Origin of the sequence: Candidatus Tisiphia endosymbiont of Stenodema calcarata (genome assembly GCF_964030695.1) — a bacterium.
Taxonomy (GTDB): Bacteria; Pseudomonadota; Alphaproteobacteria; order Rickettsiales; family Rickettsiaceae; genus Tisiphia.
This window is the reverse complement of the sequence record NZ_OZ034911.1, coordinates 288,357-403,699: the sequence shown is the minus strand read 5'-3', so window position 1 is coordinate 403,699 and position 115,343 is coordinate 288,357. Positions and strand designations below refer to the sequence as shown.

At 32.4% G+C, this 115,343-nt stretch carries 84 protein-coding genes, 1 tRNA gene and 6 pseudogenes (1 of these 91 only partly in view); 32 read left to right on the top strand and 59 right to left on the bottom strand.

The window, feature by feature from the left end:
- Window positions 1-210: 210 nt before the first annotated feature.
- Window positions 211-1,707: an IS21 family transposase gene (istA, locus tag ACQH1W_RS01825; RefSeq protein ID WP_425360945.1), complete on the top strand. Its 1,497-nt coding sequence runs from the start codon at window positions 211-213 to the stop codon at window positions 1,705-1,707.
- A complete protein-coding gene (locus ACQH1W_RS01820; RefSeq protein WP_375332557.1) occupies window positions 1,708-2,418 on the top strand; it encodes an ATP-binding protein in 711 nt (236 codons plus the stop codon). It abuts the gene before it with no gap.
- A gap of 297 nt (window positions 2,419-2,715) precedes the next feature.
- Here ACQH1W_RS01820 and ACQH1W_RS01815 read toward each other — a convergent pair whose 3' ends face one another.
- The 9 genes from ACQH1W_RS01815 to ACQH1W_RS01775 form a co-directional block, all read right to left on the bottom strand.
- Window positions 2,716-4,524: an ABC transporter ATP-binding protein gene (locus ACQH1W_RS01815; RefSeq protein WP_375333151.1), complete on the bottom strand. Its 1,809-nt coding sequence runs from the start codon at window positions 4,522-4,524 to the stop codon at window positions 2,716-2,718.
- Window positions 4,525-4,717: 193 nt separating this feature from the next.
- Entirely contained in the window at window positions 4,718-5,680 is a 963-nt protein-coding gene (locus ACQH1W_RS01810) for a TauD/TfdA family dioxygenase (protein ID WP_375333152.1), read from the bottom strand.
- Between the two features lie 62 nt (window positions 5,681-5,742).
- Window positions 5,743-14,523 carry an amino acid adenylation domain-containing protein gene (locus tag ACQH1W_RS01805; protein ID WP_425361109.1) on the bottom strand — a complete coding sequence of 2,927 codons (8,781 nt, stop codon included), beginning with the start codon at window positions 14,521-14,523 and terminating at the stop codon, window positions 5,743-5,745.
- Window positions 14,490-16,751 (bottom strand): AMP-binding protein, encoded by a 2,262-nt coding sequence (locus ACQH1W_RS01800; RefSeq protein ID WP_425361108.1) that lies wholly within the window; start codon window positions 16,749-16,751, stop codon window positions 14,490-14,492. The genes ACQH1W_RS01805 and ACQH1W_RS01800 overlap by 34 nt, the downstream gene beginning before the upstream one ends.
- Window positions 16,748-18,340 (bottom strand): MBL fold metallo-hydrolase, encoded by a 1,593-nt coding sequence (locus ACQH1W_RS01795; protein ID WP_375333154.1) that lies wholly within the window; start codon window positions 18,338-18,340, stop codon window positions 16,748-16,750. Before ACQH1W_RS01795 ends, ACQH1W_RS01800 begins: the two co-directional genes overlap by 4 nt.
- Window positions 18,341-18,434: 94 nt before the next feature.
- Window positions 18,435-19,277, bottom strand: coding sequence for an aspartate/glutamate racemase family protein (locus ACQH1W_RS01790; RefSeq protein WP_375333155.1), 843 nt, complete (start codon window positions 19,275-19,277; stop codon window positions 18,435-18,437).
- Between the two features lie 8 nt (window positions 19,278-19,285).
- Complete coding sequence (locus ACQH1W_RS01785; RefSeq protein WP_425361107.1) at window positions 19,286-19,540, bottom strand: MbtH family protein; 255 nt, start codon at window positions 19,538-19,540, stop codon at window positions 19,286-19,288.
- A 23-nt stretch (window positions 19,541-19,563) separates the two neighbouring features.
- Complete coding sequence (locus tag ACQH1W_RS01780; RefSeq protein ID WP_375333156.1) at window positions 19,564-19,917, bottom strand: hypothetical protein; 354 nt, start codon at window positions 19,915-19,917, stop codon at window positions 19,564-19,566.
- 67 nt (window positions 19,918-19,984) lie between these two features.
- Window positions 19,985-20,707 (bottom strand): 4'-phosphopantetheinyl transferase family protein, encoded by a 723-nt coding sequence (locus ACQH1W_RS01775; RefSeq protein WP_375333157.1) that lies wholly within the window; start codon window positions 20,705-20,707, stop codon window positions 19,985-19,987.
- Between the two features lie 581 nt (window positions 20,708-21,288).
- Here ACQH1W_RS01775 and ACQH1W_RS01770 point away from each other — a divergent pair.
- The 3 genes from ACQH1W_RS01770 (at window position 21,289) to ACQH1W_RS01760 (ending at window position 26,915) form a co-directional block, all read left to right on the top strand.
- Window positions 21,289-23,808 (top strand): LuxR C-terminal-related transcriptional regulator, encoded by a 2,520-nt coding sequence (locus tag ACQH1W_RS01770; protein WP_425361106.1) that lies wholly within the window; start codon window positions 21,289-21,291, stop codon window positions 23,806-23,808.
- 252 nt (window positions 23,809-24,060) lie between these two features.
- Complete coding sequence (locus tag ACQH1W_RS01765; RefSeq protein WP_375333159.1) at window positions 24,061-24,876, top strand: hypothetical protein; 816 nt, start codon at window positions 24,061-24,063, stop codon at window positions 24,874-24,876.
- Between the two features lie 461 nt (window positions 24,877-25,337).
- Complete coding sequence (locus ACQH1W_RS01760) at window positions 25,338-26,915, top strand: recombinase family protein (RefSeq protein ID WP_425361105.1); 1,578 nt, start codon at window positions 25,338-25,340, stop codon at window positions 26,913-26,915.
- Here the strand turns inward: ACQH1W_RS01760 and ACQH1W_RS01755 are convergent.
- The 13 genes and pseudogenes from ACQH1W_RS01755 to ACQH1W_RS01695 all read right to left on the bottom strand — a co-directional run bounded on the left by ACQH1W_RS01755 (window position 26,912) and on the right by ACQH1W_RS01695 (window position 40,099).
- A complete protein-coding gene (locus ACQH1W_RS01755) occupies window positions 26,912-28,762 on the bottom strand; it encodes an AAA family ATPase (protein WP_375333161.1) in 1,851 nt (616 codons plus the stop codon). The genes ACQH1W_RS01760 and ACQH1W_RS01755 overlap by 4 nt on opposite strands.
- A 316-nt stretch (window positions 28,763-29,078) precedes the next feature.
- Window positions 29,079-29,768 carry a tetratricopeptide repeat protein gene (locus ACQH1W_RS01750; RefSeq protein WP_375332143.1) on the bottom strand — a complete coding sequence of 230 codons (690 nt, stop codon included), beginning with the start codon at window positions 29,766-29,768 and terminating at the stop codon, window positions 29,079-29,081.
- A 4-nt stretch (window positions 29,769-29,772) separates the two neighbouring features.
- Entirely contained in the window at window positions 29,773-30,291 is a 519-nt protein-coding gene (locus ACQH1W_RS01745; RefSeq protein WP_375333162.1) for an IS630 family transposase, read from the bottom strand.
- Window positions 30,255-30,560, bottom strand: a complete 306-nt coding sequence (locus ACQH1W_RS01740; protein WP_341762929.1) for an IS630 transposase-related protein — start codon at window positions 30,558-30,560, stop codon at window positions 30,255-30,257. Before ACQH1W_RS01740 ends, ACQH1W_RS01745 begins: the two co-directional genes overlap by 37 nt.
- Window positions 30,561-30,935: 375 nt before the next feature.
- Window positions 30,936-31,496, bottom strand: coding sequence for a hypothetical protein (locus ACQH1W_RS01735; RefSeq protein WP_375332140.1), 561 nt, complete (start codon window positions 31,494-31,496; stop codon window positions 30,936-30,938).
- A 389-nt stretch (window positions 31,497-31,885) separates the two neighbouring features.
- A complete protein-coding gene (locus ACQH1W_RS01730) occupies window positions 31,886-32,596 on the bottom strand; it encodes an IS6 family transposase (RefSeq protein WP_375332139.1) in 711 nt (236 codons plus the stop codon).
- 210 nt (window positions 32,597-32,806) lie between these two features.
- Window positions 32,807-33,751, bottom strand: coding sequence for an IS256 family transposase (locus ACQH1W_RS01725; RefSeq protein WP_425361104.1), 945 nt, complete (start codon window positions 33,749-33,751; stop codon window positions 32,807-32,809).
- Between the two features lie 302 nt (window positions 33,752-34,053).
- Window positions 34,054-35,006: pseudogene (locus ACQH1W_RS01720) on the bottom strand (integrase core domain-containing protein).
- A gap of 187 nt (window positions 35,007-35,193) precedes the next feature.
- Window positions 35,194-36,981: a hypothetical protein gene (locus ACQH1W_RS01715; RefSeq protein WP_425361103.1), complete on the bottom strand. Its 1,788-nt coding sequence runs from the start codon at window positions 36,979-36,981 to the stop codon at window positions 35,194-35,196.
- A gap of 48 nt (window positions 36,982-37,029) precedes the next feature.
- Window positions 37,030-37,494: a hypothetical protein gene (locus ACQH1W_RS01710; RefSeq protein WP_425361102.1), complete on the bottom strand. Its 465-nt coding sequence runs from the start codon at window positions 37,492-37,494 to the stop codon at window positions 37,030-37,032.
- Between the two features lie 190 nt (window positions 37,495-37,684).
- A pseudogene (locus ACQH1W_RS01705) lies at window positions 37,685-38,746 on the bottom strand (toprim domain-containing protein); the annotation flags it as partial.
- Window positions 38,747-38,777: 31 nt separating this feature from the next.
- Window positions 38,778-39,080: pseudogene (locus ACQH1W_RS01700) on the bottom strand (MobA/MobL family protein); the annotation flags it as partial.
- Between the two features lie 257 nt (window positions 39,081-39,337).
- Window positions 39,338-40,099: pseudogene (locus tag ACQH1W_RS01695) on the bottom strand (IS5 family transposase).
- Between the two features lie 974 nt (window positions 40,100-41,073).
- Between ACQH1W_RS01695 and ACQH1W_RS01690 the strand changes: the two are divergent.
- Window positions 41,074-41,916, top strand: a complete 843-nt coding sequence (locus tag ACQH1W_RS01690; RefSeq protein WP_425361101.1) for a MobA/MobL family protein — start codon at window positions 41,074-41,076, stop codon at window positions 41,914-41,916.
- 353 nt (window positions 41,917-42,269) lie between these two features.
- Window positions 42,270-42,530 carry a hypothetical protein gene (locus tag ACQH1W_RS01685; RefSeq protein WP_375333167.1) on the top strand — a complete coding sequence of 87 codons (261 nt, stop codon included), beginning with the start codon at window positions 42,270-42,272 and terminating at the stop codon, window positions 42,528-42,530.
- A 244-nt stretch (window positions 42,531-42,774) separates the two neighbouring features.
- Here ACQH1W_RS01685 and ACQH1W_RS01680 read toward each other — a convergent pair whose 3' ends face one another.
- On the bottom strand, window positions 42,775-43,767 hold the full coding sequence (locus ACQH1W_RS01680) for a hypothetical protein (RefSeq protein ID WP_375333168.1): 993 nt from the start codon (window positions 43,765-43,767) through the stop codon (window positions 42,775-42,777).
- A gap of 461 nt (window positions 43,768-44,228) precedes the next feature.
- On the opposite strand from ACQH1W_RS01680, the gene ACQH1W_RS01675 reads away from it, so the two are divergent.
- Both ACQH1W_RS01675 and ACQH1W_RS01670 read left to right on the top strand, forming a co-directional pair.
- Window positions 44,229-45,044: a hypothetical protein gene (locus tag ACQH1W_RS01675; RefSeq protein WP_375333159.1), complete on the top strand. Its 816-nt coding sequence runs from the start codon at window positions 44,229-44,231 to the stop codon at window positions 45,042-45,044.
- Window positions 45,045-45,505: 461 nt separating this feature from the next.
- Window positions 45,506-47,041, top strand: coding sequence for a recombinase family protein (locus tag ACQH1W_RS01670; RefSeq protein ID WP_425361100.1), 1,536 nt, complete (start codon window positions 45,506-45,508; stop codon window positions 47,039-47,041).
- Here the strand turns inward: ACQH1W_RS01670 and ACQH1W_RS01665 are convergent.
- From ACQH1W_RS01665 to ACQH1W_RS01655, 3 genes are all read right to left on the bottom strand, one after another.
- Window positions 47,003-47,093: transfer RNA gene (locus ACQH1W_RS01665), tRNA-Ser, on the bottom strand. The two genes, ACQH1W_RS01670 and ACQH1W_RS01665, sit on opposite strands and share 39 nt — an antisense overlap.
- Before the next feature lie 146 nt (window positions 47,094-47,239).
- A complete protein-coding gene (locus ACQH1W_RS01660) occupies window positions 47,240-47,455 on the bottom strand; it encodes a hypothetical protein (RefSeq protein WP_410521363.1) in 216 nt (71 codons plus the stop codon).
- Window positions 47,410-47,562, bottom strand: coding sequence for a hypothetical protein (locus tag ACQH1W_RS01655; RefSeq protein ID WP_375333170.1), 153 nt, complete (start codon window positions 47,560-47,562; stop codon window positions 47,410-47,412). The genes ACQH1W_RS01660 and ACQH1W_RS01655 overlap by 46 nt, the downstream gene beginning before the upstream one ends.
- 416 nt (window positions 47,563-47,978) lie before the next feature.
- Between ACQH1W_RS01655 and ACQH1W_RS01650 the strand changes: the two genes are divergently transcribed.
- Window positions 47,979-49,145: an IS1380 family transposase gene (locus ACQH1W_RS01650; protein ID WP_425361099.1), complete on the top strand. Its 1,167-nt coding sequence runs from the start codon at window positions 47,979-47,981 to the stop codon at window positions 49,143-49,145.
- 140 nt (window positions 49,146-49,285) lie between these two features.
- Here ACQH1W_RS01650 and ACQH1W_RS01645 read toward each other — a convergent pair whose 3' ends face one another.
- Window positions 49,286-49,549, bottom strand: coding sequence for a hypothetical protein (locus ACQH1W_RS01645; RefSeq protein WP_341762383.1), 264 nt, complete (start codon window positions 49,547-49,549; stop codon window positions 49,286-49,288).
- A 133-nt stretch (window positions 49,550-49,682) separates the two neighbouring features.
- Here ACQH1W_RS01645 and ACQH1W_RS01640 point away from each other — a divergent pair.
- The 3 genes and pseudogenes from ACQH1W_RS01640 to ACQH1W_RS01630 all read left to right on the top strand — a co-directional run.
- Window positions 49,683-50,524, top strand: a protein-coding gene (locus ACQH1W_RS01640; protein WP_375332641.1) for an IS5 family transposase whose coding sequence is annotated in 2 segments (ribosomal slippage) — window positions 49,683-50,055 and window positions 50,055-50,524 — 843 coding nt in all. Because the reading frame shifts where the segments join, the coding sequence is not laid out codon by codon here.
- Between the two features lie 657 nt (window positions 50,525-51,181).
- A complete protein-coding gene (locus tag ACQH1W_RS01635) occupies window positions 51,182-52,444 on the top strand; it encodes an ankyrin repeat domain-containing protein (RefSeq protein ID WP_425361098.1) in 1,263 nt (420 codons plus the stop codon).
- Between the two features lie 91 nt (window positions 52,445-52,535).
- Window positions 52,536-53,130 (top strand): annotated as a pseudogene (locus ACQH1W_RS01630) (DDE-type integrase/transposase/recombinase); the annotation flags it as partial.
- 373 nt (window positions 53,131-53,503) lie between these two features.
- On the opposite strand, the gene ACQH1W_RS01625 reads toward ACQH1W_RS01630, so the two are convergent.
- Both ACQH1W_RS01625 and ACQH1W_RS01620 read right to left on the bottom strand, forming a co-directional pair.
- Window positions 53,504-55,231: a M24 family metallopeptidase gene (locus ACQH1W_RS01625; protein ID WP_375333173.1), complete on the bottom strand. Its 1,728-nt coding sequence runs from the start codon at window positions 55,229-55,231 to the stop codon at window positions 53,504-53,506.
- A gap of 24 nt (window positions 55,232-55,255) precedes the next feature.
- Window positions 55,256-55,927, bottom strand: coding sequence for a helix-turn-helix domain-containing protein (locus ACQH1W_RS01620; RefSeq protein WP_341762387.1), 672 nt, complete (start codon window positions 55,925-55,927; stop codon window positions 55,256-55,258).
- Window positions 55,928-56,312: 385 nt separating this feature from the next.
- On the opposite strand from ACQH1W_RS01620, the gene ACQH1W_RS01615 reads away from it, so the two are divergent.
- Window positions 56,313-56,540 carry a hypothetical protein gene (locus tag ACQH1W_RS01615; RefSeq protein ID WP_341761095.1) on the top strand — a complete coding sequence of 76 codons (228 nt, stop codon included), beginning with the start codon at window positions 56,313-56,315 and terminating at the stop codon, window positions 56,538-56,540.
- 181 nt (window positions 56,541-56,721) lie between these two features.
- On the opposite strand, the gene ACQH1W_RS01610 is transcribed toward ACQH1W_RS01615, so the two are convergent.
- From ACQH1W_RS01610 to ACQH1W_RS01580, 7 genes are all read right to left on the bottom strand, one after another.
- Window positions 56,722-57,666 (bottom strand): lipid A biosynthesis lauroyl acyltransferase, encoded by a 945-nt coding sequence (locus ACQH1W_RS01610; protein WP_375333176.1) that lies wholly within the window; start codon window positions 57,664-57,666, stop codon window positions 56,722-56,724.
- The gene (lpxK, locus tag ACQH1W_RS01605; RefSeq protein WP_375333177.1) at window positions 57,650-58,612 is read right to left on the bottom strand and encodes a tetraacyldisaccharide 4'-kinase; all 963 of its coding nucleotides are present in this window, start codon (window positions 58,610-58,612) and stop codon (window positions 57,650-57,652) included. Before lpxK ends, ACQH1W_RS01610 begins: the two co-directional genes overlap by 17 nt.
- Window positions 58,613-58,616: 4 nt before the next feature.
- Window positions 58,617-58,934 carry a DMT family transporter gene (locus ACQH1W_RS01600; RefSeq protein WP_341747281.1) on the bottom strand — a complete coding sequence of 106 codons (318 nt, stop codon included), beginning with the start codon at window positions 58,932-58,934 and terminating at the stop codon, window positions 58,617-58,619.
- A 4-nt stretch (window positions 58,935-58,938) separates the two neighbouring features.
- Complete coding sequence (locus tag ACQH1W_RS01595; protein WP_375331307.1) at window positions 58,939-59,964, bottom strand: RP853 family protein; 1,026 nt, start codon at window positions 59,962-59,964, stop codon at window positions 58,939-58,941.
- Window positions 59,965-59,978: 14 nt separating this feature from the next.
- Window positions 59,979-61,433: a hypothetical protein gene (locus ACQH1W_RS01590; protein WP_425361097.1), complete on the bottom strand. Its 1,455-nt coding sequence runs from the start codon at window positions 61,431-61,433 to the stop codon at window positions 59,979-59,981.
- A gap of 63 nt (window positions 61,434-61,496) precedes the next feature.
- Window positions 61,497-62,138, bottom strand: coding sequence for a hypothetical protein (locus ACQH1W_RS01585; protein WP_341762392.1), 642 nt, complete (start codon window positions 62,136-62,138; stop codon window positions 61,497-61,499).
- Window positions 62,139-62,141: 3 nt separating this feature from the next.
- Window positions 62,142-63,713, bottom strand: a complete 1,572-nt coding sequence (locus ACQH1W_RS01580) for a hypothetical protein (RefSeq protein WP_341762393.1) — start codon at window positions 63,711-63,713, stop codon at window positions 62,142-62,144.
- A gap of 415 nt (window positions 63,714-64,128) precedes the next feature.
- On the opposite strand from ACQH1W_RS01580, the gene ACQH1W_RS01575 reads away from it, so the two are divergent.
- From ACQH1W_RS01575 to pal, 3 genes are all read left to right on the top strand, one after another.
- Entirely contained in the window at window positions 64,129-64,887 is a 759-nt protein-coding gene (locus ACQH1W_RS01575; RefSeq protein ID WP_375333180.1) for a hypothetical protein, read from the top strand.
- 316 nt (window positions 64,888-65,203) lie between these two features.
- Window positions 65,204-67,846 carry an alanine--tRNA ligase gene (gene alaS / locus ACQH1W_RS01570; RefSeq protein ID WP_375333181.1) on the top strand — a complete coding sequence of 881 codons (2,643 nt, stop codon included), beginning with the start codon at window positions 65,204-65,206 and terminating at the stop codon, window positions 67,844-67,846.
- Between the two features lie 434 nt (window positions 67,847-68,280).
- Window positions 68,281-68,745 (top strand): peptidoglycan-associated lipoprotein Pal, encoded by a 465-nt coding sequence (gene pal, locus ACQH1W_RS01565; protein WP_425361096.1) that lies wholly within the window; start codon window positions 68,281-68,283, stop codon window positions 68,743-68,745.
- 401 nt (window positions 68,746-69,146) lie between these two features.
- Here pal and ACQH1W_RS01560 read toward each other — a convergent pair whose 3' ends face one another.
- The 9 genes from ACQH1W_RS01560 to ACQH1W_RS01520 all read right to left on the bottom strand — a co-directional run bounded on the left by ACQH1W_RS01560 (window position 69,147) and on the right by ACQH1W_RS01520 (window position 81,218).
- Window positions 69,147-70,244 carry a glycoside hydrolase family 3 N-terminal domain-containing protein gene (locus ACQH1W_RS01560; RefSeq protein WP_375333182.1) on the bottom strand — a complete coding sequence of 366 codons (1,098 nt, stop codon included), beginning with the start codon at window positions 70,242-70,244 and terminating at the stop codon, window positions 69,147-69,149.
- 9 nt (window positions 70,245-70,253) lie between these two features.
- Window positions 70,254-71,744, bottom strand: a complete 1,491-nt coding sequence (locus ACQH1W_RS01555; protein WP_375333183.1) for a replicative DNA helicase — start codon at window positions 71,742-71,744, stop codon at window positions 70,254-70,256.
- A 10-nt stretch (window positions 71,745-71,754) separates the two neighbouring features.
- Complete coding sequence (gene trxB, locus ACQH1W_RS01550; protein WP_375333184.1) at window positions 71,755-72,684, bottom strand: thioredoxin-disulfide reductase; 930 nt, start codon at window positions 72,682-72,684, stop codon at window positions 71,755-71,757.
- 14 nt (window positions 72,685-72,698) lie between these two features.
- The gene (locus ACQH1W_RS01545; RefSeq protein WP_425361095.1) at window positions 72,699-73,577 is read right to left on the bottom strand and encodes an alpha/beta fold hydrolase; all 879 of its coding nucleotides are present in this window, start codon (window positions 73,575-73,577) and stop codon (window positions 72,699-72,701) included.
- Between the two features lie 131 nt (window positions 73,578-73,708).
- Window positions 73,709-74,638 (bottom strand): AEC family transporter, encoded by a 930-nt coding sequence (locus tag ACQH1W_RS01540; RefSeq protein ID WP_341747269.1) that lies wholly within the window; start codon window positions 74,636-74,638, stop codon window positions 73,709-73,711.
- 91 nt (window positions 74,639-74,729) lie between these two features.
- Window positions 74,730-75,590: a ribonuclease D gene (locus tag ACQH1W_RS01535; RefSeq protein WP_375331518.1), complete on the bottom strand. Its 861-nt coding sequence runs from the start codon at window positions 75,588-75,590 to the stop codon at window positions 74,730-74,732.
- A 318-nt stretch (window positions 75,591-75,908) separates the two neighbouring features.
- Window positions 75,909-77,246, bottom strand: coding sequence for a DNA repair protein RadA (radA, locus tag ACQH1W_RS01530; RefSeq protein ID WP_425361094.1), 1,338 nt, complete (start codon window positions 77,244-77,246; stop codon window positions 75,909-75,911).
- A 309-nt stretch (window positions 77,247-77,555) separates the two neighbouring features.
- Window positions 77,556-80,936 (bottom strand): transcription-repair coupling factor, encoded by a 3,381-nt coding sequence (gene mfd, locus ACQH1W_RS01525; RefSeq protein WP_425361093.1) that lies wholly within the window; start codon window positions 80,934-80,936, stop codon window positions 77,556-77,558.
- A 12-nt stretch (window positions 80,937-80,948) separates the two neighbouring features.
- Window positions 80,949-81,218 (bottom strand): succinate dehydrogenase assembly factor 2, encoded by a 270-nt coding sequence (locus ACQH1W_RS01520; protein ID WP_375333188.1) that lies wholly within the window; start codon window positions 81,216-81,218, stop codon window positions 80,949-80,951.
- A gap of 162 nt (window positions 81,219-81,380) precedes the next feature.
- Here ACQH1W_RS01520 and ACQH1W_RS01515 point away from each other — a divergent pair, with 162 nt between their 5' ends.
- The 4 genes from ACQH1W_RS01515 (at window position 81,381) to ACQH1W_RS01500 (ending at window position 84,954) form a co-directional block, all read left to right on the top strand.
- The gene (locus ACQH1W_RS01515) at window positions 81,381-81,764 is read left to right on the top strand and encodes a rhodanese-like domain-containing protein (RefSeq protein ID WP_375331519.1); all 384 of its coding nucleotides are present in this window, start codon (window positions 81,381-81,383) and stop codon (window positions 81,762-81,764) included.
- On the top strand, window positions 81,749-83,158 hold the full coding sequence (gene dnaA / locus ACQH1W_RS01510; RefSeq protein ID WP_375333189.1) for a chromosomal replication initiator protein DnaA: 1,410 nt from the start codon (window positions 81,749-81,751) through the stop codon (window positions 83,156-83,158). Before ACQH1W_RS01515 ends, dnaA begins: the two co-directional genes overlap by 16 nt.
- A 158-nt stretch (window positions 83,159-83,316) precedes the next feature.
- On the top strand, window positions 83,317-84,579 hold the full coding sequence (clpX, locus tag ACQH1W_RS01505) for an ATP-dependent Clp protease ATP-binding subunit ClpX (protein WP_375333190.1): 1,263 nt from the start codon (window positions 83,317-83,319) through the stop codon (window positions 84,577-84,579).
- Window positions 84,580-84,678: 99 nt separating this feature from the next.
- Complete coding sequence (locus tag ACQH1W_RS01500; protein ID WP_341760836.1) at window positions 84,679-84,954, top strand: hypothetical protein; 276 nt, start codon at window positions 84,679-84,681, stop codon at window positions 84,952-84,954.
- 82 nt (window positions 84,955-85,036) lie between these two features.
- On the opposite strand, the gene ACQH1W_RS01495 is transcribed toward ACQH1W_RS01500, so the two are convergent.
- Window positions 85,037-85,183: a hypothetical protein gene (locus ACQH1W_RS01495; protein ID WP_375333191.1), complete on the bottom strand. Its 147-nt coding sequence runs from the start codon at window positions 85,181-85,183 to the stop codon at window positions 85,037-85,039.
- 603 nt (window positions 85,184-85,786) lie between these two features.
- Between ACQH1W_RS01495 and ACQH1W_RS01490 the strand changes: the two genes are divergently transcribed.
- Both ACQH1W_RS01490 and ACQH1W_RS01485 read left to right on the top strand, forming a co-directional pair.
- Window positions 85,787-86,434, top strand: a complete 648-nt coding sequence (locus ACQH1W_RS01490) for a heme exporter protein CcmB (protein WP_375333192.1) — start codon at window positions 85,787-85,789, stop codon at window positions 86,432-86,434.
- 108 nt (window positions 86,435-86,542) lie between these two features.
- A complete protein-coding gene (locus ACQH1W_RS01485) occupies window positions 86,543-86,974 on the top strand; it encodes a DUF2670 domain-containing protein (RefSeq protein WP_341762407.1) in 432 nt (143 codons plus the stop codon).
- 632 nt (window positions 86,975-87,606) lie between these two features.
- Here the strand turns inward: ACQH1W_RS01485 and ACQH1W_RS01480 are convergent.
- The 5 genes and pseudogenes from ACQH1W_RS01480 to ACQH1W_RS01460 form a co-directional block, all read right to left on the bottom strand.
- Window positions 87,607-87,801, bottom strand: a complete 195-nt coding sequence (locus ACQH1W_RS01480) for a hypothetical protein (RefSeq protein WP_341762408.1) — start codon at window positions 87,799-87,801, stop codon at window positions 87,607-87,609.
- A gap of 75 nt (window positions 87,802-87,876) precedes the next feature.
- Window positions 87,877-89,265, bottom strand: coding sequence for a dihydrolipoyl dehydrogenase (gene lpdA / locus ACQH1W_RS01475; protein WP_375332418.1), 1,389 nt, complete (start codon window positions 89,263-89,265; stop codon window positions 87,877-87,879).
- Window positions 89,266-89,494: 229 nt separating this feature from the next.
- Window positions 89,495-89,638 (bottom strand): annotated as a pseudogene (locus ACQH1W_RS01470) (Fic family protein); the annotation flags it as partial.
- A 198-nt stretch (window positions 89,639-89,836) separates the two neighbouring features.
- The gene (locus ACQH1W_RS01465; RefSeq protein ID WP_341762410.1) at window positions 89,837-90,097 is read right to left on the bottom strand and encodes a type II toxin-antitoxin system RelE family toxin; all 261 of its coding nucleotides are present in this window, start codon (window positions 90,095-90,097) and stop codon (window positions 89,837-89,839) included.
- Window positions 90,087-90,311 (bottom strand): DUF6290 family protein, encoded by a 225-nt coding sequence (locus tag ACQH1W_RS01460; RefSeq protein ID WP_375332419.1) that lies wholly within the window; start codon window positions 90,309-90,311, stop codon window positions 90,087-90,089. Before ACQH1W_RS01460 ends, ACQH1W_RS01465 begins: the two co-directional genes overlap by 11 nt.
- A gap of 83 nt (window positions 90,312-90,394) precedes the next feature.
- On the opposite strand from ACQH1W_RS01460, the gene ACQH1W_RS01455 reads away from it, so the two are divergent.
- Window positions 90,395-91,084 (top strand): M48 family metallopeptidase, encoded by a 690-nt coding sequence (locus tag ACQH1W_RS01455; protein WP_375332420.1) that lies wholly within the window; start codon window positions 90,395-90,397, stop codon window positions 91,082-91,084.
- A gap of 34 nt (window positions 91,085-91,118) precedes the next feature.
- On the opposite strand, the gene ACQH1W_RS01450 is transcribed toward ACQH1W_RS01455, so the two are convergent.
- The 3 genes from ACQH1W_RS01450 to ACQH1W_RS01440 all read right to left on the bottom strand — a co-directional run bounded on the left by ACQH1W_RS01450 (window position 91,119) and on the right by ACQH1W_RS01440 (window position 93,329).
- Window positions 91,119-92,435 carry a palindromic element RPE1 domain-containing protein gene (locus tag ACQH1W_RS01450; RefSeq protein ID WP_375332421.1) on the bottom strand — a complete coding sequence of 439 codons (1,317 nt, stop codon included), beginning with the start codon at window positions 92,433-92,435 and terminating at the stop codon, window positions 91,119-91,121.
- Window positions 92,436-92,557: 122 nt separating this feature from the next.
- The gene (gene rpe, locus ACQH1W_RS01445) at window positions 92,558-93,208 is read right to left on the bottom strand and encodes a ribulose-phosphate 3-epimerase (protein ID WP_375332422.1); all 651 of its coding nucleotides are present in this window, start codon (window positions 93,206-93,208) and stop codon (window positions 92,558-92,560) included.
- Window positions 93,195-93,329 carry a hypothetical protein gene (locus ACQH1W_RS01440; RefSeq protein WP_375332423.1) on the bottom strand — a complete coding sequence of 45 codons (135 nt, stop codon included), beginning with the start codon at window positions 93,327-93,329 and terminating at the stop codon, window positions 93,195-93,197. Before ACQH1W_RS01440 ends, rpe begins: the two co-directional genes overlap by 14 nt.
- 158 nt (window positions 93,330-93,487) lie before the next feature.
- Here ACQH1W_RS01440 and ACQH1W_RS01435 point away from each other — a divergent pair, with 158 nt between their 5' ends.
- From ACQH1W_RS01435 to ACQH1W_RS01420, 4 genes are all read left to right on the top strand, one after another.
- Window positions 93,488-95,032 (top strand): acyl-CoA carboxylase subunit beta, encoded by a 1,545-nt coding sequence (locus tag ACQH1W_RS01435; RefSeq protein ID WP_425361092.1) that lies wholly within the window; start codon window positions 93,488-93,490, stop codon window positions 95,030-95,032.
- A 21-nt stretch (window positions 95,033-95,053) separates the two neighbouring features.
- On the top strand, window positions 95,054-97,051 hold the full coding sequence (locus ACQH1W_RS01430; RefSeq protein ID WP_425361091.1) for an acetyl-CoA carboxylase biotin carboxylase subunit: 1,998 nt from the start codon (window positions 95,054-95,056) through the stop codon (window positions 97,049-97,051).
- 58 nt (window positions 97,052-97,109) lie between these two features.
- Entirely contained in the window at window positions 97,110-98,957 is a 1,848-nt protein-coding gene (locus ACQH1W_RS01425) for a sensor histidine kinase NtrY-like (protein WP_375332426.1), read from the top strand.
- A gap of 218 nt (window positions 98,958-99,175) precedes the next feature.
- Complete coding sequence (locus ACQH1W_RS01420) at window positions 99,176-102,577, top strand: autotransporter domain-containing protein (protein ID WP_425361090.1); 3,402 nt, start codon at window positions 99,176-99,178, stop codon at window positions 102,575-102,577.
- A 37-nt stretch (window positions 102,578-102,614) separates the two neighbouring features.
- Here ACQH1W_RS01420 and ACQH1W_RS01415 read toward each other — a convergent pair whose 3' ends face one another.
- From ACQH1W_RS01415 to rpsU, 4 genes are all read right to left on the bottom strand, one after another.
- Window positions 102,615-106,196, bottom strand: coding sequence for a hypothetical protein (locus ACQH1W_RS01415; RefSeq protein ID WP_425361089.1), 3,582 nt, complete (start codon window positions 106,194-106,196; stop codon window positions 102,615-102,617).
- Between the two features lie 164 nt (window positions 106,197-106,360).
- Window positions 106,361-106,702: a hypothetical protein gene (locus ACQH1W_RS01410; RefSeq protein WP_425361088.1), complete on the bottom strand. Its 342-nt coding sequence runs from the start codon at window positions 106,700-106,702 to the stop codon at window positions 106,361-106,363.
- A gap of 352 nt (window positions 106,703-107,054) precedes the next feature.
- Window positions 107,055-108,272 carry a hypothetical protein gene (locus tag ACQH1W_RS01405; RefSeq protein WP_375332429.1) on the bottom strand — a complete coding sequence of 406 codons (1,218 nt, stop codon included), beginning with the start codon at window positions 108,270-108,272 and terminating at the stop codon, window positions 107,055-107,057.
- Between the two features lie 302 nt (window positions 108,273-108,574).
- The gene (gene rpsU, locus ACQH1W_RS01400) at window positions 108,575-108,775 is read right to left on the bottom strand and encodes a 30S ribosomal protein S21 (protein ID WP_341748434.1); all 201 of its coding nucleotides are present in this window, start codon (window positions 108,773-108,775) and stop codon (window positions 108,575-108,577) included.
- 110 nt (window positions 108,776-108,885) lie between these two features.
- On the opposite strand from rpsU, the gene ACQH1W_RS01395 reads away from it, so the two are divergent.
- The 4 genes from ACQH1W_RS01395 to ACQH1W_RS01380 are packed head-to-tail and all read left to right on the top strand — an operon-like array spanning window position 108,886 to window position 113,890.
- Window positions 108,886-109,644, top strand: a complete 759-nt coding sequence (locus ACQH1W_RS01395; RefSeq protein ID WP_341762423.1) for a COQ9 family protein — start codon at window positions 108,886-108,888, stop codon at window positions 109,642-109,644.
- A 16-nt stretch (window positions 109,645-109,660) separates the two neighbouring features.
- A complete protein-coding gene (gene ileS / locus ACQH1W_RS01390) occupies window positions 109,661-112,831 on the top strand; it encodes an isoleucine--tRNA ligase (protein ID WP_425361087.1) in 3,171 nt (1,056 codons plus the stop codon).
- Window positions 112,832-112,857: 26 nt separating this feature from the next.
- The gene (locus ACQH1W_RS01385; RefSeq protein ID WP_341762425.1) at window positions 112,858-112,989 is read left to right on the top strand and encodes a hypothetical protein; all 132 of its coding nucleotides are present in this window, start codon (window positions 112,858-112,860) and stop codon (window positions 112,987-112,989) included.
- Window positions 112,982-113,890, top strand: a complete 909-nt coding sequence (locus ACQH1W_RS01380; protein WP_375332431.1) for an Rpn family recombination-promoting nuclease/putative transposase — start codon at window positions 112,982-112,984, stop codon at window positions 113,888-113,890. Before ACQH1W_RS01385 ends, ACQH1W_RS01380 begins: the two co-directional genes overlap by 8 nt.
- A gap of 214 nt (window positions 113,891-114,104) precedes the next feature.
- Here ACQH1W_RS01380 and ACQH1W_RS01375 read toward each other — a convergent pair whose 3' ends face one another.
- A protein-coding gene (locus tag ACQH1W_RS01375; protein ID WP_425361086.1) for a PHA/PHB synthase family protein crosses the window boundary here: on the bottom strand, window positions 114,105-115,343 show its 3' portion. It continues 525 nt past the right edge of the window; only the last 1,239 of its 1,764 coding nucleotides appear in the window; its start codon lies off the right edge, out of view; it ends in the stop codon at window positions 114,105-114,107.

The following is a 115,343-nucleotide window of genomic DNA, read 5'->3' as shown; positions in this document are numbered from 1 at the left end:
CCCAAATCTTTTGCAGAGTATGAGCTTTTTGTTTAGCATTTAACGCCTTAACAGTATCACCAATTTGGAAGCTTGTAAATTGTAATGAACTATTGACCCATTTAGAGCAAGAATTGTAAAGAGAATTGACCCACCTAAAAAGAAATAGTAGCTCCTACATAAATTAATAATTTGTTAATAATATGTAGGAGTGTTTAGGGAGTGTTTATCGTGGAAACAATAGCAAAGATACGAAAAATGTATCATGTTGATGGCAAGGCAATTAGAGCAATTGCCAAAGAGCTTAATATATCAAAAAATACTGTTAAAAAAGTTATACGCAGTGATGCGACTAAGTTTGAATTAGCAAAATATACTAAAGTTAAGCCAGTTTTGGGTGAATATCTTGCGATATTGCATCAGCTATTAGCAGAGAATATAAAAGAACCAGCTAGGCGTAGAATGACTGCTAAGAAACTATATAAGCAGCTGAAAATATCAGGTTATCATGGTAGTTATGAATCTGTGAATTTAGTAGTAAGGAAATTTCGTAGAGAGAATGAAGCAAAATGGAAGCAAGTATTTATTCCACTAAATTTTGAAGCTGGAGAAGCGTTTCAATTTGATTGGGGAGAGGAAGAAATATGTTTAAATGGGGAAGTTACTAAAGTTAAAGCAGCAAGAATAAAGCTATGCTATAGTCGTTATTCTTTGGTAGTGGTTTATCCTAATGAGCAGCTGGAAATGGTTATGGATGGCCATGATCAAGCCTTCAAGTTTTTTGCTGGTTGTTGTAAGAATGGTATTTATGACAATATGAAGACGGCTGTTAAGAAAATACTTATCGGAAAAGATCGCATTTTTAACGAGAAGTTTGCCCAAATGGTCTCTCACCATTTATTTGAACCACTTGCCTGTACTCCAGCATCGGGATGGAAGAAAGGGCAAGTTGAGAAAGAAGTGGGAGACACTAGACGTAACTTTTTTACTCCAATATTGAAAGGAGATAGTTATGAAGCTATTAACATTCAGCTAAGAGAGATGTCTATAGAGTGGGCTAAAACTAAAAGACATCCTGAGTTTACAGAAAGAACAATTTTAGAAATATATGAGGAAGAGAAGGGATATTTAATAGGATATAGAGGGCAGTTTAGGGGTTATAGATTACATCCAACGACCGTATCACCTTTGAGTTTAATACAATACGACAGCAATATGTATAGTGTTCCGTGTGAATATGTGGGACTTAGTGTACAGATTAAATCCTATGCTTGGCAGATAGTAATTTTACATGAAAGCAAGATTATTGCAGAGCATGTTCGTAGTTTTAAACGCTATCAGAAGAATTATAATCCATGGCACTATATAGCAGCTCTAGAACGTAAACCCGGTGCTTTACGTAATGGTAAACCGTTCAAAGAGTTAATGAGTTTGTTACCTGAGATATTTGGCAAACTACGAAATAAGTTAGAGAGTTACAAAGATGGTGATAAACAATTTATAGATATCCTGCTACTTGTTAATAAGTATGGATTAGAAAAGGTAACAAATGCTTGTAACCTAACAATTGCTGCTGGTGGCTGTAGCTCTAAATTAGTTGAGCAATATTTGTTGCAACCAGCAATGAAACTAGATATCCAAGAGAGTGAGTTTATTCAGCTAAAAAATCCTCCTGATGCTGATTGTAGTATCTATAGCAAGTTGCATTTAACAACGGAGGTAAATTAAATGAAAGACTTAATATTGTTATTAGATAAATTAGGTTTAGTTGGTATGAAGATGCAGTTAGCTGAGTCAAGTAATTTAACAAATGATGTCCCTACTACTAGTGTGTATGATGTGTTAAAGAAACTTCTTGAAGCAGAGTGTGAATATAAAAAGTCACGTTCTCTGCATTATAGGTTGCAGTTAGCTAAGTTTCCAACCATAAAGTTACTATCAGATACATGCCAAGCTAAATTGGTTGAGAATATTGATATACAAAAAGTGATTGATAATCATCAAAATATCATGCTCATAGGTGGTTCTGGTTCTGCAAAAACTCATCTAGCAATTGGCTTGGCATTCACTGCCATTGAAAAAAGTTACAGGGTAATATTTTACACTTTAAATGAATTAGCTAGCCAATTGCTTAATGCTAGAACGCATAATTATGAAAGCAAATTCATCGATTCAATTAAGAGATTCCATTTGATTGTAGTAGATGAATTAGGCTATGTACCAATAAAAGCTGAGGCTAGATTCCTGTTATTTGAGCTATTTGCTAAATTATATGAGCAGACTTCAGTGATCATTACTACCCATTTGAGATTTGAAGAATGGGGTGATATGTTTGGTAATGCTAAGGCAACAAAAGTAATTATCGATAGATTAACACATCATTGTCAAATCATAGAAACTGGTAATAAAAGTTTTAGAGGAGGAAAAGATGTAAATTAGTAAAGAGCAATATTGTAATAAAAAAATTATCAACTGAGTATAGTTAAATATTATCTGAATCTGAATTTTAATAATGGTTAAAATCTGATCAAAAAACTATATTTCATTTTATTTTTTAGTATGGTTTGGTGGGTCAATAGTTCGTTACAATAGTGGGTCAATAGTTCATTACAATTTACACTGTTATGCGTAAATTACTAGCTTTTATGCACTCTATTGTAAAAAATAATTCTTCTTGCAATGAAAATTTATGTTAAGTTATTATTTTTTTATTGACTTCCATTACGGATGCTGAGGTTAATCTATACCAATTTTTCGGTAATTATAGTTGTTGCCACACATCTTTGGCAAAAAGCCACTTATTTGTGCATCCCATAATGTTTTGTATAAACCTTCTACAAGCATTAAATCCGCATGTTTTCCATCTTGTACGATTTTTCCTTTATCGAAAACAAGAATACGATCCATATGCAAGAGGGTGGACAGACGATGGGCGATTACAATAGTGGTCTTTTCTTGCATGAGACCTAGTAAACTTTCTTGAATTTTGCACTCTGTCATAGAATCAAGTTGGCTTGTTGCTTCATCCAAAATCAAAATCGGGGCGTTTTTTAAAATAGCTCTAGCAATAGCAATACGCTGGTGCTCTCCCCCGGAGAGTTTAATACCTCTTTCTCCTACTAAAGCTTGATAACCTTCTGGAAGATCACAAATAAATTCATGGGCATGAGCACGTTTTGCAGCTTCAATGACCTCACTATCAGAAGCATTCATCCTACCATAGCGAATATTTTCTATTAATGTGCGATTAAACAGTGATAGATCTTGAGGAATTATACCGATAGCTTGACGTAGTGATTCTTGAGAGATATCTCGAATATCTTGATTGTCAATTAGGATTTGACCTTGGGTGACATCGAATAATCTCAAGATCAGATTCACAAAAGTTGACTTACCACTCCCTGAATACCCAACTAATCCTAGTTTTTGTCTAGAGTGAATCTTGACAGATTTGTTCTCAAATATCGGTTTGGATACATTGTAGTAAAACTGAACCTTTTCAAAAAGGATATCTCCCTTTGTAATAACAATATCTTTAGCATCTTCTTTATCTTGAATCTCCAAGATTGAGTTGATAATATGGAGACCCTGTGTTACTTTTCCAAAAGATTTAGCGAACTCTCTTATATTGCGCGATAGGTTATTTAAACAATTAACAATAGAAATATTCAAGATCAGTATAAGTGCAAAATCACCAGAAGTAATAGTTTGGTTTTGAATACCGGTAATCAACCACCAAAAGCAGATAGATTGGAAAACAATGAAGGAACTTTTTTGAAATGTGTGCATTTTCATAAAGAACCAATCACGCACTTGTTCTGCTCTAACTGAATGTTGATAGGCTTCATTCAAATAGTTTGTCTCAAGTCTTTTGCCTCCAAAAATACGAACACTTCCTATGTTGCCAAGAATATCTACAATATTACCAATAACAGTTGAATGAACTTCTGCAGCTACGTGTGCTAATGCTTTGGCTTTTCCAGATAGTTTTATTGAGACAGTTAAAAATATCATAATCCAGAGAGTGAGACTAATAGCAAACTTTAAATCAACCAACCAAACTGTGTAGATAGCAATTGAGAGTGCCAAAACATGACTGAAAAATTGGTCAATAAGTGTATCTAAGATATTTGGAATGCCATTTGTTACATCATTAATTTTATTAGCAATGCTTCCGGAGAAATGATTTTGATAAAAGTTCTGTGAATGATTCATTATACGACCCATGAGTATAACCCCAATATGTTTTTTCAAATTGGGCTGAAAACACAAAAGAAGCCACTCGTAAAAACGAAATGTGGCAACAATAATAACTGACATTACAATATAAAAAATTGCCTGTGGTAGAAGAAAGTCAAATGCTTGTGATGGTAAAACTGTAGGAATTTTGTTGAGCATAACTTTAATTAAAGAGGGGCGTAATGACATATCAATTGCCCAAATGATAGCTACTAGAAACTGACCAGCTATAAAGCACCTGAAGGGCTTGATAGCATCTATAATAAAAAGCAAAATGAAGGCTTTGGTATTTTTTTGTGTAAACATTAATTTATTCTAAATTATCCTTTTCTATACTGCCAAATTGCATTGTTACTTGCTTTCAAGTCGGATTTCTACGACCAAATCTACAACATATCTCTACGAAATGCATATTTTCTATTGCACGATAGCATAAACTTACATGGCATATTTCAAATTGCTAACTCTGAATACCATTGATCCCCTGAACACATTGTCCTTATTTTAAACACGAGACTAAAATTTTTCTCTCACCAGTATAAGGCATTCTACCATGGCTCAAAAGAGTATTATCAATTAACAAAACGTCTCCCTCTACCCAGGAGAAAGATTCCGTATTATCGGCAACAACTGATATAATTGTATCTAAGTAATCTATCGGAATATCAGTATCATCCCCAAACAGCACATGTTGTGGGTAATCCAAGGGATTATCCCCATAAAGCATTTTCATATAACTAGCAAGATCCCTTGGTAGGTAGTGAGGATGAAATTGTGTTGCTTGATTGAACCAAACCTCTTCTTTTGTTATAGGATGCTTCAGCGTAACAGGTCCAATCTGAACAAGGCGTAATACATCGTTTTTGAACCATGTATAATTTATATCATTTTTTTTACAAAACTCATTTATTTTATCTTTATCGGATGTTTCAAATGTATCCTGCCATGATTTGCCAATTTTATTACCATTTTGAAGATTGCGGATATACTTTAGTCCTTTTTTTGAAAATTCATCTTTTATTTTTTCTGGTATTTGTGTCAGTATTTTTCTACAGTCAGCCAAAGGAGTTTCTCCACCGGTGAGTGATGGTTTTATACAACAAAATATAAGATACCTAGGTCGATGATTTGAATATGATAATTCATTATGTTGAGATATGAATACTTCACTCGGATATTCAGTTGACGTATATACAGAACTACTAATTTTTGTACGAGGTGAGTTACCATCTTTATAATCAACAATATTATTCTCAAAGTTTACACAAAGATTCTCAAATTTTTTTATTGAGTTAATATTTAGACCTCTGAACAATGAGCCTCCTTTGCAATAAAAATCATCAACAAGAGAGTCACTATTGTTTGTAAGAATATTATTAACGAAATCTATAAACTTTTCTGTTTGATTTGTTTGAATAAAATTAACGATTTTTATTTCTTTATCAGTTAAAGGATTATTCATTTTACCTCCTTAATATTAATATATGACTGTTTGTTTTTATTGGTTCGAAACCTTGTTATGTATTATGCCTCCGACATTTTGATGGAGAGGTTGTTTAATATTTTACCAATACTAATAATGTTATCTTCATGAAATAAAGTATAGTGGTTACCTTCAGCTTCATACACAACAACTTCTTTGGCAAATTTTCCCCATCCATAGTAATGATCAATTAAATCATTATCACTTTGTATATCCATATGGGAATTTATTTTAGCTTTTACTAAAGTTAGTTTGGAATTGTAGTTTTGTGTTATTTTATAATCAATCAGCAATTTAGAATTGCGATTTATATTAGGTTTATTACCTTGTTTTTTATTTAAAATTAAATTTTTTGTTCTATCTTTTTTAACTTGTGCGTGTCTATCTATTATAATTAAATTATCTACTTGGAGTAATTCATTAAGTAATATCGCTATTTCATAAGCAACAATACCACCAAATGACCACCCCCCAATGCTTATTGGTTTATACGAGTGGTATTTTTGATGATGTCTTTTTATAGATTCTGCATAGTAATTTATCATTTCATTTATGTTTGCAAACCCTGAGTGTTCTTCCCCTATGTAGGGGTCTTCAATCGCATATAGAGGATTCGCGAGTATATTTTTTAAATTAATGTATGGGTGTATTATGCCTATTCCTTCGTGTATGAGGTATAAAGGAGAATTATAAGCTTCATCTATCTCATCTGTAATTTTAAATATAATTCCTTCACTTTTGCTATTTATTAATAATTTTGAATATTTAGAAAGTTTTTCTAAGTTTTTAGAGAATGATTTTAATGTTGAATGTTCAAATATATCTTCCAATGGAACTTCTATTTTTTCATCTCTTCTTATTTTTGAAATAAGCAAGATGGCTACTAATGAATGTCCACCAAGATTAAAGAAGTTATCATTTCTGCCAACCTTCTCAATCTTTAGTAGCTCTTGCCAGATTACAGCAAGTTTTTGCTCTAATAAACCCTCTGGTGCTTGATATAAACCAACACCCTCTCTTCTTGGAACTGGAAGTGCTTTTCTATCTAACTTCCCATTCTGTGTTAAAGGAAACTCATCTAATATCACTATTTGAGATAATTGCATGTAATCTGGGAGAGACTTAGCTGTTAGCTCTCGTAAGCTCTCGATTAATTCTTGTTCTGCTTCATCTTTAGTTGAAACTTCTTTGAGTACCACATAACCAACTAATCTCTTTTGACCTACAATATCTTCCCTAGCCAAAACTACTGCTTGCTTGATTCGGTTACTTTGAGAAAGTATGCTCTCTATCTCCCCTAGCTCTATCCTAAAGCCCCTTATTTTAACCTGATGGTCTATTCTTCCTATAAACTCTATGTTGCCATCTGCTAAGTATCTCCCTAAGTCTCCTGTTCTATATAGCCGACTACCCATCTCTTCTTTGTTTCCATAAGGATTTGCTATGAACTTTTCTGATGTTAAGCCGGGCTTACCTACATAGCCCCTAGCAAGACCTACTCCTCCTATACATATCTCTCCTGTTGTTCCTATTGGTACTTGGTTTAGATTGCTGTCTAATATGTGGATTTGGGTGTTGTGGATTGGTCGACCTATAGTATTTGGAGAGTATGCTTGAGTAGTATAGAGGAATGAGGAGGCATATACTGTAGATTCTGTAGGACCATAAGCATTAATTAAAAACTTATATTGATGCCATTTATCTACCAAATCTTTAGATAATGCTTCTCCTGCTACCACAATTGTTTCAATGTTTATCATATCTTGAGGACTGAGATTATTTAAAAAGCTTGGAGGAAAAGTAGTCAGGTTAATCTTTTGACTATTCACAAAATTGATAAAAAGATTTCTATCGATCAAAGTTTCTTTTGATACTAAATGTAAAGAAGCTCCTTTGATAATAGTTGTAAAAATTTCTGATACATGTACATCAAAACTTGGAGATGCAAATTGGAGTACTCGAGTTTTTTCTTTAATGGTAAATATGTTAATTTGAGTCCTTACTAAATTAGATAGTCCATCATGCCTAACTCCAACCCCCTTAGGCTTACCTGTACTTCCTGAGGTATAGATGATATAACACAAACTATCAGCTGGTATTTGGATGTTTGGATTTGTATCAATCTCTGATTGAAGACTTTTGTTGAGTGATTCTCCATCAAGACAGATAATCTTGATATTCTTGAGATACGGATTGCTGGATATTGAAGCTACAGATTTACCCTCATTGTTTAAGTGGATTTTACTTAAATCAAGACTATCTCTTATCTCTTTTGTTGTTAACAATATAGAGGTCTTACCGTCCTCAAGCATATAATGAATTCGCTCAGTTGGATATTCAGGGTCAATAGGTACATAGATTCCGCCTGATTTAAGTATTGCTAGTAAACCAATTATCATCTTTGGGCTTCTTGGAGTAGATATCGCTATCGCTGTCTCTAAGCCGACTCCTTGCTTGACTAAATAATGAGCTAATTGATTAACCCTTTGATTTAGCACTCTATAACTGATTTGTTGATCTTTGTAAGTGATTGCTATCCTATCTGGACTTCTCCTCACTGATTCTTCAAACAATTGATGAATCGTCTTGTCTTTTGGATATTCATACTTTGTTTCGTTCCAGGTCTGAAGCTTTGTTAGTTCTATCTCATCTAAAATCAATATATCAGATAATCTCTTATCTTGGTTCTGGATAATTTCATCAATGAAGCTTGTATAGTAATTGCATAACCTCTCGATAGTCTCTTGTTTAAATAGATCACTAGCATATTCAAATCTTAAGTTTAATCCTTCCTGTGTTTCTGTTATGTTTAAAGTTAAATCAAACTTAGCTTGTCTATTATTTGTTCCTATCCCCTTTGCTTTGATATCACCGAATCTTAATTCTCCCTGCTTATTGTTCTGCAGAATAAACATTACCTGGAAGATCGGATGTCTACTTAGGTCTCTTGGTGCGTTTAGGTACTCAACTAATTGCTCAAATGGAATATCTTGATTTGAATAAGCTCCTAAAGTTGTTTGTTTTACTTGCGATAATAACTCTTTGAAAGTTGGGTTATGCTCTGTACTAGCCCTGAGAACTAATGTATTTACAAAGAATCCTATTAAACCTTCCGTATCCTGCATTCTCCTACCAGCTATTGGTGTGCCTATCACTATATCTGTTTGATTACTATACTTGCTCAATGTTCCTTGAAAGGCTGACAATATAGTCATGAACAAGGTTGTACCATTATCCTTGGATATTGCATTAAGAGAATCAACGACTTCTTTGTTTAACTGGAAACTATAACTACTTCCTTTGTAACTTTGTTGTTTTGGTCTTTGATAGTCTGTGGGTAATTCTAGCATTGATATATCAGCTAGTTGTTCTTGCCAATACCCAAGCTGCTTCTTTAAAACATCACCGGTTAACCAACTTCTTTGCCAGATGCTAAAATCAGCATATTGAATAGGTAGGGGCAGTAAATTTGCCTCAATACCTTGTTTGTAAGCAAGATATAACTCACTGAGCTCTCTATTCCAAATACTTGCTGACCAACCGTCACTTATTATGTGATGGAAGATTATTAAGAGAATATATTCTCCATTGAACTTGATTAAACTTCCCTTGCATAATGGTGTCTTCTCAAAATCAAAGGGACTTGTTGATTCTTGAGTTAAATAATCATCCAATTCTTCCTTTGTGTCTAGACTTAGCTCTATTAGATTAAATGGTGTATCTTCATTTAAGATAAGTTGAGTCCCAAGACCCTCTTTGCTGATTATCAATGTCCTTAATATCTCATGGCGTCTGACCATATGATTTAAAGCTTTTCTTAAGGCTGAGACATCTAATTCTCCAGCTAGTCTTACTGCTCTTGGAATATGATAGAGTCCATTGCCTGTTACCAATTGATCAATAAACCACAGTCTTTGCTGAGCAAAGGATAATGGTATAAGCTGATCTCTACTTACTCTCTCGATTGGTGGTAATGAATCTTGAGATAGATATTTATCTGTTAGGCTTCTTGCAAACTCTTGTAATGTTGGATGCTGGAATATTGCCTGTAATGGAATTTCTATCTTTTGTTCATTTCTTATCTTGGCAATTAATTGCGTAGCTACTAATGAATGTCCACCAAGATTAAAGAAATTATCATTTCTGCCAACCTTCTCAATCTTTAGTAGTTCTTGCCAAATTACAGCAAGTCTTTGCTCTAATAAGCCCTCTGGTGCTTGATATAAACCAACACCCTCTCTTCCCTCTAGAGCTGGAAGTGCTTTTCTATCTAACTTCCCATTCTGTGTTAAAGGAAACTCATCTAATATCACTATTTGAGATAATTGCATGTAATCTGGGAGAGACTTAGCTGTTAGCTCTCGTAAACTCTCGATTAATTCTTGTTCTGATTCTTCTGCTTTATCTTTAGTTGAAACTTCTTTGAGTACCACATAACCAACTAATCTCTTTTGACATGCAATATCTTCCCTAGCTAAAACTACTGCTTGCTTGATTCGGTTACTTTGAGACAGTATGCTCTCTATCTCCCCTAGCTCTATCCTAAAGCCTCTTATTTTAACCTGATGGTCTATTCTTCCTATAAACTCTATGTTGCCATCTGCTAAGTATCTCCCTAAGTCTCCTGTTCTATATAGCCGACTACCCGTCTCTTCTTTGTTTCCATAAGGATTTGCTATGAACTTTTCTGATGTTAAGCCGGGCTTACCTACATAGCCCCTAGCAAGACCTACTCCTCCTATACATATCTCTCCTGTTGTTCCTATTGGTACTTGATTTAGATTGCTGTCTAATATGTGGATTTGGGTGTTGTGGATTGGTCGGCCTATAGTATTTGGAGAGTATGCTTGAGTAGTATAGAGGAATGAGGAGGCACATACTGTAGATTCTGTAGGACCATAAGCATTAATTAAAAACTTATATTGATGCCATTTATCTACCAAATCTTTAGATAATGCTTCTCCTGCTGCCACAATTGTTTCAATGCTTATCACATCTTGAGGACTGAGACTATTTAAAAAGTTTGGAGGAAAAGTAGTTAGGTTAATCTTTTGACTATTCACAAAATTAATAAAAAGATTTCTATCGATCAAAGTTTCTTTTGATACTAAATGTAAAGAAGCTCCTTTGATAATAGTTGTAAAAATTTCTGATACATGTGCATCAAAACTTGTAGATGCAAATTGGACTACTCGAGTTTTTTCTTTAATGGTGAATATATCAATTTGAGCCATTACTAAATTAGATAGTCCCTCATGCCTAACTCTAACCCCCTTAGGTCTACCTGTACTTCCTGAGGTATAGATGATATAACACAGACTATCAGCTGGTATTTGGATGTTTGGATTTGTATCTTTCTCCAATTGAAGACTCTTGTTGAATGATTCTCCATCAAGACAGATAATCTTGATATTCTTGAGATACGGATTGCTGGATATTGAAGCTACATTAGATTTACCCTCATTGTTTAAGTGGATTTTACTTAAATCAAGACTATCTCTTATCTCTTTTGTTGTTAACAATATAGAGGTCTTACTGTCCTCAAGCATATAATGAATTCGCTCAGTTGGATATTCAGGGTCAATAGGTACATAGCTCCCGCCTGATTTAAGTATTGCTAGTAAACCAATTATCATCTCTGGGCTTCTTGGAATAGATATCGCTATCGGTGTCTCTAAGCCGACTCCTTGCTTGACTAAATAATGAGCTAATTGATTAACCCTTTGATTTAGCACTCTATAACTGATTTGTTGGTCTTCGTAAGTGATTGCTATCCTATCTGGACTTCTCCTCACTGATTCTTCAAACAATTGATGGATTGTCTTGTCTTTTGTATATTCATACTTTGTTTCGTTCCAGGTCTGAAGCTTTGTTAGTTCTATCTCATCTAAAATCAATATGTCAGATAATCTCTTATCTTGGTTTTGGATAATTTCATCAATGAAGCTTGTATAGTAATTGCATAACCTCTCGATAGTCTCTTGTTTAAATAGATCACTAGCATATTCAAATCTTAAGTTTAATCCTTCCTGTGTTTCTGTTATGTTTAAAGTTAAATCAAACTTAGCTTGTCTATTATTTGTTCCTATCCCCTTTGCTTTGATATCACCGAATCTTAATTCTTCCTGCTTATTGTTCTGCAGAATAAACATTACCTGGAAGATCGGATGTCTACTTAGGTCTCTTGGTGCGTTTAGGTACTCAACTAATTGCTCAAATGGAATATCTTGATTTGAATAAGCTCCTAAAGTTGTTTGTTTTACTTGCGATAATAATTCTTTGAAAGTTGGGTTATGTTCTGTACTAGCCCTAAGAACTAATGTATTTACAAAGAATCCTATTAAACCTTCCGTATCCTGCATTCTCCTACCAGCTATTGGTGTGCCTATCACTATATCTGTTTGATTACTATACTTGCTCAATGTTCCTTGAAAGGCTGACAATATAGTCATGAACAAGGTCGCACCATTATCCTTGGATATTGCATTAAGAGAATCAACGACTTCTTTGTTTAACTGGAAACTATAACTACTTCCTTTGTAACTTTGTTGTTTTGGTCTTTGGTAGTCTGTGGGTAATTCTAGCATTGATATATCAGCTAGTTGTTCTTGCCAATACCCAAGCTGTTTCTTTAAAACATCACCGGTTAACCAACTTCTTTGCCAGATGCTAAAATCAGCATATTGAATAGGTAGGGGCAGTAAATTTGCCTCAATACCTTGTTTGTAAGCAAGATATAACTCACTGAGTTCTCTATTCCAAATACCTGCTGACCAACCGTCACTTATTATGTGATGGAAGATTATTAAGAGAATATATTCTCCATTGAACTTGATTAAACTTCCCTTGCATAATGGTGTCTTCTCAAAATCAAAGGGACTTGTTGATTCTTGAGTTAAATAATCATCCAATTCTTCCTTTGTGTCTAGACTTAGCTCTATTAGATTAAATGGTGTATCTTCATTTAAGATAAGTTGAGTCCCAAGACCCTCTTTGCTGATTATCAATGTCCTTAATATCTCATGGCGTCTGACCATATGATTTAAAGCTTTTCTTAAGGCTGAGACATCTAATTCTCCAGCTAGTCTTACTGCTCTTGGAATATGATAGAGTCCATTGCCTGTTACCAATTGATCAATAAACCACAGTCTTTGCTGAGCAAAGGATAATGGTATAAGCTGATCTCTACTTACTCTCTCGATTGGTGGTAATGAATCTTGAGATAGATATTTATCTGTTAGGCTTCTTGCAAACTCTTGTAATGTTGGATGCTGGAATATATTATCAATAGGTACTTCTATATCTTCTTCACTTCTAAGCCTTGCTATCATTAGTAGAACATTTAATGAATGTCCACCAAGATTAAAGAAGTTATCATTTCTGCCAACCTTCTCAATCTTTAGTAGTTCTTGCCAAATTACAGCAAGTCTTTGCTCTAATAAACCCTCTGGCACTTGATATAGACCAACACCCTCTCTTCCCTCTGGAGCTGGAAGTACTTTTCTATCTAACTTCCCATTCTGTGTTAAAGGAAACTCATCTAATATCACTATTTGAGATAATTGCATGTAATCTGGGAGAGACTTAGCTGTTAGCTCTCGTAAGCTCTCGATTAATTCTTGTTCTGCTTCATCTTTAGTTGAAACTTCTTTGAGTACCACATAACCAGCTAATCTCTTTTGACCTACAATATCTTCCCTAGCTAAAACTACTGCTTGCTTAACTCGGTTACTTTGAGACAGTATGCTCTCTATCTCCCCTAGCTCTATCCTAAAGCCCCTTATTTTAGCCTGATGGTCTATTCTTCCTATAAACTCTATGTTGCCATCTGCTAAGTATCTTCCTAAGTCTCCTGTTCTATATAGCCGACTACCCGTCTCTTCTTTGTTTCCATAAGGATTTGCTATGAACTTTTCTGATGTTAAGCCGGGCTTACCTACATAGCCCCTAGCAAGACCTGCTCCTCCTATACATATCTCTCCTGTTGTTCCTATTGGTACTTGGTTTAGATTGCTGTCTAATATGTGGATTTGGGTGTTAGATAATATATGGGTGCTATATTCTTCTGTATTGTTCTTATCAAAGTCTCTATATATAACAGACGTTGCTTCCGTAGCTCCATAACAGTCTAACAGATTGATAATTGATGTGTTTGTCTCAAACAGCTCTTTACTTAAACTAACATTAAAGTATTCTCCTGTTACCTTAAGGCTTTTAATCTTTAGAGTTTTTGTTTTTATACCTTGTGCGTATTGAATATCTTCTTTTGTTATATCTATTAGATTGCTAAGTATTGATGGAGTTATGGTTGCCCTCTCTACTCCATGTAAACTCCATATATTTGTTGCTTCCTCAATATTTTTACTTACTACTTCTTTGTAAAGAACTAATTTAGAATTGCTTGTTAAAATACTAAAGATATCCCATGTTGCATCTACAAAGACCGAGTTAGATTGTACACATCCTATAGTATTATCCCATGCGACAACTAAAGAGTTTGGATAAAATAATCTATTTACCATTCCTCTATGAATGCAAGTAATACCCTTAGGTCTACCTGTACTTCCTGAGGTATAGATGATATAACACAGACTATCAGCTGGTATTTGGATGTTTGGATTTGTATCTTTCTCCAATTGAAGACTCTTGTTGAGTGATTCTCCATCAAGACAGATAATCTTGATATTCTTGAGATACGGATTGCTGGATATTGAAGCTACATTAGATTTACCCTCATTGTTTAAGTGGATTTTACTTAAATCAAGACTATCTCTTATCTCTTTTGTTGTTAACAATATAGAGGTCTTACTGTCCTCAAGCATATAATGAATTCGCTCAGTTTAATACCCTTAGGTCTACCTGTACTTCCTGAGGTATAGATGATATAACACAGACTATCAGCTGGTATTTGGATGTTTGGATTTGTATCTTTCTCCAATTGAAGACTCTTGTTGAGTGATTCTCCATCAAGACAGATAATCTTGATATTCTTGAGATACGGATTGCTGGATATTGAAGCTACATTAGATTTACCCTCATTGTTTAAGTAGATTTTACTTAAATCAAGACTATCTCTTATCTCTTTTGTTGTTAACAATATAGAGGTCTTACTGTCCTCAAGCATATAATGAATTCGCTCAGTTGGATATTCAGGGTCAATAGGTACATAGCTCCCGCCTGATTTAAGTATTGCTAGTAAACCAATTATCATCTCTGGGCTTCTTGGAATAGATATCGCTATCGGTGTCTCTAAGCCGACTCCTTGCTTGACTAAATAATGAGCTAATTGATTAACCCTTTGATTTAGCACTCTATAACTGATTTGTTGGTCTTCGTAAGTGATTGCTATCCTATCTAGACTTCTCCTCACTGATTCTTCAAACAATTGATGAATCGTCTTGTCTTTTGGATATTCATACTTTGTTTCGTTCCAAGTCTGAAGCTTTGTTAGTTCTTGCTTTGTATTTAATGTAATATTGCCTATTAAATTATTTTCTGTGTATGCATTTGCTAATTTTACTATATAATTAGTTATGTTATTTAGAATTTTGTTGTCTTGCTTCGTCGTTGCTATAACATCTATATATTTACGCTTCTTATCTAATACAAAACGAATCTCTTTAGGGTTTAATTTTTTATATTTGCTTTTATTATAAGCATTATCGATATCCGAAATTATTTCTATATTGCCACTGTAGGATAACTCATATCCTACATCAACACTAAGTTGCCTACTGTCATTTTTTGCGATAACTAGCTGCTTTGCCACACTAGCTATTATATCTTTGATTGTATTTTGTGGATTTATGGGGGTATTTATTATTTTTCCAACACACAAACCTTTGCTTTTAATTATTTGTTGTGTTGTATCTGAGTCTATGTACTTGAAGATTATCTCATTCGCTTGTGCTAACTTACATAAATAAATTAATATATATCCTATCAATTCCTCTTCTTTTCTTTCTTGTATAAATTCAATTCTTTTTACGACACTTTTACTACCCCCGCTCCATGGAAGCTCTAATGCTCCAACCCCTTGCAGTCTATCTTGCCAATACTTTCTATCTCTATCACTTAATGCAAGATAATCAGTAAAATACTGTAGACTTTCTTTATCAAATACTGGCAAACAATCTCCTTGTTTAATACCATATAAAATGTTTAAATCTTCTAATAAAATTTTTCTGCCATCTCTTGAATATAAATCTTTAATTCTTATCAGACCATTCGCACAAGATATTACTAGGCCATTAGAGTTTAGATTGATTATTTCTCCTATTTGATTTTCATGTTTCTCATCATTCTGCATTAAACAATTCAGAGATACTGGATATAAAACCTCGTTATCGGGCAGCAATATCTTCAGCTTACTTAAAAGATTAGGATGACCTCCAAAATCTAATGCTCTTGATAATCTTTCTAAATAAGATATATCTTGCTTCCAGTCTATAACCCCTCCTCCAAAAGGCTTCTTGTTAGATGCAAAAAAACTTCTTTTGGATAAATCTTGTTGAATTTTATCTATTTTATTATGCTTTATATCATATAAAAGACTTTTAAATTCCCTAGTAGCATACTCATAGCATCGTAAGGTTAGGGTTAAAGCTGTGTCATCTTCATTAATATAAAATATGCCTTGCCTGATAATATCTCCAGCATCAACTTGGTGCGTCATTTCATGCCAAGTTACTCCATGAGTTTTTTCTTGATTTAAAATAGCCCAGGATATTGCATTCACTCCCGCATATCTTGGTAAGGGTGCACTATGGTAATTAATTGCAGAGAACCTAGGAAACTGTAGGATAGAATTTGGAAGAATTTGACTATTTACAATGCTAAATAGATAATCAAATTCCTTATATGGATCCAGTTCTCGAAATTCTAAAAGAGAGCCAAGAATAGGAATATTATTCTGCTTTGCCCATCGACATGTCTCGTGGTGAGTAGAAATAATCCCTAAAAGTTGATAAACATCCTTGATGAGCTCTATAGCACATTGAAGACCAAGACTTGTTTCGCTAATAATATAGCAGCTAAACGATTTTTTCATTTAATAACCCACTCCTTTCTACCAAACAACCTTTCTGACTCAATGCCATTCTCTTTACATACTTGAATGAATTTGTCTGATTCTACAATCTGAGGAGAGTCCGGCGAGAACTTTAAGGCCATCATATAACTGAGCCACGCTTCTTGTCCCATTGCATAAACATAGGCTGCTTTGCAGTTTGATTTTTCTGCAATTTTCCATGCTTTCTCGAAGTTCGACCCAGATAATGTTCTATTTCTGTTGTAGGTTCTTTTTAGAGGAGTGTTAAGGAGTGGGTCATATAGCCAAGTTAAAGGAGCCCCGTCACATTCCATACCTAAAAATAACATGTCAATTGGTTCTATATAATTAAATATATGATCATAAAGTGATGCATCTAAGTTGTTGGAATCTGCGGCAAATAGAAATTGTTTGTCTTTAAGTTTTACACAATATGATAATTTTGATTGGATATTAAGGTCGGAGTGTTCTCCTAAGAACGGAAGAGCCATTATTTCTGCGTCTTCGAGAGTAATTATCTCTATTTCTTTTAATTCAAGAAGAGATGCAAAACCAGTATGTTTTAAGATTAATTTTATGGAAGTATCTTCTAAAACACCTGCATGATTTGCTGGAAAGACGATGTTTCCTATTTTATGTCTTAATTGCAAGAGTGTCTCAAACATTATGTGGTCTTGACGATTATGGATAATCACTACGTAATCAATATGATTTGGAAGATCAGAGAGAGTATATCTTGGTACTTCATTTGTTTGGATAGGATAGGTTATAACTGGATCAAAAAGGACAGATATAGATTTTGTTTGTACTAAAACACAAGCATGACCAAAATATCTAAGGCGTATTCCTTCACCTTGGTAATTACGGTCATCAGCTATTAAGGGCGGAGTCGTGGTAAAAAAGGATTGAAACAACTGTTGTTTTGACTCTGAAATCTCAAACAAAGGCTGAATTTTATCCAAGTTCTGTGGCTCTTCTTTCATTTTAAAAAGTCTATCAAATTTAGTATCAGAGAAAGGTATATTCAAATATACTTCATCTTTTTGATCGAGGCGAGGCGTGCTTAAAACAAATTTTCTAAAATCACTATTTGTCTCTGAAATAGCTATTCGTTGGCTTTGAGTGGAATAATAGTTTTTATAGATAAAAGGCTCAATTAAGCGAATGGAAGGGTGGTTATTCAAATCATATACAAATTCAATCAATCCTTTTAAAGGAGTAGGTATGCGGTCATAATAAGGATATAGAGAGTCCCTTTGAGCTTCTGATTGCAGAACTCTATCCAATTCTTTAAAAGTATCATTTAGAAGTATGAGTTGCTCACAATCTTTTTTAGTTTGATTGATTAGCTCTTTTATTTCGTCTACTTTTTGACCATCTAAATCAATAAATAGTCCACCTAATAACTTAGGATATTTAACAGCCTTGGAATGAATTTGAGGGTTTTGAACATAAGATTGCATTATTCTCAAATGACGCTCAACAATATTGCATCCAGCATTAATAGGGGGAATTAGATGAGACCTGGCATACCATCGCCAAATTAGAGGTTCAGCTTTGATGGTAGATTTTAGGTAGTGTAGGGTCATAACTTAACTCCTTTTGTGTCATTATTACTTAAAGAAGCTCATTAATCATTTTTATCAGTGGCTTCTTTTAAACTACGTGGCGTCTCTTAACTGATCAAACCATTTTCTTATCAAAGCTAATAGCATAATCAACTGTGGAATTTGCCAAAATTTCCGTTGGGTCAACCAAAATACAATTGCCAGTATATTTCTTCCTATTTAAAGCTAAAGGTATTTCAGTACAACCCAAAATCACTGCTTCAATACCTTGTTGCTCGAAATATTTAATAGCACTTAACAGTAAGTCCTTTGGCAACTGCACAGCTACTGTTGATTTTATTTTTGATACACGCTGATAAATATCATGCAATTTGGCTTTACTAAAATCATTCAAAAGTTCTTTGTTATCAATAAATCCGGCCTTAATACCATAAATAGCTTGCACTATATTATTTTGATGAATTAAATCTAGAGTAACAACTTCAATTTTATATCTATCAAAGGCATTGTAATAAAGATTTGCTTGGATGGTGGCAGAGGTAGACAAAAGACCAATTTTTTTGATCTTAGTATAATGATTGTAGAAAAAACTTGCAGTTTCCTCAATCATATTAATAACTTTCATACTAGTAATTTTCTGTATATCATTAAAGTAAGCATGAGCTGTATTACAGGAAATAATTAATATATCTCCACCCATTTCTTCTAGTTTTTTAGCACTATTAATATAAGTTAAAAGCGGACTAGAGCCATTTGACAACAACGCCTCATCCCGATTAGGTATATCAGTATTATTATCAACAATTACTCGATAATGATCTTGGTCAAAACTAATATTCAATTTCTTTTTCATTGCACGCGATAACTTCATTTGTAAATCTATAGCTGCATCTGGTCCAGCACCTCCAATAAGTGCAATAATTGGTCTAGGTTTAACCAAGTTTTGTAACACTGCCATTTCCTATATTATTTCCGAAGTTTTCCCATTTGTTTTCTGAGGCTCAGGGGTCTCATGTCTGTCCAAACCTCATCTATATAAGCTAAACACTCATTTTTTGTACGCTCCTCTCCGATAGCCTTCCAGCCAGCTGGAATTGCCTTATAACTGGGCCATAATGAATACTGCTCTTCATGGTTTATTAATACTAAATACATTTCTTGATACTCATCCGCCGTCTGTATCTCATTGGCGACAGTTGTTATTTCTTTTGTTTTAGACATCCTTTCTTCCTCCTGTGGTAAAATTAATTCACTGTTGTTGACATGGAATTACCATCTTCATCTAAAGGATCTAAGTACCCAGTACCTTTTTTTGTAGATAAATCAACCTCGGCAATACAACGAACCTTTTGGTAATTAAGTTTACATGTTCCAATTACACGGATGATTCCTGCTCCTTTATCAAAATCTGCATTTTCAATGTCAGTTAAATCTAAATCAACATCAATTCCCAATTCTGTGCCTCCACTTGTCTCAGTAAAAGTTACAAAAACAAATTTCATTTCTATCAACCTTTCCTTCAGCTCTTCCATAGAGTCAGTTCTTGATTCAAAATCTATAGGCTGTTTGTTTAAAAGTCGTTCTACTAAATCATCCATTTTTTATCCTCTTCAGTTTCTTAGTTCAAACGTAGTAACATTTATATTATTTAAACTTATATGTTTTTCAATTATTAAAGTATTTTATGTGATTAGATTGTTCTAGTAGTGCTAAAGTCCCAATATATTGCTTAGGAATATGTTGTAAGTCTATCAAATAATAAGGCTCATAAGATGTACACTGATTGTTTACCAACTTTATCTTTTTATCCCCAACAAAAGTTATTTCTACACTATTTAAAGGTATAGAGAGTCCTACCCCTAAAGCTTTTAGATAGGCTTCTTTACCTGACCATAGTTTATAAAAAATTTCTCTTGTATTGAAACTAGCTAAGTCATGAAATAAATTAATTTCATTATTGGTAAATATGTCTGAAGTTATTAGCCAGTTAACATTGTCTTCTTTAGTTAATTCTATGTCGATACCCACTTCATTATACCTAGTAAATGCTAGAACTATAAAATCATGAGAATGCGAAACATTAAATGATAATCCTATTATGTTGTTTTTTAACTTAGGTTTGCCATATTCATTATATTTAAATTGTATATCGTTCACTGATATTCCGGTATAACCAGCTATTATGAACCTCAATAAACATCGTCTCTGAATAAACTTTATTTTATCTCTTGCAAAATAAAATTTTTCTGCCCGTTCTTTCTCATCTGTTGACAGGTAAGAATATTGTAAATCTAAATCTTGTGGATTTTCTAGTAGACAAGTACTCCAAATATGCACTTCATTTATTTTTAGAGACTCAGTATAGACCTTTTCATTGTAATTGCTCATTTTATTGGATCTCATTTAAGTTTTTCAATAGTCATTACTTCTATATAAATTTTGGTTCTATGTTATTATTCTTATCAATTATTCCTTACACGCTCCTTTTGGCTCATCAATAAAAATCCAACAATATTTTTAAATCCTAGTTTATAGGGTCAATTAAAATCTTAAATGATCTTAAAAAATAAATATTTTTTAATCTTATTGTATTCTTATGACAATAGGAGCATGCTCAATCACTACAAAGCACCAAACAAAGTGTTAAGCATTTATGTAATAACATAAACAAACTGTTGGTGCTGAACTATCAAAGTATAGTGTTTACAACTATCCTGTGTTTAAGTTAGCCGAGTTAGTAAGAGATATAGCCAACCTTCTTAATAGTGCAGTATTTCAAAACATTAAATTAGAAAATTATTATTATCAATGCTCAGAAAATCAGTAGGTACTGTACGTAAGTAAAAAATACTTAGAAATAATTTTAAAAATCTTTCTATTTATCTTTGCATTTAAAACAGATACCTATAATCTTAAATTAGAAATTTTTAACCTTGTAGGATAATAATAGTTAAAATAAATTAGATTTTATGGAAGACAAAGAGATACTGTGTCCACAAGAGATTTATAAAAAACATCTGATGATTATTAACGGTATAAGATTCACACCAAGGGAAATAGATATAATAGCATGCATTATGCATGGGAAAAATGCAAAAGGAATAGCTAATTTTCTATCAACTAAAGATAAATCGCTTGAAACCAAGACTATCGAAAGTCATATTCTTAATATTAAACGAAAAATAGCAGCAAATTCCCGAGAAGGAATTATAAGTTTTATAGAGAAATCTGATAAATACAAACTAATACACAGTTATTATTCGAGTTTATTAATTCAACAAGAATTCAATAAAATTCTACAGGAAATTTTAACATTAACAAAGTCTGATAAGTTGTCCTTTCTCATTGTTTTACCAAGGTTAGGAAAGGATAACTTAAACTTGCTGGTCAATAAATTATGTATTGATTTACGACTTATAGGTATAACAGTTTCTACAGAGTTTCAAGAGAATCATAATGCTACTCCTATAGTAGTATGCTTAAAACATAAGGATAACAGTGCTACAGGCATACAATTAAAACAATGCACAATCTATGTTCTAACTGCAAATGAAGCTAATGTACCTGACCAAGAGGGACATAATTCTATCATTGTAGATGATGATAAAGAGATATCTAAAGTGTTCTTCCTTTTAGCAAAAGAAGAACAGTGTATAAAAATATTATCTCAACAAACGAATCAAACTAATTTTGAATATATTAATCCCTCACAATACAAACAATATCATTTTCTGTTTCTTGAAATCATCACAAGACTTTTCCCTAATACAAATATCGAAAATATTATCCATAAGTTTAAGGAAAGGTATAGTAGTATAATAGAAAACTCTAGTTCAATTTACCCTATAACTCCTCCGGTAAATAAAGATATACAAGATAAAACAAAAAATATTTATATATTAGTAGTTATTATATTTGTTTTTATAATTTCTGGTAGTTGTTTCTTTATATTTAGACCAAATATTAATAAAATTATTAGTAGTCAAGGAGAAGAATCACTATCGCTTACAGCACAGAAGCCAATAATATCTACAAAAAACCTGACAACTTGGAATATACCTAGACAAGATCATATTTTTATCGGCAGAAAAAATTTATTGGATGATTTATATAGTAAATTACATCACCATCATACACCACAAACAATCAGTAGTTTAGCAATTAGTGCTTGTGCTGGGCTTGGGGGAATCGGCAAAACACAATTAGCCTTGCAATATATCACTCATACAAAATATCCTTATACGCTTAAAGTTTGGTTTCCTGCTGAAAATATTGATCATTTATATAACAAGTATGTCGAGTTTGCTAAATTATTAGGATATGCAGAAACTAATTACACAAGAGCAGGTATCATTGCTTATGTTAAACAATGGCTAGTTGACAATCCTGGATGGCTTTTAGTTTATGATAATGTCAACAACTACCGTGAAATTGAAGCATTTCTACCAAAATTTGGTGGATATGTTATTTTAACAACTCGTCAACGTCATTGGCCAACAAATCTTTCCATATTACCCATTGATGTCATGACCGAAGAAGAATCGATAAAAACTTTAAAGACCTTAATACAACGAGATATAACAAAAGAAGAAAGTAGCGTAAAAAAATTAGTAGAAATGTTAGGATACTTACCTTTAGCTTTGGTACAAGCAGGGGCTTATATTAAACAAAACAATATAACTATCCACCAATATCTAGAACTGTACAAAAGTCATGAAACGGAGTTATTAGTAGATAATACTTTTTTAGATGAAACAACCACCTATAATTATCCAGTAGCAATAACATGGAATATTAGTTTAGAAGCAATTGTTAGAGAGACTAAGATTAATAATGAACCACCAATAGCTATTGAACTTTTAACAGTTTGTGCTTACCTAGCACCTGATAAAATCTCTCGTAAACTATTACTCGCATGGCTTCAATCAGCTTATCCTAATTTATCATCGCCACAATTAACGTTAAACAAGCACATTGCTCTATTGTGGCAATATTCCATGATCAATTATAATGGTAATGATCATATTGCTATTCATCGCTTAGTGCAAACAGTGTTACGTCACCAACTCCAGCAAACCCTAGACAGTAAGAATAATATTTGTTCTACATTAAATTTAAGATGGTTTGAATCATTATTGCAGTTTTTTATAGATAATGAACATGAATTTAAACTTACTAATTCCTTCCAACAACTTATTGAAACTAACCAACAATTTAAAATTAAATTTAAGGATAATTATAATAAAAATCTTGCGTCAATGGATTTAATAACTTCTTCTGTCTATTTTCATCAAGAGAAATATCAAGAATTTCTAAAGATTCTTGATGAGGTCAATAGATATTTGCAGAAAACTGACGGTTTAGAAATGTTAAAATGTAAAATCTTATATTTATACTCAGCATATTTTTGTAAAATGGGTAATTATCAAAAGGCAGAAGAAAAAATAAATGCAGCAATTAACAGATCCGTTCTTTCAATACTTCCTTGATTTTAATAGCTAAATTAGGCACTGACTTAATAATAATTTTAGCCACTGTCTCCAGTTCAACACTACTAATAATAAATTTTATAAAAAATCACTAATAGTGAGAAAAACCGCTGTACTTCTCGGATTAATAAAGATATGTGTGAAGATGATACTACGTGGTGTTAAGCACCGAGGTTAGAAGCAACAATCATCAAATTTTTAAATCTAACCTCAGTGTCTATTTTTCAAACACAAAAAACAGGAGTTAATTTTATGACTAACGACGTTAAAGATCAACAACAAAATAATTTAACAAATGAAAAAATAAATAATATCACTAACATTGCGGCACAAATACTTAGAGAAGTTTTGCAGAGCAATAATATAACTTATATAGAATTTATCGAAGTTCGTATAGGTTTAGAAGGAATTGAAATAGTTGGCAAAGTGTTAGAACATAATAAGCTTATAACTGCAATACGTCTTTGCGATAACGATATTGGATTTAAGGAACTAAGTCTGCTTATCGAACTGTTAGAGCATAATCATAGTTTGATTAATATAGATATTGAATATAATAATATAGGTGTTCAGGGGCTAATTATACTAGCTGAATTTCTAGAAAATGATAAAACCATAAAGCAAATAAGTCTTAGAGGCAATGATATTGGCGATGAGGGAGCGGATATACTGGCAGGAGTTCTAACAAATAATGAAATTATAAAGCAAGTGGATATTGGTAGCAATAATATTAGTGATAAAGGAGCAATTATACTAGCAAGACTTCTAACAAATAATAACACTATAAAGAAAATATGTCTCAATAATAATATTATTGGTGATGTTGGGATTGTCCAGCTTGTTAAAGCTTTGGAAGCTAATAGAACCATCAGCCAAATAGACCTTAGCTATAACAATATTACTGATAATGGAGCAATAACACTAGTGGGACTTCTAGAGTCTAATAATAAAATTACAAGCAAAATAATAATAGAGTTCACAAATTTTGACAATGAAAATATTAATTATCAAGTAGAAGAGCTGTTAATTGAAACTCTAGAAAGCCACAACAAAAAACTGGGGGTATAATTTTAAAAATATTCATCTGTATCATATCTGATACAGAATATCAATAAGGTGATCGATGTAAACAGTGGCATTTGGTTAAGTTTTTAACTTATCTATTTTAAAGCAAACTCATAATAAATCAAAAAGACCCATATTTAGACTTAGAGCGTAATAATTCAAAAACTAGGTCTCCCTATCATAATGATACTAAAAAGCCGTGTAATAGCCTTAAAATAGTTAAATAGGGGTATCTATGATAAACCACTTCATAAAGTTACTCCTGCTACGAGTTAAAACAATTATTTTTACAATAACCAAAAATTATTAATGCTAAATAAATGTTACACTTGGCTCTAATACTGAAGGAGATGGGGTAATTTAATAATAATTCAACTTGACTTGTGCGGTGCTTGATATATCTCTGCTCTTTGAGTACATACTACTTTCTAATTAAAGCAAAATTTATTATCTAAGGAGAAAATATGACAGACAAAGCAACAAAATCAATAATTTTAGTTCGTGTTTCAACAAGGGAGCAAGAAGAAGGGTATTCAATTGAAGCTCAAAAATATAGATTAGTAGAATATTGCCAACGTAAAAATCTTGAAGTTATCGAAACTTTTGAAATTATCGAATCTTCCAGCAGAGGTGATCGCAAACAATTTAAAGAGATGATCAAATTTGCTAAAAGCCATAGAGAAACAATTGCTATAGTTGCTGATAAAGTAGATCGAGTACAAAGAAGAATCTCAGAAATTTCATTACTAGAAGAACCAATAAAAGCTGGTAAGATAGAATTACATTTTAGAACAGAAGGTTACATAATAGATAAAGATTCTCAGTCTCATGCAAAGCTAATGTGGGGAATGAACGTATTGATAGCACAATCTTACGTTGATAGTTTAAGTGATAACGTTAAAAGAAGCCTAGATCATAAATTGCGTAAAGGAGAGTGGATAGGGCCAGCCCCTCTTGGTTACCTAAATAGTCGAGATGAAAGAGGAAACAGTATAGTAATTCTCGATCCTGTAAGAGGTTCTATCATAAAAAAACTCTTTGAAGAATATGCAACAGGAATGTATACTCTTAATTATTTGACTGAAAAAGCTAAGGAGCTTGGTCTTAGAAGCAAAAACAATTGCTACGTCAATAAAACAGTAGTGCATCGAATGATCCAACAACCATTTTATTACGGTGAAATGAGAGTAAAAGGAGAGATGTGGTCACATGGTTACCAAGCAATTATAACAAAAGAGACTTTTATGGCATGTAAAGATGTACGTTTAGGGTGGAAGAAGAAGCCTTTTAAATATGGTGGTAAGGATTTTCTTTTTAGAGGATTAATAACCTGTGCAGTAACTGGTAAAGTTGTAACAGCTGAAACTCACAGCAAAACATATTCAGATGGCAAAGTGGACGAATGGACTTATTTAGGTACATGGGATCCAAAGAATCCAAACAAAAAGATTTATGTAAGAGAAGATGAGGTTTTAAAGCAGGTAGAAGAGGTTTTTAAAAGAATAGGTATAAGAGACCCAGAAATGCTAAAAGAGACTCTAGCCTATTTAAAAAACACAAATGAGCTAAAGAAAGATGAGCATGGGCAAGCAACAGCTGCTTTAAAGAAAGAACATACCGAAAATGAGAATAGATTAAATTCATTAATAGATTTGCGACTCAATGGAGAACTTAGTACAGAAGAATTTCAAAGAAAAAAACAACAATTAAAAGATCGCCAATATGAAATTGCTCGTTTAATTAAAGTTTATGAGGAAGCAGACGATAAATTTACTGATACCGCTACAACGCTAATAACTCTAGCATCTGAAGCCTATGAAACTTTTAAAGGTTCTGAAAGCCCTCAAAAACGCAAAATGATAAATTTCGTATTTCAGAACCTCAAACTAAGGGGCAAAAAACTTGAGACCTCCCTACGTTTCCCGTTCGATATTTTTGAAAAAACGACAACTTGTACCGAATGGCGGGGCGTAGTGGACAATTTCAGAACCACGATAGACGTAAAATTATTAGTTATTCAAACGCTTACAGTCTATTACTAAAGCTCTGTAACTTGGTATTGTAACTCCATATTCTTACCACAAAAAGCTATAGAAATTTTGAGTATTTGCTTAACATATTGATACTGCCTTATTTTTACATCATATTGTTTATCTATAATCTGGTTCAATCCTATTTTAGCTACTGAGGCTAAATCTTCTGTATTTTTAGCTATCTTATACTCAATAATAATTGCTTTATCTCCTTTACCAGCTTTTGGGATCATGATCACATCAGCTCTGCCACTTCCTGACTCCTGTTCACTTGCTATTATGTAACTAGGTGCTAACATATTAATTAAACCAAGCATAAAGCCGCTATAAAATAATTCTGCCTTTTTCTCTCCTGTTTGATGAAAACTAGTAGAATTTAGCAACAATTCTTGTAAACGCTCTTTAAATTCCTCTACTTTACCTGTTGGCAATAAACTAATAAACAAATAATATCTAGAGCTATCAATTTTTAATTGATCAGTAACCCATTGCAGCACTCTTGTTTCATAGATATATTTTAGTTCATAATTAGGGATAGATAGCTCATAGATATTTTTTTCTGATATTTTGGCAGTAGGATTTAAATAACCGCTGAACAGTAATAAACTGAGCAATCCTACTGGTTTATTGATATCAGCAAAACTTATTTGTTTGGTAATAGGTGAGATAATACTTTTTCCAGCAGCTAAGCTCTGTAAATCTTCTTGCATTTCGTCTGACAATAATGCTTTATCAACAAGACCTGTGCCTCCACTATCTAGCCAATAATAATCAAGCTTACCTTTGTGTGCTAAACATTGCATTAGTGACCACGGATTGTAAATGACCTCTCCACCAAATGTATAACCATTATACCAATCCTTAATTTGTTCAGTATTAGTGTCGAGCGGTACTTTTGTAAGCAAATCATCTACCTCTGCTTGAGTGAAGCCATAGAACTTAGAGAAATCATCATCAAGTAAAGTATATTCAGTAACATTATTCAAGTCTGAGAACAAGTTAGCTTTAGCAACCCGTAATATGCCAGTAATTACTCCTTTCTCTAAGTAGGGATTCGTTTTTAAACTGCTACCAAGTATTCCTCTAAATAGCTTAAGAATTTGGTCAAACTCTTTTGTTTTATGTCCAAGTTCTAAATATGCATTATTAATTGGTGTATCATATTCATCTATTAATATGTATACTCTTTGTTTAAAATGTTTATACAATATTTGACTTAAAAACTTCAGGCTATTTTTTAAATAGCTTATATTAATATCACCACTTAGATAATTTTTTAACTTTACTTTTTGCGAAATACTGAAAAATTTATTATCTTCTTGAATATATTGTTCTAAATAATTAAATCTTTCGTATAATTCTATTATTTGATCTATAATGCTACTAATAATTTCCTTATAATTACTCCCCTTCACTTCTTTAAAATTTATATATATTACTGGAAATTGGCCTTGACGCTTTATTATATTTTTATGAATGGATATTTTTAAAGGCTGTAGCTCTTTGGTTTCATCAAAGCCCAAATCTACTATGCCTCCAGTAAAGAGTTTATAATTTACTCTCTTTTCTTGAGCTAAAGGCTTACCTCTCTCACCTACTTCGATTTCTAAGAACCTCCTCATCATATCCATATTAAGACTTTTACCCCAACGTCTTGGTCGAGTGATTAGGATAACCTTACCGCTATCTTCTAATAATTCTTTGATCATTAGACTTTTATCAACAAATACATCACTATTAACTACTAAGTCATAGAATTCATCCGTACCTACTAGCATTTTAGGCAGCTTATTACTCTCCTTAACAGTGTCAGCCTCCTTGAGATGTGTGTTAGTGTTTGAAAGTTCAACTATCATATTATTCAATTATATTTATATTCTGATACCAAAGTTTTTAGTTAAATTTTAATAAATTATTTTACCGATTAAGTTTTAATAAAATGTGGTAATATGCTGTTTCGATAAAAATATGATATAGTATAGATAAGTTTGATTCAATATAGAATTACATCTCGTGACAACATCGCCTAATTATCATAATTGTGTCCATTTAAAAAAATATTGGATAACTAATTAAGGTCTTTTTCTAAACTAGGGTTTTAACAAATATTAATTAAAAACCCCAACAAACTTGGTAAAATGTATATTTGCAGCAAAACTGCTTTGCAATCTTTTAGCAATACAAATCATATTCTGAACCTGAGTCGCCAAGTAATTTGCTGGTAAATGCTGCATCTACTAGGTCATAATTGTAAAAATCATGCTCATCTGCTCTAGTGATAAAATCCTGCCCCTGAGCAGCAACATTAGCCATAATATTACCAATTTTCTTAAGAGCTGCAGCCTTAAAATCTTCATCCGAACTTAGGCTAAATGCATGGTGATAATATTTTTTAGCTTGCTCAAATAACCCTACAGACTCAAAATACTCAGCTTGCTTTAGCTTTATATCGGGATTGTCTTGATCTTGTTTTAGCCATGCTTTAAAACATGTTTCTATCCTAAATTCATTATTAACTACTTTATAGCAATCAATTGCTTTAGCATATTCACCTTTGTTAAAAAATAGCTGACCAAGTTTCTCATATATTTTTGGTAGATGACTATTCACCTCTATAGCTTTTACATAGTAAGCCAATGCTCCATTTTCACTATTCTGCTCAGCGAGACTAGCTAAGCAACTATAGGCTATAGCCTTAAGATTCTTGCAGGCAGGAGAGTCCGGATAATTTTCTAGATACTTTATAGCTTTATGATAATAAACTTGGTCAGGTTTATCCTCATCAACATGCAACCTACTAACTTGGCACTCAAGATTTTCTGCTACCTTAGTATGGCAAGCCGTTATTATAGTAAAATACATTGAATTAGGTGGCAAGGAACATAGAAATAGCTTCGAATAATTTACTAGTTTCTGTTATCTTATTTTTAATCCATTTTTTCATATTAGCCCAAAATTTTTCTATTGGATTTAAGTCTGGTGAATATGGTGGCAAAAAAATAATCTTACAACCTACTGATTCTATTAATTCTTTCGTCTTCTTTGATTTATGGAAACTAGCATTATCCACTACTACAACCTGTCCTGCTTTCAACTCTTTAATTAAAAACTTTTCAACCCAATTATTAAATAGTTCTGTATTACAAGTTCCATTAAACACAAAAGGTGCTATCGGCTTATTATTTACCAAACCAGCTATGATATTAGTTCTTTGATAATGTTTGCCACTTTTTTGTCCAACCAACAATTCTCCTATCTTACCCCAACCTCTATCTTGGCAAATAGTCCTATCTATACCACTCTCATCAAGATATACCATTTGCTCTTTGTCATATTTACTGACCTTTTCTAAATATTCAGATCGTTTTTCTGCACTTGCTTCCAAATAGCTGAAGGTTTTTTTTTATAACTATAGCCTAACTTCTTTAATATTCTTCCAACTTGAGTGCCTGTAATCCCAAATTTCTTACCAATATCTTTTAGCGTAATATTTGAATTATTTTTGACAAAATCTTCTAATTGTTGCTTGTCAACTTTACTTTTAAATCCTAATCTCGCTTTTGCTAATATTGTTCCTTCTTTTTTCTTCCTTACCTTCCAACGACTAATTGTATTCTTGTGTATATCAAATATCTTATACTGATTATCTTTCAAAATAGAATTAATAATTTAATTCCAACTAATGATAGACCTAATACTAAATTATACCATGATACCATGTTAATTCTATTTTGAAAGATAATCAGTATTAGCAGCAGATATTTGACTATTACCTTTTTCTATATAATTTATTACTTTTTCTCTTAAATCTTAACTATATGGGCTTGTTGACATTTTTTCTCTTATTTATATCATATAAACTCACCTAATTCAATGTGTTTCACTATAACTAGAATGCCAATTAAGAGCTAAATTTTTGAGATAGCAAAAAAAAAAGCCGAGGATAATTTTCCAAATACATGAACCATTAGTCCATTATACGACCTAACTTTACTGGCGATTTGGATTTTCGTTTTTTCTTCAAGCCAGTTAAAAAGCGACTCTATTGACTGGTAATATATATTCATATGCTTTTAAGTCAGCCATACCCGCTTCTGTTAATCCAACATAACTTGGAACAGGTAGAGATCCTTGCTTATAGCCAGCTAAAATATGCAACTTAACACCATAATAATGTAGTTTTTTAGTTACACAATAACCATTAGCCGTGGCAATTTCTAGAGCTACTTTTGCATTAAATCTTCTCCCACGATGTGCTAAAATTACCGGCATAGAATCGATCAATTGCCATGTTTTTTGACTTTCATGTACTGGAATTTGTTCATGCAAAATCTCAGTAATTGCAATAAAGCTATCTGCCAATTTATTCAACCTTTGAACAAAGGCTGTATAGCTTGGTAACTTGGGAAACCAGTTCTGCAAATGACGATTAGTATAATCATATATATCCTTAATTTTATAATTTTTGCTCATAATTCCAAACATATAAATTGTTATAATTTCTTCATCTGAAAATGCTAAATTTGCATAATTTGACATTCTACAACAATATCCTGTTAATTTTTGCTGATATATTTTGCTAATTTCCATATAAAGTTGATATTAATTCTTCTTGCCAATCCATAATTTATACTCTTATTTTCCAAAAATACAGTATCTATATATTATAGATTGGCTTTAATCAATTTCTTTCTACTATCACTACTTCATTATTGCCTGTTTTTGCTCTTAATTGGCATTAGAGTAGCATTATACACCTTTTTTATTGTGCACTAATAGCAATTAGCAAAATTTTTGCTAATTATACTATTTTTTCTTAATATTGAAAATCAAGCCTTAACTTTTGCACTCTAGTCAAAATTAATTTATATGTCCTTCTGCACCTAATAGAGATGGTTCAAAGGTTTCATCTGTACTATAGTTATCGGCACCGTCAAGTTAAGTAAAGTAGGTTTTAAAAGTTCTATTTTTTTTGAATTTTAGGCAGCAAGAATGGTTTGAGTAGCTTCATCCCAGATTGATTTAGCAACTGCAAATGAGTTTCTCTTGTGACTAGCATTTTTAGTATATCTTCCTACATCTACAGCAAATATATTTCTGACTTTACCCATTAATGATAAGGTGCTTTGTACTGAGTTCGGATGTTTAAATTTAATCAATATCTTTTCCTTTCGACGCGTTGGTTGATGAGCGTTTTCAACTCGATTATTTAATCCCTTGTGAGAACGATGATCTGTCTTAGGACACATATGTTTAATTGGCTTAATATAGCTTTTTAGCTTATCAGTTATAATAACTCTTGGAATAGGATAATTGCCTAACAATCTTGTTAGAAAACGAATAGCCGATTTCTTATCACAACGCCTTTGTAATAATACTTCCAACTCGTGACTTTCAAAATCGATAGCTCTCCATAATATAAACACCTCTCCATTAATCTTAACATTCATTTCATCTAAATGCCATTTATCATCAGGCTTACATTCTCTCTTTCTGATTATATTTTGAAAGTTTGATGCAAACTTATAACACCAAAATCTTACTGTCTTATGGTTTAGAATAATGCCTCGATAAGCCATTTGTTCTTGAATATCACGGTAACTATTGTTAAATCTATGATATAGCCATACTGCATGACTGATAATACTGACTGGAAAACGATGCCTCTTGGGAGCTTTGTCTATATACATAAAACTGCACTATAGTTTAATTTTGTAAAGCTATTTTATAAATCTCTATCTCTCTTTTTGCAATCCTTAATTTAATTCCCTTTAACTTGACGATGCCGTGACGATATATAAGTATTTTCAAAATATTTGCAAAAATCACCTAAACTGGGTATGTCCGAAGTGTGTAAGTAAGTTATCAATCATTGAATAAAATAGCGAGCTGATTGAGTGCTAATTTCCAATCTCTGATGGCATGGACCATTTTTTTGCGGCATTTTGTAGAGCTAAAAAAACTAGCTTAAAAACAGCTTCGTCATTAGGGAAAGCCCCTTTAGTTTTAATAATTCCCCTAATTTGACGATTTATGGATTCAATGGTATTCGTCGTATAGATAGCCTTTCTAATATAGTCAGGGAAGGCTAAAAATGGAATAATCTGCTGCCAATTTCTTGCCCAAGAACCAGCAATTGTTGGATATTTATGATCCCATTTTTCTTTAAAAGACGCTAAAGCCAATTCTGCTGTTTTATCATTACTACTAATATAAATCGCTTTTAAATCTGCTGCAACCAATTTACGATCTTTCCATGATACATAATTTAAACTATTTCTTACCGTATGTACTATGCATAACTGTACTATAGTCTTTGGAAACACTGAATTAATCGCTTCAGGAAAGCCTTTTAATCCATCAACACATGCTATATAAATAGACTCAATACCTCTATTTTTCAACTCCGTTACAACCGATAACCAAAGCTTAGCTCCCTCATTCTTGGCTACCCATATCCCTAACACTTCCTTTATCCCATCCATATTAACTCCTATAACTAAATATAGTGACTTGTTGATGATTTGGTTGTTTTCCTTAACTTTTACAATCAAACAATCTAAATATAATATCGGATATACTTTATCTAATGCTCTATTCTGCCATATTGTTACTTCTTCTATTACCTTATCCGTTACATTTGAGATAAACTCAGGCGATACTTCAATACCATATATCTCTTCTATATGCTCCTGTATTTGATGCATACTCATCCCTCGTACATACATCGCTATTATTTTATCATCAAAGCCCTGTAACCTTGTCTGACCTTTCTTTATTATCTGCGGGGAAAAACTTGATTCACGATCTCTTGGTGTATTCATTACAACTTGACCGTTATCCATCGTAACTACCTGCTGCTTACTCCATTCCAGCTATTGACGTTTATTGTCTTTTGATGTTTCCTATAGCCTAAATGATTCTCTAGCTCTCCTTCTAATGCTTGCTCTATCACTGCTTTCCTGAGATCTGCAAAAACTCCGCAAATTGTTCAGGTGATTCGTAATGCTGCATTATATCTGTTAATGTCTCTTTTTTTAAGTTTAATTTCCTTGTCATTTCTTTGCCTTATGTAAGTTTTTTAAATTTTAGATAAGTTGCAAATTAATAATTTTGCAACTTCTTTTTTTAAAAGCTTACACACTCTTCAGGACATACTCTGATTGTCAGATAATTTTTTATGGCACATGAATTGATTAGATTTTTCAAGAACAATGTGTTTAGAATCTAAAAAAGTTTGCATAGGAGTTTTCCCATAGCAATACTTACCTGAATGTGATCTATATCTGTTGTACTGAAATAACCATTCATCTACATCTCTTTGTAATTCGCCTGTAGAGTTATAAATCTTTTTCCTAAAAGCAGTATCATAAATTCTGTTTTCATAGTTTTATGAAACCTCTCGCAAATGCCATTAGTTTGAGGTGAGTTTGCTTTAGTTTTGGTATGCTCGATTCCTTCTACACTGAGATATAATTCATAGGCATGATTCCACAATATTCAGTGCTTCATTATGTTCTGCAAAGAAAGGTATAACAGATCGTTCAATATTTCCGCACTAGTAATAGGGGTTTTATCAGTGTAAAGCTTAGCCTCTGCCACACGTGAATATATATCAATAACTGTTTGTTGATACATCTTGCCAACTCCCTTAATAGTCCCTACATATTGCCCAAGATACATATTATGTATCTTGGGCAATATGATACCCTAGATGTTCTGTAGTTATCTTTCCTAAAGCTTCTAGCCTCTTTTTAATCATTCCTTAGCAAATCGATCTCACTCCTCTAGGCGAAACACAACAATCCCTTGTTTTTTAAGCTCATTGAAAACTCTTAATTATCCCCAAGCTGGCTCTTGTACTGCATTATCTATCACTGCTTGTTCAATATATGCTTCTACTCTATTCGCTAATATTGGCTTCTTTCGACTAATTTCTTGTAATGCTTCTCCTCCTCCTTTCTCATATAATTCTTTAAATCGATAATAGCTATCTCTGCTATATCCCATCGCTTTGCACGCCGCAGATATACTTCCTATTTGTTTCGCAAGCACTAACAAGCCTAATTTCGGCTTTATTATTTTTTGTTGTAAATTCATTCTTACTCTCCTTGATACAATTAATATCATTAATTAGTGATTTTTCCTCGAGATTAGATTGCTTGCTCGCTAGCACTATTTACACGCACTCACTCGCAAGCTCATCTCTTCTCAATCATACCTCTTGCAAGATTAAATCTCAACTAGTTCACATAATCAGACTTTAATCCCCGTGCATTAAAATGATCTAAGACATTACACCTATTTCTTCTACACCCAAAAGTTGTACAAACATATCTATGAGATTAGATTCTATGTGTTTTTGTTCATATGAATCTAATTCAGGCCCTACCTTTTCTGTATCTGCACTTGATGCCTTTAGATCACTATAGTCCTGATCTTCATAAAAATCTCTTGGTTCTGCTGATGCTTTAAGTTCTATTATTAAGTCTAGTTTATCTAAATGAGGTAGCTTTATTCCATACCAATCATTTATTAGATCATGGAAAACTTTAGCCTTAACTTTTTGTACTTTGCTGACTTCAGATTTGATCTTTGATTCATTTTGATTCCATTGAATCTTGCCTTCTTCAAATTCATTATTTCCTGATCTTATTGGAATTGGTAGCTTATCCATAATTTTACCTCTTCCTCTACCAATACTTATATTAAGATCTTTAAAACGGTTACTCAAAGTTCCTATACTGTCATTGCCTCCTAAATCCTCAACTGCTGCGTCTATGTCACTTTGTAGCTTCCATTTTAACCAATCTTGCAGGATTTTACCATCTCTATTTGCTAAATCTCTTGCTTTAGATGGTTCAAATTTTGCTCTGCAATCATATTCTGATGTTTTTTTTACTTCTGTTTTATCTCTCATCTCTTTATCAATTGTAGTTGAAGCTGATACAGCACCTTGCATAACCATAGGCATTTTGTCTAAAATGTCTCCTATCTTATACATATTTGCATCTACCAAATCAAAAAACATAGCATTAGTTAAAAGCGTAGCAGCATTTCTTTTTACTTCAACTCCAAACATTAACTTGACTAATGTTTGGAGTTGATTTGTTAATTCATCTCTTAACTCGTTATTAAGTATAACATCCCCATATTCTTTCCCTCTTAGAGATGATTTAAAAAATTTCGATAACTTGCTTTTATCTATGTATCTTTCATCGATAAATCTTTGTAATCTTTTTTGAATAGCATCATAAGCACCCTCGTCTGTCATATAATCTGAGAAAGCACCCAATGTATGAATTTCTAAGGTTTCATCTTTTTGCGTGGTTTTCTTGCTAATAGAACTACCAGTAATGTGCTTTTTTGTACCAAATTTATAATCATATACACAGTTTATTCCTAAAAGTTTGTCTAGTTTTTTAATAGCTTTTATTTGTGCTAGAAATAAACCAGCATCATTTTTTTGTGTTTCTGTGAACGTAGGCTCTATGGTTTGTCTTTGGTTTTGCGCATATAACTCTATTTTTTTATTTAGTTTATATATGTCGTTAATTTTATCCTTTACTTCATGTTTTATATAAAAATTTGCCTTATTTCCACTTTTATTTAAATTTTTATAATGTGGATCTTGACCACAACTTTCTTCTATTTTTTGTTGATTAATTTTAAAAAAATCACTAGCTTTTCTTGATAATATTTCGCCATGAGCTTCATAATCACTAACAATTATGTTATAAGAAGACCCGATAAGTTTACCTAGTTTTTCAAGACTATCCTTTTCTTGTTGTGTTAATTGTGAAATAAATAATTTCTGTTTAATTACTTTATATTCACCCCTAACTTTTTGACTTTGAAGAATTTGTTGACCCATCTCTTTTAACACACAAGAATTACCATAATTGAAGTCTTGATACTTAGAACTATTATATTGATACTCAAAGTCTCTATATTTATTGAGTTTCTCAATTAGATCTTTTCTTCTAGATTTCAATCCTTTTGGAGGTAATTCTGCTGGATCTTCTTCATAATCTTCTCCATCTGTGCTATCACCTGCATAACCAATTGTTCTCATAATTATTCTCCTTAAATTTATATTTTAAAAATATATTAATAAAAAAACTTAAAAATCACCAATGCCTGTAGATTCCCCTATAGGACTAACTTCACTAGATTCTTGTTCTGTTTCTAAATATAATTCTTTTAAAACTTTTAATAAATCTCCATTACCAAGCTGTTCTACCTTTTGAAGCATACTATTAAAAGCTTCATCAAACAACTCATCATTACTTAGCTTATTATCTTCATCTGGAGGTCTATTATCATCTTTTAAATTTAGTCCTCCTCTATTAATGAATTCTTTCTCATGATTCAAAACTTCATATATAGCTTCTAATACGCCAATAGCATCTTTTGGCTGACCATATGCAAATTTTGTACCAAAATCTTTCATTAATTCAATTAATGTGTAGTTACCAGGTGCTCTACGCACTTCATTACTTATCATTCCAAAAAAATTTTCTTCAGCTCCTTCTTCAATATAAATTTCTCTCTCACAGAATTCCCTAGCTTTTTCATGATTTTTCATATGCTACTCCTTATTAAGATTAAAATACTCACATAACTTTATTTTAATTACGCAAATATTAAATAATAAGTTAGTCTTTATAAATATAAATTGCAATAAAATAATTTTCTTTTTTATCCAAGTACAAATTAAATATGTATAGTTAGCATATACTATATAATTTAAATACATTCATAATATTATAACTATATTATAACTTGACTTGTATTGCTTGAGTTTTAGTTGTGTTTTTTGATTCAATCTGTATAATTTTACCAATTATTGATTTTGGATTAATATATTGCATCACTTGCTTGTCTCTTCCTATAGTGCTTAAGTAATCTTCAGGAACCAGATGCTTTTTACCATTAAAATCATCTACTGTGATGTTACTAAATTTGACATTACCAAAATCATGTTTCGGATCAAACTTATTCTTCATTATTTGTAAATCTGCTGCTATTTTTTGCTCAATTGCCATAGAGCAAATCTTGTTACTATAAGCAATAAAAGCTGTCATATCTTTTTCTTTATATATTTGCAAAGTAGCCTTTATGTTTTCTTGTGTAGTAAATTTCTTCAGTGATTTTATTTGCTGTTGAAACTTACGCAACATATTGTTATCTTCTGATACTGATTATCTTTCAAAATAGAATTAATAATTTAATTCCAACTAATGATAGACCTAATACTAAATTATACCATGATACCATGTTAATTCTATTTTGAAAGATAATCAGTATGACTTCAAAAACCCTAATTCTGTTGTTAATTTTACTATTTCAGGTTCTAGAAATTTTCTAACTGATTCTGCTCCTTGAGTTTTAAGCATATCGTTAAAATCACCTTTTTCTGGCGGCATTAATACAGATACTACTGCCCCTTTACTTACCAATTCTTCTTGAGCCTTGACTATGACATGAAGAGATGGTGCATTTTGTCCATCATTATCGGCAGCAATAATGATTTTCTCTCCTGTGGTAGGTTAATAATTCTTGATATTACTAATACCTAAACTACAGAGAATTTTACCCTTGATGCCAGCTTCTTGCACACTCAAAGCAGTTTCTATCCCTTCTGCGATAATCGTCACATTATTTTTGTCTTCTCGTTGAATCTTCACAAATGAACCACTAATCTTGCCAAAAGATCGCTTGTTAACTAAAATCCCAGCTTTAGTACCAGTTTCCTTGTTTAAATAGATTGATTGTCCACCAGTAATATTGGCTTCCTTGTTACGAGCAAAAGCAATTAAAGCTGGATAATATTGTTCATGAAATCTTCATATTGCTGACCTGATTTTATGATAGACCTAGCTCTTTATCATCAGGCAGGGCAACAACAATATCTTTTAATAACTGGCTGTTCTTTCTTCTCTCTAGACGCTCTACCTCATTCATCAAGATTTTGGGGTCTTTAAATTTTGTATCGACATAATCAGGTAATAAAACAGTATGGTAAACATTATCTCCCTTATGAGCAAAATTATAAATAATGTTAGTTTGCTCATCTTTGATAATCATCCTAGCATTATAAGCCGCTTTACAACAGCTATTTCCTCCTGAGCTTCTCCCTACTATTTCTATCCTAGCAAACTGTATCGCCATAATTTACCAATTCTAATAATTCTCAATCCAACATTACTATGCAATGTAAAAATCATCCACTGAATTTTGAGCAGATGAACCAGCAAAAAGAAAAAACAAACTTTTAAATTTGTATATTGTGTTAGTTTTTAAATGCTAGGTTAATAACTCTTCTCTAATATGATATTTCTTGATCTTGACCATTACGCTTCTCGATGGATTTCTATATCATCGCAACCATACATCTACTTTTTTCAATAGACCTCTTTCGAAAGTGGTTAACGTAGTTCAAAATTATAAATGCCAGAAATCAAATTAAATCTAAGACCAAATCTTTTACGTCTATTTCGATATTTGTCAGCAATAATTTTAAACCGTTTTAGCATACCAATAACCTTTTCATTCACAACTCTTTCTCCTGCTAATCTACGATTATTCTTTTTATCATTTTTAGTTAAAGGATTTTTCTTGCTTTTTTTCTTTGGTAATTCAGAATTATTGTGAATTTTTTGTATACCTTGATATCCTGTATCAGTAATCGTTTTAACCTTAGGATGGATAAGAATTTTGGATTCCTTAAATAATCTAAAAGTCATGTTTTTTACCGTTAGAAAAATCTGTACATATTACTTGGTGTGTTTTCTTGTCTACCACTATTTGAGTTTTTAGTGTATGCCTTTTCTTCTTTCCTGAATAATAGAATTTTTGTTTTTTTAGGTCTTTCTATAGGACTCTCAGTAGCATCAATCAAGACTACTTCATAATTCATATCACTCTTCATTAGAGCTTTACGACCTGGAAGAGCAAAGTTTGGGTGTTTAACTAGGGTGTCTTCTACCCATTTAACAGCTTTATATGCTGAACTTTCACTAATCCCATAGTTCTGACCTATATGGAAATAAGTACGGTATTCTCTAAGGTATTCTAAGACCATCAGCTTGCCTCAAAATATCCACCATCTTTGAGAATGTTCCCTTCCTTACTCCTGTTAATCGACGAAATTTTTCATCCTCTAACTCTTTAAGCTGATCGAATTTCATTATTACTTCACATTAGATATTTATAACACCATTCTACATCATTGTCTAGTTTCGAAAGAAGTCTATTATAGATTCCTGCCTTCGCGGGAATGACACCTTTTGCGTTTAAATATAGTAGATGTTGTGTTTTTAGACTTTTGAAGGATTGACTATTTACTTTAACGCGAGTTGCCAATTAATTGCTAACCACAAAGCTGAATTTTATCAAGCCTTTGAAGGTAACTTATAGCATAAAAAGGCTCAAAATTAGCTATATTTTAAAATATAGCTAATTTTAACAAACATTTTAACTACAACTCCTACTTGTAAACCGCCTTAAATAAGGGTTTACCTGTATAATTAATTGGCAACTCGCGTTACTTTACCAAATTTCAGGTACAAAATCTAAAATAACCCACCCAAAGTAGCCTTTTACTAGTTCAATCTACCTATGTCAAGCAGTTTTATATTATTACAAAAATATTAAATATTCCCAATATATCTGTAATTTTTTGCCTTTTTAAACAAAGAAGTATTCTTCTTAAATTTCCTAACCAATTTTCACGTTTGAGTTATTTTTACAAAAAGCTTACTTTTAATAAAGTAATTTGTAGTACGTTTAACTTACTAGCAGTTCAATAAAATTATAGCTACTTTTGCTTATATTTATACCGTTCGTTTATTTTACAATCAATTAATTTTTCTACCTATAACTATTTTTTAGATAAACCATTTCTTTTTTTTTTACCTCTCTTTTCTTCACCCACCTATCCTACCTAAACAACCCACTTAAGGAGCATTCTGCTGCCTATATAAAGCTTGCCAATAAAATAAACTATGTAGTTACAAGTTAGGTTTTAGCATTTACTTTTGCAATCCCTCTACCCCGCACTTGGGCAAACTAGGTAAACCTAGTTTGCCTGCGCTCAAAGATTCAGTTTTTTTATTGGTGATTGCTATTACCCAAAAACTTACAGCTTATAGCGGTAATAGCAATGGCAATATATCACTGTAATAAATCAGAAGTACGAAGAAGCAAAGGACAAAATGCAGTTGCAGCAAGTAGCTATATTTCAAGAAGTAAATTGCAGTTTTTTACAACTGACCGTAAAACAGGAGAAAAACGTACTGTTACCTATAATTTTAGCAGCAAGAAAGGACTTGTTCATAGCGTAATTCTAGCCCCGGATGATGCTCCTAGTTGGGTATATGATAGACAAGAATTATGGAATAGAGCAGAAAGTAGTGAAACAAGAAAAAATGCTGAGACTGCTAGAAAGCTGACCATAGCCTTACCAAAAGAATTAACTCAACAACAGAATACTGAACTTACCGAACACTTTGCTTCTGAGTGCCTAGTTAGTCATGGCATGATAGCAGATATAAACATTCATTATGACAATCCAAATAATCCTCATGTCCACATTCAGATGACTACTAGAAGACTACTACGTTTAGAAAATGGCGAAGTAATTTTTGGTGAAAAAGGACGTGATTGGGGAAGAAGAAATTTTTTATATTATTATCGAGAAAATGTAGCCTATTTCATCAACCAATATTTAGAAAAATATGGTCATTTAGCTAAGGTATCACATTTATCGCATAAAGCAAGAGGAATTGATTTAATACCGACTATCCATGAAGGAACAACATGGTATATAAAAGACTCGAAGCTAAAATTAACAAATGTGCAAATACTCAAAGAAAATGCTACAAAGATTAGAGAAGATATAGAATTAGTTTTTCAGAAATTATCAATTAACAAGCCAGTTTTTACTAAGGAAGAAATTGCTATAGTAAGTTTTATAGGGAATATTTTGGTTTATTTGTTGGGATGAATTATAAAAAGTACTGCCAAATCAAAAATTAGATTAACGGTAAGTAACATTTAATTTAACTGATTTGGCTGTAGGTTACAGTGGTTATTTTTCCACTGTCTCTTATTTGCAGCTTCTTTGTTTTTTTAAGAAAAATATTTGATTTTACTTTCCAATTCGCTTTACTCCTCTTCTAATATGGAATAGGTGTGGTGTTGATAGCACTTAACTTAATATGTTTAAGTTTGCTGTTAAGTTAGTAAGTGCCATCTAGTTAACTAACAAGTACAGAGGTTAGAATAAAACGCAAATTTTACCAATCTAACCTCTAGTACCCCATTTTTTTGTAACCTAAAAAACGGTAGGAAAATCATATGACTAATAACGACCAAAATCAACAAAAAGAAATTATTAACTTGCACGAGCTTCAGCCAGAATTGGTTGAAGCAAGGTTAACATTAACAAAGGTATTAAAAACGCTTTGTTCTAATGATCAGCTAATGCAGACAGTATACGACTATTCAGGTGATAGTGCTACAATCATTATATGGTATTTACAACAAGTCATAAAATATTTAGATGCCGTTATTGCCAATAATAAAGTGATACTTGATGCTTTAAGTGGTAAATTTTAATAAAATCATTTACCCTTATTTTTTAAAGATTGTAGCTATTTGAGGTAATGAAATAAAAAATTTGAATGTGTAGCGACTTAATATTTCTGATTAATGTCGCCACACATTAAATCTTAATTAGCTAAATTAGGTGTTTAATTTAATAATAATTCTATTGTCTCCAGTTTAGCATTATTATAACAAATTTTACCAAAAAATCATTGATAGAGGAAAACCTCTATACTTTTGGGAGTTAGCTAGTTTATCATTTTTTAAAGCCATTGCCACCCATCTTACTTGCCCACCACAATAGGGACGAAGCTAGCAGCAATGTTAATAAGAACAGATTACCAAATATCACCTCGAGTCCAAATTTTACAATAACTTCAATTAATCCGCCTTTACCTGCAGCAATTATATATTCATTAATTTCTCGCTGCTTTTTCCTCTCTAAAATATCCTCTACTAATTGAACGGTAAAATTATGGTCATACTTTAAACCTGATTCACCATATTTTTGCTCAAACTCTTCCTTGGTTAATTTGTTATTGTAAGTTTCGAAATATTTAGCAATATCCCGTAACTCAGGTTCAATAATATGTTTTGGGTTAAAAGCTCGCCATAGACTTGAACTATCTGCATAAGCTTGTCGGCAAGCTGCCCGCCAGACATCTAGTTTACTGCTGCCTAACAAATCAACGATACTTTTATTAAATCTACGCTCTGGCAATAAGGTGGAATAGTAACGCGGGTGAATTGGTTTGCTATTTGCCCGATAACCTGAGTATACTTCCTCATTTTGAAGCTTTATTTCTTGAGGATAAGTTTTTCTGAATACTTTCTCTCTTAACAACTCCTTTTTTAATCCAAGACTTTGTTCTTTGGTATTAGGATACTCATTTAATGATTGATTCAATTCTTGAAATGGACGCATTACTATGTGTAATTTTTGATGAACATTTGCTGAATCCTGGATTGGAGAATATAACTCTAGCATTGATCCCATAGTGAGTTTTAATGATGGGCTTTTATTCTCATATGCCCCTAACTCAATTGTAAAGTATGAATCATTGCTAGATTGATTTATATTTAAAATAATAGTTATATTAGTACTTGTATTAGGACTTATCACTTTTGGTAGTAATATAGATTTACCAGTTTTGGCACTCGATAGGTTACTACCCTCAGCTTTACAGGTATTAATTAATATTAATTGTGCTAATAAAATATTTAATAATGATATTATCCTTGAGTTCATATGTAATTTCCTCATTGATGAATTAAGATTTTATAAATAACCTAGGGAAGTTTTAGGCTTCTGTGATAGTATCTCTTATTTCATCAAGATTTTTAATCATTTTTTATAAGTAATTCTTAGTTAGTCCAGCAATGCTAAATTGAATTGAGATCAGAGGAATATGTTGGTAAATACAGAGAGTACATTCCGTTCTTTCAATACTTCCTTGATTTTAATAGCTAAATTAGGCACTGACTTAATAATAATTTTAGCCACTGTCTCCAGTTCAACACTACTAATAATAAATTTTATAAAAAATCACTAATAGTGAGAAAAACCGCTGTACTTCTCGGATTAATAAAGATATGTGTGAAGATGATACTACGTGGTGTTAAGCACCGAGGTTAGAAGCAACAATCATCAAATTTTTAAATCTAACCTCAGTGTCTATTTTTCAAACACAAAAAACAGGAGTTAATTTTATGACTAACGACGTTAAAGATCAACAACAAAATAATTTAACAAATGAAAAAATAAATAATATCACTAACATTGCGGCACAAATACTTAGAGAAGTTTTGCAGAGCAATAATATAACTTATATAGAATTTATCGAAGTTCGTATAGGTTTAGAAGGAATTGAAATAGTTGGCAAAGTGTTAGAACATAATAAGCTTATAACTGCAATACGTCTTTGCGATAACGATATTGGATTTAAGGAACTAAGTCTGCTTATCGAACTGTTAGAGCATAATCATAGTTTGATTAATATAGATATTGAATATAATAATATAGGTGTTCAGGGGCTAATTATACTAGCTGAATTTCTAGAAAATGATAAAACCATAAAGCAAATAAGTCTTAGAGGCAATGATATTGGCGATGAGGGAGCGGATATACTGGCAGGAGTTCTAACAAATAATGAAATTATAAAGCAAGTGGATATTGGTAGCAATAATATTAGTGATAAAGGAGCAATTATACTAGCAAGACTTCTAACAAATAATAACACTATAAAGAAAATATGTCTCAATAATAATATTATTGGTGATGTTGGGATTGTCCAGCTTGTTAAAGCTTTGGAAGCTAATAGAACCATCAGCCAAATAGACCTTAGCTATAACAATATTACTGATAATGGAGCAATAACACTAGTGGGACTTCTAGAGTCTAATAATAAAATTACAAGCAAAATAATAATAGAGTTCACAAATTTTGACAATGAAAATATTAATTATCAAGTAGAAGAGCTGTTAATTGAAACTCTAGAAAGCCACAACAAAAAACTGGGGGTATAATTTTAAAAATATTCATCTGTATCATATCTGATACAGAATATCAATAAGGTGATCGATGTAAACAGTGGCATTTGGTTAAGTTTTTAACTTATCTATTTTAAAGCAAACTCATAATAAATCAAAAAGACCCATATTTAGACTTAGAGCGTAATAATTCAAAAACTAGGTCTCCCTATCATAATGATACTAAAAAGCCGTGTAATAGCCTTAAAATAGTTAAATAGGGGTATCTATGATAAACCACTTCATAAAGTTACTCCTGCTACGAGTTAAAACAATTATTTTTACAATAACCAAAAATTATTAATGCTAAATAAATGTTACACTTGGCTCTAATACTGAAGGAGATGGGGTAATTTAATAATAATTCAACTTGACTTGTGCGGTGCTTGATATATCTCTGCTCTTTGAGTACATACTACTTTCTAATTAAAGCAAAATTTATTATCTAAGGAGAAAATATGACAGACAAAGCAACAAAATCAATAATTTTAGTTCGTGTTTCAACAAGGGAGCAAGAAGAAGGGTATTCAATTGAAGCTCAAAAATATAGATTAGTAGAATATTGCCAACGTAAAAATCTTGAAGTTATCGAAACTTTTGAAATTATCGAATCTTCCAGCAGAGGTGATCGCAAACAATTTAAAGAGATGATCAAATTTGCTAAAAGCCATAGAGAAACAATTGCTATAGTTGCTGATAAAGTAGATCGAGTACAAAGAAGAATCTCAGAAATTTCATTACTAGAAGAACCAATAAAAGCTGGTAAGATAGAATTACATTTTAGAACAGAAGGTTACATAATAGATAAAGATTCTCAGTCTCATGCAAAGCTAATGTGGGGAATGAACGTATTGATAGCACAATCTTACGTTGATAGTTTAAGTGATAACGTTAAAAGAAGCCTAGATCATAAATTGCGTAAAGGAGAGTGGATAGGGCCAGCCCCTCTTGGTTACCTAAATAGTCGAGATGAAAGAGGAAACAGTATAGTAATTCTCGATCCTGTAAGAGGTTCTATCATAAAAAAACTCTTTGAAGAATATGCAACAGGAATGTATACTCTTAATTATTTGACTGAAAAAGCTAAGGAGCTTGGTCTTAGAAGCAAAAACAATTGCTACGTCAATAAAACAGTAGTGCATCGAATGATCCAACAACCATTTTATTACGGTGAAATGAGAGTAAAAGGAGAGATGTGGTCACATGGTTACCAAGCAATTATAACAAAAGAGACTTTTATGGCATGTAAAGATGTACGTTTAGGGTGGAAGAAGAAGCCTTTTAAATATGGTGGTAAGGATTTTCTTTTTAGAGGATTAATAACCTGTGCAGTAACTGGTAAAGTTGTAACAGCTGAAACTCACAGCAAAACATATTCAGATGGCAAAGTGGACGAATGGACTTATTTAGGTACATGGGATCCAAAGAATCCAAACAAAAAGATTTATGTAAGAGAAGATGAGGTTTTAAAGCAGGTAGAAGAGGTTTTTAAAAGAATAGGTATAAGAGACCCAGAAATGCTAAAAGAGACTCTAGCCTATTTAAAAAACACAAATGAGCTAAAGAAAGATGAGCATGGGCAAGCAACAGCTGCTTTAAAGAAAGAACATACCGAAAATGAGAATAGATTAAATTCATTAATAGATTTGCGACTCAATGGAGAACTTAGTACAGAAGAATTTCAAAGAAAAAAACAACAATTAAAAGATCGCCAATATGAAATTGCTCGTTTAATTAAAGTTTATGAGGAAGCAGACGATAAATTTACTGATACCGCTACAACGCTAATAACTCTAGCATCTGAAGCCTATGAAACTTTTAAAGGTTCTGAAAGCCCTCAAAAACGCAAAATGATAAATTTCGTATTTCAGAACCTCAAACTAAGGGGCAAAAAACTTGAGACCTCCCTACGTTTCCCGTTCGATATTTTTGAAAAAACGACAACTTGTACCGAATGGCGGAGAGAGAGGGATTCGAACCCTCGATACGGTTAACCCGTATAACGGTTTAGCAAACCGTCGCCTTCAGCCTCTCGGCCACCTCTCCAAATCATAACATGATTATATTATGAGTCACTTATAGCATTGAATCGTTTATATTTCTATAATTATTTTATATAAGTTCAATAGGGTAATTTAAAAGTCACAATCAATAGTTGATGCACATGTGTATACTAGGGTTCTGATACTGTCCTAAGAGCCAAGGACTAAAATAGGATTAAAGATAGAATTATTTTTAATTACTCCAAAGACAATATGTAATAATTTACGCATAATAGCAACAATAATAACCTTAGTAGGTTTACCCTTACTAGATAGCTTTTGGGTAAATTGTTTAAATATAGGGTTATGATTTTTAGCTACTATAGCAGGAAAGTATAGTGCTTTACGTAGTTTAGCTGAACCAATCTTTGATATAGCACTTTTCCAAATACTCTATGTTTAGGTGTAAGTCCTGCATAAGTAGCAAACTCCCTAGTGCTATTAAAAAAATCTAAATCTGGAGATTCTGCCAATATAGCAACAGCTGTAAGTTTACCTATACCTAGCCCGGATATTGCATGAGATAGGAGGAGAGAACCCCCCTGTAGTGATATATAATACTAGTGTTACAAAGCATTAAAGCAAGGAATTTTGCCATGAAATTGTATAGCATCAAATTACCAATTTACCAAAGTAAAAAATCGTCAATTAGCAATAAATTTCACTGGTGGTGATATTAGTAGCGATGGAGGTGCGTTGTTGCTAGGAGAAGCAGATAGAAGAGTTGGTATACTCGGTGAACTTCAAGAATTGGCGTCGTCGTGTCTAAAGATCAAAGCTGCTCACGTACTAATATACGCTCCGCTGCTCGACTTTGACACTCCTAGCTCTTCTTGAAGTTCACCGAGTATACCAACTCTTCATTTATGAGCAGTATATCACTAATGATTTGGCAAAATTATTTCCTGATAAACGTAATCCTAGTAAAATTACTCACAGCTTAGTTTCAATACTCAAGCAGCGTATTTACTCGATTGCTCTTGGTTATGAAGACTTAAATGATCATGATCATTTAAGAAAATGTCCAGCTTTACAAACAACTGTCGGTACACTCGAAGATATGGCTAGCAGCTCTACTTTATGCCGTTTTGAGAATAAAGCTGATCGTCAGTTTGCCATAGAGGTACATAAGTTGATGCTGGATAAATTTATTGCATCATATAAAACAGCTCCTTCGTCACTGATACTTGATTTTGATGCCATAGATGATGAGATTCACGGTAATCAGGAAGGTAAGTTTTATCACGGTTATTATCGTCATAATTGTTTTTTACCTTTATACGTATTTTGTGGAAAAAAGTTATTAGTTAACTATTTACGTCCATCAGATCAAGATCAAGCTAAGCATGCATGGGCAATATTATCGTTATTAGTAAAGTATCTACGTAAAGCATGGCCTGAGGTTGAGATTATTTTTCGTGGTGACGGTGGATTCTGCCGTCATAAAATGTTAGATTGGTGCGATAGTAATAATGTAAAGTATATAGTTGGCATGGCAAAAAATAATAATCTTAATAAACTGCTTGCATCCATTATGCAACAGGCTAGTAAGCAATTTGCTACAACAAAAGAAAAGCAACGTCTTTTTAGCGAATTTCAATATCAAGCTGGCAGCTGGAGTCGTCAACGCAAGATAATAGGTAAAGCTGAAGTAGGTAGCCTTGGTGAGAATCCAAGATATGTAGTAACTAATTTAGCAGGTAAGCCTGAAGATTTATACGACAAAATTTATTGCACACGTGGCGATATGGAGAATCGTATTAAGGAGCAGCAGTTACAGTTGTTTGCTGATCGTACTTCTTGTCATAAATGGTGGGCTAACCAGTTGAGATTGCTTTTATCCGGGTTAGCATACACTTTGATAGAATATATTCGTGATAAACTATTGCAAGGCACGGAACTAGCCAAAGCACAAGTTGGTACTATACGTTTAAAACTATTTAAAATTGGAGCTATAATTATTCGTAATACTAGAAGTATCAAATTCTTGTTAGCTTCATCATATCCTTATCAGCATATATGGAATAGTGTCCTGAAGGCGTTAGCTCTAGAATGAGCTAACTATAGTGCTGTTCCCGGCACATATAAAAAATGGGGTAAGGGGGAATTTTATCTAAAATCAGAAAAAATCATGATTTTAGATATATTTTGTAAGAAAATTAACCAGTATGTAAGATTTATATACTAATTTACAACTCAACTCATATTCATACACCCTGCATGCAATATGCGGGCTAGAATGGTTTGCATGTCATCTATTTTTTTGCCATCACTATCCTGAAAATCTAAATCTGTAATCTTGGCAAGGGCTAGATCAAAACCTTCTTGGTACTTTGATTTACATGCTTCTTTAAGTATGTCAGTATGAACTAATTCCTCAGCGGGAATTGGTTTAGTTATTACTATACTGGGGTTTAAGGTTATGCCCTTTGATTTTCGATATGAATCAAATAGATACATCAAGGCTTGAAAATTGCTTGTTGTTTTTTGCAGTTGATCATTTAAATTGACTTGTTGTGTTAGAGCTTGTCCGCAAACTAAAATTAAGGTATGATGAAGTGAACAAAGTATTATTAGTAAGAAGTATAAAAGAATGAGCAGAAAAAATTATCCAACAGATTTAACAGATGAAGAATGGTTAAGGATAGAGGGTTTGTTTCAAGTATCGTATGTAAAGGGAGGTAGACCTTTAAAACATAGCAAAAGAGAGATTTTGAATGCAATTTTTTATGTATTACGTACTGGGTGTCAGTGGAGATATATGCCGCATGACTTTCCAATTTGGAAGACAGTATATGAACAATTTAGAAGATGGAAGAAGCAAGGTGTATTTGAACGTATGAACCATGAACTTATCAAGGATGTTAGACGAAAATTAGGTAGAAATGAGTATCCTAGTGCTTGCATAATAGATAGTCAGTCTGTCAAGACAACAGAAAAAGGGGAGCTAAAGGTTATGATGGAGCTAAGAAAATTAAGGGCAGAAAGAGGCATATTATTACCGATACACAAGGCTTTGTATTAGGTTGTTATGTCGGTTCTGCGAATGAGAATGATCGATACGGAGCTACAGTGCTACTCAGTAACATGCAAAAAGAGTACACTACTATTAAACAAATGTGGGCTGATATGGGGTATCAGTCTAAAGATTTAAAGGGTCTCATTAAGGAAAAGTATAACATAGATTTAGAAATTGTTAAACGCCCAGTGTGCAGATTTTGGATACCAAAAAATACACCACTAGAACTATTGCCAACAAGGGAAGTTGGGTTTAAAGTACAGCCAAGGCGATGGGTTGTTGAGAGAACCTTTGCTTGGATAAATAGAAATAGAAGGCTCTCCAAGGAATATGATTTTCTTACTGATTCTAGTGAAAATATAATTTTTTTGGCTATGAGTCGATTACTTCTTCGTAGGATTACTTCTATTACTTAGTTTGCGGACAAGCTCTTATACTGATTATCTTTCAAAATAGAATTAATAATTTAATTCCAACTAATGATAAACCTAATACTAAATTATACCATGATACCATGTTAATTCTATTTTGAAAGATAATCAGTATAACTATCTCTAAGATAATATACTTTATATAATACAAAGTATATCTTATATGTAAAGTATTTTTGATAAAAAAAGGAGAAAATGTTATTAATAATACTCTTACTATTCTGTTACATTTATTGTAGATCGCATAAGAATAGGCTATAATAGCACAAAAAAGTATAGACAGGTCGTTTCATATTTCTTCCAAAAAGTTACTATCTATAGTTATAGAAAATATATAGGATGCTAATAATAATGTTTCTATTTTTGAAAATTTTCCTTTGTTAGATAGCCTAATCCCGTCTAAAATCTAAGATTATAATTAACAGGTCATTATTTTTTATTAAAAATACTTTACATATTAAAATAATTATATTATTCTATATAAAATAATATTAGTTCGCTACTTTCGTGTATACCAGTTGAATTTCAAGAGTTGGCTAGAAGTGTAAGTGGTAAGCGAGCGTGCTAGGCGTACATATAAGGAATTTCTAATCTAGGCTGGAAAGGTACGGGAATAATTTTATATTTAAAGATGAGGCTATTTTGACAAAACAACGTATACAAGAGCTTCTACATCAACAGGAGGAAGCTCGGCACAGTGTTAATAAGGAATCATATTATTATACTGAAACAATATCAACAAATCATACAGTGACAAGGTTTAACCAAGGAAAATATGATCAAGATATGGCGGCAACGAATGCTAGAATTAATGACTTAGAAATAGAAATTAATAGTTTAAGACAACAGGAAGCTGCTAAGGAACAGGCAAGACAACGAGCAATTGCTGAAGAAAAGGCAAGATTAGAGGCTATTGAGCAGGAGAAACAGCAAAAAATAGCTGCTGAACAAGCAAGATTAGATGCAGTAAAACATGGCAATGATGTAATAAGTGCTAATATTAGCAAGCAGCAAAAAGCTAATTTTGATATGTTTCAATCACTTAATAGCAAACAGCGAGCATTTTTCTTATCTGAACTATTTGGTAAGTCTGATAGTGAATCAATGACGATGATTAGTATAATAAAATCTCTAGGAGTTGATGCTGATGAGTTAGCATATTATGCCATTAAGAAAACACATAATGAGTTATTTGAATTAGCTCTATATTATGGGGCTAATTGTTGTAATTACTCGGTTGAAGGCAAAACCTTATTACAACAATTAGTACATAATGGTAATGAAAGCTTTATTAAAAAGGTTCTAGCAACAGGACAGGATTTAGCTAGTACGGTAGTGGAGGCAATAGGTCAAAATGATGTTGTTACCATAAGTAAATTATCATCTTATGATAGTAGCCTTCTATCACAAAAATTTGCTGGTTATACACTGCTACAAATTGCCATATCTGCTCAGAAAACAGAAATAGTGCAGAAGATTTTACAACTAGGTAGTAGCAGTGCAGAAGTTTTAACTAATAACGGTGAATCTGCTCTGAAAATTGCTGTAAGAAGCGGTAATGATGAGATTATCAAAATGGTAGCCCAGCATGCCAATCTGCAAATAGAAATAGCTCAGCTTGGTTCTAAAGTTGATCAAGTCTTTAAAGCAATGATATTAGAACATCAGGATATTGCAACGGTAATTAAACTACTGAAAGGTGAGGAAATATCATTGCAGCAATATCTGATTGTTCAGCATAGTAAGGATGAGGAGAAGATTGCTGCTGAACAAGCTAGAAAAGCACAGGAGGATCGTTTAGTTGAAGAGACATATCTAGAACAAGTACAAGATATAGAACGTTACCAAGAAGACACAACACTAGTGACTTTGCAAGGATTAGTTCTAGATAATCCTCTCCATTAATATGTATGATTCATAGAGATTGTTTCAATTTTAGGATGTGCTAAAATAATGGTATGAACCTACCCTATATACAGAATGAGAAGCGCGTAAACAAGCTAAAAGATACAATTGTAATCTTCCTGGAAAAAGGGTACAGATGGACGTGTGCAAAATCGCTAACAATTTATACCAATATACCGCTATAGATTGATTGTACTAGATATAAGGTTTTGGCTTTATATAAAAGACGTACTGCAACAAATACTTTAGATTTTTTAGAACAAGTTATGGAGCGTATGCCATTTCCCATACAACGTATTCAAACTGATAGAGGACAAGAATTTTTTGCTTATAAAGTCTAGGAACGTTTAAAAGAATATGCTATTAAATTTCGTCCTATTAAACCAGCTTTTCCTCATTTAAACGGCAAAGTAGAACGCACTCAACGAACAGACTTAGATGAGTTCTATTCGAGTATTGATCTTAAAAGCCCTGATCTTATTGAGGAATTAGGATATTGGGAACATTATTACAATTGGAACAGACCACATAGCTCTTTAGGCGGTAAAACTCCAAATGGAAAATATATAGAATTGATTTATCAAACTCCACTCTATGAAGAAGTTAGTGAAAAATATGATCATTCTAAAGAGGAGATTTTAATCCATGGGTACAATAAGAATTTAGCAACAAAAATGTTGAAATGATGTCTGTGAATCCCACAAATCAGCTTATTCATAGTTAGTAATGATAAGTGCCTTGGTCACTATTAAATATTTTTGGAGCTTTGTATTTATTAAGGGCATCTTTTAATAGACTTCTTTCGAAACTCTACTTCTGCTGGTGATTTGGACAATGATGCGGTACTCGAATCCGTAACGGAATTAGAGTACGCTGCGGGTCGAGGTTCCGCGTCTCCTTCAAATCCCTCAGCATAAGCGAGTTTCGAAAGAAGTCTAATACATCAGTTACCAAAGTCACATCCATTGAATTTGATAATTTATAACTCAATATGGCTTTACTATGCCAATCTATAATAGCAGCTAAATACATAAAACCACCATTAGTTCTGACATAAGATTAAATCTCAACTACTCCACTCAACCATTTCTGTCCTCTAATTGAAAGCAGGGGATAAACTTGTTGTTTAATTTTTTGATAGTATTGTTCTATATAATTTATCTCATCTGCGTTTAGCATTCTACGATCTATTAAATCTTTTGCATAAGGAACAAGGGTGAGAGTGTCAAACTCTAGAAAATTTTTATCCTGTAAAGTATTTTTGACATACATCAGATTTTCTATTCTAATGCCAAATTCATTCGTTTTATAATAACCTGGCTCATTGGATACAATCATACTAGGTTCTAGAATAACATTACTGCGTAAACTAATATTTTGTGGTCCTTCATGAACACTTAAGAAGCTACCAACACCATGACCTGTACTATGTGGATAATCTTGTCCATCTCTCCATAAAAACTGCCGAGCTAGAACATCTAAATTAGCTCCAGTAATAAGATTAACTGGAAACTTAATCATCGACAAAGCAATATGCCCCTTAAGAACTTGAGTGTAACGTAATTTTTGTTCTTTGGTAGGATACCCACCTATAGCAAGAGTCCTAGTTACATCAGTAGTACAACCGTTATATTGACCACCAGAATCAATTAATAATATGCCTTTACCTAAGATTTTCTTTGCCCCCGTGCTTGTTGCTCGGTAATGAATTATAGCACTATTTTCCTTAAAGCCACATATAGTCGGGAAGCTATCCATAACATATTGATCTTGCTTAAATCTAAACCCTGTTAATATTGTTCCTAAATCATATTCAGTTTGATCTTGTAAATTTGGTAGTTCGAATAAATATGCAAAGAATTCGCATAGTGCCACCGCATCCTTAATATGGGAATTAATTGCATGGTTAATTTCAATATCGTTTTTACGGGCTTTAGCTAATTGACAAGGATCATTAATTTTTTCTATTATCTTAGTGCTTAGCAAATCTATGATATAATTGGAAGTGAAGTTTTCGTCAATTAGGACTTTATTAGCTTGACTCAATATATCAGCAAATTGTGCTGAAGGTAAGATAGTTATATGAGGACGAGCAAGTATAATATCTTGGTCTACCCTATTTGGATTAATAAATAAATATAGTTGGTTCTTAGTGATTAGGACTATACCAAGCATCAATGGTGAATATGGAATGTCACTTGCTCTGAGATTTAATAACCAGCATATTGAATCTGCTGCAGTAACAATCATGGTATCTGCAGAATATTTAGTGAGTAGATTACGGCACATGGTAATTTTATCACTATACGATTGACCAGCAAACTTATCATCATAAATATATATTTTTGATGATGGTTCAACTGGCCTATTACGCCAAATTTGATCTACTAAATTATTAGATACTTTATGTAAACGAGTCTTTATTTTAGCAAATATTTTTAACTTAACATTAGTGAAGAGTTTCGCATCATATCCTAATATACCATCATTACCTAAATAATCATCCCAAGGAAAATAGGGTAAATCTTTAATATCGAAAATCTCAAAAATTTTTGGATCTAGTTCACGCTTACTTTGTTCTAGATAACGACCATCTGTAAAAAATATAACATTATTTTTACAGATCACCACAATACCATTTGACCCACTAAAGTTAGTCATATATTGCAGTCGTTTAGCACTTTCATGAACATACTCGCTAAAATATTGATCATTAGACGGTACTATATAGGCATCTATTTTATACTTAGCGAAAAGACCCCTAATATTGCTAATACGTTCTTGCATTAAATTATCATCGATAGAAAAGATTTATCTTCCTCTGCTGCTATTAGGCGATTTCTTAATTAAAGAACCCACATGGCTGGGAGTAACATTATCTGTAGTCAGGGCCTTAGGTGATATATCACCTGCAATGGATTTCCCAATCAGTTGAGCGGCTTTTAGAACTTCAGGATTCAATGTTTTTAAGTTACCTAAAGATCTGTCTACCTGCTTCTCTCTTCCAAGCTGCGAAGTTCTACCTAACATTCCATCAATAGGAGCTTTAAAATAATCAGCAATAGCTATAACCGCTTCGGTACTTAGCATTTTTTGGTTATTATCATCTTCTCTTAAAAAAGGACGAACGCTGTCTTCACTACGACCAATTTTTGATCCTAATTCGTATTGAGTCATTTGGTTTTTGTTCATCTTCTCGGTGATAAAGCTCTTCAAATTAGCACTTAATGCTTCTGGAGATAGTTGCATATATTCTTGTTTTTCTTGAGGCTCAAACTCCTTTCTACCTAGCACTTCATCAATAGAGCAGTCAAAATAATTTGCAAGTTTGATTATGTTTTTTATTTCAGGACGTCGATTACCCAACATCCCCCTCATAGTAGTCGTAGGAATGCCTGCAAGTTCAGCAAGATCACTTGCCTTTAGTTGTTTTTCTTCCATTTTATTCCCAAGGAATTCTTGTATATTTTCAATCCAGCCCATTGTAAATATTTTTTTATAAAATTGATCCGTGAAAAACGGTTTTTTCTTGACAACAAAAAATTGTCACAGTAAAGTTGTTTATCTTACTAAATGAACCAAGGAATTATTTAGTAAGATAAACTTTAAAAACTAAAACTATTCAGTACATAAATTCAACTACTACAAATATAGGTAAGTTGAACAAAAACGAAATAATACTAAATAGTTAGTTAAGCACAAAACCTCAATCATAAAAGGAAATGCCTTATGAATATATACAATATTTACTCAGTAATCAAATTTATTCTTGCTTATTTAGCAACTTTCTTTTTAAAAATGCAACCTCAACTACCCTATCTAATAATGAATAGGAATATTTTACCTACAATCATAGTAAGAGGGTTTTATGCAAAATGATTTTAATGATAAAGATATAAAACAACTATATAGCAAGATTATGACTATATCAGGTTACATAGTTGCCATGAGATCAGAGTGTATAAGAGAAGCTAAAAAAACTGAAGATGCTCTAAAAATCCTAATCAAGCGTACATATGACATTAGAGGTGGGCTTTGGATATGTTTGATTACTATATGGTTTTTAGCCATACTTTTTTTGCAAAAAAACTTTTAGCCAGTACTTATTAAATTTATAAACTTAAAATTGGAAGAAGGAAAGCTAGACTTTATGTTACATTCACCGTTTGACACGTCTTATCTTCGAGATAAATATGAGAAAAAATTATGCTATAGAACTGGATTATCATACGGCGTGTTGGATGAAAATTTACATTTTCGTTACTGGCTACATGTTATTATTTGCAGATTTTGTCATTTGGGGCATAGTTATTCTTCTTCCATCTATTATGAAACCAAAACCATTGACCTGGATTTTCTTTAACCCAATTACCTAAAATTTGATTAATGGTAAACATTATATTATAACAATCTGTTTTACTATTATTAGTTTTTTGTAATTGTATTGGTGGATGGATAATAGCTTTAAAATAACTATTATTACTAGTGCGAACCACTTGTAATGGTATAATCGGGTAGCCGAATTGTAAGGCAATTTTAGCAATTGCATGAGCAGTCATGGCCGGTTGGTCTAAAAATGGTACTTCAATGCCATTATTCATTTTTTGATCTACAAGCATGCCAATTGCATATCCTGATTTGATTGCAGATATGAGATCTCTTGCACCCTTTTCTCCTTTTGGAATTAGCTTTATATCACTAGTTTTACGCGTATCATTAATTAGCTTATCAATATAAGGATTATTTAATTTACGATAGATAACAGCAAATTTAGGATAAAATTTATTTATAATTTTAAGTGCAAAATCCCAATTAGCAAAATGCCCTGTAAATAATAAAAACGGTTGATGTGATTTCTGAAATTCTATTATATTATCAAGCCCACTTATCTCTACCCTTTTGGATAACTCTTCCTCTGACATCTTATTAACATATGGAAATTCTCCTATAAAACTACCAAAATTATCCCATACTTGATTAATGGTTGCTTGAGTCTCCATGCTTAGACCATTTGTCTGATTCTTGCCAGAAATATTTTGAATATTTTCTTTTGCAATTTTATTGACTGGCAATAGAGGTCCTATTTTCCTTGCTATACACCGACAAATTTGTACAGATTTGTCGATACCAAATATTCCTAATATCTTTAGTACTATTAAAACGAAAAAATACTCAAGCAAATATTTAATATTTTTCTTAATATTTTTAAAGAATTTTTTCATATATTAAATCTGCTAATAATTTTTGATTATTTAGTAATAAATGTACATCACAACATATTACTGACAAGTCAGTATCACATATTTTTACGTAATCTTTTCTAGTTGTTATTAGAAGAGAATTAGATTTTTCTGATTGTTCTTTTAAATAGTCTAAATCTTCTTTACGATATTGATGATGGTCCGGAAAAATTTTATTACCTACTAACTGCAATCCATAATTTTCTAATGTAGAAAAAAACCGTTCAGGATTACCTATACCACTAAAGGCAAAATAGCTCTTTGTTTTATCTATGTCTATAGTTGGAACTATTTGGGCTTGAAAAAAGGGAAGATCCTTATGTAAGGAAAAAGGAACAACATTACTCGAACCAACGAGAATAACTATATCAGCTTTTTCAATAGCTTGTTTAGGATACTCACGCAAAGGACCGGCTGGAATTAACAATTCGTTGCCAAGTAACCTGTCAGCATCAACTGACAGAATAACAATATCCTTATAAAAATTAGGATTCTGCATTGCATCATCTACTATAATCACCTTTGGTTTAATCCTTTTTATAAAAGGTAGTATATATTGAATTTTCTTGCTAGCTATGACTTTACCATATTTTAGTAGCATTACTGCTTCATCCCCGACATCTAGTACTGTATGATGTGGTTCAACTAACAACGCCGTTTGCAGTTTACTGCCATAACCTTTAGTAATAATTATAAAATCAATATTAATAGCCTTCAACACTTTCGCAAGGAAGATCACTATTTGAGTTTTACCAGTACCTCCAATGCTTATATTACCAACACAAATTACTTTACAAGGAAATATTATAGGGCGTGCAATTATTTTTCTTAAATAACTAAAAAAAAGATATAACCAACTTAGTGGTAACAATAAATATGATATAATAGTTTTGGTGTGCCAAAATTTAGGATAAATAAGCCTGATCATAAATTTAAGACAACTTAAGCCCTATCATAGAAATTATCATAGTCGTAATAAAGAAAACTCGCATGGCAGAGTATGGCTCGTTAAAACACACCATCCCTACTATTACTGTTCCTACAGCTCCGATACCAGTCCATATAAGATAAGCAGTACCAAGAGGAAGTTTATCTAGAGTTTTACTTAGACAAACAAAACTCAATATAGAAAAAATAATAAAAGCTATAATGGGTTTTACTTTGGTAAAACCCTCTGACAATTTCAGCGATATAGAGAAACCTACCTCAAATAATCCTGCAAATATAAGGAGAACCCAAGTTACTAGCATATTGTTACCTTTGTTTAATTTGTCCTGAAGATTTGCTATTTTTATTATTTTGTAAAGACTTTTTACTAGGTAAGTTAACCGATAGCTGATCTTTTATTATATCTAATTTGTTAGATTTTAGATTGACTACCGACTTTATTTGACTATCTAATTTTTGCATGGATACATTATGCTCTACTGCTCGCTGTTGAGACAAGAATTCCTTATTATTTTTCCATAAATTACTTTTTAGAGCGGTAATTTTTTCTTCTTGCATACTCATGGATTTATCCTGACTGAGAATTACCCCGCCAATTTTCTCGCCGATTTTGGGAGCATATTCTATTGCTAGAATAGAAGCTGGTACTACCATAAAAGCAAATGTAGCACCAGCTGTTGCAACACTGATAGCCCCAACTGCTAGAACAGAAATAGCAGTTATAATTTTACTAGTTGCTTGTTTAAATATTTCAATTTTCTTATTATGTTTTACTGCAACATTTACTATTCTATTAATTTCTAATCTAGCATTAGTGCTGACTTCCTTTGGGTTTTGATATTTTTTTACCGCATGCATTACCGTTGTACAAAATACTTCTGGTTCAAGCTGTATAAAATTTGTTAATTCATAACTATTCCTTGCTGCCAGTAAATCTTTTAACACTTGTTTTATTACTTTTCTCTCTTCAGAATTTGCCTTACCAAAATTTGTACTTATTAGTGTATCAATTATTATATCTTCTGATTTGTTTAGAATATTATCTCTATCTTGATATTCTACTGCATCAGGAGAGATTGCTACCGAAAATAACATTAAAACTGTTGAAAAACTATCATCCGTAATAACTTTCTGACCGAGAAAAACTCTTAATTTACCAATACAATTACTTATATGGACATCAATCTCAGGTGTTGATTTAAGTCTAATTTCGTAATCAATAGCTATTATATTAGCAAGTGTTAAACACGCATGTTTTGTTATATTATTAAATAACTCTTCACTTATTCTTTTTTTACATACAGAAATGTTTATACTGCTAAAGATGTTCATTAGTCTTTGGCTCTTTATTTTTTAACATGAGAGTGTTTTTCTACAAATGAAGCTATCGTATCCTCAAAAGAAATAAATTTTTTATTTAGTAAGTCAATTTGCTTAGTTTTTTCATCTTCTGTTAAGAAAGAATATTTAATACTATTAGACACTATTTCTTTTAGCTTATCATAAGATGGTTTATAGCGAGTGACAAATTTTAAATATTCATCAGTTAAATTATTACGTGACACCCCTAGATCATCAGTAGAAATTGCAATTGGTACTCCATACTGCATATAAAGTCTCACTGGATGATCGTTACCTTGTACTCCTAGTAACGCTTCATTACTAGTCAAATTAATTTCTACAAGTATATTTTTGTTTAATAATGTATTTATTAATTGGTAGGGGTTAGATTCGTGCATAATATCAACACCATGTCCTATACGGTTTGCCTCTGCCACATTAACCGCATCATTAAAAGTAAGCTCTCCCGCGTGCAGCGACAATTTTACATTAGGAAATCTTTGTTTTAAGAAACGAAACATTTTCATATGCAACTTATAATCACGTAAAGCAATAGGATGAGCCTCATTACCAACAATGTTAACTCCAACAAATTTGGTATTATTTTTTACCATTAAAAACGCTGAATATAATCCAGAAAATATCAGCGATGGTTTGTTAAAACGTACTACATATGGTTGAAATCTCATACTAAAATCATCATCATCAATATCTTTGGAGTTAGATACGATTTCACGTAAATTTTGAGCGATTTCATTTTGTATAATGCTATCTTTATCTAAAACATCAACAGCCTGACTTAAAACACTATTGATAGTGGCATCATCTGTATTACTTGTTAGTTGATTAACCTTATCCAGTGCAGGATTATCACTAATTGGGGCTAGGAACAATATAGTTTCAATATATTGGATATTTTCTGATTTAGCTCTTACCTTTAATAAGGTCAAACTACTTTTGACATCAACTGCTTCTATTGGACCTACATATCCAAAAACATTAAAAAAATGTTTTAATCCATCTTCTTGAACACAGTTATGATCGTAAAAGAATTTACCATATGACCAGTGACTTAAAATAGTGGTATATAGATCATAATTATCTTGCAGAGCAGTAACACTAAGGCATGTTTTATTTAGTTTATTTGGTTTATTTTTTTGCGCGTGATAGCTATTTTTATCTATACAAAAACCAGCCTTATTAATAAGATCTAAATAATTTTCGGCATATATAGCTCCACTAAAATGATGATGAAGCTCCCCTCCTTTGGGTAACAAACTTAAAAACATATTAAGCTCTGCCATATCGTTACTGGATATTAAATTATGGTAATATTTACTAGTAGCGATATAATCTTTTGTTTCTTTTGGTGAGGAGTCACTAGCCATCGTCACTTCTGCAATAAAAATAATATTTAAAATAATGATAACTCTTACTAACTTTTTTACAACAATATTCATATATTCCTCTAAGACTTATTAATAATTTTGTTATAAAAATATACTAACTACTTAAGATTACAATTACTTATTTGCCGTTATTTCTCTTATACGCATGTTAAGTTTTGTAAATATCATATCAGGTATTCTTTCTGTTGATAGTTTATACACAACCTTAGGTTCTAATACATCTTCTTTCTTTACGTCTATAGATAGTACAATAGTATTCTCCGGCATACAAGAGTAGATTTCTTTTATAATTGTCAAGAAAGTTGCAAAATCTTTAGTGGCAAATCTTATGTAAACATCATAATTCTTTATCCTTATAGTATCCTGCTTTGTTCCCACCATTGGGTTAATTCCACTTAAGAATTCTTGTTTAATTGATATAGTAATAGGCTCATTTAAGTTGTATTTTTTTGAAAAACTATCAATTGTTGTTATTAACCTTGCTCGTTCTAAACAACTTTGTCTAGCAGAAATAGATAATAATTTCGAATATCTTGCATAAGTTTCTAGTATTTTATATTTGGAATTTATTATAGAATACAACTTTAACGTTTCTTGAGCTAGAGATTCTTCTATATTTTGATTCTTGGCAATTGATTCCATATAATCTTTATTAATACTTTGCAGCAACCATAAAATAGTAGAAATACACAAACAACACATAATAAACTTAAAGAATATAACATTTTTTAGATGAACAATAAAATTTTTAAGCATCTCTTATCCTTTTTTCTTAGTAATAATGACCTCAGTAGGTATTACTACTCTATTAGGTAACTCTAATATTTGATCAGTAAATATTGTAAAATTAATATCCATATTGCTAAATATTTTACTAAAATTTGCAATTTTTTGTTTTAAGAGATGAGTAGCATCTTCAACTAGCATATCACTAACGATAAATTTTAATAATATCTCGATTTTTATATACTGATTAGATGATAATAACGTATTATCTATATCCGACCTTTGCCATTTAATCTCCTCTAGGTGCAGATTAGGTGGTAAATTTGTTAAAAACTTTTCTAACGAGTCAAATGGCGTTGGTACGGGGATTTGCAATAATGCTTCAAATACGTATAAATCAGCTAAATTAGTGGTATTTTGAATATATGGATAGGTTTGCTTAACATTATAATAATCTTGTTCAGCACTAAAATAGTGTGAATTTAAAAGATCTAATTTTCTGTAATTTGCTACGGTTTTAATTTTGATAGCACATGCAGCAAATATCAATACTATTATTATAGTGATAAATGGTTTGAAAATTAAAGCACTGATAATATTGAGTTTAGCTATGGATTCTAAATATTTGTTAGAGGCTAGAAAGCTTTTTTGTTCATTAAATAACTCGACAACCATTGCATCTGAAAATTTGCTATTATCACCTAATACACTGCTAGACTTACATATTACTGGATGTTCACCAAAACTGGATTGTTCTAATAACAACTTTAGACTTTGGTCTACTATAAAAATTATACAAACTTTAAGGGTTAAACTATCAATATAGCTTTTACAAGATATCAAACAATCTTCCACTTCTTGTTCAATTATACCTTGAATATATAAGTCTGACTTATCAGCTGGATAATCAAATGTTTGAATTGAGATTATATTACCTTGATGTTTAACAACAAGTTTAATACCGTTTGTACTTAAAATACATACAAAAATTTGTAAATATTCACTATACTTATTATTTTCAACATTTTTTACAATTTTATCTATAATTGTTTTCCATTCCAAAGCTAAAAAATAAATCCCACCAAACTTTTGTCTCTTACTTGCCAAAAGATTCTCAAGTAACTTACTTAAAGGTGGGGTATAAGGAGTAGATACCAGCAAGGTATTCCACACCTCACTATATTTGGTATTGATGTTATAGACATTGTAAGCAACTATATCATCTATAGAAAAATACTCCTCTATAAACTTTTCTACAGGATTGGTTTTTACTATTGAATGTAGTACAGGTACTATATCATGGCGTACTTCACATGCAGAACCGTTTAATAAGAAGAAAACGTAATAGTTTTTGAATTTACCAAAAAATTCTTTATAGGAGTCTAAATTATCTTGGTTTTCAGCAGGAACAAATAAAGTATCCACAACTTTATCGTGTATTAAAGCACAAAGAAATGTACCTTTATCGCCTATTAAAATAATAATATTTCTTTTATATAAAAAATATACCACCAATTTATGTAGTTTTTTTAGTAAAACTTGTAGTTTGGGTAGTTTGGATATGTTAATCATGTAACTAATACTTAGACTTAAATATTTAAACATAGACTATTATAACAGCAATTATCTTTCCACTAAGTGATTTAGTATTTTTTTATGATTTATCTATAAAAAAATACTAAACATTATTGAATAATTATAATATTATCCGTTTCAAACGGATAATAGCTATGTGAATGATATTAGGTGCAAAATCTTAAATTACTATTATTTTAAAATAAATTTTTATTTTTGTAATATTTTGTTGGACATTCTTAAATAATAAATATACTCTCCTTGACTTAGGTTATTATAACGAATTATAAAGGACGATAACCTAATAAAATTTTAATGGTTTTAATAATTGAAAAGTGAGCATACAAAATATAGATACACCTTAATTAGGTAAGAATAGTATATTTTGTAGTATTACAAAATCAATTATTAGTAATATGTTAAACTAATTGAGGATTATATTATTATGTCTAAACAACAAAATTATTTGTTTAAAAAACAGGATGTAGTGAAAGCTCAGAAAATACTTACAGCTGTGCAAGCAAAAAACATTCAAGATATATACACAATAGTAGGTTTACCTAGTGCAATACAAGAGAAACTTACTGGTAAAACTAGTATAGACGCTGCAAAGATATTGACTAAACAACTCCCAAACTTACAAAAGAGTTGTGATAAATACCAAAAAGAAATAAACAGCACAAAGCCAAAGGATCCAAAGCTAGGCACATTATGCGAAAAATTAGATACGGAAAAACAAGAGTTAGAACAAGTACAAAAATGTCTAAATTTGACTCATGCCATTAATGATACAAGTGTACCTATTAAACAAATACTTACTATGAGCGACGTATCTTGTCGTGTAATAGAGAAACTGAATTTAGACAGAAAGTATACAACTATATCTGAAGTTGTAAATGAATTGAATGGCTTATTGTCTGAATTTGATGCTCCATCACTAGAAAATGATTCTGATTATGCATCTGGCGATGAACTTCTTAGTAGATCAACTAGTGAAACTGATAATGCGTCTAGCGATGCTGTTTTCAGATCAAGCAAATGCACAGTGAAGTCTCTAACAACTAATACTTATCAAAGCGGACCACAGCTATCAGAGCTAGTAATAAAGGAACTTCATCAAAAGATACAAAATCCCAACGCTGCACCTACAGATAATCATATTGATGAAGTTAACGCAGTAGGAGAACATCATGATACGCATTAAACTATAGCTAGCACGAAAAGGTTAGTTACAGTAATGGAATAGAATCAATGTCATTCTTAATTAAAAGCGGGAATCCAAAAAATAACTTGCAAAGGCTTTAGATATTATGGATTCCCGCTTACGTGAGAATGACATACTAGTGATCCACGCGGGTAATGCCGTAGCTAAGATGACATCTTTTCGAATTATCTTCATAATTTTTAAACTACCATGGTGGTTATATACTAAAATAAGTTGTTATTTGCAGTAGACACTACACCCCAAATTCTCTATAATACTGCTATCTTCAAGAATGTTACGCTATCAGGATTTACTAATGACTAAACTTACCACTGAAGAAATTAGAAGTAAATTTATAAGTTATTTTGTTGCAAATAATCACATGCACGTTCCAGCTAGCTCCCTAATTCCTCATAATGATCCTAGTTTAATGTTTGTTAATTCCGGGATGGTACAATTTAAAAATGTTCTTACCGGTCAGGAAACTAGAAACTATCAAAGAGCCACTACTAGTCAGAAATCACTACGTGCTGGTGGTAAGCATAATGATCTTGAGAATGTTGGTTATACTGCAAGACATCATACCTTCTTTGAAATGTTAGGAAATTTTTCTTTTGGTGATTATTTTAAAGAACAAGCAATATATTATGCTTGGAATCTTTTAACCAAGGAATTTGCTATCGCCAAAGAAAAATTATATGTAACTGTTTATCATACTGATGAAGAAGCAGCAAGCTATTGGAAAAAGATTGCTAATTTAAGTGATGACCGAATTATTAAAATAGCAACCAATGATAATTTTTGGTCAATGGGAGATACCGGACCTTGTGGACCATGTTCAGAAATTTTCTATGATCATGGAGATAAGATACTAGGAGGCTTACCTGGTACAAAAGATCAAGATGGCGATCGCTATATTGAGATTTGGAATATGGTCTTTATGCAATTTGAACAATTGGATAGCAATACTAGGATTGCCTTACCTAAACAATCCGTTGATACCGGCATGGGACTAGAACGTATTAGTGCTGTATTGCAAAATGTATATGATAATTATGACATAGATTTATTTAAGGAAATAATTGCTTATACGGAAAGTATAGTAAAAGTTAAAGTAGAAGGGGAAGCAAAATTTTCTTACCGGGTTATTGCTGATCATTTACGAGCTTGTGCCTTTCTAATTAGTGATGGTGTCATGCCATCAAATGAAGGCAGAGGATATGTACTTAGGCGTATTATGCGTCGAAGTATGAGGCATGCACATATACTTGGTAGCAGTGAACCTTTAATGCACCGATTGCTACCAAAACTAGTAGATCTTATGGGTGCAACTTATCCTGAACTGAAGAGGGCTGAGGCTTTTACCCGTAGTATCTTGGAACAAGAAGAATTAAGATTTAAAGCAACTCTTGAACGAGGTCTTAAGCTGCTTGACGATGAAACACAGCATCTTAATAAAAATTCAGAACTTTCAGGAGAGATAGCCTTTAAATTATATGATACATATGGTTTTCCTCTCGATTTAACTGAAGACATATTAAAAGGTAAACAGATATCAGTTGATCTTGATAGCTTTAATAATAAGATGCAAGAGCAAAAAGAAAGGGCAAGAAAAGCTTGGTTAGGTTCAAATGAGTCACAAATTGATCAAATATGGTTTGATATTAAAGGCGAATTTGGTAGTACTGAATTTTTGGGTTACTCTTTGGATAAGGCAGAAGGTAAGATATTAGCTCTAATTCAAGATAATAAATTAGTCAACAATATAGAAACTAGCGAAGAGCAATTTATTCTAATTAGTAATCAAACTCCTTTTTATGGAGAATCTGGTGGACAGATGGGAGATATAGGATTTATTAAATCTGCCGGCAATAAAATTAAGGTAGTAAATACTTTAAAATATCTTGGTTCAATAATTGCTCATATATGTATCTTACAAGAAGGAACAGCTATCCAAGTGGGAGATAATGCTGATTTTGCTATTGATGTCAAGTACCGTAAAAATTTAAGAATTCATCATTCTGCAACTCATATACTACATACAGTATTACATCAAGTGCTGGGGAAACATGTAACACAGAAAGGATCGCTGGTAGCACATGATCGTCTGCGTTTTGATATTAGCCATATGACACCACTAACAAAACAAGAAGTTATATTGATAGAAGATAAGGTAAATCAAATTATCACTGATAATTTTAAGGTTACTACAACATTAATGTCAACAGATGAAGCTATTAAGGCAGGTGCTATGGCTTTATTTGGAGAGAAATACGATTCTGAAGTAAGAGTGGTAGCAATGGGCAACTCGCTTGAGTTATGTGGTGGCACGCATGTTAATAGAACTGGGGATATTGGAATATTTAAAATTATTAGCGAAAGTAGCGTTGCAGCTGGCGTTCGAAGGATAGAAGCTGTTTGTGGTGAATTTGCCATAAAATTAATTAGACAAAACGATACTATAATTGATGACTTGTCTTCAACCTTAAAAATAGGTAAGAATGAAATTACTGATAAAGTAAATAACCTGATTGCCAGTAAAAAACAATTAGAAGATAAGTTAGTAGCTACTCAGGTCTCTATGCTTGATTTGAATATTGAACAAATTGCCAAAGAATCAATCCGTGTATCAGGTATAAATTTTGTCTATAAACTAGTACAAAACTTGGATACTAAAATATTACGCTTATCTGCCCAGCAAATAGCTGATAAGTCGGATAATCTAGTGATTATATATATAGGTATGCCTGATTTGCAGGGTAAATTATCTATTACTATTGCGGTTAGTAAAGAAATTAGCAATAAGGTACATGCAGGTAACTTAGCTAAAGAAGTGTCTGTATTCCTTGGCGGTAGCGGCGGTGGTGGTCAGGCGAATATAGCCCAAGCTGGTGGCACGGATGTAAGTAAAGTAGGAAAGTTACAAGATATGATAAGGGAGTTGTTATCTAAGTTCTGAATTATTAAACGTCGGCTATATACACTTCAGTTATGGATTAAAATTTTTAATTTTAATCCATAACTGGCTAGAATATCAGAAAAATGCATTCTTGAAACGGTTCTACGAATGCATTTTAATCTATTATCGCTAATAATCTTATTTTTATTGGTATAAAAATAAGATTATTAGCAAATGAAATATTTAACAATCAGGCGTCAAACCGCTTTAAGCCTGATTGTTTACACTCTCATTCCAATTTCGGATTAATTTCATTAATCCGAAATTGAGGTTATACGATATTTTTACCACATCCATCCAAGAGTTTAATGCTAAAACTATTTTAGGCTTTTAAGTGACAGTATGATAATATATAATACACAGATAAGATGTTTAACAATTCTTTCTGTTAAGCAAATATAATCAATAGCTTTATTTAAATTAAGGAGTTTGTTATGCTAATACAAAAAACTGCAATAGCTTTTTTAGCACTATTTGTGCTTTCTGGATGTGGTAGTAAAAAGAAACCTAAAGAAGCGGAGTTAACTCCTGCTGTTGAAGAATGTTCTTTAGCTGCTGATTTCGAAAGAAATGTTGGTGATAGGGTGTTTTTTGCTTTCAATAAATCAGATATTTCAAGTAAATCAAAAGAACAGCTAAATAAACAAGCCGTTTGGTTAAAAAAACATTGTCATACTAAAGCTACTATTGAAGGACATTGTGATGAAAGAGGCACAAGAGAGTATAACTTAGCACTTGGTGAAAGAAGAGCAGAAGCTGTACGAAAATACCTAGTTGGTCTAGGAATCGATAATAACAGACTTGATACTATCTCTTACGGTAAAGAGAAACCAGCTGTTATGGGTTGTGACGAAGCAGCTTGGGCACAGAACCGTAGAGCTGTAACTGTTATAAAATAAAGTAGTTAGCGTAAATTGTCGTAAGTAACCTGAATTCGACATAAAAATAATTATTATTCCCCTTCGATGTCACCCCTGCGTAGGCAGGGGTGACATCGTCACAACTGTCGAAAGTTCAACAAACGTCTATTAGCGAGGAGACCGTAGGTCGACGAAGCAATCCATATGACAAGCTTCATGGATTGCGCGCTCACGTACGTTCGCTCGCAATGACGGTTTAGGGCTGACAACGCTCATCGCAATGACGTTTGTTGAACTTTCGACAGTTGTGGTGACATCGTAGGATCGTATCTACCCTCAATTAGCCTTTTTTAGGGTGTTTTTTGGATTCCCGCCATTGCTAAGAATGACATCGTTTTTGTCATATAACTACCTCCCACATCTTATCTAAAAGCAGAATTTTAAACCACCTGACAAACAGCAGTCATTTCTTCTATATCACTACTACAATGTAGCACTAAGTCGCAACCAGCTACAATAGTTTGCCTAGCAACTTCAGCTATACTTGCAACAAATTCTGCCTTCAGTTTTGGGAATTCTTCTACTAAATATTTTTTTAGTCCGGTCTGGTCGGATTTGTCTTTAATAATTCCGTATTCAATAAGTTTTTCTAAATCTTGATCACTTATCGTAGTCGTAGAATCCTGCTTTTCAAAAATCGTCAGAGGTTTTTTAACTATTGAGTATTTAGCTCCAATTTCACCATGCAGGGCAAGCATACAAATATCATCTGAAACTAACATACCTTTAAAACCAACGTCATTTCTAATGAACTTTATAGCAGTGGGCGATAAAGTTACTGGTAGTTTGGTATCTAAAGCCTCAAATACAATGTGAGCTGTCATAGCCCATCCTGCCTTAGCATTTTTAGATAGTTGTCTAAACACTTCAAAATCTGTATTATTTAATTCAGCAAGTGAACTGGTAACACGCGGCAACTTATAATGACTATCACACGTAGCTCTGCCATGCCCTGGTATATGCTTAATAATGGCAATGCCTCCCTGCCCTTCTATCGCCTCTATTGTTTTTGTACATAAATCAACTACTTTTACTACAGAATCTCCAAAGCTACGATCTCCAATAGCATTATCAGTATAAGGGTAACGCAAATCAGCAACTGGACAACATGGTGAGTCTATTCCATATTCTTTTAAACTCTTCATCAGGCTTGAATAATTTTCAAAAACTTTTAAGTACGCATTCTCTGCACCTTCTTGATCATATATTTTACCGAAATCACCAGCAGGGGGATATTCTATATCTATGATAGGTGGCTTCAACCTTGCAACCCTGCCACCCTCCTGATCGACAAAAATCAATATATTATAGTCATATAAGCCTCTTAAATCTTGTACTAACTTTAGTAACTGTTCTCGATCCACAATATTTCTCTTAAAGAGAATAAAGCCATATATTGGATTTTTTAAAAATAATTCCCTTTCTTGTGCAGTCAAACTAGTACCAGCAATACCAAATATTAAAGGTTTCTTGAGCATTTATTATCCCTATAGTGTTTTCTGTAAATTACTAAATTTTGAATACTGACCATCATAGTGAAGTTTCACGCTACCAACACGACCATTACGATGTTTTGCTATTATAATATCGGCAATATTATATACTTGATTTAAATTACTCAACCATTCTGCGTGTTTTTCTGCGTATTTTGCATCACTCGAAGGAGGCTCTTTACGAGTTAGATAATATTCTTCTCGATAAATAAACATCACTATATCCGCATCTTGTTCAATAGACCCAGATTCTCGCAAGTCAGATAACATTGGTCTCTTATCTTCTCTAAGTTCTACAGCTCTAGATAATTGTGATAAAGCAATTACTGGGATATTTAATTCTTTTGCTATAGCTTTTAATCCTTGAGTAATTTCTGAAATTTCATTTACTCTATTATCAGATTTATTTATTCCTCTAATCAACTGCAGATAATCTATAAATAATATACCAAGATTATGTTTACGCTTCATTTTTCTTGCCCTAGTACGAATAGCCGCAATGGATAAAGCTGGCGTATCATCAATAAAAAATGGTATGTCAAGAGCTATAATTTCTCTACGTAATCGATTATAATTCTCTTCTGTCACATGACCAGACCGTAAGGCTGAAGAGTCAATGTTAGTATGCATGGAAAGAATACGAGTAGCAAGCTGCTCAGATGACATTTCAAGAGAGAAAAAACCTACTGACTGATCTTTTTCTTGTTCCTTATTTTTTAACTTCATAGAATTACAAGCATTTATCGCAAGATTTATGGCAAAAGCTGTTTTCCCCATTGATGGGCGTGCAGCAATGACAACTAAATCTGAATTATGAAAACCTGATAACTCCCTATCTAAATCAATTAATCCTGTAGAAATACCTATTACGTGATTAGAATTCTTCATAGCTCTGTCAATATTGGCAAGGGACTCCGAGAGAGACACAGCAATTTTAACAAAACTCTTGTCATTAACTCCTTCACTAGCAAGGTTATAGAGTTTACCCTCTGCATGCTCTATTTGTTGACTTGCATCATATTCTAAAGAGGAATCATAAGCATTATTAACTACCTCCTCTCCTATCTGAATTAAACTACGCCTTACTGCCAAATCATAGATTATTCTTCCATAATCAAGAGGATTAATTACCATCATCGATAAAGTAACCAGCTTATTTAGGTATTCGCTGCCACCTAATTGCTGAAATAATTCATCTCGTTCTAACATACTTCTAAGCGTTACCGGAGTAGCAATTAAGCCTTTTTCGGTAATAACCTCAATAGCATTATAGATCTTTTGATGTATTGGCTCAAAAAAATGATCTGATCTTAGGAATTCTGAGACAGTATTTAAGTAATCATGGTTGACTAAAATTGCCCCTATTAACATTTGCTCGGCCTGAATATTTGCTGGTAAAGTTCGAGCAACAGGTAAAACTATACTTGTCTCATTTGATCCACTTAACTTATCTGCTTTATCACTCACTTTTTTACTACGAGGCATAATTTTTTATTTAATGATTTAAAAACTTTTCTACTTCTAAAGCCGCCATACATCCTGTACCAGCAGCGGTAACTGCTTGTCTAAAAATTTTATCTTGTACATCTCCAGCAGCGAAAACACCTTTAACACTGGTTTCCGTTGAATTTGGTTTAGTAATAATATAATTATCACTATCTATATCTAGTTGTCCTTTGAACAAAGCAGTATTCGGCATATGACCAATTGCTACGAATATACCAGTACAATTAATTAAACTAAGCTCGCCTGTTTGAGTGTTTTCAAGCTTGGCTGAATTAACCGATTTAGGATTATCAGTACCAATGACTTCAACCAGTCTATGATTCCAAATGACTGATATTTTGGGATTTCTAAATAATCTCTCTTGTAAAATCTTCTCGGCTCTAAAACTATCCCGGCGATGAACAATAGTCACCTGACGTGCATGATTAGTTAAATATAATGCCTCTTCAACAGCACTATTCCCCCCACCAATAACTAATACATCCTGATTCTTGAAAAAAAAACCATCACAAGTAGCACAAGCTGAAACACCATACCCTTTGAATTGTGCTTCGGAAGGAATATTAAGCCACCTTGCTTCTGCACCGGTACATATTATAACGCCGTCCGCCCTAATTATACCAGACGAGGTGGTCACCACTAAGGGTTTTTTTGAAAAATCAACTTTTTCTACATAATCACAGATAATTTCTGCACCAACATTTTTTGCCTGTTGCATCATTTGTTCCATTAACCATGGACCTTGAACAGGTTCTGCAAAACCTGGATAATTTTCAACATCTGTAGTAATAGTTAGCTGCCCACCTGGCTGCATACCATGCAATAATATCGGTTTTAGTGCTGCCCTAGCTGTATAGATTGCTGCACTCAGTCCAGCAGGACCTGAACCTATAATAAGTACTTTAGTAGAACGATTCATAGCAACCTAAATTTTTATATTTTCAAAGCATTTACCCAAGATTTTATATAACTAATCTGATCATCAGTCATTAATGAAGGTACATGACCAGCATAATCAACAACGAAAAGATCAAAATCTTTGGTTTCTTTCATCTTCTCAATAGTAGATTGTTGTAAAATTTCTGATTTAGCCCCGTGAATAACCAACAATTTACAAACAATCTTATTCCATATAGTCCATATATCAACATTTTTGGGCTTATTTGCATTAGCATTCATACCTTGTACTATGGCAGGATCATAATTCATTTTATATTTTCCATCTTGGATTTTTATAAAACTATATTTGGTAAGATGATCCCAATCTTCCTCACTACTAATACCGAATTGGCTATATATTAGCTTTAAATGTTGCTTGGCACTAACTAAATCAACAAATGAGGGAGTTTGACCTGCATATTGACCGATTTTAACTAGAGAAGATGCTGGAATAAAAGGTCCTACATCATTTATAATCATTGCTTTGATAAGTTCCTTATATTTACTAGCTAGCACATAACCAATTATTCCACCCATGGAAGTACCAAGCCAAATACAGTTGTTAATACCTAATTTTCTAAAAAAAAGCACCGTATCTTTTACATATACTTGATAATTATAATGCTTTTTCGTTTTAAAAACATCACTATTCCCACGTCCTGGATAATCTATAGCAATTACTCGAAAATTATCACTTAATGCCATAGCGATTTTATCAAAATCATGAGCATTCCTAGTTAAACCATGGGTACAAATTATTACATTTTCATTATTAGGGTCACCAAACTCAAGATAAGCTATTTTATGAGCTGGAATATATTGTGAGCCTAACCAATTAATATAAGGTCCAACTTGGATAAATTTTTGTATCATTTTTTTATATCATTGGTGCTATAGCTAACCTGACTAGCATTACACCAAATTCACAGACGCTATTAGCAAGGAGCTACTTTAGTAGCGACGAAGCAATTGTAATTTCGCGTTAATCAGGTTAGTTATAATAATTAATTCAAATCGCTTAAAAATATAGTTACCATAACTGGTATATATACTACACCAAAAAGCAGGGAAAGAAATACTGTGGTAGCAACTTTTTCTGGATAAAATTTTTGTAAACTGGCTATGACAATTACGTTTGCTGCCATAGGAGCAGTTGAAAGAAGCCTTAAAGCATTGTAATAATTCTCATCATACCATCCTAAAACAAACTTATCCAAAAGAATAAATATGTTAACCCCTAGTGGATAGAATAAAAATTTTGCCATGAAAGTAGCTAAAGTAAACTTTATGTCTATTTCAAACTTTTGCAAAGCTGAAAGAGCTAAACCAACCATAACCATACCAAGTATAGAAAATGCCCCCCGCATGTTATATATAAAATCATCTAGGAAATCAGGTAAAGTAAAACCAGCAAAACTAAATAAACAACCAAGTAAAAAACCGTTTAAAATTGGTAACTTTACAACCTTCAAGATACTTTCACTACTATTAGCAAAGCTCCTAGCACAAATATAAAAGCCTACTGATGATTCGAAAATATTTATTCCTATAACTGCCATCATATAGATGCTTAAAACATAATCATCAAAGAGAGTAGCGGCTATTGGCAGCATAAAATAACCACCATTAGCGGTACCTGCAGATAATGCTATAATGTTTCGTGTATGATCAAGCCAATATCGCCCAAAAAAATAGTAGGAAAATATTGATAACGAAGTGGCAATGAAAAAAACAACTACAGTAACGCTTAATGCCGATAAAGTCAAAGTAGTACTGGCAGGAATAGCAAAAAAAACAATAGGAGATATAAAATAGAATAACAAAGAAGCTATACTATCTCTCTCAACTTTAGAATATCTTCCTGCTAAAAAACCAATTACTACACTCAGTAATACAGAAATGGTTTTAAAAAAAACTATAGTAAAAATTGCCATGTAATAAAAGCCAAAAGATATCAGATGCTGTTTTACTTAACCTTTTAGACAATAGCAAATTTATTCCACAATTAACATAAATAAAGTACCTTTATTCACCTAATTCTTGTATAGCAAGACACAAATCTGCTAATTGAGTTCTATATTTTTGTTTACTAAGATAGCGACTATTTAATTTAAGATTTTCAAAATCTTTATTACTGGTAGGTAAATATTGACAAATCTGTACTAATTCCTCATCAGAAATAAAATGTCTCCTTGGTAAATCTATTGTACTGGCTTGTTCTTCCCGATAAGCTGCCATAATTTTCATTTTATGAATAAAAGACTCTGAATGATTATTGAATCTAACTTTTTGCCAAGCTTTTTGTACATTAATAATATAATTTTCAACATTAAGCAAAGATTTTATTTGCTCGTCATATTCGTTTTGTAAGTTATTATCTTGAATTATTTGTTGCAATACCTTGTAAATCGGTTCTAAATATTCAACATCTTTAATAGCATAATTTAACATATTAGCATTAATTGGACGCTTTAACCAATTAGACCTTTGGTAAGTTTTATCAATGTGAACTAAGCAAATTTTGCTACATATATCCGAATAACTCAAATATTTACCAAAATCACAAATACCAGCTGCAATTTGTATGTCAAAAACATTTTTAGGCAGTTTCTTAAATAAACGATAAAATATCTCAAAATCCTCTCTAGGGGCGTGAACTATTTTAAGAATTTTATCGTTCAGAAATATTTCGTTAATAGGAGAAAGATCCAAATTGCTCAAAGTGTCAATTATCACTTTATAACTACTGGCCATAATTTGAATTATGCTAAGCTGAGCAAAATAGGTATTTTTACGCAAGAACTCAGTATCAACACTTATAGTCTTACAATCTAATAACTGTCGACAGAATTCATTTAATGCTTTCTGATTATCAATAATAAGTATTTTTGAAGTATTAGTAATTAAATTGCTCCTATATAATAAATTTGGTATTTTTCTATACGCGAATTTGGGATTCTATGCTTTTTTGTGGTTAAAAGTAGCGTAACACTTTTACGCTACTTTGTCAAAGATGGAATCCTTAATTTATAACACTTATCTTAAAATAAGTGTTTCATAAGTGCTACAATTAAAAAAACAATTAAGACATTTCAAGAAACAGATAATCGGAACTATTAAACTGATGTCTCCCATCGAACTAAGGTAAAATAGTCAAATAAGATTCTAATAATACTATTAGAATTTCATAAGTGTGAATTTTAACTATATCAACTCTTTCAATTCTTTTATATTACTAATTGGACAAATTAGGTTATTACTTAACTTTTCAAGTTTGGAGCAAATTAATTTATTGAATCCTAATTTCGTTGTTTCTTTTATTCTCATTTCTGCTGCATTGACTTTTCTTATTTCACCAGATAAACCAATTTCTCCAAAAAAAACACTATGTTCTGGCACAGCTTTATTATTTGCTGCAGAAATTAAAGCAGCTGCAACAGCTAAGTCTGAAGCTGGTTCTGAAATTTTAAGCCCACCAGCAACAGTTAAATATACTTCCTTAGAAGTTAAGTTAAGACCAAACCGTACATTAAGTACAGCTATTATCATTGATAATCTATTTAAATCCCATCCTACAACCGAACGTCTTGGCATTGGCATATTGGAAGGAGCAATTAATGCCTGAATCTCAATTAGTAATGGTCTAGATCCTTCAATTCCAGCAAATACCGTTGTCCCGCTAACATTTTTATCCCTTTTCATCAAAAATAGCTCGGAAGGGCTAGAGAATTCCATAAGACCATTAGCAGTCATCTCAAAAACACCGATTTCTCCTATTCCACCAAATCTATTTTTAATAGAACGCAAAATACGAAAATGACTATTAGGATCACCTTCAAAATATAGTACGGTATCAACAAGATGTTCGAGTAACTTAGGACCAGCTAATTGCCCATCTTTTGTCACATGACAGCTAAGTAAAATAATAATATTATTTTGCTTAGCATAGCTAACCAGTTCATTAGCACAGGCTCGAATCTGCGAAATAGTGCCAGGTGGTGATGATAGTGTGCGAGTTACCATTGTCTGAATTGAATCGATTACTACCAAATCAATATTATTTTTATCAGAATCAATAGTTGAGATAATATCTTCGATATTAGTGGCAGCTAAGATAGATGTTGTCTCATTATTAAGACCTAATCTTAAGGCTCTTAGCTTTATTTGGTCAATGGATTCCTCACCAGTTATATATAAGCAATTCATTCTAATTTTATCACAAAAAGAACTTGCCACTAAGTGTAATAATAAAGTTGATTTACCAATGCCAGGATCACCACCAATTAAAATTGCCGAAGAGGAAACCAACCCGCCACCTAACACCCTATTTAATTCATTTATAGGTGTAGGAGTACGTAATGATTCCACAACAACACCATCAAGCTTTTGTATTTGTTGTTTATTGCCTAACCTAACTTGTACTTGACTAATTACCTCTTCCTCAATTGCTCCCCATAAGCCACAATCAAAACATTGTCCTGCCCATTTTGATGTACTATTACCACAATTTGTACATATATATTGCTTTTTAATTTTACTCACTTTCCTAATTTTAATTCCTAGTTAACCTAGATTCAATGTAAGACATCGGTTTAATAGCCTATTACGCGAATTCGGGATAAGAATTTGTCAATTCTTATCCCGAATTCGCATTATATGGTATTATGCATAGTACCCATTTTTCTATAATCGTCATCGCGAGGCATCTTTAGATGCCGTGGCGATCTAGGTAAACAGCGAAGCTGTTTTTTTAGAGTAACGCTTCGCGTATACTAGATTGCTACGACGCCGCTTTTCGCGACTCCTCGCAATGACGGTTAAGGAAAAACTTGATTATCGAGTTATATGGTATTATGCCGCCAATAATTGCTCCAACAGACTATTCGCTTCCTCTATAATATCTTTTCCTACCAATGTTTTGGTAAATACTAACTTAGTATCCGGTTTTATTTTGGTTTGCTGAGGATATTTTATAACAAAATTTCTAATCTTATCAGCTATATCTGATTCTTTATAAAATTTTAAAACAAATCCTCGATCACCAGAGTCTAAATTTTCAATATTAAGCTTACTGCATTTATGCTTTATTTTTAATATATTAAGTAGATTATTAAACTCTGATGGGATAGGACCAAAACGGTCAACCATTTCGTCCTTAAAATTTTCAATATCTATATCATCAATTAAATTTCCAACTCTTCTGTACAAACTTAGTTTAAGAGCAGAATCTGCAATATAATTATCGGAAATGAAAACAGGTAATCCCAAATTAATTATTGGAACAAAAGCTTTTGGCTGCTCAATAACTTCATCCTTAAGAATTGCTATTTGTTCATCTAACATCTCCTGATAAAGCTCCACTCCTACTTCTTTAATCTGTCCAGACTGCTCTTCTCCTACCAAGTTACCAAAACCACGTAAATCCATATCATGGCTGGCAATGGTAAAACCAGAACCAAGAGTACAACTACTCTGCATTATTTCTAGACGTTTTATTGAATGTGCGGTCATTTTCTTATAATTAGCTAAGGTTAAATAGGCATAACCTCTGACTTTACTTCGTCCTATCCTACCTCTGAGCTGATATAACTGACTCAAACCAAGCATATCAGATTTATGAATAATCATTGTATTAGCTTCGGCAATATCTATACCTGACTCAATTATTGTGGTAGAAACGAGTATATCAAACTTACCATCACAAAATTCACTCATAATCTCATCTACTTTGGCAGCTGGCATTTGGCCATGAGCAACTTTGTACTTTAGTTCAGGTACACCTTCCTGTAAGTATCTCTCTATATCCGGAATGTCCTTAATTCTAGGCACTACATAGAAGCTTCTACCACCACGGAAACGTTCTTTAAGTAAAGCATCTCTAATAATAACCGGATCAAACGGCATAACTGTTGTCCGAACTTCTAGCCTATCAATCGGTGGTGTGGCAATGATACTAAGGTCTTTCAGCCCTACCATAGACATCTGCATTGTACGAGGAATTGGGGTCGCCGAAAGAGATAGAACATGCATTGTAGTTCTTAGTTTCTTTAAATGTTCCTTTTGAGCAACACCAAAATGTTGTTCTTCATCAATTATTAATAATCTTAGGTTACTAAATTCTATATTCTTACTCAGCAAGGCATGTGTACCAATTATTATATTAGCTGTACCATTTTTGATTTGTTCTTTAACAATTTTAGCCTCGCTATTGGTAACTAGACTAGATAATTGTACTATATTCAGCCCTAAATCCTTAAATCTTTTGCGAAATCTTAAATAATGCTGCTTACCTAGAATAGTAGTTGGTACGACAATGGCTACTTGAGGGGGGACGTCACAGTTTGATTTAGCTACCATAAAAGTTGCCCTTATGGCCACTTCAGTTTTTCCAAAACCAACATCACCACAAATTAATCTATCCATTAAAAGACCTGAGTCAAAATCTTTTCTAATATCATTTATGGCATTTAATTGATCTTCAGTTTCGGTATATTTAAATCTCTGACAGAATTTGTCATATTCTTCATGATCAAACTCTATTGGATTAGTTACAGTTAATTTCCTCTTAGCGGCTATTGCTAATAATTGTTCGGCAATTTCTGTAATACGATTCTTGAGTTTAGCCTTACTTCTTTGCCAGCTACTGCTACCTAACTTGGCCAGCTGTGCTTCACTGCTACCATATTTCTTAATTAGCTCTATATTCTCAACAGGAATATATAATTTATCATTATTCTCATATAAAATTTTTAGGAAATCATGAGCTTTGCCTTTAACATCTAGTGTTTCAACATTAAGAAATTGACCAATACCATGATCCTTATGAACAACTAACTCTCCTTCACCTAAATTATCTAATTCCATTAGAATGTTTTTAAGCTTACGTTTAGCACCTTGCTGGCGAACGTTTGCCGCACTTTTTCCTAAAATATCGTGAGCTGCAATAAACAAATATCTATCACTATAAAATCCTTGACTCAGTTGGACATATGCAAGATTTATCATACCAATTTTTGCCTGTTGTAGATTGTCTATCTCGATATATTCTCGTGAGTAGCTATTTATCAAGCTCTTCAGTCTTTCCAAATTACTTTTAGACTGACAAAAAATAATTGGTATTTTAGTATTATTGTTCTCTATAATCTCAAATAGCTTATCAAAAACTGTCTTATCCTCAATAAAACTAGTTGCAATAATTTTTTCTAATGAATATGCATAAGATGAATCTTCAGGAGTAATTAAAATATTCTTATCCTGTTCTAGTAAAGTTTGTATTTCCTGACTGGTAAAGTAAATCTGCTCAGGAGGCAACGCAGGATAGAATGTGTTTAATTTTATTTTATTAGACTCAATGCGGGATCTGTAAAGATCTGTATAATTATTCTCCTGCTCAAGAATTGATTGTAACGACAAATTATCATAAATAATAATAGGATCATCTAAATAATTAATTAAACTACTGAAAGAATTATAGAATAAAGGAGATAAATGTTCATATCCTTGAAATTTTTTTCCTTCAGTTATTAATTCATATAAAGGGCTATTCACGTAATTAACACCAAAAGCTTTTAGATAATTATCTCTAAAATTCTTTATTGTTTCTAGATTTAATATTACCTCACTGGCAGAATTAATTATTAGCTCCGTGCAGCTATTAGTAGAAATTTGACTATCAATATCAAATTCTCTTATTGACTCTATGTGATCCCAACTAAAATTAATACGATAGCCCTTATACCCTGGTAAAATTATATCTACTATCTCTCCTCTTACTGAAAATTCGCCACTATCAATGCTACTACTACTCCTTGTAAAACCATTATGTACTAGGAACTCAGCGAGCTTACCCGCTGAAAACTTCATTTTATTATGTAATTTCAGAAAAGACTTAACTAGGAATTCCGAAGGCGGTAATTTGCTCAGTAAATTCACCGCATTAGTAACTACCAATTTTTTTTCATTATTAGTTGCTAAATAACTTAGTGTATTAGCTCTTTCTGATAAAATGTTAGACTGGGGTGAAATGCGATCATATGGTATAGTATCAAAACTAGGAAAATATAATATATTACTAGTCTTAATGCTTTGTGCAAAAAATAATAACTGTTTATGGCTATTAATTGCATCATCTTCACTAGCAAAAATAAGTAAAATATTCTTGGTTGGTTTATTTGAGAAATACTCATTAGCAAAAAAACTTTTTGCACTGAGCGGTAGAGGTTGTTGTATCATTGTTTATTAAGCTTATAGGCGGTTAATATCAAAATTAAGTATTTGTAACATCACTTTTGACTTTAAGTGAACAGGAGGAGTTGTTTTATTGGTAATCCAATCATAAATATCTATATCATTTTGATTAAGTATTAAAGCAAAATCTGTTAAACTATCTATGTCCATATTAGCAAGAAATTGTTCAGCAAATTTACCTAATATTAACCCGGTTTCTTTGCAACCACGATTTTTGCTTTGGTATAGTAATTTTTTAGTTAGGAATGCCTTTTTTAAATAGTCCATATTGATAATCTTACAAAAAAATATCATAATATGATTCAGATAGTTTGACAATTACCAAATATAAAATATAAATTGTATATGTAGTATATACTCAAATTTAATTAGTCTAAATCTTGTTCTTATTCAATAAATTTTAATATATTCAAAAAAATGCAGATGCCTATAAGTATCAAAAATATATCTTCCTTAGAAGCTTATAAGTTGCTAGGAATGGATGAGTGTACCATTGTTGTTGATGTTAGAACTACTGAAGAATGGCAAAAAATAGGTATTCCAAAGCTTGATAAAGATCAAGTACTTTTTCTTAGCTGGCGTTTATTGCCTGATATGTCCTTAAATCATGAATTTAACAACCAGTTCATATCGAAAGTCAGGAATAAAAATAATGTATTATTCCTTTGCCGTTCAGGTGTACGATCTCATGAAGCGGCATCGTGTGCTGGTGGTTTAGGTTATCCAAACTGCTACAACATCATTGATGGTTTTGAAGGAGGAGATAATGGAGCTGGTTGGAAACAAAATAATTTACCATGGCAAGTTCTGTGAATACTAACCAAAATCAATTGACTGTAGAAAAGGAAGTAGCTCATTATAGAGATATTTGGCAGCATGTTTGTTCTGATCTTAATAAACATTATGGTGAGTCTTTGTATAAAAGTTGGTTCAGTAAGATTAACTTTCTAGAAGCTTCTACTACTACTGTTATACTTTCTACACCAACAAATTTTATTCGAGATTGGATAAAATCAAGATATGCACGTGATATATTGCAATCTTGGCAGTCCTACGACAAAGATATTAAATCAATTGAGATAGTTACTAAAGAATTACTAGAACAAAATCCAAATATACCTGAATATTTAGCAAAAATTCCATCAATAAAAGAAGGAATGGATATCAATTCCGAAGGCATTTTTTCAGCATTAGACTTACGATTTACTTTTGAAAATTTTGTAGTTGGTGGACCAAATGAGTTAGCATATGAAGCCTCTAGAGCAGTTGCTGAATCAGAGAGTGCCGTAGCTGAATCTAACCCCTTATTTTTGTATGGGGGTGTTGGCCTTGGTAAGACACACTTAATGCATGCTATTGCTTGGTATATAAGACATAATAACCCGACTCGCAAAGTAATTTACATGTCGGCAGAAAAGTTTATGTATCAATTCATCAAAGCACTTCGTAATAAAGATGTTATGTCCTTTAAAGAAGAATTTCGTTCAGTTGACGTGCTAATGATCGATGATATTCAATTTATATCTGGTAAAGATAGTACTCAAGAAGAGTTTTTTCATACTTTCAATGCTTTGATTGATAATAATCGTCAAATGGTTATATCATGTGACCGTTCACCGTCAGATTTAGATAATATTGAAGAGCGGATTAAGTCTAGGCTTGGTTGGGGATTGGTTGCAGATGTTCACAGTACTACTTATGAGCTAAGATTGGGAATATTAGAATCTAAGCTTGAACAGATGAATATTCACATACCTAAAAATGTTGTAGAATTCTTGGCATCAAAAATAACGTCAAATGTTAGAGAGTTAGAGGGGGCTCTTAATAAAGTTATTGCTCATTCAACTTTAGTTGGTAGGGAGATAACTTTAGAAAATACCCAAAATATTTTACGTGACTTACTACGTTCCAATGAAAGAATTATAACGATTGAAGATATTCAAAGAAAAGTAGCTGATCGTTATAATATTAAATTTTCTGATATGTCTTCTCCTAGACGTATTCGCTCAATAGCTAGACCAAGGCAAGTAGCTATGTATTTAAGTAAAACATTAACCCCAAAAAGTCTTACTGATATCGGTAAGAAATTTGGTAAGAAAGATCATACTACAATAATGCATGCCATCAAAAAAGTAGAAGAATTATGTGAAATTGATGCAGAATTTCGAGAGGAACTTAGTCTGTTAATGAAGATACTGCAAAACTAGATTACTATGAATTTAAAGAAAAGCACGTTTCCCATAATAGAAATATTGTCTTATCCCAAATTCGCGTATCTTGAAAATATATTAGACTTACCTAAATAACTTATCTATATTAGAGGTATATAAGCTATATTAAACTCATAAATTAAAAAAGCGGAATCATGTCAGGGGAAGTTGGAAAAAAAGAATTAAACTGTTCTTTTTGTGGTAAAAATCAATATGAAGTAATAAAATTAATTGCTGGACCAACAGTATTTATTTGTAATGAATGTATTGAACTTTGCCGTGATATTATAAAAGAAGAGACTAAAGTAACTCTTAAACAAGTTGCATCTTTAATTCCAACACCACAAAGAATTTTTTCTACTCTTAATGATTACGTAATTGGTCAAGATCAAGCAAAAAAAGTCTTATCAGTTGCGGTATATAATCACTATAAACGATTAGAATATATCGAGTCAGGTAATAATGATGTCGAATTAAATAAATCAAATATCCTAATTATTGGCTCTACTGGCTCTGGTAAAACCCTTTTGGCACAAACCTTAGCAAAAATTCTTGATGTACCTTTCACTATGGCAGATGCCACTTCTTTAACCGAAGCTGGCTATGTTGGTGAAGATGTTGAAAATATCTTGCTAAGATTATTACAAGCAGCAGACTTTAATATAGCCAAAGCCCAACGAGGCATTGTTTATATAGATGAAGTAGATAAAATCGCTAGAAAATCTGAAAACCCTTCCATAACAAGAGATGTATCGGGAGAAGGAGTCCAACAAGCATTACTTAAAATCATGGAAGGAACTATTGCTTCTGTTCCCCCTCAAGGTGGCAGAAAACACCCACAGCAAGATTTTGTTCAAGTAGATACTTCCAATATTTTGTTCATATGCGGTGGAGCTTTCATGGGGATAGATAATATCATTAATGCCCGTACTGCTCAAAGTTCGATTGGTTTTGCGGCAAATGTCCAATCAAAACAAGAAAAAAAACACAGTGAAATACTCAAATCATTAGAAATTGAAGATCTAGTAAAGTTTGGGTTAATTCCAGAATTCATCGGTAGGCTTCCAGTAGTAGCAACTTTAGATGACCTAGACAAAGCATCTTTGGTGGCAATTTTAACTCAACCCAAAAATGCTGTTATCAAGCAATATCATAAATTATTTGAGTTAGATGATGTTGAACTATCAATTGATAATGATGCTTTAGAAGGAATAGCCGAGAAAGCACTGGCACGAAAAACCGGAGCTAGAGGCCTTAGATCGATAATTGAGACACTGCTACTTGACAGCATGTATAATGTTACCAATCTGAAAAAAATGCATGTACATATTTCAAAAGATGTTATAGATGGCAAAGCTACCCCCATAGTTACACCAAGAAACTACGGAAAAGCTACTAAAAAGCGTATGGCGGTATAGAATAAAGAATTTATTAATTCATTTCTTAATTAATAGTTGACATTCTTTTTGCAAATAGTTACAATTTTCTTTATATTTCAAATTAACAGAGGATTATATATGATAAATAATGATAATGATGCAATAATGATTCAAAGAATAATTAACCGGAATTGTTTACATCCTGAGCATGTAGCAGCTTTAAAAGCCGCTCTTATAAATTATTTCAGAAACAACGGTGATAATAATTTTAATGCTAACAACAGGGTAGAGGATAATGATTTAAATGTTAACAACCAAAATGTTGGCAACTTTATTACTACAGAGGTAGCTAGTCTTAATACATCTGATGCCACACTACCACTAGCAGGAGAAGCCGAACATCCTACAGAATAACTACAAATACTACCACTTCAAGAGCTGTAAAAACAGCTCTTGAAGTTAGTTGCAATGTAATTAAAAAGGTTTTACTAATTTGTCATAAAGTAACATGATTCCCGTAGAAAAAAAATGGGACAAATATACTCTTTACTTCCAATAATGAGGATTCATTACTAATTTCTTGTTGTAAATCTCCTCTGATTAAATCAAAGATTTCCTGTAAACTTTTACCACCATCTATCATTTGTTTAAAAACATATTTGGTATAATTAGAAATTGGTATAGTAATATTGATATTTTTTAATAATGAACTATTTAATGTAAAGTTAACCTCAAATATTGATGTAATAAGTTAATAATAGGCTCAAGTAGTCATCGCCATTAGGGGTAACATCCATAACTGTCGAAAGTTAGTAAATATAGCTTCCCTAACCTGAATTCGATGTAACAAGTTACATCGAATTCAGTATTATATATAGAAACAATCAGGTTTGAAGCGGCTGCCCACCTGATTGTTAAAATATAATACTCCATTCAATATGTGATTTTAATAATTAAAATTACATATTGAATGATGAAAAAAGTTAAAATGCACCCGCGTCAGCCGCTTCAAGAGTGCATTTTTCCTTATAACAAAGCAAGTATCGATATAAGAATTAATAATTCTTATATCGAACTGAGGTTCCCTATACGTCTATTAGCGAGGAGGCAATGGAATCGCCAACGCGGCAATCTTGTTGTGAAGTAGGGACAAGTATTACTTCAAAAGATTGCTACGACGACGCTTTTCGCGGCTTCTCGCTAATAGACAGTTAAGGAAAAACTTGATTATCGAGTATAATGAGATATGCATAAACTAATACAGCTAATAAAATGGGAATACTTAATTCAAAATCGTATTAATAATCTTAGCAAATATCTATTTATATTTTTTTTATTTTGTATTTTCAGCACTGCTTTAATCAATGACCAAGTAGATATTAAGAAATTTGGGATTATTTTTTCAGTAATTTTTTTACCAATAGCCCTAATTGGCTTCTCTAGTCTAATATTAAAGCAAGATGTGGAGGATGGAAGTTTAGAGCTACTATTATCCAGTTTCAGTGAGAGTGAAATTGTTATATCTAAATTATTTGCTATATTTTTTAGTTCACTTACTAGCTCTTTATTAAATATCCCAATAATTTATATTATTTTCGATCTTGATCTAATAACAGTAACCTATCTTTTTATCACTCTAACTTTGCTATTAACTTTGTCCAGTAGCCTACTAGTTTTAATTGGATCTATTCAAAGCTATTTTAGGTCAAATACTAACCTACTAGCAATATTAATCATGCCACTATTAATACCCAACATAATACTTACCGGTCTTGTTTTACAAAATCTTGAGAATATAAGTCTAATTTTTGTTATGATTGGTATCAATATGCTTCTTTTACCAACCATATTTTATCTCTCATCATATCTAATTAAGAATATTTACAACATTTAATTTATATTATACACCATACTGACCCCTGCACTAATAAAAAAATTGTTATTTTTTTATTATTCATGTAATTTAATCGTAGTTTTTTAACCATTTTTCGGTAGTTTATATATGTGGCAAGCTTTAAGAAGACTAATAGCAGCTAACCCTATGGGGATGTTTTTATGGAGTATCATAGCTAAATGGTACTTTATGATAGCAGTTGCCTCTTTGATAGTATTATTTTGGGTAGCCAAGGGTCTTGAACAAATTGGATTTATAAAATATATGACCGATGCTACAATTGAAATTCTTGATACATCTAAATCAATTGCTCAAAATTGTACTACAAAATTAGGTCCCAACTTTGAGAGCTTAACCAATTTTTGGAAATGTTTAGGAGACCCACCAAAATACGAAATTAGAGAAGAAGAAACAGGGGAAAAAGTTTTAGAGGATGGATTAAATAAGTTATTGCCTAAAGATAAGACAGTACCGGAAATGCTTCCATATCGCAATCCTTATGATTCTCCTAACGACTCTACAGATAGTGATGGTAAATAAACCGATGGTAATTAACCTGAATTCGATGTAACTTGTTACATCGAATTCAGTATTATATATAGAAACAATCAGGTTTGAAGCGGCTGCCCACCTGATTGTTAAAATATAATACTCCATTCAATATGTGATTTTAATTATTAAAATCACATATTGAATGATGAAAAAAGTTAAAATGCACTCGCGTCAGCCGCTTCAAGAGTGCATTTTTCCTTATAACAAAGCAAGTATCGATATAAGAATTATTAATTCTTATATCGAACTGAGGTTAATTAAGTAAATTATCGAAACAATCATATTTGAGACGGCTCTGCATCTGATTCTCGATAATCAAGTTTTTCCTTAACTGTCTATTAGCGAGAAGCCACGAAAAGTGGCGTCGTAGCAATCTTTTGAAGTAATACTTGTCCCTACTTCACAAGATTGCCGCGTTGCCGCTTCCATCGCCTCTTCGCTAATAGACGTATCTTTTAATAATTCTAAAAAACTTGATTATCGAGTTAAACCTTTTCGAGTTAGCTATACTATAGTCAATTCAGGAGGATTTGGTGCTAGGAGCGATGGAGCGACGCCTATATGTAATAGGCGAGCGACGAGTGACGACGTCACCAACTTCTCATCAATTGACTATAAAACTAAATCAAACAATAATAAACCACATACAGCCAAGAAAACACGCCATGTACGACTGCCCATAATACAGAGTGGTTTATATTAAATGAAATAGCCATAGCAAGTGCCGCACCAAATGACACGCCATGCTGCATAACAATGTTTATTCTCCTCCTTGGTGGATAAATTCCATAATCTTCACGGTTCATTTTACTCATTTTTTTCCTCATATAATTCTAGAACAATTTATAACATAATTTATGCTTACCACTAAGTAGCAAAAAGAAATTTTTTTATATATGAATAGCCTTACCATAAGCCTGTAATACCGCTTCTCCCATCATTTCAGATAAAGTTGGATGTGGAAAAATGCTATTCATTAAATCAAGTTCCGTACCCTCCATAGTTCTAGTGATTACATAACCTTGAATTAGTTCGGTAACCTCTTCACCTATCAAATGAGCTCCTAACAATTCTCCAGTCTTTATATCAAAAATCGTTTTTATCATCCCTTCATTATAACCATCAACCAAGGCTTTACCGTTAGCGATAGATGGGAATCTGCCAATTTTTACTTGGTAACCAGCTTTTTTCGCTTGTTCTTCAGTAAGTCCTACACTAGCAATCTGTGGTGAGGAATAAGTACAGCCTGGAATATTACGTTTCTCTATAGGATGAGCCTTAAGACCCGCTATAGTTTCCGCAGCAATAACACCTTCATGACTTGCCTTGTGGGCAAGCCATGGTGCTGATGTTACATCACCTATTGCATAAATGCCTTCTTCCGAAGTTTGCATAAACTGATTGGTAATAATATGACCTCTATCTATTTTGATATTAGTTTTTTCTAAATTAAGGTTTTCCGTGTTACCAACTATACCAACGGCTATAAGCAAGATTTCAGCTTGTATCTTGTAATTTTTTCCATCTATCTCAACTTCAACTACAACATGGTCTTGAGTTTTGCTATGATTTAACAATTTGCTATTAGTATGAATTTTTATACCTTTCTTTTCAAAGGTTTTTCGTGCCATTAAAGAAATTTCCTCATCTTCACTAGGTAAAATCCTATTTCGTGCTTCAATTACAGTGACACTTGTTCCTAAATCATTATAAAATGAAGCAAATTCTATACCAATCGCTCCTGATCCAACAATAATCATAGATTTTGGTAATTTATCAAGAACCATAGCCTCTTTGGAGGTAATAACTTGCTTGCCATCCGGCTCAAATCCATCTAAGATTCTAGATCTTGCACCTGTTGCAATTATTATATCCTTGGCTTTAATCGAAATCTTTTGACCATTATTATTGATATCTACTACCTTGCCTGTTCCTAGCCTAGCCGTGCCATCAATTATCATAACCTTATTTTTTTTTAGCAGAGATTTAATACCCGATGTTAACTGTGTCGATATATCTCTAGAACGCTGTACTATTTTTTTTAGGTCAAAACTTGCTTCACCTACTATAATACCATAATCTTTAGCATGTCTAATTTTTTGAAATAATTCAGCTGATTTAAGCAGTGCTTTTGTTGGGATACAACCCCAATTTAAGCAAACTCCCCCTAAATGCTCCTTCTCAATCAACACAACTTTTTTATTTAGTTGTGCGGCCCTAATTGCAGCCACGTAACCACCTGGTCCACCACCAATAATCGCTAGATCGTAATTTTCCATTAATATATCCACTCATTCTTTCTAGATTTCTTTTATAACTTAATTTAACGGAAGAGTCTATTATTGAAATTTATAACAAGTTTGATTTTTTATATACTCAAATGATTTGAAGAATTGGATTTGAAAATGAATGGTGAGCAAGCGGAACGTACATATAGTACGTGAGCATGCGAATCCATGATATTTTCAAAAAACAATTCTTCAAAGCAGAAGAGTATACCTTTATGAGTTAGGATACCTTCCTTATAACTCCAAAGATTAGATCACGACTGGCCGACGCAGAAGAAATATCCTTATGTAATAGAATATAATCTTTCCTTGAAAACCAACTATTTGGTAATTTTATTTTAGCAAATTCTAACCTAGACTTAGGATTTTTGACTTGAGATACTACATATATTAACATGATAGTATCATATGATACTATCATTGGCTATAAAATAATATTAGATTTTAAATACAGAGTAATTTGAACTTTGCAGCTATATAGGCTTAATAACGGCGTTGGGATGATAAGCGAGAGTCCTCTAGCCTCCGTAATTTCTAGTATTTAGATGTGCTAATATCGGTTTTAATCATATATTTCACGTCTATGTCCTACATTAATAACCAAAATCAGCGATTCGTTATTACTAATATTGCAAATAATTCTATAATCATCAACTCTGTAACGCCAAAGACCTTTCTTCTCTCCAACAAGACTTTTGCCAAAATCATGAGGATTAATAGAGATTCTGCTTTCCAAATAGTGAATTATACGTTGTTGTATATCTTTATTTAATTTTGAAAATTGTTTTCTACTACGATCCGTAAACAGAATACTATAAGCCATTTTCCTTTTTAATTTGATTTAATGAATAAGTTTTAAAACCATCGTTATAAAACTCATCTAAAGCTTGCCTGCCAATTGTAAGATCCTTTTGATCGACTAAATATAACTCTACAGCTTTTCTTAGTATATAGGCTTTACTACGGTCATGCACTTTAGCAAAAGTTTCAATTTGTTTATTTAACTGATCATCTACGTTAAAAGATAAAGTATGCATAATTAAGTTACTCTTAATAAATTTAATTAACTATTATTATCAATATACTATATTAATAATAATTTTTAAATTAGATTTTAAACATGAAACATCAGCAGATTACTTTAGATAAACTAGGGGCTGATATTGACATTCCAGTAAGATATAGTAATAAAGCCAAACGAATTAGCATTAGAATAAACCACAAAGGAGCTGAATTAGTTTTACCTAATAAAAATTTTAATACAGGATATAAGTTTTTATTAGAAAAAGAATCTTGGGTTAGGCAAAAACTGCAAAAATTTTTAAACAAGCCTCCCTTTGATTATAACACAATAACAATCTTTGACGAAGTATATTCGTTATTAAATATTGATGCAGATTATGAAAAAGTACAAATCACAGATGATGTTATTCAAATATATTCTTTACCCTCACAACACAAAAGTACTTTAGTAAGGTTTTTGAAAGATATGTTGTTATTAGAAATCGCAAAACTTGCTACTCTTCTAGCGAAAGAACATAATATAAACTTTACTAAAATTAAAATTATGAATAATAAGAGCAAATGGGGAAGTTGCTCTAGTAAGGCTGTACTTGCTTTTAATTGGCGTCTTATTTTTGCTCCAAAAAAAATATTAAAATACTTAGTGGTCCATGAAATATGTCATATAATTGAAATGAATCACAGTCCTCATTTTTGGAATTTAGTAGCAAAACTTTATCCAGACTATAAGTTGGCTAAATTATGGCTTAAGGAAAATGGCAATAATCTCCATCAATATTTGCAATAATCCGTAACTTACGGCTTTTTAGTTAGAATTTTCATTATTTACTTATTAATTGATCAAAATATTTAATAATTTGTGCTAAATCCTGTACACCATTATAGTTAAGATTTTTAAAATTGTTAGGATCAGGTAGGTGATCGATATATTCCTCACTTAACCTTAGAAAAAACACCTGTCTATTGGAGTCGCCAGTAAAATGAAAATTTGCTATACCTATGCCTTCTAAAGTTGGCATATCACGATCATCACCTACTGTTATCACTTGTTCTTTTGTTTTATCAATTACAATAGTTGTATGCCCACTTACTCCCACGCTAGTTGCTGGTAAGTGATCTGAATTAAACTCTCTAAAAAAATAAATATCACCTATTTGTACATCTGCAGGTTGTACTGGTCTATATAACGGTATCAAACTAGCCTGCTTAGAATCTTTCCAAGGTTGAGGAATAAACCCACCCATATAGGATCTATATATACATAGCTCATCAGAGGTATCTAATGCTACAGGTACTAACGTCACTAAATCAACGAAAGACGAACAATCTTGCGGCTCAAATGTTTTGCCTTTAGGATACAAACTCTCTTCATCTAGTGAGCCACCAAATGAATAACCACTATGCACAAAACCAAAACCATTAATACCGTTTTTAGTATAATGCCAACTATAGTTTGGTGGTATAACAACACTAGATGGTATAGCAATTACATGAGTAATCGCGGAATTAAATATATCAATTGCATTAATATTAGTTCTCTTTCGAAACTCTACTTCTGCTGGTAATTTATTCGTCGCTCCGGTACTCGAATCCTCACGTACATCTAAGTACGCTGCGGTTCTGCGTTCCGTGGCTTCTTTAAATTCCTCAGCATAAGCAAGTTTCGAAAGAGAACTATTATTTAAAGCAAAATATACATACCATATTGCACAAGAGCTAAAAGTAGTTTTAGAAGTACCATAATACCCTTGGCTTCTTAAAATAGGTAAATTATCTCCAATATTATTATTATAATCATTTGGCAATACACCATTTGCTATTTTTATGATATTGGCTTCATCATTGATAAATAACTGATTAACCCCACTTAGCACTTCTTGCATTTTATTATATTGAATTCCCGGTGGTAAATTATCATTGTTTACAATAAGAGTATTAATACTTACAATATTCTCTAAATCATTTGCTAATTTATCCTTTACACTCTTAATTAAAGTACTGTCAGTAATAGTCTGTTTTTGTTTGTCCCATAATATTTTATTTTCAGCTAGAATCTTATTTTGCTCATTACATAATGCATGTTGATAAGCTCTAGCTTTATATATTGCAATTAACGCAATTAATTTATTATTTTCCATTATATTATCTCCTAGAACTGTTTGTAGATATCAAGAGTTGATTATAAAACATAACTATATTATTGATCAATATATTTAATATGTTAATACATATTAATAAATGACCTTGTGGTATAAATAGTTTAATGTTTTAGTAAGTCTATTTGTTTTTGATAATCTTTTGACTGGAAAATAAAATTACCTGATACTAAAATATCAGCTCCAACTTTTATACAGTTCTTACCGGTAACATCATTTATTCCTCCATCTACAGAAAGCATTATAGGTTTACCAAAATTTTTGATTTTTTCTGAAATAATTTTGACTTTCTCTAACTGATTCTCTATAAACTTTTGGCTAGAAAAACCGGGGTTTACGGTCATTGCTAGAATTAGATCTACTTTATCAATAATATAATCTATAGAATTTGGACTTGTAGAGGGAAGTAGTGCCACCCCAGCTTTTAGCCCTAAATTTTGAATAATACTTAAAGTTCTGTCAAGATGAATAGTGGTTTCAGGATGGATAGTGATAATATCTGCTCCGCTACTAGCATAGTCTTTAATCGAATATTCTGGGTTATTAATCATTAAATGTACGTCAAATGGTAATGTAGTGTGAGGTCTTAAAGCTTTTATTATAGGAGACCCAAATGTTAAGTTAGGTACAAAATGTCCATCCATAACGTCTATATGGATCATATCAGCACCAGCTTCTTCCAAAGAACTGATTTCTTTTTGCAAATTAGCAAAATCTGCTGATAGTAACGAAGGTGCGATCTTAATTATTTTCACTTTTGTTTTTATCCTCAATATGAACTTTTTGACTATTTTTTCTTCTTGCTATATTCTGTTTTAAAGCACTAGACAGTTTTTGAAATTTACTCTCACTAAATTTACTCCCATTATTTTGCAATTTCTGCTGCTTTTCCTTTGTTATAAAAACCTTCCTATAAACTTTTTTAAGTTTTACTACTTACATTCTATAACTATTCAAATAAATTTCTACTATCTTTTCGACATTTTATTATTATACTACAGGTTATGATTTTATAATGAACTAGTATAGCCATAATGAATCAACATATTGTAAATTCTCCTGAATCACTTGATGAAAAGCGTAATAATGCCCGTCAAGGTGGAGGGGGAGAGAGGATCGCCTTACAACATAAAAAAGGTAAACTTACTGCAAGAGAAAGGATAGAAGTATTATTAGATCCTGAGAGTTTTGAAGAAACAGGAATGTTTGTTGAACATAGATGCAGTAATTTTGGCATGAACGACAAAAAATTCCTAGGGGACGGTATAATAACTGGACATGGCACCATAAATGGTAGGTTGGTTTTTGTGTATAGCCAAGATTTTACGGTGTTAGGTGGATCTCTTGGAGAATATCACGCTAAAAAAATTTGCACTATACTCGATTCTGCTTTAGCAGTAGGAGCACCAGTTATTGGCATAAATGATTCGGGGGGTGCAAGAATTCAGGAAGGGGTTGACGCCCTTGGTGGTTATGGAGAATTATTTCAACGCAATGTAATTGCTTCCGGTATTATTCCACAAATCACCTTAATTATGGGACCTTGTTCTGGTGGGGCTGTTTATTCTCCTGCCTTAACAGATTTCATATTCATGGTTAAAAATACTTCTTATATGTTTGTAACAGGACCAGACGTAGTTAAAACTGTTACAGGTGAAGAAGTAAGCCAAGAACAACTTGGCGGGGCAAAAATGCATACTACAAAGAGTGGTGTTGCTGACCTTGCTTTTAAAAATGATATAGAACTACTTCTAGAAACTAGAAGGTTTTTTAATTTTTTACCTCTATCAAATAGTAGTCCTCTACCACATCGTCGTACCGAAGACCCAGCTGATCGGGTTGATATGTCCCTAAACACCTTAGTCCCAAGCATTCCAAACAAAGCTTATGACATGAAAGAATTAATTGAGCGTATTGTTGATGAAGGAGAATTTTTTGAGCTGCAACCAGATTTTGCTAGAAACATTATAATCGGCTTTGGTTATATGGAAGGAAGACCTATAGGATTTGTTGCGAATCAACCATTACATTTAGCTGGCTGTTTGGATATTAATGCATCAAGAAAGGCAGCAAGGTTTGTTCGTTTTTGTGATGCGTTTAATATCCCAATAGTAACTCTAGTTGATGTACCAGGTTTTTTACCTGGCACTGATCAAGAGCATAACGGAATTATTAAACATGGAGCAAAATTGTTATATGCGTATGCTGAAGCGACTGTACCAAAAATTACCATAATTACTAGGAAAGCTTATGGTGGAGCTTATATAGTGATGAACTCAAAACATCTTCGTGGGGATGTAAATTACGCGTGGTTCAACTCAGAAATTGCAGTACTTGGAGCTGAAGGAGCTGCTGAAATAATATTTAAAGAAGAATGCAAAGATCCAGAATCAAAAAAACAAAAAATCCAAGAGTATAAAGATACTGTTACTTCTCCTTTCGCTGCAGCATCTAGAGGATACCTAGACGATATTATAAAGCCTCAAAATACTAGATGGCGCATATGTAAAGCACTAAACTTTCTTCAAAACAAAAAAATACAATTACCATGGAAGAAGCATGATAACTTACCACTTTAGTATACTTAAGCACGAGATTTTATGACTAAACCATTATTTGATAAAATTTTAATCGCCAATCGTGGTGAAATAGCTTTGAGAATAATGCGAACCCTAAAGAAGATGGGTATTACATCAGTTGCCGTATATTCTGAAGCAGATACACATTCAATGCATGTACAATATGCTGATGAAGCTTATTATATCGGCAATTCTCCTGCCACTGAGAGCTATTTGTCAATTAAAAATATTGTAAATGCTATTAGAGCAAGTGGTGCTTCGGCGGTGCATCCAGGATATGGATTTTTATCAGAAAATTCAAATTTTGCAAATATCTTAAAAAGGGAAGGAGTTGCCTTAATAGGTCCCAATGCTTCTGCTATTAAGAAAATGGGTGATAAAATTGAAGCAAAAAAAATCGCTATGGAAGCAGGAATCAGCCTAGTCCCTGGCTATATTGGTACTATCAGCAATATAAATCAGGCCATAGAAATTGCAGAAAAAATAGGTTTCCCTGTTATAGTTAAGGCAACAGCTGGTGGTGGTGGTCGTGGAATGAGAGTGGTAAAAAACTCTGAAGAAATGGCTAATGCCTTTGAATCAGCTAAGCTTGAGGCAGTAAATAATTTTAGCGATGGTAGATTATTCATTGAAAAATTAATTCAGTCCCCAAGGCATATTGAAATACAATTATTAGCTGATCAGTATGGTAACAGTGTTTGTCTTGGTGAGCGAGAATGTTCAATTCAACGTTATCATCAAAAAGTGATTGAAGAAGCCCCAAGCTCCTTTATTACCGAGGAAATACGGCAAAAAATGTATAAAGAGACCTTAGCTTTATCTAGCAAGGTCGGTTATTACTCAGCCGGTACAGTTGAATTTATAGTTGATTTAGATAAGAACTTTTATTTCCTTGAGATGAATACTAGGCTACAAGTTGAGCATCCAGTAACTGAACTAATCACTGGTATTGACATAGTAGAAGAGATGATAAAAATTGCTGCTGGTGAAAAATTATCATTTTCTCAAGAAGATATAAAATTAAAGGGGCATGCGTTTGAATCTAGAATTTGTGCAGAAAATCCAATGCGTGGATTTCTGTCGTCTAGTGGCAGAATTACTGAATATGCAGAACCACCAAAAAATGCTAACATACGTGTGGATACAGGTCTTGGACTTGGTGGAGAAGTCAGTATGTTTTATGATTCAATGATTGCAAAACTTTGTACTTACGGAGAGACTAGAGAACAAGCTATTGAGGTTATGCGTTCTGCTTTAAGTGCTTACATAATACAAGGTATTTCTCATAATATTAGTTTCTTAGAAGCAGTAATATCACATCCTCGTTTTATAGCAGGTGATATAAATACTGCATTTATAGAAGAAGAATATCCAGATGGTTTTTCTGGAGCAAGCTTAACTTCTGAAATCACTAAAATATTCCTAGCTACAGCCATTTTTGTTTATATTGCCGAGCAAAAACGTGCTTCGTTAATCTCTGGTCAAATAGTCGATCAAACTCACAAAATCGGTACTAGATGGGTTGTATCAATTGATGACAAACTATTTCCAGTTTTAATTAAATCAGTAGATTATGGTTATAATATAAGACAAGAAAATGATAGAATTTATATACGTAGTAACTGGAACTTAGGTAGTAGACTCTTTTCCTGTATTGTAAATGGTAGAAAAGCCAATGTAAAAATTGGCAATATCTTAACAGGTTATATGTTATCACATTCAGGCATTACTGTTAAAGCTTACGTCCGTTCCCCACGGATGTCTGAACTAGAAGCGTTGATGATTACAAAAAATATCCAAGAAGAGCAAACAGAACTGCACGCCCCGCTTGCAGGACAAATTATTGCAATTAAGGTTCAAGAAGGTAGTAAGGTAGTTATTGGTCAAGAGATTATGGTTTTAACTGCCATGAAAATGGAGAATATACTTGTTGCTGAGCGTAATGGGAAAATTGCTAAAATCCTAGTTAATGAGAAAGATCAGGTGATTAGTGGACAGGTGTTACTTGAATTTGCTTAGGTTTAAATTAGGTAGGGGTAGAACTTCAAATATACTCAAATGATTTTGAATAATAAAAATGTTGAATTACTTTTATCGAGATATTAAAAAATATTGTAGTAGCGGTAAATTAATATTTGTTCTAATAATTGTAGCCATTATATTGGCTTGCTCGACTTATTATGTGATTTCAATTGAGTCGAAATCTCTTGGTCCAGACCCAAGTAGAGTTATAGGGCTTATATTAGTAGATCTTGCTGTATTCTTACTTTTAGGCATTTTATTAGCTCGTAAATTTTTACGAGATTTTATTGATAAAGGTGAAAGAGAGACGTCTTCGAAATTACAAAATCGTATCATTATTACCTTTAGTTTGATTGCTACAATCCCAACTATTATTGTTTCAGTGTTTTCAGCATATTTTTTTAACTTTGGTATTCAATCTTGGTTCGATAAAAAGATTTCTGCTGTGCTTGATCAGTCGATAATAGTAGCAGAATCTTATATAGACGAACATAAACTACAGTTACGCGAAACAGCATTATCCGTCGCTGATGATTTAACTGAAATGTATTATAATTTAATACATAATCCCCTTTCATTTAATGAAGCATTAAATACTGAAGTTGAGATGCGCTCTCTTGACGAAGCTATGGTTTTACATAGACCTACTAATACTGTTATTGCTAATACATTCTTAAGTTTTGCAATTTCATTTGCTACTATTCCAGCTCATTTAATGAAAAGAGCTGAGCTAGGAGAAATTGTTGAGATAAAATCTGATCCTAAAAAGATTCGAATGCTTACAAAACTTAAAGATCATAATGATATATATTTGTTGGTAGGTAGATTGATTGATGCTAAAATTATTGATCATATTGATAAAACTAACGGTGCAGCTGAAGAATATTATCGTCTTAAAAAACATATATCCAGTATGCAGATCAAATTTTCTATAGTATTTATTTTTATTGCTTTATTACTGCTATTAGCTGCAATAAGCTGGGGGATGATTTTTGCTACAAAGATAGTAAAGCCTATTCGGAAATTAGTGATTGCTACTGAAAAGGTTAAAAATGGTGACTTAACTATTCAAGTACCAGAAGACCTTGTTAATAAAGATGAAATAAGCGTTTTATCCTCAGCTTTTAATAGGATGATTAAACAAATTGATCATCAACAAAGAGATCTAGTTATAGCTCAGCGTGCACTTGCTTGGTCTGACGTAGCAAGGAAAGTAGCTCACGAGATTAAGAATCCTTTGACGCCTATTCATCTTGCCTCCGAAAGATTACTTAGGAAATTTAGTAATCAAGTTGAAGATAAGACAGAGTTCAACAAATACATACAGATGATTGTACGTCATACTGACGATATTAAGAAAATTGTCTCTGAATTTGTTAATTTTGCAAGACTACCAGCCCCAATATTTATGGATTGTGATCTAGTAATTCTTATAAAGAATATGGTTGAATCACGAAAATTAATTAATGATAAAATATTATATAAATTCATCACAACTGATCAACACATAGATTTTATCTGTGATACAACTCAAATTAATCAGATTATGGTTAATTTATTAAAAAATGCCGAAGAATCTATAGGACTTACTAGATTTCAACAAGGTGTTATTGCTGTTTCTATAACCAAGTCTAACCATCAGATTACTATTACAGTAAATGACAATGGAGTAGGATTCCAAGCAAATTTAATTGATAGGGCTACAGAAGCCTATATAACAACTAGATCTAAAGGAACTGGTTTAGGGCTAGCCATTATCAAAAAAATAGCACAAGATCATTGTGCAACACTAGAGTTAGCAAACAAGTACGAGGGGGGAGCGATTGTCAACATAACATTCAACCTTGATGAATTAAAATTAAAGATCAATAATTCGAAGTCAATAAATCACATTTTTACTTAATATTCTTTCCTTACTTTACCTCTTTCTTGACAGCTCTCTCATATTTAAAGTCATGCTTTATAACAATATACTTAATCTGTAATCGTGATTTTTATCACATATTAGTAAATCTTTCTTTAAAAATAAAATTATAAATACAGTTTCTACTTTCCCTCTCTATGACAATTGCATTAACATTAATTAATCTTTAATAAATAAATTAACTGATAGGTAATAAAATGGTTTTATTTAACAAGTTACAAAATAATTTTCTTATTAATATATCTAATAGATATTTAGTAACAAGGTGCATAATTTTTCTTTTTTTGTTTATTCTATTTTTTTTATTACAAGGGTTTGGTACATCTAATGTTTTGGCAGCAGGAGTAAGAAATGAGAAAATAAATCTACCTAATCCAGACCCAACTACTAATAGAGAATACTTTGAAAATGAAATAGAGGCAACTTGGCAACTTATTAATGAAGCTCATGGTGAGTTGAAAATACTAGAACGAACACGTAATTCACAAATAATAGACAGATTTGGGGATTATGACAATGAGTTGAAAAAAGAATTTGGTTCACAAAACAATTATTATCCAGGAACACTTGAGTTACTAGAAGCAGATTATTTAACATTACTTGATTTACACAGAGATTATAGTTTAGAGAAAGAAATGATCGAAGAAAAAATATCAGATAACGAAACACGGAAAGGTATAAAGGAGAAAGGTTTAGCCGAAATAAAGGAACTAATAAAGAAAAATGATGAAGAATATTATAAAGCTCAATCAGATGCTGAACGAAAGCCTTTGGTGGAAAAGGACGAATTCTTATTAAAAATAAAAGAAGAATTAGAGGAAATCTCACATCCAAATGCTGTATACTTGAAGAATGAGAACAACAAACAAAGAGGGAACGAATACAACGTAGTAAACACAGACCCCGAAATTTACAAAGACAATTTTTCAGATCATTCAAGTATAGTTGAAATTTTAAAAGAAATAGACATATCTCCACAAGACCTAAGGTACGATGATAACACAAAAGAAACTCTCCATACTAAACTTAATAAAGTAAATCAAAAGTTAGAAAATTTGGCACAGGATATGAGTAAGATAGAACAGCAAGAGTCAATACTCAACCAAGAAAAAGATAATTACGACAAACTATCAAGTTCTATTGATATAAAAAAAGATAAAATCTGCAAGTTAGAAGAAACAAAAAAATACTTTGAATCTAAGTTAGATTGTAAAGAGGCTAATTTACCTGCTTTACCAAAGAAGAAACTACAGTTTAGGAATGTGGCAGCACACATTATTTCTATTATCAAAGCACAACCTCAAACTTCTAATAGTTTGGTGTCAGTAAAATCACCTTATATATCTCTTGACGACCAACCTCCAGCTCCAAGCTTAAATATGCAAACAGAGATATTACCATACCAAATAGATCCTTCTGTTGTTACGCCTCTAATATTAGATACCACTCAACCTAATAATGAAACGCTAACCAATAAGGCTATACCACAAGTAAACACTAAAAGTTTACACGATGAATTGCAAGAGTTTTCAACAGAAAATGACGGTAATAATCAACGTAAGGAGATTATTACTCGCAGGCATAGCATCGAAACAGAACAACCTAAACATTATCAAGATAATAAAACTATTACTCGTACGTTTAGCCTCGAACTCCCCCGACCCCAATCACTAGACGAAGAATTTTTCTCTTATCACAGCAGCACACCAGAATCTGAAGAGGAAGAGTGGAGCGACTCTGAAGATGAACCACTCATAGATACTCCCAAAAGGTTTTCACGGTCATCTTCATTAGCACCACTCGATCCACAATATTATTCAAGAAGATCATCAGATGCTTCAAATCTTGATTCTAGTGATGAAGTAGCAGTAGTAACGTTTCCCCCCCTACCAATAACTCAAGAACAATCTTCAACAACGCACACAGTAGTTGACCAAGTTGTAGTATACAATGTGGACAATAAACAAGGGGTAAGCGAAAACAACATAGAACTACATGAATATGAGAATCCATCGAAACTTTACAAAACTAAAAGGCAGAAAAGGAGTATAGCTGTACATGATAATGTAGTTGTTGTTCAAAATGAAGTATTTGATGAAGATAATCTTGGGTTAGAAGAATTGTTTAAAGAAGAAGCTGTGCCAATAGTAGCTAATGAGCAACTTCCCGAGGAAGAACATCATGCAATTCAACCTCTTGAGGCTGTACCTCAACCTCCTGCAGATGTAGTCCACGTAGAAAATAATCCTCCTGCAGTTCAACCTCTTAAGGCTGAACATGATATATTTGATGAAGATAATCTTGGGTTAGAAGAATTGTTTAAAGAAGATGCTGTACCAATAGTAGCTAATGATCAACCTCAGGAGGCTGAACATGATGCAGATGGACAACATGTAGATGAACAACAACACGCAGATGAACATCTTGCAGCTAATGATCAACCTCCTGAGGCTGAACATCATGCAGATGGACAACATGCAGATGGACAACATGCAGATGAACATCAGAAGGATGAACATTTTGTAACTAATGAGCAGCCTCTTTCAGCTGCACCTCAAACTCCTCTAGAAACTATAGCATTAGTTGAAAAAAAATCTTATATCCCACCTATTAATTTTGATATCGAACAAAATATAGCAAAATATACTACATATATAGAATTTGATTACTTGGATTTAATTTCAAATGCTTTAAGTACTCGAAATCAAAATAATCTATTAACAGATAATCCTACGGTAAAAGCGGCAGGGGATAATGATTATTATATTAAAAAAGGAGGGTGGATTCAAGTTATGAGGTCTACTAGCAAACAAAAAGGAAATACTTTACCCTTTAAAAATAATCAGCAAGGCTTCGTTCTAGGTTTTGATGCACAGCCTCTTGATGAACTTATTATAGGAATCGCATATGCTAATGCAAATTCATATACTAAATTTCAAAACATCTTTAATGACAAGCAAAATATTATTTTACATGTAGCTGCAGTTTACAGCAAATATACATTATCACCAAATATGTATCTGAGTTCTTATCTTAAATATGGTAAAGCCTTTATTAAAAATCTAGGGAAAAGAGACACTATATCCATTAATAGCAAGACTAACGGTTATGTAGGACGTGCGAAGCTTGAAACTCACTATAAAGTTGATTTAGATAAATTTTTGTTCAAACCAATGGTAGGAATAATATTTGATCGTTTTCTAATCAAAAATTTTACAGAATATAGGAAAGATTTTAATATTAATGTACCAACTAGGAAAGGAAAAAGAGTATCATTTGAAACTGGCATTGATTTCAGTAAACGCATTTTGGTAAAAAATATTTCAATTATTCCTAAGGTACACTTTAAACTAGATCAGACTATTTTACTAAATAATTCAACCGACATTATTAATTTTACTAGCATAGAACAGCATACTCAAACAGTAGCTATCACAAAATCTCTAAGACCATCTCCAAAAAATGTTATGTACACTTTAGGAGGTTGTATAAACATGCAATCTGTATCAGCACTTGAATTAGGTGCTGGTTATGATTATAGTTTAAAGAAAAGTTTTACTACCCACTCTTTCTATGTTAATGGATCAGTGAAATTTTAATATAAGTTGCTAATTATGTAATAATTAGCAACTCTCGTTAACAATCTCTACCACCACCTACATTTCGGTTAGGTTGTTTATTAGCAAGTCCTTTCTTATCTAGAGAACCATCTAGAGCAGGGGTAGCATTAGCATCATGTAATAGCTGAGACGCATCCTTAAAAAGAGGGTCAGCTGTTACACGATCAGGTTGCAACCCGGGAACAGCAGCTGAATTTACCCTAATATTACCTTGGGCATTTTTAACTATTCCTACATATTCTCCTTTGTTTTTAAGAACTTCTTGCTCAAGTTTCTCAAGAGTACTTTTATCTACTGGTAAAGTATAAGTTTTACCCTTACGTTTCAAATATAAAGGTGACTTATTGTCCTCAGAACAAGAAAATATTTCTGTAGGTTTGGTCAGATGCACCAACTTGCCATTCTTATAGTGAGCAGTCAAATACACAGCATCTTCTTTACTAATATTACGTCCATTTGTATCTTGTACTGCAAAAGACATATGGCACGCCCCCTGCATATCTATAGATAACGGTATATTTACCATACGAGCATTTTTAATTTCTTCTCCCTCACTAGTTTTATATTTAGCATTTTTGTCATCATGACTCAATATTGTTTCATTTATTGTCACAACATCCTTACCGTTTTGCTGCAAACTAAAGCTCTTATCTGCTCCTTTATCTTGCCATTCAATATCTTTATACTCAGCTGCAAATTTTTTATGAATATCTGTATAGCCTCTTTGTTCAATATTTTCTATCTCTCGTAGTACTTCTGAGTCCCGCAATACTTCGGATAATCCGCCAACATTTTTTTGGGCAAATTGAGCAAAACTGCTTGTAGATTCCAAAGAAAATTTATTAACAATTGGTCGGACTTGCTCTCTTGACAATTCCTTAAAAGCTTGCAATATTTTATCATCGTCATAAACATTACCCTTAGTCTTATCCTGAACTAATACTTTATCTACAGACATGCCACTATCCATCCTAGGGCTATACTCTGTACCTACTGATTGATACAACTTTTGCCTATTATCTGTTTGGCTATCAACTGCTCTAAACTCTTTAGTAATAGTCTCTGTTTCCGTACCTATTGACTTACTAGCTATCTCATCCGTTTCCATCCCAGCTTCTTGTACTTCCGGCTTAATTTGTAATTTTTCCAACTGACTTAGAAGTTTAGCGTTTTTAGCTTCAAGTTCCGCTATTCTAGCCTGTTGATCTTTTTGGATTCTTTGGGCATGTTCCTGAGCAACCTCCAACCTCCCCCAAAGTTCATCTATATCCCCTTTTTGTTTTTCTTTTAAGGCATTATACTCTAAATCTTTTCTTGCACTAAGTGTTTCTAGCTGATTTTTTGTATCTTCTTTTATTTTTTCTAACTGAGATTTTAAACCCGCATTCTCGTCGGTTACTTTATTTAGCTGAGTTTTAAAGTTTTTATTTTGGTCATATTGCTCATCAGAAATAAGTTTTTCCAACGTTAGTTTTTCTTGGGCTTCGGTTAATTCTTGTTGAATTTTCTTTAGCTCTGCCTGTTGTTTTTCGTATTCTGCCTCTAAATAATTATACTTTAAATCTTTCTTCCCACTAAGTACCTCTAACTGTTTTCTTTCATTTTCTATTTCTTCTAACTGAGTTTTTAAACTATTATTCTCATTGGTTAATCCACCTAGCTGAGCTTGTAATTCTTTAGCTTGCTTACTTTCTACACCATATTCTTGCTCAGCTGCCTTTAGGCTTTCTTGAACGATTATTAATTCTTGTTGCTTCTTTTCTAGCTCACTCCAACTTTTTTGCTGTTCTAATTTTAGTTGTGATAATTCCTCATCTACCTCTTGCAATTTCGCTGCATAATTTTCTTTTGCTTTACTATACTCTAAATTTTTTGCTTCACTAAGTTCTACTAGCTCTTTTTTTTCATTTTTTTCTGCTTGTAACTGAGTATTTAAATTAGCATTCTCATTGGTTAACCCATCTAGCTTAGCTTGTAATTTGTCAGCTTGATCACTTTTTGCTTCTAGCTGAATTTGCAGCTCTTTATACCTATTACTTTCTTCTCCAAATTTTTTTTGTTCTACTGATAATTTTTCATTTAGCTCTCGCACTACTGCTACTTGTTCTACTTTGGCTCTCTCCAATTGTTCCTCAAACCCTTCTGCCTTTTTTTGTATTGCTTGAGCTTCATTCTTCTCTAATCCTATTTCTTTAGTAAGCTTATCTATCTGACCTTTCTGATTTTCTGTATTTTGTTCTGCCACTGCTAACTTAGTCATTAACTCATTTTCCTTATTAGTGAGTTCTGTTACTTGAGTTTGTAGTTTTTTAGCCTGCTCACTTTCTGTTGCTAGCTGATCTTGTAATTTTTTAGTTAGCTCACTTTTTTCTTTGGATTGATTCTGTGCTAATAATAACTCCTCTTGAGATTTTTCTAATAATTGTTGTTTCGCATCTAACTCATTCCGACTTTTTTGTAATTCTTCTTTAGCTAGTTCCGATTGTCTATTAAATTCCTTTGCATGACTTTCCTGTGCTGCATTTAATTCATTTTGCAACTCACCATAAACCTTGTTTAAATCAGCTAGCTTAGCTTCTAATTTTGTATTTTGCCCATCTTTCTCTCTAAAAGTAAGTTTTTCTAAATTTAACTCTTCTTGTTTTTTCTCTAACTCATTCCTTGTTTGTTGCAATTCTAATTGTAGTTGAGATTGTAGTTCCGATAATTTCTCAGTTGCCTCTTGCAATTTTGCTGCATAATTTTCTTTTGCTTTATACTCTAATTCTTTCTCCACACTAAGTACCTCTAGCTGTTCTTTTGCATTTTTCTCTGTAGCTTCTAACTTAGCTCTTAATTTATCATTTTCACTGGTTAACTTATCTATCTGATCTGACAAAGATCCATCTGATTCACCTAGCTCCTGTAGTTCATCTGCCCAACTACGTCCGTGAGATATCGTAGATTGTTGTTGCTCTTCCTTTTCTCCCTCCAGTTCCCTAATCCGTTCTTGGAGTTCACTTATTCGTTCTAGATTTTTTTTGCTTTCTTGTTCTGCAGATAATTTTTCCGTATCTATCAATGATTTTAATTGCTGTAATTGATGATCTTGATCATCTATTTTACCCTGTGCAATCTTAAGCTGTTCATTCAACTTATTAATCTCAATTTGACGTTTCACTGACGCCTCAGCATCATTAGCTCTTTCTTGTAATATAGAATACTGGCTAACTGAACCTTCTTGTTGTTTTGCACTGGATAGAGGGGGGTAAGATTTTTGTTCCAATTGCTTTAATTCTTCAAACAACTGCTCTTCTTTTTGCTTGCTTTGCTTAATGATTTTAGTCTTTGCATCTATTTCGTCTTGGATTGTCTTTATTTCTTTTTCCTGGAGTATTATATTTTCATATTGTTTTGCTAGTATAGGCTCTTGTTCTGAAATAGCTTTTATATCTTTTTCTATCTCCGCTTGACGTTCCTTAAACAATTCTTGTAGTATTGGCTGAGCATCAACTGTCAAATTATCAGCTAAATCTTTCTTTTGTAACTCCTTTTTTAGCTCTATTAAATTTCTATCTCTTTCTTCTAAATTCTGCATACTGGCATTAAGCTCGACCATAAGCTGCAAATTTTTCTCAAGTAATTGTTCTTTGTTATCTTCGCTAAGTAATTCATTTCCTGCAAGAAATTTATCAAATGCCTCTTTGTGTTCAATGCTCCTATGAGAAGTATCTTTTCCATCTCCATGTAAAAACTGCTCAAACTCTCGACATAGCTCAAGATTTAATACAATTCATATTGCTGCTTGATCAGTTCTAACTCTAAATCTATAAATTCATTTTGTTCTTGAACTGCTTTTTTTATTTCGTCTGCTGATTGAGCAGCTAGGTGTCCTTTTATTTTTTCCTGCTGTTTCCAAAGTTCTCCCAACAATTCTGATGCATCCTTATCTTGTTCCTGCAAATTCTCTCTTAGAGTATCTAATGCTGTTTGCTTCTCTCGGATATCTCTTTGTAGCACTTTGAGGTCTTTATTAGCTTCTTCAAATATACCCTGCTCAGTTTTCATCTTTTCTTGAAGTTGTTTTATTGCGGATAAAGCTTCTTCTGATTCTGGTAATGACATTTTATTTACCCATAGTTTAAATTATCTAAATTAATATTATAAAAATTAGAGTATAACTATAACTTCAAAAGTTGTTAAAAACAACTTTTAGAAGTAAAATCTCTAGATTATTGGAAATTCTTTATGTTAATTTCGTGGATTTATAAGAATTATTGCTAAAGCAAGAACCCCTCAACTGTTGAAAGTTTACAAATACCTATACCACAACGTCATTGCGAGCTTAAATGAAGCAATCTAGGAAACAATCTATAGATAAATGATGTTACTGGATTGCTTCGTCGACCTACGGTCTCCTCGCAATGACGTATAAAGAAGCTGTATTTACTAACTTTCAACAGTTGTAGGGGTAACATCAGGGCAGTTTAATAACCTTTGGTATACTAACTGTACGAGTATGCCACAAAGTATATATGCCCTTAGCTATATTCTCACTAGCAGAATAATACTTAACTCGCATATTATTAGGTATATTAGGTAAATGAAGATGCATATTCTCATCAATAATTGACACTCTTCCTTCATTAAACTCGTTTTTTATATGTCTTTTATGGGTTTCGTTCATTGTGGAGTTATAATACACCGTAACAGTTTTAGCAGGTAACATATCTACGGTTTCCGAGACCATAGAAGTAGACTCACCTGGTACTATAATCAAACTATGCTTGTTATATAAAACAGCTCCAAGAATAGCCTTATACATACTTGGTTGTCCTTTCTTAAAGTCAAATAATTTAAAGGGTACTCGATTTTCTTGTAAAACCCTTTGGAAACTTGAGGTCACCGTATCCATTATACTATCTTTTTCATGTACACTAAGTTCTTTATTGTTTTGGCAATCATATTTTCCTGTACGTGGACCATTGGATACTAATACGAAATAATTATTTTTTAATGCAAGATTACTAACATAATTGGCTAACTTCTCTGCTTCTTTATTTGTGTAGCAATGATATGTACCATTTTCCGGTACATCCCCTGCTAAAATCACTGCTAAATATTTATCAAAGGAAGAAAACATTGATTTAAATGCAGCATATTCTGATTCAATATCAGAGACCTGCATATTATGAGCCACCCCATTAGTAGTAAGTAGTATAGTGTTCACACCAGTAAGCTTACCAGTAAGTTTAGTATTCTGCTTATCTAATGCATGACTAGGCAATGCCATTATGTCTGCACCCAAAAAATTATCACGTTTTTCTTGGACAAGTTGCTTGTGTGATAAAGTGCCATTATCTAATAGTTGGTGAGAAAGATGTACTGCGATAATATTTTTTGCCAGTTCAGGATCTGACTTTAATTTAGTTATTGATTCTATGCCGTAATAACCAACTGAAACTATAATGGCAAGATTTTTGTTACTGCTAATTTGACCCTTAATTTGATCCTTAACGGTTTCTAATTGAGATTTATCGTATTCCTCAACATTCAGCGTAACAGACTTGCTTTTAAAGTATTTCTCGCTTTCTCTTGCTACTCCTAGCAATTGACTACGATCCCCAACAAAAGCTTTATCGCTTATGATATACAAATTAGCACTCTTTGTTTCAGCTGCGTGAGTGTGCATCATAAAAGATGATATTATTAAAACTATAAAAAAAATGTAGCAAAAATATGGTCTAATAATCATAATATCTCAAATTTAGAATTGTGTCATCACCCAAATGTTATTGCTGAGGAGTTGATCAACCATTATCTATTAACAAGGAGCTACTTTAGTAGCAACGAAACAATCCAAGAGATTAGGCATAGGTAAGCCAATATATTGGATTGCTTCGTCGACCTTAGGTCTCCTCGCAATGACGGTTAAGGAGAAACTTGATTATCGAGTTAAACTGCCCTACTTCGCAGATATAATAGTTTTAAGCTCGATTAACCTTCCATTAGTTGTTTACGAGCAACTTTTCTTTTTCTTCTTTCTGTTTCTTGATCTTTACGAACACGTTTTACTGAAGGAGGTTCATAGAAACGCGACATTTTCATTGAACGGAACACAAGCTCTCTTTGCATTTTTCTTTTCAAATTTTTAATTGCTTGCTCACCATTCCCAGCATGAACGTTTACTAGTATCACTTTTAATTACCCCCTATTTAGCATAAATTAGACTATTGAATGATAGTAACATTATCTATATACTAAGCTTATATGTCAAGATTAAAAGATGCATTTAACGACTATTTTTTATGACTACTTACGAAAAATATCATAGTTTGAAAGTACAATTTGTACAAGTTCTAGCAAAACTGCTAATCTTTGATGAGTGGAATAATAAATTATTGGCAGATGCGGAAAAGGAATGTGGTTTTGTTAAGGGGTATTGTCATATAATTTTTCCAAATGGTCTAAGGGAAATAGTTGATTTTTTTGAAAGCTGGCAAGACCAAAAAATGCTTGAGTTATTATCTCAGCAAGAAACCCCAGCTAAAATAAGGGATAAAATTGATTTAGCCTTAAAAGTTAGAATAAAAAATTGTACACCTAAACTTGTATACTCAAATGATTTGGAGAATGGGGACAATAAACAAGGGGTGAACGGACTAGGCGTACATGAAGTACGTGAGTACGCGAATACCCCGCAAGTATTTGCAAAAACCAATTCTTCAAAGCAGAAGAGTATACATTTGAAGAATCGTACTTATTTTACCACACCATCAAACACTCTATTTGCTACAAAAATAGCCTTTCGTACCTGCGATTTAATTTGGCGTTATGCAGGAGATACATCTATAGATCATAATTATTATACTAAGAGAAGTTTGTTATTTAGCGTTTATATAAGTTCGATACTCTATTACATTCAAGACGAGTCAGAAAATAATATAGATACCGATAAATATATTACCAAGTCTTTATCTAGTATCATAACTATGTTCTCTAAATGTAAGAATATTTTTAAATTACCAAATCCCGTCGATATACCAATTATTCGACTATTTTTATAATAATCAAGATTACAACATGACTAATAAATACTACCCAGATATCCAATCTAATGCCGATTTTCCAACGATTGAAAAAAAGATTTTAGCTTATTGGCAGAAGAATAATATTTTCCAAAAAACGATAGATGCTAGACCATCAATAAATAATGGACAAAATAACGAATTCATCTTTTATGATGGTCCACCCTTTGCTAATGGTCTACCACATTATGGTCATCTGCTAACTGGCTTTATCAAAGATGTTTATGCACGCTATCAAACTAGTAAAGGCAAAAGAGTCGAGCGACGCTTTGGGTGGGATTGTCATGGACTCCCTGCCGAAATGCAAGCAGAGAAGGAATTAAGTATTTCTGGTAGAACGACCATTATCAATTTTGGTATTGATAAATTTAACGAGCATTGTAGATCATCGGTCATGAAATATGCTAATCAGTGGCAGGAATATGTTAATCGACAAGCACGATGGGTGGATTTTACCAATTCCTATAAAACCATGGATAAAGCTTTTATGGAATCTGTGCTGTGGGCTTTCAAAGAATTATATAACAAAGGACTGCTATATGAATCAATGAGAGTAATGCCTTATTCTTGGGCATGTGAAACGCCTTTATCTAATTTTGAAACAAGGCTAGATAATGCATATAGAGAACGAACTGATAAGGCAGTTACGGTAAGTTTTGTACTTGAGGATAAATTACCAAATTCTGTACAATATAACGAGTACAGAATGCTGGCATGGACTACGACGCCATGGACTTTGCCAGCTAATTTAGCATTAGCTATTGGACCTGATATTGAATATGCTTTAGTACCAAATGGTCAGGTTTGTTATATTTTGGCTAAATTTGCTTTGGCTAAATATAAAAAAGAGTTAGGACTTAGTGATGAAAAAAATTATGATATAATTGAAGGTAAGTACCTATTAAATCTCACTTACAAGCCATTATTCAATTATTTTGCCAATCATCCAAGTAGCTTTAAAGTACTTTCCGGAGATTTTGTTGTTGAGGGAGACGGCACTGGTATCGTTCATATGGCTCCAGGTTTCGGTGAGGAAGACCAAATTCTTTGTGCAGCCCATGGTATAGAACTAGTTTGTCCGGTAGATAGTAGCGGGAAATACACCAAAGAAATTTTTGACTTGGCTGGTATGCAAGTATTTGATGCTAATGATCAAATTATTATTAAGCTAAAAAATCAGGGTAATTGGCTTAAAACCGAGCAATATATTCATAATTATCCCCATTGTTGGCGTACTGACACCCCTCTTATATACAAAGCCGTTCCTTCTTGGTATGTAAAAGTTACCGAATTTAAAGACAGAATGGTCCTATTAAATCAACAAATTAACTGGATACCCTTGCATGTCAAGGATAATTTATTTGGCAAATGGCTAGAAAATGCTAGGGATTGGTCAATTAGCCGCAATAGATTTTGGGGTACACCGCTACCTGTATGGAAATCAGATAATCCGGCTTATCCTAGGATTGATGTGTATGGATCAATAGAGGAGTTAGAAAAAGATTTTGGGATTACAGTTACCGATTTACATAGGCCTTTTATTGATCAACTAACTAGAAAAAATCCGGATGATCCAACCGGTAAATCAATGATGGTTAGAGTAGAAGATGTCTTTGATTGCTGGTTTGAAAGCGGCTCTATGCCTTATGGGCAAGTACATTATCCATTTGAAAATAAAGAGTGGTTTGAAAAGCATTTTCCTGCCGATTTTATAGTAGAATATTCAGCACAAACACGCGGTTGGTTCTATACTTTAATGGTACTGTCAACAGCCCTTTTTGACCAACCACCTTTTTTAAATTGTATTTGCCATGGGGTTATATTAGACAGCACCGGGCAAAAATTATCAAAGCGTCTTAATAATTATGCTGATCCGCTAGAATTATTTGATAAATATGGTTCTGATGCTCTAAGAGTTACCATGCTCTCTTCCAATGTAGTCAAAGGTCAGGAACTGCTGATCGACAAAGACGGTAAAATGGTTTATGAGAGCTTACGTTTATTTATCAAGCCCATTTGGAATGCTTACCATTTCTTTACTCTGTATGCTAATAGCGATCAGATAAAAGCGGAAAGCAACTTTAATTCTCAAAATGTGCTAGATCGTTATATCTTATCAAAACTAAAAATATCAGTAGAAAAAATCCAGTATGGGCTAGATAATTTTGATACTCAAATAGCTTATAATAATGTCGGCAATTTTTTTGAAGTATTAAATAATTGGTATATTAGAAGAAGTAGGAATCGTTTTTGGAAAATTGAAAAAGATCAAGATAAAGAAAATGCTTATAATACCTTATATAGTTGTCTTGAAATAATGTCTATTGCTCAATCTAGTTTACTACCATTAATTTCTGAGGAAATTTATTTAGGACTTACAAGGCTAGAAAAGCAAGGAGGCAGTGTTCATTTAGCGGATTTTCCTAAACTTGATATGATAGAAGTCGATTATGATTTAGTCAGCATCATGGATCAAGTATTAGATATTTGTAGTAATGCTTTATTCATTAGAAGTAACGAAAATATCCGGGTTCGGCAACCACTTAGCAGTTTAACGATCATTAGTAAAAATAATGAATTACTAGTAAAATTTGAAGAATTAATTAAAGATGAGATTAATGTTAAAAAGGTAATTTATAAAGATGATGTAGAAAATCATGCTGATTACAAATTATCTATTAACTTCCCTAATTTAGGAAAACGTCTACCTCATAAAGTCAAGGATATCATAATAGCTTCTAAAAACCATCAGTGGCAACTGATGAATGAGCATCTAGTAATAGCGGGAGAAACATTAAATCAAGGTGAGTTCTCTCTAGTTTTAGAACCTAAAAATGTTAAAGGTACAAAGTCTTTAGCTAATAATCATGGACTAATATTACTGGATTTAGAAATAACAAAAGAACTATACGAAGAAGGTATTGCAAGAGATTTAGTACGCTTTATTCAACAAACGAGAAAAGATGCCAATTTTGCCATGAATGATAGAATCTTCCTAGAAGTCATAGGCAAACCGGATGTTATGCAAATAGTTGAGCAACATAGTACATTCATTCTTGAGCAAACCTTAAGTGAATTTGCTAGCGATTTCACGCTAGAATATATGACTAATGTTGAATTAAATTCAGACATAATAACTATAAGGGTAGCAAGAGTTTCTAAGTAACCTCAAATATAGTCAATTCAGGAGAATTGGATAGCAAGAACGATGGAGCGAAGCCTATAGATAATAGGAGAGTGATCGAAGACGACGTCACTAAATTCTCATCAATGAACTATATAAAACTTGTAAGATTTGTTAAAATAGGTAAGGAAAATGGCTGAACGCTTAAAGCATGATCAAATCTTTCGTAAAGCTATGGAAAATCCACTAGTAGCACATGAATTTTTTGATGCCCATTTACCTAAACATATTAAGGATTTAGTAGATTTCACTAGCCTAGAAATGGACAATACAACTTTTGTTGAACCAAATTTAAGAGATACTATCTCAGACGTGTTGTTTTATACTAAATTTGGTAAGCAAGATGGTTATCTGTACCTGCTCGTCGAGCATCAAAGCAGCCCTGATCATTTCATGGCTTTCCGTCTCTTCAAATATATGATGAATATTTGTGACAGATATTTAACTGAGAATCCTAAAACCAAAACTTTACCGTTAGTCTATCCGTTAATATTTTTTAACGGCACAAGAAAATATAATGTGTCTCGTAATTTGTGGAGTTTATTTGACAATAGTAAATTAGTTAGGGATATTTGGGCAAATGATTATCAACTAGTAAATGTGCATGATATTGCTGATGAGGAACTGAAAAAAAGAGTGTGGTCAGGTATTCTTGAATTTTTTATGAAACATATAAAAAAACGTAATCTATTAAAGAAATGGCAGGAAATAGCCAATATTTTACCTGAATTGACCAAAGTGACTATCGGCTATAACTATATTGAAATGATTCTTTCTTACACTTTGACAAAAATAGATCAATCGGATAGAATAGAGTTAGAAAAATTATTAACAAGTAAGTTAAATCAGGAAACAGGTACAAAGCTTATGGGTAGTTTGGCACAACATTGGGAACAAATAGGTGAAGCTAGAGGTGAAGCTAGAGGTAAAGCTAGATTAGTAAAAACGATGATAAAAAGTGGTAGTTCTATTGAAGAAATCTCTAGAATGACAAAATTATCTATTACCAAAATTAGAGAGCTATTAAAAATAAATACTTAAAGCAGCTTCCTTAATTATGACGACCTGATTTTGAAATGACACTGGCTTGCTTTCATCAGCAACAAGCGGCTTAAATTAACTGACTTTAAAAATACAGTCTAGCTTGATTTAATTGACTCTCAAAATTTCTTGGCTCACATTAATTGATTCTATATTTTCATCGGCTCACTTTATTTAGCTCTATCAAGTTGAGATTAGGTAAAAAAGTTAGAGGTTATATTCTTTTATGAACATATTTGCCGGGGGCAAGTTCGATGGATTTTAAACTACCATAATCTATTGATTTTATTAACTCACCACTATTATCTTCTAACCAAGTAAGCCAGTAAGACCACCATGATCCTTGATGCTCGTCAGCATTAATAAACCATGATTCACTAGTAGAGGCTATGTCTTTATTAGTTTTATAATTATATTTAGACGTTGCAGGAGGATTAACCACACCTGCAACATGTCCAGAACTTGTAAGACAAAAGGTTTTGTTACCTTTTAATAGTTTTAATCCTTCATACACCGATCGCCACGGAGCTATATGATCGTCATTTGCAGCAAGGAAAAAAGAATTACAGTCAATCTTGCTCAAATCAACTGGCGTACCAAATAATGATAAGTTACTCGGTTCTTTCAATAAATTATTTAGATACATATTACGTAAGTAATAGCTATACATATTAGTTGGTAAATTCGTTGGATCAGCATTCCAATATAATAAGTCAAATGCTATTGGAGTTTGACCAAGCAGATAGTTATTAACAAAAAACGACCATACTAAATCATTAGCTCTTAGCAAACTAAAGCTATTCGACAAATAACGACCATCAAAATATCCTTTAGAATTCATTTCTTGTTCGATCATGGCAATCGATGACTCATTGACAAAAATACTTACTTCCCCAGGATTTTTAAAGTCTAAAAGGGCAGTAATAAAGCTGACACTATTAATATAATTTAAATTATTTGCCTTCAGATAAGCAATGGCAGTCGCAAGAAAAGTTCCACCAATACAATAACCAATAGCATTAATATGGTTATATCCAAACTGCATTATATATTCACAAGCTTCTAAAACTCCTTCTTTTACATAGTCCTCAAAACTTTTATCAGCTAGAGTTTCATCGGGATTAACCCAAGAAACCATATATACTTGAAAATTATGTTCGACAAGAAACGCTACCATTGAATTATGTTCAGATAGATCAAGTATATAGTATTTATTAATACAGGGTGGAATTATAAGTAATGGTATTGCCCGTGTTTTTTGCTTAGGTTCATAACATATTAACTGTATTAATTGATTCTGAAAAACAATTTTTCCTTTAGTAGTAGCTATATTTTTGCCAAGTAAAAAAGCATTATTATCGGTAGTTTTTATATTGAATATATCACTAGAATTTCTTATATCTGCAAGAAAGTTTTCTAAGCCTTGAACAAGATTTTGACCACCTGTTTCCAA

What these genes read in the sequence shown, in the direction of transcription:
- ACQH1W_RS01820 (WP_375332557.1), top strand. Translation starts at nt 1,708, where the DNA reads ATGAAAGACTTAATATTGTTATTAGATAAATTAGGTTTAGTTGGTATG.
- ACQH1W_RS01815 (WP_375333151.1), bottom strand. Translation starts at nt 4,524, where the DNA reads ATGTTTACACAAAAAAATACCAAAGCCTTCATTTTGCTTTTTATTATA.
- ACQH1W_RS01810 (WP_375333152.1), bottom strand. Translation starts at nt 5,680, where the DNA reads ATGAATAATCCTTTAACTGATAAAGAAATAAAAATCGTTAATTTTATT.
- ACQH1W_RS01805 (WP_425361109.1), bottom strand. Translation starts at nt 14,523, where the DNA reads ATGCTTGAGGACAGTAAGACCTCTATATTGTTAACAACAAAAGAGATA.
- ACQH1W_RS01800 (WP_425361108.1), bottom strand. Translation starts at nt 16,751, where the DNA reads ATGAAAAAATCGTTTAGCTGCTATATTATTAGCGAAACAAGTCTTGGT.
- ACQH1W_RS01795 (WP_375333154.1), bottom strand. Translation starts at nt 18,340, where the DNA reads ATGACCCTACACTACCTAAAATCTACCATCAAAGCTGAACCTCTAATT.
- ACQH1W_RS01790 (WP_375333155.1), bottom strand. Translation starts at nt 19,277, where the DNA reads ATGGCAGTGTTACAAAACTTGGTTAAACCTAGACCAATTATTGCACTT.
- ACQH1W_RS01785 (WP_425361107.1), bottom strand. Translation starts at nt 19,540, where the DNA reads ATGTCTAAAACAAAAGAAATAACAACTGTCGCCAATGAGATACAGACG.
- ACQH1W_RS01780 (WP_375333156.1), bottom strand. Translation starts at nt 19,917, where the DNA reads ATGGATGATTTAGTAGAACGACTTTTAAACAAACAGCCTATAGATTTT.
- ACQH1W_RS01775 (WP_375333157.1), bottom strand. Translation starts at nt 20,707, where the DNA reads ATGAGCAATTACAATGAAAAGGTCTATACTGAGTCTCTAAAAATAAAT.
- ACQH1W_RS01770 (WP_425361106.1), top strand. Translation starts at nt 21,289, where the DNA reads ATGGAAGACAAAGAGATACTGTGTCCACAAGAGATTTATAAAAAACAT.
- ACQH1W_RS01765 (WP_375333159.1), top strand. Translation starts at nt 24,061, where the DNA reads ATGACTAACGACGTTAAAGATCAACAACAAAATAATTTAACAAATGAA.
- ACQH1W_RS01760 (WP_425361105.1), top strand. Translation starts at nt 25,338, where the DNA reads ATGACAGACAAAGCAACAAAATCAATAATTTTAGTTCGTGTTTCAACA.
- ACQH1W_RS01755 (WP_375333161.1), bottom strand. Translation starts at nt 28,762, where the DNA reads ATGATAGTTGAACTTTCAAACACTAACACACATCTCAAGGAGGCTGAC.
- ACQH1W_RS01750 (WP_375332143.1), bottom strand. Translation starts at nt 29,768, where the DNA reads ATGTATTTTACTATAATAACGGCTTGCCATACTAAGGTAGCAGAAAAT.
- ACQH1W_RS01735 (WP_375332140.1), bottom strand. Translation starts at nt 31,496, where the DNA reads ATGGAAATTAGCAAAATATATCAGCAAAAATTAACAGGATATTGTTGT.
- ACQH1W_RS01730 (WP_375332139.1), bottom strand. Translation starts at nt 32,596, where the DNA reads ATGTATATAGACAAAGCTCCCAAGAGGCATCGTTTTCCAGTCAGTATT.
- ACQH1W_RS01725 (WP_425361104.1), bottom strand. Translation starts at nt 33,751, where the DNA reads ATGGATAACGGTCAAGTTGTAATGAATACACCAAGAGATCGTGAATCA.
- ACQH1W_RS01715 (WP_425361103.1), bottom strand. Translation starts at nt 36,981, where the DNA reads ATGAGAACAATTGGTTATGCAGGTGATAGCACAGATGGAGAAGATTAT.
- ACQH1W_RS01710 (WP_425361102.1), bottom strand. Translation starts at nt 37,494, where the DNA reads ATGAAAAATCATGAAAAAGCTAGGGAATTCTGTGAGAGAGAAATTTAT.
- ACQH1W_RS01690 (WP_425361101.1), top strand. Translation starts at nt 41,074, where the DNA reads ATGGCAATATATCACTGTAATAAATCAGAAGTACGAAGAAGCAAAGGA.
- ACQH1W_RS01685 (WP_375333167.1), top strand. Translation starts at nt 42,270, where the DNA reads ATGACTAATAACGACCAAAATCAACAAAAAGAAATTATTAACTTGCAC.
- ACQH1W_RS01680 (WP_375333168.1), bottom strand. Translation starts at nt 43,767, where the DNA reads ATGAACTCAAGGATAATATCATTATTAAATATTTTATTAGCACAATTA.
- ACQH1W_RS01675 (WP_375333159.1), top strand. Translation starts at nt 44,229, where the DNA reads ATGACTAACGACGTTAAAGATCAACAACAAAATAATTTAACAAATGAA.
- ACQH1W_RS01670 (WP_425361100.1), top strand. Translation starts at nt 45,506, where the DNA reads ATGACAGACAAAGCAACAAAATCAATAATTTTAGTTCGTGTTTCAACA.
- ACQH1W_RS01645 (WP_341762383.1), bottom strand. Translation starts at nt 49,549, where the DNA reads ATGTATCTATTTGATTCATATCGAAAATCAAAGGGCATAACCTTAAAC.
- ACQH1W_RS01625 (WP_375333173.1), bottom strand. Translation starts at nt 55,231, where the DNA reads ATGCAAGAACGTATTAGCAATATTAGGGGTCTTTTCGCTAAGTATAAA.
- ACQH1W_RS01620 (WP_341762387.1), bottom strand. Translation starts at nt 55,927, where the DNA reads ATGGGCTGGATTGAAAATATACAAGAATTCCTTGGGAATAAAATGGAA.
- ACQH1W_RS01615 (WP_341761095.1), top strand. Translation starts at nt 56,313, where the DNA reads ATGCAAAATGATTTTAATGATAAAGATATAAAACAACTATATAGCAAG.
- ACQH1W_RS01610 (WP_375333176.1), bottom strand. Translation starts at nt 57,666, where the DNA reads ATGAAAAAATTCTTTAAAAATATTAAGAAAAATATTAAATATTTGCTT.
- lpxK (WP_375333177.1), bottom strand. Translation starts at nt 58,612, where the DNA reads ATGATCAGGCTTATTTATCCTAAATTTTGGCACACCAAAACTATTATA.
- ACQH1W_RS01600 (WP_341747281.1), bottom strand. Translation starts at nt 58,934, where the DNA reads ATGCTAGTAACTTGGGTTCTCCTTATATTTGCAGGATTATTTGAGGTA.
- ACQH1W_RS01595 (WP_375331307.1), bottom strand. Translation starts at nt 59,964, where the DNA reads ATGAACATCTTTAGCAGTATAAACATTTCTGTATGTAAAAAAAGAATA.
- ACQH1W_RS01590 (WP_425361097.1), bottom strand. Translation starts at nt 61,433, where the DNA reads ATGAATATTGTTGTAAAAAAGTTAGTAAGAGTTATCATTATTTTAAAT.
- ACQH1W_RS01585 (WP_341762392.1), bottom strand. Translation starts at nt 62,138, where the DNA reads ATGCTTAAAAATTTTATTGTTCATCTAAAAAATGTTATATTCTTTAAG.
- ACQH1W_RS01580 (WP_341762393.1), bottom strand. Translation starts at nt 63,713, where the DNA reads ATGTTTAAATATTTAAGTCTAAGTATTAGTTACATGATTAACATATCC.
- ACQH1W_RS01575 (WP_375333180.1), top strand. Translation starts at nt 64,129, where the DNA reads ATGTCTAAACAACAAAATTATTTGTTTAAAAAACAGGATGTAGTGAAA.
- alaS (WP_375333181.1), top strand. Translation starts at nt 65,204, where the DNA reads ATGACTAAACTTACCACTGAAGAAATTAGAAGTAAATTTATAAGTTAT.
- pal (WP_425361096.1), top strand. Translation starts at nt 68,281, where the DNA reads ATGCTAATACAAAAAACTGCAATAGCTTTTTTAGCACTATTTGTGCTT.
- ACQH1W_RS01560 (WP_375333182.1), bottom strand. Translation starts at nt 70,244, where the DNA reads ATGCTCAAGAAACCTTTAATATTTGGTATTGCTGGTACTAGTTTGACT.
- ACQH1W_RS01555 (WP_375333183.1), bottom strand. Translation starts at nt 71,744, where the DNA reads ATGCCTCGTAGTAAAAAAGTGAGTGATAAAGCAGATAAGTTAAGTGGA.
- trxB (WP_375333184.1), bottom strand. Translation starts at nt 72,684, where the DNA reads ATGAATCGTTCTACTAAAGTACTTATTATAGGTTCAGGTCCTGCTGGA.
- ACQH1W_RS01545 (WP_425361095.1), bottom strand. Translation starts at nt 73,577, where the DNA reads ATGATACAAAAATTTATCCAAGTTGGACCTTATATTAATTGGTTAGGC.
- ACQH1W_RS01540 (WP_341747269.1), bottom strand. Translation starts at nt 74,638, where the DNA reads ATGGCAATTTTTACTATAGTTTTTTTTAAAACCATTTCTGTATTACTG.
- mfd (WP_425361093.1), bottom strand. Translation starts at nt 80,936, where the DNA reads ATGATACAACAACCTCTACCGCTCAGTGCAAAAAGTTTTTTTGCTAAT.
- ACQH1W_RS01520 (WP_375333188.1), bottom strand. Translation starts at nt 81,218, where the DNA reads ATGGACTATTTAAAAAAGGCATTCCTAACTAAAAAATTACTATACCAA.
- dnaA (WP_375333189.1), top strand. Translation starts at nt 81,749, where the DNA reads ATGGCAAGTTCTGTGAATACTAACCAAAATCAATTGACTGTAGAAAAG.
- clpX (WP_375333190.1), top strand. Translation starts at nt 83,317, where the DNA reads ATGTCAGGGGAAGTTGGAAAAAAAGAATTAAACTGTTCTTTTTGTGGT.
- ACQH1W_RS01500 (WP_341760836.1), top strand. Translation starts at nt 84,679, where the DNA reads ATGATAAATAATGATAATGATGCAATAATGATTCAAAGAATAATTAAC.
- ACQH1W_RS01495 (WP_375333191.1), bottom strand. Translation starts at nt 85,183, where the DNA reads ATGATAGATGGTGGTAAAAGTTTACAGGAAATCTTTGATTTAATCAGA.
- ACQH1W_RS01490 (WP_375333192.1), top strand. Translation starts at nt 85,787, where the DNA reads ATGCATAAACTAATACAGCTAATAAAATGGGAATACTTAATTCAAAAT.
- ACQH1W_RS01485 (WP_341762407.1), top strand. Translation starts at nt 86,543, where the DNA reads ATGTGGCAAGCTTTAAGAAGACTAATAGCAGCTAACCCTATGGGGATG.
- ACQH1W_RS01480 (WP_341762408.1), bottom strand. Translation starts at nt 87,801, where the DNA reads ATGAGTAAAATGAACCGTGAAGATTATGGAATTTATCCACCAAGGAGG.
- lpdA (WP_375332418.1), bottom strand. Translation starts at nt 89,265, where the DNA reads ATGGAAAATTACGATCTAGCGATTATTGGTGGTGGACCAGGTGGTTAC.
- ACQH1W_RS01465 (WP_341762410.1), bottom strand. Translation starts at nt 90,097, where the DNA reads ATGGCTTATAGTATTCTGTTTACGGATCGTAGTAGAAAACAATTTTCA.
- ACQH1W_RS01460 (WP_375332419.1), bottom strand. Translation starts at nt 90,311, where the DNA reads ATGCATACTTTATCTTTTAACGTAGATGATCAGTTAAATAAACAAATT.
- ACQH1W_RS01455 (WP_375332420.1), top strand. Translation starts at nt 90,395, where the DNA reads ATGAAACATCAGCAGATTACTTTAGATAAACTAGGGGCTGATATTGAC.
- ACQH1W_RS01450 (WP_375332421.1), bottom strand. Translation starts at nt 92,435, where the DNA reads ATGGAAAATAATAAATTAATTGCGTTAATTGCAATATATAAAGCTAGA.
- ACQH1W_RS01435 (WP_425361092.1), top strand. Translation starts at nt 93,488, where the DNA reads ATGAATCAACATATTGTAAATTCTCCTGAATCACTTGATGAAAAGCGT.
- ACQH1W_RS01430 (WP_425361091.1), top strand. Translation starts at nt 95,054, where the DNA reads ATGACTAAACCATTATTTGATAAAATTTTAATCGCCAATCGTGGTGAA.
- ACQH1W_RS01425 (WP_375332426.1), top strand. Translation starts at nt 97,110, where the DNA reads ATGTTGAATTACTTTTATCGAGATATTAAAAAATATTGTAGTAGCGGT.
- ACQH1W_RS01420 (WP_425361090.1), top strand. Translation starts at nt 99,176, where the DNA reads ATGGTTTTATTTAACAAGTTACAAAATAATTTTCTTATTAATATATCT.
- ACQH1W_RS01415 (WP_425361089.1), bottom strand. Translation starts at nt 106,196, where the DNA reads ATGGTCGAGCTTAATGCCAGTATGCAGAATTTAGAAGAAAGAGATAGA.
- ACQH1W_RS01410 (WP_425361088.1), bottom strand. Translation starts at nt 106,702, where the DNA reads ATGTCATTACCAGAATCAGAAGAAGCTTTATCCGCAATAAAACAACTT.
- ACQH1W_RS01405 (WP_375332429.1), bottom strand. Translation starts at nt 108,272, where the DNA reads ATGATGCACACTCACGCAGCTGAAACAAAGAGTGCTAATTTGTATATC.
- ACQH1W_RS01395 (WP_341762423.1), top strand. Translation starts at nt 108,886, where the DNA reads ATGACTACTTACGAAAAATATCATAGTTTGAAAGTACAATTTGTACAA.
- ileS (WP_425361087.1), top strand. Translation starts at nt 109,661, where the DNA reads ATGACTAATAAATACTACCCAGATATCCAATCTAATGCCGATTTTCCA.
- ACQH1W_RS01380 (WP_375332431.1), top strand. Translation starts at nt 112,982, where the DNA reads ATGGCTGAACGCTTAAAGCATGATCAAATCTTTCGTAAAGCTATGGAA.